The organism is Dactylosporangium sp. NPDC006015 (assembly GCF_040614215.1).
Lineage (GTDB): Bacteria > Actinomycetota > Actinomycetes > Mycobacteriales > Micromonosporaceae > Dactylosporangium > Dactylosporangium maewongense.
On sequence record NZ_JBEXUD010000003.1, the window covers coordinates 1 to 113,920 of the forward strand.

Here is a 113,920-nt window from a genome sequence, read left to right on the forward strand (position 1 = left end):
ACTTTTTTCTACTCTTTTTCCCAAATTTTTTCCCTAACCGTCCGTTTTTGCTTCCGGGCCTCCACCTTTTGCGGGGGGTGCGGGGCGACGCCGAGGCCCCCCCCGCCCCGCCCCGCCGAGACCGTGCTGCCGTCCGGCCCTCGATCATCCCCACCCCCGTCAACCCTCACCCCGGCAGCCCGCCCCGCCACCGCGCTGACTCCTCCAGCGCCGCAGCGCCCGGAGGATGCCGGCAGGTCTGTGCCCGTGCCGCTGCCGGCTTTCTTGTGAGGCATCGCTGACCAGCGAATCCGGGCGCCGGGCTCGAACCCGTGGTCCTCGTGGTCCGGCTTGTCCGAAGTGGTCGCTCCGGGCGCTGCCGTGACCGCATCTCACCCGGACGCGATGCCGCACGACGGCGCCTTCGCTGCTCGATCGGCCGCCCCCGTCGGCCAGCCGATCTCGCCCCACCAGCAACCGCAACCTGCTGCCGCCCGCACGCTCCCTTCTGAATCAACCGTCCCGACTGCCACGCCCTGCCCCACGACACCAGCGCGCCGGGTAGTCCAGAACCCCCGCGGCCGGCCGTGGCACGGAAGCCCGCAGTCCGACCTCCGACGCCCGACCTCCGAGTCAGGTGGCCAGACCCCCGTGATCCGCCCCCACGATTCGACCCCACAGCCCGAACCCGCGCGACCCGAACCCGCGAGGCCTGCCGCCCCACAGGCCCGCCCCCACAGGCCCGCCCCCACAGGCCCGATCCCGCAGCCCGAACCCACGCGACCCGAACCCGTGAGGCCTGCCGCCCCCACAGGCCGATCCCGCAGCCCGAGCCTTTGAGGCCTTGCGCCCCCACGGCTCTCGCCCACCCGCCCCGGCCTTGCCTGCTCGCCCCGGCTTTGCCTGGCGACCGTCGCGCCCGTGCAGCAATCGCCGGCGCCGCGCTCGCCCAGCCGCGCACCGAGCCCCACCCGGGGACCGACCTGACAACCAACACGGCGGCCAGACTGGCGACCGGCCCGCCCGGACAGCGGCAGGCGGGCGTGACGGCGTGCCTACTGCGTCGAGGCCACCAGCAGCCCGCGCAGCTCGGCCAAGGCGGTGTCGTCGCCCTCGGACACGACCTCCGAGACGCCCGGGGACTCGCGGGACCAGAGCCAGCGCAGCACGCCCGGCGCCGTCCCGCTCACCGTGGCGTCCAAGAGCATCGTGGCGGACGCCGACGGGTCGGCGTCGGTGACGGTGGCGCCGGTCGAATCGGTGCGGAGCAGCCAGCCCGGCCCGCCGTTGACGCCGACGATCACCGTGCGGCCCTTGGCGTCGGCGAGCACCGACTCGAACTCCTCCCGCCACGCGTGCGACCCGTAGTCGACGAAGAGCTTCAGCACCTCGTCGATCCCGTCGATCGCCAGGTCGTCGGGGATCTCGGCGACCGGCACCCCGAGCGCCAGCTCGGCGTCGAGGCGGTGGATGACGGTCTCCTGCGCCATCCGCCGGACCCAGAAGCCGACGGTCTGGTCGGGCTCGTGCCAGGTGCGCGACGGCTCGTCGGAGGCACGGGCCGCGAACTCGGCGACGAGGTCGGCATAGCCCCGGTCGAGCAGCGCGATCGGCCCCTCGGCGTCGAGGCCGGCCGGTGGCCAGGGGTCGGGGAAGGCGTTGAGCCGCATGGACTCGGCCTTGTGCAGGTAGACCTCGGCCACGTGCCTGACCAGGTCGGCGACGGTCCAGCCGGGACAGCTCGGCACCGCCGCGGTCAGGTCCGACGCCGCCACCTCCCGAAGCCGCCCGTAGTCAGCGGCAAGACACTCCAGCAATCGCGATCGCTCCATGCCCGCGACCTAACCACATGGGTACGACAAAAAATCAGCGAACGGCCGGGACCCGCAGCTCAAAGGCGGGGGTGTCCTTGCGGGCCGGTTCGAAGACGTGCAGGTGCGGGCTCGGCCGCAGGTGCACCCGCACCTTCCCGCCGACCCTGCGCAACTGCATGGCGCCCATCACCAGCGTGGCGAGGACGGACACCAGCCCGCCGACCCAGATGCCGGAGCGCGGCCCGTACCGCTCGGAGCACCAGCCGATGACCAGCGCGCCCAACGGCGTGGTGCCGAGGAAGACCAGGACGTACAGCGCCATCACCCGCCCTCGGAACTCCGGGTCCGTCCCGAGCTGGACGCGCTGGTTGGCGGCCTGTGCGAAGTAGATCATGAAGAAGCCGGTCGGCAGGAGGAGCAGCACGGCCGTGACGAACGTGGGCGCGAACCCGACCAGCGTCTCGAACCCCCCGAAGAGCACCGCGGCGGCGAGCACCACGTAGGCCGAGGGGCGGGCGCGGCGGCGGGAGCTGGCCAGGGCACCGCCGAGCGCGCCGACGGCGAGCGCGGTGGTGAGCAAGCCGAAGTACGCCGCGTCGACCTTGAACTCGACCTTGGCGAGGACCGCGAGGGTGAGCTGGAAGTTGAAGCCGAACAGGCCCACGGCGAGCACCAGGAGGATGGCGAGGCTGAGGTCGGGGCGGCGCTTCACGTAGCGGAGTCCGTCGGCGGTACGGGCATCGCTGGCCGACACCGGCGGCCGGTCCACCCGGAACAGCTCGGCGGCGCGCATGCGGGAGAGCCCCACCAGCGGCGCGAGGCACAGCCCGGCCGTCAACAGGAAGATCGGGCCGGTGCGCTCGTGCAGCAGCCCGATGACCAGCCCCGCGACCGCCGGCCCGACGACCCGTGCGGCATTGAACGTGGCGGCGGACAGCGACAGCGCGTTGGGCAGCAGCTCTGGGCCGACGAGCTCGGAGACGAACGCCTGCCGCACCGGCGTCTCGATCGCGCTGATCACGCCGAAGAGGCCGGCCGTCACGAAGACCCACCAGAGGGTCACGACGCCGGTCACGACCAGGACGCCCAGCAGGGTCGCGACCAGGGCCGATCCGGCATTGGCGAAGAGGAGCAGCCGGCGCTTGTCGAACCGGTCGGCGAGCTGCCCTCCGTACAGTGTGAGCAGCAGAACGGGAGTGAACTGCAGCGCGGTGACGACACCCAGCGCAGTCGGGGAGTTGTGCGAGAGCTGCAGGACGAGCCAGTCCTGCGCGACGAACATCATCCATGTGCCGAGGAGCTTGACCAACTGTCCGGTGCTGAACAACCGGTAGTTGCGGACCCTCAGCGAACTGAAGACGCTCATTCGCTTCGACCTAATCGGCCGAGGATCTCGGCCGCCTTCGCGAGCGTCTCGCGCTCGTCCGGGGAGAGCGAGGCGAGCCGCCTGGCCAGCCACTCGTCGCGGGCGCGGCGGTGTTCGACGACGACCGCCCGGCCGGACTCGGTCGCGGCGAGGATGACCTGCCTGCCGTCGGTCGGGTGCGGGGTCCGCTGGACGAGGCCGCGTTCCTCCAGCTTCGCGACGATCTTGGTGAGCGTCGGCGGCTGCACGCGCTCCGCGTCGGCCAGCTCGCGGGGTGTCAGCGCGCCGTTGAGTTCGAGGCTGGTCAATGCGGACAGCTGGGTGATCGTCAGGTCGCCGATCGGCCGGGCCTGCCGCAGCCTGCGGTTGAGCCGGGTGATGCTGTCCCGCAACGCCGCCGCCAGCTGCGCGCCAGTGATCTTCGGAGTTCGCACCATCACAATCGTTAGCTTACCTAATAAGCTTGGCTAACGACCTGTGTTCGCGATCACGGGAGTACCGTGTCGGGCGTGACCAGCCAGCCGAAGCCGCTCGACCCGCCGATGGTGCCGTTCGCCCTCGCCGGGATCGGCTTGTGGATCCTCGCGGTGCTCGTGATGCTGCCGTTCCGCGACGAGCTGGCCGACGCCGGGCACGGCGACTGGTTCGGCATCGCGGTGGCCGGAGTGCTGTGGGGCATTCCGGGCGGGCTGACCATGGTCGTCCACGACCGGAACCGCAAGCGCCGGCGGGCGGCGTCCGATTCGTTCAAGACCGGGGAGACCGGCGGCGCCTAGCCTCTGGGGTATGGCACCCACACTGAACTACATCGGCATCGTCGTGACGGACATGGCCAGGTCACTGGCCTTCTACCGGCAGCTCGGGCTGGACATCCCGGCCGATCAGGACGCCGCCCCGCACGCCGAGTGCAGCCTGGGCGGCGGCATGAGGATCGCGTGGGACACGGAGGAGACGATCCGCTCGTTCGACCCCGAATGGACGCCGCCGGTCGGCACCGGCCGGTCCGCCATCGGCTTCGAGTGCGACACGCCCGCCGAGGTCGACAAGGTCTACGACTCGTTGATCTCCGCAGGGTACGGCGGGCACAAGGCACCCTGGGACGCCTTCTGGGGCCAGCGGTACGCGATCCTGCACGACCCCGACGGCAACCCCGTCGACCTCTACAGCGCTATCCGATGACCTCCCGCAGCGGCGCGCCGGCCAGCGCTTTCACCTCCCGCGAGAGGTGCGCCTGGTCGGCGTAGCCGCTGGCGGCGGCCACCAGGCCGAACGGCATGCCGCCGCGGGCCAGGTCCAGCGCCGCGTTGACGCGGAGGATCCGGGCGAGGGTCTTCAGCCCGTACCCGAAAAGGCCCAGGCCACAGCGGTGCAGCTGGCGCTCGCTGAGGCCCACGTCCGCGGCGATCGCCGCGACCGGCCGCCGCGCCCTGAGCCGCTCGACCACCGCTGGCACCCACAGCTCGTCCGGTTTGTCGTTCCTTTCGGATGCCGCCCCTTGGAACGCGTCCTCGAGCGCGCGAGCCGGGTCGGCGGCCTCGTCGAGCAGCTCGGTGAGGCGCCTGACGCGCGCGGAGGGCCACAGCGCCGCCAAGGGCACCCGCTGGTCGCGCAGCTCGTCCGCGGGGACTCCGAGCAGGCCCGGAGCGGTCCCCGGATCGAAGCGGATCCCCGTGTACGAGAGGCCGGCCGGGCTCCTCCCGAGCTTGGCGACCGTGTCGGGGCCCGCCACCAGCAGCTCGCCGCCCCGCTGATGGATGACGTCCATGCAGCCGTCGGGCAGGATGCGGAACTCGCCGTCCTCGTTGCCCGGGTCCGGGCTCAGCCGCCAGACCGTCGCGGCCAGCACCCGCGACGGTCGCTCCTGATAGCCGGACTCAGCCGTGCCCATAGGGCTCGGCGGGCTCGGACTCGTCGACCGAGCCGTGCGCCCGGCTGACCGACACCGACTCGACCTCGCTGTCGTCGAACACCGTTGGCAGCTCGTCGACCGCCTGGACCTGCTCGATCAGCACCTCGGAGTGCGCGCCGCAGCCGTGGTCGACGGAGACGACCTGGGCGTCGTCGGGCGCGTACTCGTTGCCGCACACGCCGAACGCCTGCCGCATCGAGCCGGCGAGCTGCATGTAGAAGCCGCACGACCCGCACCGGGCGGAGCTCGGCGCGGCCACGGAGATGGGCGCGTTGGGGCCCCGGTCGCCGTCATACCACCGCTGCGCGGCGTCCAGCCGCCCCTCGCGCGACAGCACGCGGACCCGGCCGAGACCGAGCTCCCAGTTGACGTCCTCGACCGCCGGGTCGTCGGACTGCACATAGCCGGGCGCCAGTCGTACATCGTCCGGCGGCGTCGGCAGCAGGTCGCCGACACCCAGGTCGCCGGGCTGGAGCCGCTCCTGCCAGGGCACCCACTCGGGGGCGCGCAGCGCCTCGGGGCCGGGCAGCAGCGTCGACTCGCAGATCGTCACCTGCTTGCTGCGCGGGATCCTGGTGACGCTCACCGCCCAGCGCCAGCCCCGGTATCCGGGCAGGCCACAGGCGAAGAAATGTGTGACGAGCCGCTCACCTTCGGAGACGACGCCGAGATGCTCGCCGATGTGCTCGGGATCGACGACGTCCAGCCCGAGGCGGGCGATCTCCACGGCGTCCGCGCAGACCTGGTCGGGCTTCCCCGCGCGGCCGCTGGAACGGGTCTGGGAAGTCGAGGCTGTCACCCCACCATTGTTCCTCATCGCCACGCCCGGCGAGCACGGTGGCCCCGGCGTGGCCGGAAACTGTCGCACCCATGGTTCAGGATGGGGGCATGTCGGTGATTCGAGGTGTGGCGCAGACCGTGGTGACGACCGCGCGGGCAGCACGGGTCGCCACCGTCGGCGGCGCCAAGGCCAGCCGCTTCGTGGGGCGCAACCTGCTGCGCGTCCGCCAGAAGGGCGCCGGCGGCGAGACCGGCATGCTCCGCCTGCTCGATTTGCACGCGGCCTCCTGCGCCGGCGACACCCTCGTCGCGCTCGGGCTCGCCGGCACCATCTTCTTCTCCGTCCCGGCGGGCCAGGCCCGCGACCGGGTCGCGCTGTATCTGATCGTGACGATGCTGCCGTTCGCGCTGCTGGCGCCGATCGTCGGGCCGGTGCTCGACCGGTTCCGGCACGGCCGCCGCTATGCGCTCGCCGTCACGATGCTCGGGCGGGCCTTCCTCGCGGTCCTGATCTCCGAGCACCTCACCGGCTGGGCGCTCTATCCGGCCGCGTTCGGCATGCTCGTGCTGTCCCGGGCCTATGGCGTGGCCCGCAGCGCCGCGGTCCCCCGCGTGCTGCCCAAGGGGCTCGGCCTGTCCGAGGCCGGCGCCCGTGCCTCCGTCTACGGCACGTTCGCGGGCGCTCTGGTGCTGCCCGTCGGCCTGATCGCGGCCCAGTTCGGCCCGCAGTGGCCGCTGCGACTGTCGATCATCGTGTTCTTCTACGGGATGGTCACGTCCCTGCGGCTGCCGCCGCGCGCCGACTCCGACCCGCCCGAGCAGGTCCCGCGTGTCCTGCAGCGGCCGAGCCACCGCGGCGCGAAGGTGCTCGCCGGCCGGGTCGTCATCGGCGCCCTGATCGGCAGCGCGACCCTGCGCGCGCTCTACGGGTTCCTGACGCTGTTCCTGGCGTTCGCGATCAAGGAGCGTTCGCTGCCGGTCGGGCTCGGCCCGTGGCAGCTGTCCGAGAAGGTGGCGGTCGTGGTCGTGGCCGGCGCACTCGGCGTGGGCTCCTTCCTGGCCACCGCCGTGGGCACCCGGCTGCGCATCCATCGGCCCGCCCTGCTGCAGGCGGTCGGCATCGGCCTGACGGCGTTCGTGGCGCTGATCGCCGCCGACCGCGGCTCGCTCGGCGCGGTCGCGCTGTTGTGCCTGGTCACAGCCATCGCCAGCGGCCTGGCCAAGCTCGCCGTCGACGCCTCGATCCAGGAGCGCGCCGACGAGCAGGTGAGGGCCAGCGCCTTCGCCCATTCCGAGACGCTGCTCATGGTCGCCTGGGTCCTCGGCGGCGCCGTCGGGCTCATCCCGTTCACCGGCGGCTGGGGCATGATCGTGGCCGCCGTGTTCATCACGCTCGGCGCGGTCAAGGCCGTCTGGTCGGCGATCGCCCTGCGCAAGGAGCGCCTCCGCGGCGCCCCGCTCGACCACGACGAGCAGCCCACTGACCCTGTCGCCGCCGGCAGCTCGGCCAGCGGGCCTGGTGCGCCCGGCGGCGGTTCCGCCGGCTCGGGTGGCTGGTCGGGTGGGCCGGGCGGTTCCGGCGGCGGTTCCGGCAGCGGGTCCGGAAGCGGCGGCGGGTCCGGCCAGCGGGGCGGGTCCGATGCCACCACCGTGCCCCGTCCTGCCGGCTCGGCGTCGGGCGGCGGGACGGGCGCTGCGACAAGCGGCACCGGCGGTTCCCGGGCAGGCGCTGGTGCTGGGGCTGGTGCTGGGGCGACCCGGCGGATGCCGTTCCAGTCCCGCACGAGCGACGAGACCCAGACCGTCGATCAGAGTGCCGGGGGCGATGGCTCCCGCCGCCGGTTCGGGTGGCGCCGCCGCTCCGCCGACCCCGCGAACACACCGGCTGGCACCGGCCCAGCCGCCGGCTCGAGCTCTGGTTCTGGCGCAGGTGCGGGCTCGGGTGGCGGCTCCGGCTCGCCGGCACGGGGTGACTCGCCTGCGGGTGGCCCGGCCGGGCCGCGCCGGCCCACCGACGCGACCCGGCGTATGCCCGCCGTCGACGTGGACGACGAGACGGCGCCGCTGGCACCTCCTGGATACTCGCTGTACCGCCCGTCTGGCATCGACTCGACCAGGTCCCTGGAGGATGACGACCGATGAGACCGTTCCTGGGACATGACCGCGCGCTGATCGTCACCGCTGTCGAGGTCGAGCGGGCCAAGGTGCTCGCCGGCCTCGGCATCACCGACCCGCAGCCCGACGACCTCGAGTCCGGCGCCCCGATCGTCGTCGTCGCCGCCGGGGTCGGCCCCGCCGCCGCGGCGGCCGTGACGGCCCAGTTCGCGACGACCGCCGTTCACGACGGCCGGCCCTTCGGCGTGATCCTCTCCACCGGCATCGCCGGCGGCTTCGCCGGGCGCGTCGAGATCGGCGGCCTCGTCGTCGCCACCGAGAGCATCGGCGCCGACCTGGGCGCCGCCGGCGCCGACGGCTTCGAGAGCGTCGACGACCTCGGCTTCGGCACCAGCCGCTACGACGCCGACCCGGCCCTGCTCCGCACCCTGCGCCAGGCCCTCCCCGAGGCGGTCGGCGGCCCCGTCCTCACCGTCTCCACGGTCACCGGCACGGCCGAAACCAAGGAGGCCATCCAGAAGCGGCACCCCGACGCCGTCGCCGAGGCGATGGAGGGCTTCGGCGTCGCCGCCGCCGCCCGCCTCTGGCCAGGCACCGCCTTCGGCGAGATCCGCACCATCTCCAACGCCGTCGGCCCTCGCGACCGAGCCGCCTGGCGCATCCCCCAAGCCCTCGAAACCCTCCGCGAAGCCTTCGCCACCCTCGCCGGCCGCTGACCCCACACCCGAGACCGCGTCGCTCCGCGCCACCGACCGGCCGAACCCAATCACGCCCCCACCACCGACCCACCCAGGCCAGATCACGCCACCTCCGCACCACCGACCCGGCCGCGGCCGATCAAGCCGCCTCGCACCACCACCGACTGGCCGGACCGGATCACGCCGCCTGCACCGGCCGCAAGTCCTCGGGCCTGAGTCGACGGCGGCCGGCCTCCGCCGCCACCGCACAGCCAGAGCCCTTGCCGCCAGGGCCTGACGCGACGACAGCCAGCCGTCGTCGCCACCAGCGCAGCCGGGCATCGCCTCCCGCACAGCCAGACCCTCCGCCACCAGCACAAGACCGACCCCGCAACTGCCGGAGAGATCGCCCATGCCTTGACGGCCCACACCCCTGCTGCCTGGATCCGCCATCTTCAGATCACTGCGCGTCACCCGTGACCGTGGCCAGCCTCGGCGGGCGCCGGGTGACGTCGCCCACTCGGCACCCCAGGTGATCGAGGACGCCGAGCCGTGTCGGCCCCAGCGCGGCGCCGCCTGGCACGCCATTGACTGGGTGGTCGGCGAGCAGCGCGGCTCTGGCGGTGATCCTCGCCCCGGGCACAGGGCGGGATTCACGGGTGTCGACTGCGTAGTAAGGGTCACACTGGGCGTTTCGCGACTCGTCGTGCGGTGGCGGCGAACGGCGTTAGATTCGGGGTTGTGACGCTCTCGCTCGCATTCTCGCCGTGCCCCAACGACACGTTCGTCTTCCATGCGCTCGCGCATGGGCTGGTGCCGGGGGCGCCCGCGTTCGACGTGACGTTCGCCGATGTCGACGTCACCAACACCGCTGCCGAGCGGGGTGCGTTCGACCTGGTCAAGGTCAGCTATGCGGCGCTGCCGTGGCTGCTCGACAAGTACACGCTGCTGCCGTGCGGCGGGGCGCTCGGCCGGGGGTGCGGTCCGCTGGTGCTGGTGAAGGACCAGGCGATCACCAGCCTGGAGGGCAGGACGGTGGCGGTGCCGGGTGACCGCACCACCGCGTATCTGCTGATGCGCCTGTGGTCGGCCGGGGCGCCGCCGAAGAGCGTGGAGATCGTGCCGTTCGCGGAGATCATGCCGGCGGTGGCCAAGGGGCAGTTCGACGCGGGGCTGGTGATCCACGAGGCGCGGTTCACGTTCCAGCGGCACGGCCTGCACGCGCTCGCCGACCTCGGCGAGTGGTGGGAGGGTGACACGGGGCTGCCGATCCCGCTCGGGGCGATCATCGCGCACCGCGACCGCGTCGACCCGGAGCAGGCGACCGCGTGGATCAAGGAGTCGGTCCGGCAGGCGTGGGCCGACCCGTCCCGCAGCCGTGACTACGTGCTGGCGCACGCCCAGGAGATGGAGCAGCCGGTCGTCGACCAGCACATCAACCTGTACGTCAACGAGTTCACCTCGTCGCTCGGCCCGGACGGCCACGCAGCGGTCGACGCCCTGCTGACCAGGGCCGCCGCCGAGGGGCTGGTCCCAGCCACACCCCTCGTCGGCGCCTGAACAAAGCACTGAGCAAGCAACAGCAACCCAGACGAGCAACAGAAACCTAGACTTCCAGCTCCCGCGCCACGAGGTGGACCGCCTCGGCGACGGTCTTCGCGATCTTGCGGTCGGGGTAGCGCCCCCGCCGCAGGTCAGGCTGGATCTTCGCCTCGAGGACCTTGATCATGTCCTCGATCAGGCCGTGCAACTCGTCCGGCTGGCGGCGGCTGGCGACAGCGCGGGCCTCGGTCACGGAGGGCGGCGCATCGACGAACTTGACGTGCATCGCCTGAGCGCCCTTGCGGCTGTCAACCACCCCGAACTCGACCCGCTGGCCGGTCTTCAACTCACCCGCACCAGTCGGCAGCGCCGCCTTGTGCACGAAGACGTCGCCGCCATCGTCGCTGGTGAGGAACCCGAAACCCTTCTCCTGGTCGTACCACTTCACTCGACCCGTCGGCACGCTGTCCTGCTCCCCAGTGATTGACCCGTCCCACCCACAACACCTCAAGGCTAGTCACCGCTTGGCGGACGGCCAACCGAGATCACGCCCTTGAGAAACGAGGGGAACGCGTGCAGGTCGGCGGCCACGGCCGTCGCGCCCGCGGCCTGCAGCTCCGCGGCCGAGCAGGGTCCGGTGGTGACACCCAGGACGGGCACGCCGGCCAGGACTCCGGCCTGCATGTCGGCGACGTGATCCCCGACGTACGCCGTCGCGCCCACCGCCTTCAGTACCGTCGACTTCTCCGCGGCGAAGACGTCGCCATGCACCTCGTCGACCGGAATGTCCAGATGCGCGAGATGCAGTGAAGCGAGCCTGCCGAGCTTCGACGTGATCACCACGATCCGGCCTCCGGCCGCGCGCACCGCCGCAAGGGCGGCCAGGGCACCGGGCAGCACCAACGCCGGAGCGATCGCGTGATGCTCGTACAAACTCCGATAAATAACGACAGCCTCCTCGACCGACTCAGGAGGGAACCACTCGGATAGTTCCGTCCTGAGCGGTGGTCCGAGACGGGACACCGCCAGATCGGCGTCGACATGGACGCCAGTACGCGCTGTGAGGGCGCGATACGCAGCCGCGATTCCTGGCCGAGTGTCGAGGAGCGTCATGTCAAGGTCAAAGCCAATGACAACCGGTTGTTGAGACACCCTTAAGGATGCCCAGGTCACGATAGGTAAGCCATCGAAATACCCACCGGTCACCAGTTGACGAGGTGAGACTTCGGCCACTAACGTCTCCAATACTTTTAGGAAAGTTTCCTAAAGGATCATCCAGGAGACGCGATGAAACGATCCGTCCGCAACGGCCTCATCGTCGCCGCCGCGCTGGCAGTGGCCGGGGCCGTCGTCCCAATCGTCACCACTACCGCCAACGCCGCCGGCAACCTCAGCGCAACGTTCACGGTCGACCAGGACTGGGGCAGCGGCTGGGGCGCCACGTACAAGATCACCAACGGCACCTCAAGCGCCATCAACGGATGGACTCTCGAGTTCGACCTGCCCACGGGCGGTCAGATCACCAGCTTCTGGGACGCCGACGTCGTGCGCACCGGCCAGCACTACGTGGCGAAGAACAAGTCGTGGGCCTCGTCGCTCGCCGCCGGCGCCAGCTTCAGCTGGGGCATGAACGGCAGCGGCGCGAAGCCGCCGACCAACTGCAAGATCAACGGTGTGACCTGTAGCGGTGGCACCCCCACCACCAACCCGCCGACCACGACGCCGCCGACCTCCAAGCCGCCGACGTCGAACCCGCCCACCTCGAACCCCCCGACCTCCAACCCGCCGACCACGAACCCCCCGAGCGGCCAGAAGGTCGTCGGCTACTTCGCGGAGTGGGGCGTCTACGGCCGCAACTACCACGTGAAGAACATCGACACGAGCGGCTCGGCGGCGAAGCTGACGCACATCCTCTACGCGTTCGGCAACACCACCGGCGGCCAGTGCTCCATCGGTGACAGCTACGCCGACTACGACAAGGCGTACACGGCGGCCGACTCGGTCGACGGCGTCGCGGACACCTGGGACCAGCCGCTGCGCGGCAGCTTCAACCAGCTCAAGAAGCTCAAGGCGAAGTACCCGCACCTGAAGGTGATCTGGTCCTTCGGTGGTTGGACCTGGTCGGCCGGCTTCACCCAGGCCGCCGCCAACCCGACCGCGTTCGCGAACTCCTGCTACAACCTGGTCAACGACCCGCGCTGGGCCGGTGTCTTCGACGGCATCGACATCGACTGGGAGTACCCGAACGCCTGTGGCCTGCAGTGCGACGCGAGCGGCCCGGCTGCGTTCAAGAACGTGATCTCGGCGCTGCGCGCCAAGTTCGGCACCAGCAAGCTGGTCACCGCGGCCATCACGGCTGACGGCAGCAACGGCGGCAAGATCGACGCGGCGGACTACGCCGGTGCGGTCGGCAACCTCGACTGGTTCATGCCGATGACCTACGACTACTTCGGTGCGTTCGCCGCGCAGGGCCCGACCGCCCCGCACTCGCCGCTGAGCTGCTACTCGGGCATCCCGCAGGCCGGCTTCTGCTCCGAGGCCGCGATCGCCAAGCTCAAGGCGAAGGGCGTCCCGTCCAACAAGCTGCTGCTCGGCATCGGCTTCTACGGCCGTGGCTGGACCGGCGTCACCCAGACCGCGCCCGGCGGCACGGCGACCGGCGGCGCACCCGGCACGTACGAGACGGGCATCGAGGACTACAAGGTCCTCAAGAACACCTGCCCGGCCACCGGCACCGTCGGCGGCACCGCGTACGCCAAGTGCGGCAGCAACTGGTGGAGCTACGACACCCCGGCCACCATCGCCGGCAAGATGAGCTACGCCAAGCAGCAGGGCCTCGGCGGCTCCTTCTTCTGGGAGCTCTCGGGCGACACCACCAACGGTGAACTGATCACCGCGGTGAGCAACGGTCTGAAGTAACAACCCCCTTCGAAAGAGGGCGGGGCCGTCGGCCCCGCCCTCTTTTGTCATACGGGGCGGTTAGCGTATGAGGTGAGATGACTACCTCGCTCGCAGACCACTTCCGCGCCCTGCCCGACGACGGGCTGATGGCGCTCATCCGGTTGCGCCCGGACCTGGTCATCCCCCCGCCGTCGGACTTCTCGGCGCTGGCGCACCGCGCCCAGTCCCGGGTGGCGGTGGCCCGGGCGCTCGACGGGCTCGACACGTTCACCCTCGAGATCCTCGACGCACTGCGGTACACACGCATCGGCCACACCACGTCCACCGAGACGGTCCTGGCGCTCACCGCGGCGTCCGGCGTCGAGGCGGCGAGGGTGCGGGGCGCGATCGACCTGCTCCTGCAGCACGGCATCGTCTTCGGGCACGACAGCGCGCTGCGCATCGTCGGCGCCGTCGACGAGGTCTGTTCGCCTTATCCGGCGGGGCTCGGCCGGCCCGCCGCCGAGCTCGACCCGCTCGCCGGCGCCCTGGTCGCCGACGCCGCGAGGCTGCGCCGCACGCTGCTCGCCGCGCCACCCGCCGCCCGCGCGGTGCTCGACCGGCTCGCCGCCGGCCCGCCCGTCGGCACCGTCACCCCAGCCAGCCTGCGCTCCGACCCCGACTCCCCCGTCCGCTGGCTGGTCGAGCAGCACCTGCTGGTCGCCGTCAGCCGCGACGCCGTCGAGCTGCCCGTCGAGGTGTCGCTCGTGCTGCGCCGCGACGGCGGCCCGCTCGGCCAGCTGCATCCCGACCCGCCACAGGTCGACACGCCGACCCGCGACGCCGCCCAGCTCGACCGCGCCGGCGCGGGCCAGGTCCTGGAGCTGGTGCGCAATCTCGAGACGCTGATCGAGGCGGTCAACGCCGACCCGCCGTCGGTGCTGCGGTCCGGCGGCATGGGCGTGCGCGAGCTGCGCCGCTTCGCCAAGCTCGTCGGCGTCGACGAGCAGGCCACCGCCCTCATGATCGAGATCGCCGCCGCCGCCGGGCTTCTCGGCGAGGAGATCATCGACAACAAGCGGGTCGAGAGCGTCTTCCTGCCGACCGTCGCCTATGACGTGTGGCGGGCGTGCGGAATCGCCGCCCGCTGGCACCGCGTCGCCGTCACCTGGCTGACGATGACCCGCGCCCCGTCGCTGATCGGCCAGCGGGACGACCGCGACCGCCCGTTCAACGCGCTGGCGCCCGAGCTGTCCCGCCCCGGTGCACCCGCCCAGCGCCGCGCCGCGCTGCAGGTCCTGGCCGAGCTGCCGCCCGGCGCCACCATCGCCCCGTCCGACGTGGTCGACCTGCTGTCGTGGCGCACCCCGCGCCGGGTCTCCCGCGGCGCCGCCGCGGTGGTGGAGGCCAATCTCGCCGAGGCCGCCCTCCTCGGCCTGATCGGCTATGACGGCCTCACCGGCTATGGCCGGCTCCTCCTCGACGAGGTCACGTCGGGCAGCGTCGACACCGACGACCCGCTCGGCCTCAACGCCCCTGACGGCACCGCCCTCACCGGCTCCGCCGCCCTGCTCGACACGCTCCTGCCCGCCCCGGTCGACCACGTCCTGCTGCAGGCCGACCTGTCCGTCATCGTCCCCGGCCCACCCGAGCCGACCCTCGCCGGCGAGCTGGAGCTCCTCGGCGTGCAGGAGTCCGCCAGCGTCTTCCGCATCACCGCCGACTCGGTCCGCCGCAGCCTCGACGCCGGTTACAGCGCCGCCGACCTGCACGCCCTCCTCGCCCGTCGGTCCCGCACCCCCGTCCCGCAGACGCTCACCTACCTCATCGACGACATGGCCCGCCGCCATGGCGGCATGCGCATCGGCTCCGCCAACTCCTATGTCCGCAGCGACGACGAGTCCCTGATCGCCGAGGTTCTCGCCGACCGCCGCCTCCAGCCGCTGACGCTGCGCCGCCTCGCACCGACCGTCCTCGCCAGCCGCCACACCCCCGCGAGACTGCTGGAGGCCCTCCGCGACGCCGGCTACCCGCCCGTCCAGGAAGACTCGACCGGCGCCGCCGTCCTCACCCGCCCGAAGGCCCGCCGCGGCCCACCCCGCCCCAGCTGGGCACACCGCGGCATCGAGGACCCGGCCGCCGCGGCCCGCCTCTCCAGCCCCCGCCTCGCCGGCGTCATCGAGCAGATCCGCAAGGGCGACGCCGCCGCCAGGGTCGCCCGCCGCGCCCCCGTGACCGTCCGCGCCAACGGCTCCAGCACGTCGTCCCACACCGAGGCGCTGGAGATCCTCCAGCAGGCGCTGCGCGACAAGACCCGCGTCTGGGTCGGCTATGTCGACTCCCACGGCGCCACCGCGTCCCGCCTGGTCAGGCCCGTCTCCATGGGCGGCGGCTACCTGCGCGCCGAGGACGAGCGGACCGAGATGCTGCACACGTTCGCCCTCCACCGAATCACCGCCGCCGCACCCGAAGAGGGCCCCGCATAGCTGGTCTTTCATGGCCGCCGGCCGGGCGCCTCCGCGACCCACCCGGCCAAGGCCACGACGCGACCTTGCGGTCGCGACAAACACCCGGTCGGCCGCTGCCATGACCCGCCCACCAGCCCCGCGACGCCAACATTCCCGGTCGGTGAGGTCGTCGCCCGGCGCGGCGTGGTGCGCGTGTGAGTACGGCACCTACCGGCGGTGCGGCCTGTCATGGCGGATAGCGATCAGCTCGCCGGTGGGTGTGGGGTGTCAGCCGCGGCCGGTGGGGTCCGATGCGCGGGCGGCGCCGATGATGGAGACGATCAGCAGGATCGCGGCCAGGCTGCCGACCGTCTCGCCGATCGCGTCGGTGAGCGGGCTGCCGAGCACGAGCCACGAGACGAGGAACCACGTCAGGCCCAGCGCGCTGACCGCGCCGACGCCGAGCAACGCCGACAAGGAGAAGCCGGACCGGGCGGCATCGTCGACGGACGATGCTTGCGTGCCCTCCAGGTCGGTCACCTTCCACAGCGTACCGACTCATCGCCCACTGTCACGGTCCGACATCAGCCGCGACGGATGGAGCCGATCACCGAGACGACGAGCAGGAGGACGAGGATCGCGCCGAGTGACTCGCTGACAGCGGTCGCCACGTCGGTGTGCGCCACCTGGGAGGACAGCAGGAACCAGCCGACGGCCACCGCCGCTGCGGCGAACCCGCCGAACGTCAGGGCAGCCTTGTCACCCAACCGCCGGCCCACACCGACCAGTCTAGGAGGTGGAGCGGACGCCGCGCCCACCCCCGATCAATGATCGGAAGGCAGCGGTCGCCAGCCCCCGCGACCACACCGCCATCTTCCGATCCGAACGCGGACGTCCGGCTCCACCACCGACTTGCGGGCACTGCAGTGACAAGACAAGCGATGGAGGCGAATCTGATCGCATCCATCGCGTGGCCGTCACAAGCACAGACGCGATTCGACCCCCGGATGGTTGCAGCATTTCCAATCCTCCCACATATCGGGAACTGTCAGAGGTGCATGCGACACTGGTGCCGTGCCCGAAGGTCCACTGATCGTCCAGTCCGACAAGACCCTGCTGCTTGAGGTCGACCACCCCGACGCGCTCGCGTGCCGGATGGCGATCGCGCCGTTCGCCGAGCTGGAGCGCTCGCCGGAGCACGTGCACACCTATCGCCTGACGCCGCTCGGCCTGTGGAATGCGCGTGCCGCCGGGCACGACGCCGAGGGGGTCGTCGACGCGCTGCTGCGGTTCTCCCGCTATCCGGTGCCGCACGCGCTGCTCGTCGACATCGCCGAGACGATGGACCGCTATGGCCGGCTCCAGCTGCTCAACGACCCCGTGCACGGCCTCGTCCTGCACGGGCTGGACCGGGCGGTGCTGATCGAGGTCGCGAAGAGCAAGAAGCTCGCCGGCATGCTCGGCGCCAACATCGACGCCGACACGCTCATCGTGCACGCGTCCGAGCGTGGGCGGCTCAAGCAGGCGCTGCTGAAGCTGGGCTGGCCGGCGGAAGACCTCGCGGGCTATGTCGACGGCGAGGCCCACCAGATCGACCTCGCCGAGGACGGCTGGGTCCTGCGTTCCTACCAGCGCGAGGCGGTCGACTCGTTCTGGGCCGGCGGCTCCGGCGTCGTCGTCCTTCCCTGCGGCGCCGGCAAGACGCTCGTCGGTGCGGCCGCGATGGCAGAGGCCAAGGCCACCACCCTGATCCTGGTCACCAACACGGTCGCCGGCCGGCAGTGGAAGCGCGAGCTGATCGCCCGCACCAGCCTGACGGAGGAGGAGATCGGCGAATACTCCGGCGAGCGCAAGGAGATCCGCCCGGTCACGATCGCCACGTATCAGGTGCTGACCACCCGCCGGGGCGGCGTGTTCCCGCACCTGGACCTTTTCGGCGCCCGCGACTGGGGCCTCATCGTCTATGACGAGGTCCACCTGCTGCCCGCCCCGATCTTCCGGTTCACCGCCGACCTGCAGGCCAGGCGCCGCCTCGGCCTGACCGCGACCCTGGTCCGCGAGGACGGCCGGGAGGGCGACGTGTTCTCGCTGATCGGCCCGAAGCGTTATGACGCACCGTGGAAGGACATCGAGGCGCAGGGCTGGATCGCCCCGGCCGAGTGTGTCGAGGTCCGCGTCACGCTGACCGACGCCGAGCGGATGGCCTATGCGGTCGCCGAGCCCGAGGAGCGCTACCGGGTCGCCGCCACCGCCCGCACCAAGCTGCCTGTGGTCCGCGCCCTCGTCGACCGCCACAAGGACGAGCAGATCCTGGTCATCGGCGGCTACATCGACCAGCTGCACCAGCTGGGCGAGTTCCTGGACGCACCGATCGTGCAGGGTTCGACCACCAACAAGGAGCGCGAGCGCCTCTTCGACGCGTTCCGCACCGGCGAGCTCAAGACCCTGGTCATCTCCCGCGTCGGCAACTTCTCGATCGACCTGCCCGAAGCCGCCGTGGCGATCCAGGTCTCGGGCAGCTTCGGCTCCCGCCAGGAAGAAGCCCAACGCCTCGGCCGGGTCCTGCGCCCCAAGGCCGACAAGCGTCAGGCCCACTTCTACACGGTCGTCGCCCGCGACACGATCGACACCGAGTATGCCGCCCACCGGCAGCGTTTCCTGGCCGAGCAGGGCTACGCGTACACCATCACCGACGCCGACGACGTCTTAGCCCCGTAGACCGCAGCCGCTACCGCCCGGAGTCCGACCACTCGCAACTCCGGGCGGTAGACCACACGACCCAAGCTCCGCACCGAATCCGACTCCACCCCACCGCCCTCGCGGCGGCCTGGCCCATGGGGTTGATCTGGGGGGCTGGTCTGCGGGGGCTGGTCTGCGGCGGCCCGGCTCGAACTGGCCTGGCTGGTCGGACCGGGTCGGGCGGCGGTTGCAGGCTGCACCGCTGAACCAGGTCCGCGCCGGCCTGCGTCGGGCACTCGAACTGAAGGCGATGCGCTCGAGCTGGCACGCCCAACCGGCTCGGCGCCGACGGCTAGGGCCTTGACAGCCGACTCGATCCCGGACCAGGCCGGTCTGGCCCGACCAGGTCGAACCGGCCGAACCAGGTCGGACCAGCCATCAGAGCCACACGGAGTCATGAGGAGCACCCACCCAGCCACTGCGGAGGGCGACCACCTGATGCGGCGCGCATGCGCCGCTTGGCCTGCCTCGCGCCTCAGCGCGGGCAGTGCGTCGCGAAGCGGCGCATGGGGGTGCGGGTGAGAATCCCCGCCGGGCCCCGCCGCGGCAGCGGTGGGGGAATTACAGCATTACAGCTTTACAGCATTACAGCGCCTGGAGCTCTTTGGAGAGGAGCTCGGCGATCTGGGCAGTGTTGAGGGCGGCGCCCTTGCGGAGGTTGTCGCCGGTGACGAAGAGGTCCAGGGCGCGCGGGTCGTCGATCGAGCGGCGGATGCGGCCGACCCAGGACGGGTCGGTGCCCACGGCGTCGATCGGCATGGGGAACTCGCCGGCGGCGGGGTCGTCCACGAGGATCACGCCGGGGGCGTGGCGGAGGACCTCGCGGGCGCCTTCGGCGTCCACCTCGACGCCGAAGACGGCGTGGATGGCGACGGAGTGGCCGGTGACGACGGGGACGCGGACGCAGGTGGCGGAGACTTTCAGGTCGGGCAGGCCGAGGATCTTGCGGGACTCGTTGCGCATCTTGAGCTCTTCGGACGACCAGCCGGCGTCGCGGAGGGAGCCGGTCCACGGGACGACGTTGAGCGCGAGCGGGGCCGGGAAGGGGCCCAGGTCGTCGCCGACGGCCTGGCGGACGTTGCCGGAGCGGGAGCCTAGGCTGCGGTCGCCGCTGACGCGTTCGAGCTGGCTGAGCAGGGTGTCGACGCCGTCCTTGCCGGCGCCGGAGACCGCCTGGTAGGACGCCAGGACCAGCTCCTTGAGCCCGTATTCGCGGTGCAGGGGGGCGAGCGCCACGATCATCGCGAGGGTGGTGCAGTTGGCGTTGGCGATGATGCCCTTGGGGCGGTTGCGGGACTGTTCGGGGTTGATCTCCGGTACGACCAGCGGGACGTCCGGATCCATGCGGAACGCACCGGAGTTGTCGACCGCGATCGCGCCGTAGGAGACCGCGACCGGGGCCCACTCGGCGGAGACCTCGTCGGGGACGTCGAACATCGCCACGTCGACGCCGGCGAAGACGTCGCCGGACAGCTCCTGGACGACGACCTCCTCGCCCCGCACGACCAGGGTGCGGCCGGCGGAGCGTTTGGAGGCGACGAGGCGGATCTCCCCCCACATGTTCTTGCGGGAGGAGAGCAGCTCACACATGACGGTGCCGACGGCGCCGGTCGCACCGACGACGGCCAGCGTTGGTAGCGCGCCCATAAAGAGCGAACCTACCGTCCGGTCCCCGCATAAACCACGGCTTCCTCGGACCCGCCCAGCTCGAAGGCGTCGTGAATGGCACGGACGGCCACGTCGAGGTCGGTGTCGCGGCAGACGACGGACACCCGGATCTCCGAGGTGGAGATCATCTCGATGTTGACGCCGGCCTCGGCGAGGGCGGCGAAGAGCTTGGCGGCGACGCCCGGGTTGGAGCGCATGCCGGCGCCGATGAGGGAGACCTTGCCGACGTGGTCGTCGAACAGGATCTCGCGGAAGTCGACGGTCGCCTTGACGCGCTCGAGCGCGGCCTTGGCGGTGGCGCCGTCGGTCTTCGGCAGCGTGAAGGAGATGTCGGTGCGGCCGGTGCCCTCGGTCGACACGTTCTGCACGATCATGTCGATGTTGGTCTCCGCGGCGGCGACCGTCTGGAAGATCCGCGCGGCGACACCGGGCTGGTCGGGCACGCCGACGATGGTGATCTTCGCTTCGCTGCGGTCGTGCGCGACGCCGGTGATGAGTGCTTGCTCCACAGAAAGGTCCTCTATCGATCCGGTGACCATGGTGCCGTTGGCGGTCGAGTATGACGAGCGGACGTGGATCGGCAGGTTGAACCGCCGCGCGTATTCGACGCTGCGCAGGTGCAGCACCTTCGCGCCGCAGGCGGCCAGCTCGAGCATCTCCTCGTACGTGATCTGCTTGATGTGTCTTGCGTTCTTCGCCACCCGCGGGTCGGCGGTGAAGATCCCGTCGACGTCGGTGTAGATCTCGCACACGTCCGAGCGCAGCGCCGCGGCGAGCGCGACGGCGGTGGTGTCCGAGCCGCCCCGACCGAGCGTGGTGATGTCCTTGGTGTCCTGCGACACACCCTGGAACCCGGCGACGATGGCGATCGCACCCTCGTCGAGCGCGCCGCGGAGGCGACCCGGCGTCACGTCGATGATGCGGGCCCGGCCGTGCGTCGACGTGGTGATCACGCCCGCCTGGCTGCCGGTGTACGACCTTGCCTCGTATCCGAGGTTGTTGATGGCCATCGCGAGCAGCGCCATGGAGATCCGCTCACCGGCGGTGAGCAGCATGTCCAGCTCCCGCCCGGCGGGGACCGGGCTGACCTGCGACGCGAGGTCGAGCAGCTCGTCGGTCGTGTCGCCCATGGCCGAGACGACCACGACGACCTCGTTGCCGGCTTTCCGCGTGTCGACGATCCGCTCGGCGACGCGCTTGATGCGCTCGGCGTTGGCGACGGACGACCCGCCATACTTCTGCACGATCAGCGCCACGCCGTCGAGCTCCTTTCCACCCGTACGGGCGATGTTGACGCAGCCGAGCGTACCGGCGCCGGGTATCCCCCGGGAGTGGCGTTCCCACGATCCGGCCGCACGACAGGCGAGAATACGCACGTGCGCGCACGTAGAGGCCGGGTATCCGCGATCACTGTGACCACCGGCACGGCGCTCGCCGCGGTCACCGGGCTGCTGCTGACCGCCTGCGGCGGCGGCGCGCCGGTCGATGCGCCGTCGGATCCGGCGACCGGGGTGCCCGCGCAGCCGGACCCCCGCGGCATGCTCGCCGCCCGGGTCGCGGTCGCCAAGGACCAGCGGTACGTCGCCGCGTACACCCTCGTCGTGCAGGGCAAGGCGCCCCGGTCGGTGCTGGTCACGGTCGCCAAGGACCGCACCTGGCGGGTCGACATCCAGGGTGGCGCGCTCGGCGGGACGGCGGACGTCGCGATCGCCAACCGGCCCGAGGGCGTCTACCAGTGCGCGATCAACCCCCCGACCGGCTGCGTGAGGGTCGGCGCCACCAACAAGAAGCTGCCCGTCTCGATCGACCCGAGGCTGCAGTACGTCTTCATCGCCTGGCTGGACGTGCTCCTGGACCGGCAGGTCCCGCTCGCGGTGTCGCCGGCCGAGCCGCTGGCCGGCACGTCGGCGCCGTGCTTCGCCGTCGAGCCGGGCGTCACCGCCGTACAGCCGCCGATCGACGCCGGGGTGTTCTGTTACAACGACAAGGGCATCCTCGCGGCCGCCAGGATCCCGCTCGGCCAGCTCATGCTGACCGGGGAGCCCGCGCCGGCCCCCGACACGATCACCCTGCCCGGACCGGTCGTCACGGTCCCTCCGCTGGGCACGTCGGCGCCGCCCCCGCCGAAGCCGTCGTCTTCGTCACCATCGGCCGCACCGTCGATCTCGCGCTCCCGTTGAGTGATACGCTGGCGCTCGACATGTGGCAGACGGTTCTCCTTCTTCGTCGCCGCGACGAGGCCCGACAGGCCGGCACCTCGTCGCGGGGTTGAGTCGCGTCTGCGCTCCTGCCGGTCGACCCTTCTTGGTCCCGACCACCTTTCCAGGAGCATTGAGCCATGTCCGAGATCGCCAATCAGACCAGCAGCCGGATGCCCGTCGAGCGCTACCGGCCGTTCAGTGAACAGTTCCCGGTCCCGCTGACCGATCGTCAGTGGCCCTCCCGTGAGGTCACCGTGGCGCCCCGCTGGTGCGCGGTCGACCTGCGCGACGGCAACCAGGCGCTGATCGACCCGATGTCCGTGGAGCGCAAGCGCCGCATGTTCGCGCTGCTGGTCCGCATGGGCTACAAGGAGATCGAGGTAGGTTTCCCGGCGGCGTCGCAGACCGACTTCGACTTCGTGCGGACGCTGATCGAGCAGGACCTGATCCCCGAGGACGTCACGATCCAGGTCCTGACCCAGTGCCGCGACACGCTGATCGAGCGGACGTTCGAGTCGCTGCGCGGCGCGAAGCGGGCGATCGTGCACTTCTACAACTCGACCTCGACGCTGCAGCGGCGGGTCGTGTTCGGCCTGGACAAGGCCGGGATCACCGACATCGCGACGAGCGCGGCGCGGCTGTGCCAGAAGTACGCCGAGGCGATCACGCCCGACACTGAGATCTACTACGAGTACTCGCCGGAGTCGTACACCGGGACCGAGCTGGACTACGCGTTGGAGGTCTGCAGCGCCGTCATCGACGTGCTGCAGCCGACCCCCGACCGGCCGCTGATCGTCAACCTGCCGGCGACGGTGGAGATGGCGACCCCCAACGTCTACGCGGACTCCATCGAGTGGATGTCGCGCAACCTGCCGCGGCGCGAGTCGGTCGTGCTGTCGCTGCACCCGCACAACGACCGCGGCACCGCCGTCGCCGCCGCCGAGCTGGGCCTGCTGGCCGGCGCCGACCGGGTCGAGGGCTGCCTCTTCGGCAACGGTGAGCGCACCGGCAACGTCGACCTGGTCACCCTGGGGCTGAACCTGTTCTCCCAGGGCATCGACCCGCAGATCGACTTCTCGAACATCGACGAGATCAAGCGGACCGTCGAGTACTGCAACCAGCTGCCCGTGCACGAGCGCCACCCGTACGCCGGCGACCTGGTCTACACGGCCTTCTCCGGCTCCCACCAGGACGCGATCAAGAAGGGCTTCGACGCGCTGCACCGCGACGCCGCGGCCGCGGGCGTCGAGGTCGACCGCTTCACGTGGGGCGTGCCCTACCTGCCCATCGACCCCAAGGACGTCGGCCGCTCCTACGAGGCGGTCATCCGAGTCAACTCGCAGTCCGGCAAGGGCGGCGTCGCCTACGTCATGAAGACCGAGCACCACCTGGACCTGCCGCGCCGGCTGCAGATCGAGTTCTCCGGCGTCGTGCAGCGGCACACCGACGACGAGGGCGGCGAGGTCAGCCCGCAGGCGATGTGGGACTTCTTCTCCGGTGAGTACTTCTCCGACAAGAGGTTCGCGCTGCAGGGATACGAGGCGGCGACGGTCGACGGCAAGGTCACCCTCACCGCCGACGTCTCGGTCGACGGCGCCGTCCGGTCGGTCACGGCCACGGGTAACGGCCCGATCGACGCGTTCGTGCACGCGCTGGGCGACTTCGGCGTCGACGTGCGGGTCCTGGACTACGCCGAGCACGCCCTCACCGCGGGTGAGAGCGCACAGGCCGCGGCGTACGTCGAGTGCTCCGTCGACGGGCAGACCTTCTGGGGTGTCGGGATCGACGCCAACATCGTGACCGCATCGTTGCGAGCCGTGCTGAGCGCCGCGAACCGCGGCTGATCCACCGCCGCATCCCGGAGTTCCTCCGGGGATCGTTCGGGTTGCTCTGGGCTGCTCAGGCTGCTCGGGTTGCTCAGAGTTGCTCAGGGTGAAAGGCCGGCCCCCGCAATGGGCCGGCCTTTCCGTCTATGTGGGTCCTGCCCAGGTCCTCGTCGTCATGCCACTGATCCTGCGGGACCCGGTGTCCCGGGCGACAGGGACACCGGTCCCGTTCTGTGGTCCCGCCCGTTTCATGGGGATATGCGACTGTTCGTGTCGGGAATCGCACCGTGGCGCTGCGAGCGCGGCGTGCGCCGATGCCGCACAGTGGTGGGCGTGCGCCCCTCCAACGGCAAAGCCGTCCTCCTCGCCCTCGCGCTAGCAACGGTGCTCACCGGCGCCGCCAGCTGCGAGGTCTCCTCCACGCCGGGCGCGGCAGCGCCCAGCTCGACGTCAACGACCGGCAGCGGTGGCACCGCTGGTGCGACGAAGCCACCGGCCGGCAACCCGGCCAACGCCACGGCCGCGCTCGATCAGCTCACCGTCGCGGCCGCGGGGTCGATGGCCGGGTACAGCCGCGAGAAGTTCACCCACTGGATCGGCCAGGGTGACGGCTGCGACACCCGCGACGTCGTGCTCAAGCGCGACGGCAAGGGCGTCAAGGCCGACGCCGAGTGCAAGATCACGGCGGGGACCTGGTACAGCCCGTACGACGACAAGACTCTCACCGACGCGAAGGCCCTCGACATCGACCACATGGTGCCGCTGGCCGCCGGCTGGCGCTCGGGTGCCAGCAAGTGGACCGATGAGCAGCGCAAGCAGTTCGCCAACGACCTGACGCGCCCGCAGCTGTTCGCCGTCAGTCTCCAGTCGAACCGCTCCAAGGGTGACCAGGACCCGTCGACGTGGAAGCCGCCGAACAAGGGCTACTGGTGCACATATGCGCAAGACTGGGTAACGGTGAAGAGCTTCTACAAGCTGACCGTCACCGCCGCCGAGAAGTCGGCGCTGACGGAGATGCTCGCGACCTGCAAGTAGGGTTCTTTTTCCGGGTTTTCGCGCGACTGAAGGGCGGCCGAGATGGCAGACGCAGCACCGGTGCCGGGAGCGGCACCGGGCACTCCGCAGGCACCGGCCGCCCCCGCCGCGACCCCGGCGGCGCCGGCCGGCACTCCGACGCCGGCCGCGGCTCCCGCGACGGCGGCTTCGGCACCCGCTTCGACTCCGGCCCCAACCCCGACGGCGGCTCCGGCTCCGGCAGGCGCCGCTCCGGCCGCGGCCCCTCCCGCCGACGCCACTGCGGCCGGGGCCACCCCGGCCGCTCCGGCTGACGCCGCTGCTGGAGCCGCTCCCGCTGGGGCCGCTCCGGCTGGCGCTGACCCGGCCGCCGCACCCGCTGCGGCTCAGGCGGGTGGCGGGGCAGCGCCGCTGACGACCGACATCATGGCGGGCCCCGGCGGGGTCATGACCGACGAGGTCGGCGTGGTCACCGGCGAGCTGACCCTGCGCTCCGAGGTCGACGCCACCGGCGCCGCGCTCGTCCGTGTCCAGTACAAGGACGCCGAGGAGTGGTACGTGGTGACCGGCACCAAGACCCACCTCGCCGACCCCGCCGACCTCGCCGCCGTGCACGCCGTGGCCGTCGGCATCCTGAACCGCCCGGAAGGCTAGCCCGGGCTAGACCGCCCGCCGTCCCTCGAACGCGCGGCCGAGCGTGATCTCGTCCGCGTACTCGAGGTCGCCGCCGACCGGCAGGCCGCTGGCGAGCCGGGTCACGGTGAGACCCATCGGCTTCACCAGCAGCGCCAGGTAGGTCGCGGTGGCCTCACCCTCGGTGTTCGGGTCGGTCGCCAGGATCAGCTCCTTGCAGGTGCCGTCCGCGAGCCGCATCATCAGCTCGCGGACCTTCAGGTTGTCCGGCCCCACGCCCTCGAGCGGGTTGATCGCCCCGCCGAGCACGTGATACCTGCCCCTGAACTCGCCGGTGCGCTCGATCGCCACGACGTCCTTCGGCTCTTCCACGACGCAGAACACCTCGTCGCTGCGGCGCGGGTCGCGGCAGATCCGGCACAGGTCCGACTCCGCGACGTTGAAGCAGCGCGTGCAGAAGCGCACGAGCTCCTTCACCCGCGTCAGCGCCTGGGCGAGCCGCTTCACGTCCGACGGGTCGGACGACAGCACGTGAAACGCGATCCGCTGCGCGCTCTTCGGACCGACGCCGGGCAGCCTGCCCAGCTCGTCGATCAGGTCCTGGATGGCACCTTCGTACATCTGCGGCGGTTAGAATCCGGGCAGCCCGAGGCCGCCACCCAACCCGCCGAGGCCCGCGGTCAGCGGTCCCATCTTCTGCTCCGTCAGATCCTTCGCGGCCTGCGCGGCGTTGTGCAGCGCCGCGACCACGAGGTCCTCGAGCGTCTCCACGTCCTCCGGGTCGACCGCCTTCGGGTCGATCTTGATGCTGACGACCTCCCCGGACCCACGCACGACCGCCGTGACGAGACCGCCGCCGGCCGTGCCGGTCAGCTCGGCCTCGGCCAGCTCGGCCTGCGCGGCGACCATCTGCTGCTGCATCTTCTGCGCCTGCTTCATCATCTGCTGCAGGTTGGGCTGTCCACCGGGGCGCACGATCTGCTCCTCTTCGATATTCGGTCAATGCTCAGCTGGTCTTACCCTGGCACGCCCGGCCGGTACACCTCGGCCGCCGCACCGTCCTGCCGTGCCGCTGGGCCGGTGTTTCTCGGCCGCCGCACCGTCCTGCCATCCGGCGGGTGACCCTCGGCCGCCGCACCGTGCCGCTGTGCCGCCCTGCCGGGCCGCCGCCGCCGTGCCTGTCCTGCCACCCGGCCGGTGACCCTCGGTCGCGTCGTCCTGCGGGCCGGCCGGTCTCACTCGAAGCCCCGCCCTCCGGCTCAGCTCGTGGTCTCGCCGATCTTCTCCGCCCCGAGCGCCTCGCTGAGCAGCCGTAACGCGGCTTCTTCGCTCGACTCGCGGACGGAGCTCGCATCGTCGAGCAGCTCATCCCCCGGGTCCAGCCCGGGAAACCGCGGATCGGCGACCGGCCTGTCGTACTCCGGGTCGTACGGCGGCTCGTCCGCCCCCGCACCCTCCCACGCCGACTCGGCCACCGGCGCCGCGGCCGCCCGCCGTGGTGCGTTCGCCGCCCTGCTCGCCGCCTCGCGCGCCTGCTCGATGGCGCTCCGCGGTCGTGCGCCGTTCTGCTGGCGGGCGCCCCCTTGGGTGCGCGCGCCGTTGGCTCCCTGACCGCTACCTGCCCCGGACGGGCCACCACCGTTCGGCGACGCACCCGCCGCCTGCCCGGCGCCGGGCTGCCTGGTCGCCACCTGCGCCGATCCAGCCGCCGCGGATCCCCCGGGCGTGGCCGTCGCGGGCCACTCGCTCGCCTGCCCCTGACCCCCCTGGGCCGCACCACCTGGCGTGGCGATCGCGGGCCAACCGCCGCCCTGGCCGCCGCCGCTGACGTGCATCTGGTCGCCGCCCGCCGATCCTCCGGACAGGCCGCGCGGATCTGCCAGCGCCCCACCCGACGGTGTGCGAACCACCCCACCGGGCACGGCCGTCGCCGGCCAGCCGTCCGGCTGCGCCGCCCCACCAGGCACCGCGGGCGTCGGCCAACCCGCCTGCCCACCGCCCTGAGGACCAGACGCACCACCGTGCGCCGCCCCGCCGGCCTGACCCGCGTAACCACCCTGGGCCGGGTTGCCGCCCCCATGACCTGCGTGGGAAGCCTGGACAGTCGACGTGGCGTGGGTCCCGTGAGAGCCGCCGGCGCCGGGCACGGCCGCCGGAGTGGGCCAGCCGTCGCCCGCTTGGGACGGACCACCCGGAGAGCCAAGCGCCCCTGACGGACCGCTCGCAGGAGTGAAGCCGCCTGACGGGCCACCCGGAGCGGAGTGCCCGGAGGGGCCACCCGCGTGCGCGTCGACGGGGACCGGGTCGCCCGCGGGGCGGGCGGGCGTCGGCCAGGCCTCCGCGGCCTGCTGCGGGACTGCCGCACCGCCGGGACCGCCGCCCGACGGACCGCCGTGTCCCGGTGCGCCGCTGGGCGCCTGGCCACCCGGAGGGGCGCCGCCGGGGCCGGACGGCGTCGGGCGGGGCGGGGTGGGACGGGTGCCGCCGCCACCGCCGCCGGGCTGGCCGCCGACCTCGCACCTGACCTGCCACCTGCCGCCGAGCAGCTCGCTCAGCGCGGCGATGAGGACGTCGGGTGAGGCGTTGAGCATGTTGGCGTGCGCGGTGTGCTTGAACCCGAGCACGAGCGTGGTGCCTTCGACGTCCTGCACCGTGGCCTCGCGGACGATCGCGGCGGCCTTCTTCGACTTCCCGCTCACCAGGGACAGCACGTCGGTCCACACCCGCCGGACCGCGCCCGCGTCGAGCGCCCCGACACCCTGCGGGGCCGGCTGCGGCGGCACAGGAGGCGCGGCGGGAGGTGCCGGGGGTGCGGTCGGATGGGCCGCAGGCTCATACGCGACCGGAGCCCCACCACTCGCCGACTGCTGTGCGGCCCCGGCAGCGACCTGCTCGGAAGCGTGGGCAACCGGCGCCGACGCGTGACCGGCCGCCGGCGCGGAGCCGTGATCGGCCGCGGAGGCGTGACCCTCCGCGGCAGCGGGAGCGTGACCGGCCGCGGAAGCAGGACCGGACCCAGCGGGAGCACCCGCCGCAGGTGCGTAACCGGCCGCGGAGGCAGGGCCAGGCCCTGGGGCGGGCACGGGCGCGGGCGCGTATGCGGGCGCCGCCGTTGGACCGGGCACCGGGGCGCCGCCGGCGAGCAGGCGGCGCTCCATGCGCTCCAGCCGCTGCAGCAGCGCGCCGCTGGAGTCGTCGGCGCCGGGAAGCAGCATGCGGGCGGTGATCAGCTCCAGCAGCAGCCGCGGGGCGGTGGTGCCGCGCATCTCGGTCAGCCCGTCGTGGACGATGTCGGCGAACCGCGACAGCGTCGCCTGCCCCAGCTGGGTCGCCTGGGCGCCCATCCGCTCCAGCTGGTCGTGCGGCGCGTCGAGCAGACCCTTGGCCACGGCGTCGGGCACCTGCTGCAGGACGATGAGGTCGCGGAGCCGCTCGAGGAGGTCGGAGGCGAAGCGCCGCGGGTCGTGGCCGGCCTCGACGACCCGGTCGATCACGCCATAGGCGCCACGGCCGTCGTCGGCGGCCAGCGAGTCGCACATCTCGTCGATGAGGGCGACATCGGTGACGCCGAGCAGCGAGACGGCCCGCTGGTAGGTGACGCCGTCGGCGCCGGCGCCGGAGATCAGCTGGTCGAGGACCGACAGCGAGTCACGGGCGCTGCCCGCGCCGGCGCGGACCACCAGCGGGAAGACGGCGGGCTCCACCTTGACGCCCTCGGACGTGGTCAGCTGCTCCAGATAGGGCCGGAGCACCCCCGGCGGAATCAGCCGGAAGGGGTAGTGGTGGGTGCGGGACTTGATCGTCCCCAGCACCTTCTCGGGCTCGGTGGTCGCGAAGACGAACTTCACATACTCCGGCGGCTCCTCGACGAGCTTGAGCAGCGCGTTGAAGCCGGCGGACGAGACCATGTGGGCCTCGTCGATGACATAGACCTTGAACCTGCTGGAGACCGGCGCGAAGAAGGCCCGCTCCCGCAGGTCGCGCGCGTCGTCGACACCACCGTGGCTGGCGGCGTCGATCTCGATGACGTCGATCGAGCCGGCGCCGTCGGGCGCGAGCGCGCGGCACGAGTCGCACTCGCCGCACGGGTCGGGCGTCGGGCCCTTCTCACAGTTGAGCGAGCGGGCGAGGATGCGGGCGCTGCTGGTCTTGCCGCAGCCACGAGGGCCGGAGAACAGGTAGGCATGGTTGAGCCGCCCCGAACGCAGCGCCTGCGACAGCGGCTCGGTGACGTGCTCCTGCCCGATCACCTCGGCGAACGTGCGAGGCCGGTACTTGCGGTAGAGCGCGAGCGCCACCAGCGGTCCCTCCGTTCGCCTCGCTCAATCGGGCCGGCACCACGGTACCCCCAGGCACCGACAAAAAGCTGCGCCGCGACCGACCGGGGCCCGGACATGAAGGCGCCACCCGTGCACCCGTCAGAGCTCACTTATCCTTGCTGCCTTCCGGCCCTGGGGAGGTTCGTAAGATGACGCCGCACGAGTGGCTTGAGGAACACAATACCCCGTAGCGCGGAGCCCGTGAGGCATGGGTATCCTGGCGCACGGAGGATTCGCCTAGAGGCCTAGGGCGCACGCTTGGAAAGCGTGTTGGGATAAAACCCTCACGAGTTCGAATCTCGTATCCTCCGCCGGTCTGACCAGGCAAAACGCCGGGACGCCCCACCAGGGCGGCCCGGCGTTCGTCGTTCAGGACCCACACCGGAGGCGTTCAGGACCCACCCTGGAGGCGTTCAGGACTCACCCCGGAGTCACCCCGGGAGCCCACCGAGAGGCGCCCAGGCTCATCCGAGGACGGTCGAGGGCGGAACAAGACCCACCCGAACGGCGGACCACCCGAAGAGCCGACACCGCGCCGCCCCCCGCGCGACAGGCAGTCTTCACGCTCAATCTGCCATATAGCTGGTTGGGACCTGGCGCCCTGTGACACCACATGCGACCATGAGTGCATGGCCAGCCGGCTAGGGGGCGAGAAAACACAACAGCACCCGGCGGCCACCGGGTGCTGTTTGTGATCGCTTCCACCTCTACGACTACGCGGAGGGTCAGCGGTGATACCCACAGCAATCCTTGCGCATCCTGCACCCCTCCGCAAGACCGAGAGGGAAAGGGAGATGCGCACCTTCTACCGGAGTCCGGACATCCTGGTCACAAGCGACCATTTTTCGGTGCTCCGCCCACGCCCTGTCCGCTTCCGGATCAGGGACCTCAGAGCTGCCTACATCGTCCGGCACGGATCGCCCTCACTACGCCCGCAGCTGGAGATTCGCGCGGGTTACGGGGCAAACGACGTCCGGCTCTTCATCACCACCGACTCGCGGACCTTTGGACAGGTCCGTCGCGCACTCATCCGCGCCCTGGAGCAGAGCAAAGCAGCACGTAGTTAGGCCCCAAATGACCGCGCGCGAGCCAACGGACTCGCGCGCGGCATCTTGGGTTCATCAAGATGATGCAGAAGTGCAACTTGCAATATCGCTACCTGGTGGATGGCCTGTCGTTACCATCCCCGGGGCGGCGGACGGTGCGAGCCACCCGCAGGCGACCTCCCCAGAGGTCGGTGCGCGGTATAGCCTGTATTTTGGCATTCACCACATCCGCCCAACCGTCTGCGCGTAGCGTCACGAAGTGGCTCCCTACCTGCAATGTCGCTGGTAGGCATACGTCCCTTGGAGGGGCTGGACATGGCACCGGGTGACACTCCCGCCGTGGCCCGCCGCGCCGTCCGCTTGGCTATCAAGGACGCGCGGACGGCGAAGGGGCTCACCCAGTCGCAGGTAGCCGAGGCCATGGAATGGTCGCTGTCCAAGGTGATGCGCATCGAAAGCGGCGAGGTCACCATTTCGCAGAATGACCTGCGCCCTCTGCTGAGCCACCTCGGAATTCGCGACAGAGCACGCGTCGACGAGCTCGTGCAGGCCGCCAAGGCATCAAAGCAGCGGCAGCAGTGGTGGGACCACAAGCGCTACGCTGGAATGCTGACGCCGGCGATGAAGCAGTGGTTCAGCTACGAGGCCGAAGCCAGCTCCATGCGGCTCTTCTACTCCGCGTATTTTCCAGGGTTCCTGCAGACCCCGGAATTCGCGCGTGTTCTACTTGAGTTCTTCGTCGACGACCTCACACAAGACGAGATCGCGGCGCGCATCGAGACGCGGACCCAGCGTCGACAGGTCCTTGAGCAGCGAAGAGGCCGACCCAACGTCCATCTGCTGCTCGACGAGTCAGTGCTTCGCCGGACCCTCGGCCTTCCGGAAGTGCTGGGCCGCCAGTTGTCCGCCGTGCTCGACGTCATCAACGAGGGCTGGCTGACAATTCGCGTCGCACCATTCACCGTCTTCAACATTGCCATCGGGAACTGGGATCTTTTCTATCTCGGGTCCGAAGATCTCGACCATGCGGTTCTCTATCGCGAAAACGCCACCCGGGACGAAATCATCGACGACGCCGTCAGTCTGCAGCGGCATCTTGTCCAATGGGACAAGATCTGGCACGCGTCGTATGACGAGACCCACAGCAAGGAAATGATCGAGAGTCGCGCCCACGAACTCCTCGCCATTCATAACTCCCCAGGACGCGAACCTGCGGGATAGGGCACCTCAAGCCTGAGGTGTCGACTCCTTTTCCGAGAGGAAAGAAGTATAGTGCAACCTACTGTGGCGCCACTTGTGTGGCGCAGAAGCCAGGCGTGTGCCAGCTCGGCATGCGTCGAGGTCGCAGAACACTCGAGCTCATTCTTCGTCCGCGATTCGAAGAATGCCGCAGGCTCGGTGCTGACCTTTGACCGGGCGGAGTGGGGCGCTTTCATCACCGGCATCAAGACCGGCGCGCTCACGACGTCCGTTTGACATAACGAATGGTGAGGTTGAGTGCGACGAACGTTCAAGACGCCGCAGCGCCCAACCTCACCGGCTCATTCGATTCGCCCCTCACGCACCGCCCCGATGAACGATGCCCAATCGTCGGCGCCGAATCCCAGGCGAGGGCCTTCAGGATTCTTCGAATCGCGGACCAGAAAGCGGTCCTCGGCCCGCGCCACCTCGACGCAGGCGGCACTTGCGCAGGACCGGCTCTTCCGCCAGGTCAGCCCGTTCACACCGTCGGCCACAGGGTCCTCCTCCCTTTGGACCTGCCCTCCAGGATACGGACGGTCACGAGCGGCGCCACCGAGATTTCATCGATTTGCATGAGTTTGGCATGTGTGAATGCCTCATTCATGTGCAAACCGGGGCCAAAAGGCAACGATCATGCCGCCTGCGTTTTGCAAATCGCAGGCGGCACGATCGCCCAGGCCACTAGAGGGTCTGGTTGAGTCTCCGGAAGGCCTCGTCATAGCCGGCCAGATCGCGCCGGTCCATGCTGCGGGAACGGGCCTCGAACGCGCGCATCAAGGCTCGCTTGACCTGACCGAACACGAGCATGTCGGAGGAGCTGAACAACGTGACCGGCACGCCCAGGTGGTGACCCACCAGGTGCAGCGTCCGGGGGGTGAGCGCCCGCGACGTCGAGCCGACCATCGGCGGCGCGACGATCGCGGCGAACGCGAACAGAAACTCGCCGGCCGAATCGATCAGCGGCCAGGCGACGAGCACCGCGAGGACGGCAAGACCTCCGAGCACCATGAGAACGATCCGGGCCGGGTGAATCGAACCGCGGACGACGTGCACCCCCTGCACCTCGTCCAGCACGTACACCTGCGGCTCCGGCGACCAGAGGGCGAAGATCTCCTCAGTGATCATCAGGTCGGTACTTCGGTAATACACCGTCGTTGACATTGCTCCCCCTCCCTGTCGGGCAAGTCAATCGCGGTCGTCCGTGCCGCGAGGTATTCGGCGGGTCCCCATCCGCATGTGAATCACCCCGCGTAGTCAGAGTCGGCTGTCGATCACAATTCCGGCCCCCACCGGAGACTCTGGCCGTCCATCCGCCCTACCAGTATGGATGAGGTGCCTCACAGATCGCCAGACTTCAACCAGCCATATCGCAGATTGACGTACTACGGGTGGCTGTCACGCAACCAGCTGTGTACGGACGGTTACAGCTAGGCGTACCAGAGAACGACGGCGAATGAGAGCACAATCACATAGCTGGACGGACGGCACGCACCGTCTTGCCGTCGTCGGCGACGGCGGAGACCCAGCCGCCGACCCGTCCCAGCCGCAGCAGGACGTCGGCCCGGGCCGGGAGGTCGGCGGTCTCGCCCGGCGTGGGCGGCCACGCCTGCCGGGCCGCGTGGCCGGGCGTCAGCCACGGCACCAGGGTCGTGATCGGGTCCGCGCCGTCGAGGGCGGCCCGCGCGGCGGCCAGGTCGGCGAGCACCGCGTCGAGGGCGTCCAGAACCGCCTCCGCGTTGCCGCCGCACATGGCCGCGGTCAGCTCGGGGCGGGCGGCGGCGACCCGGGTGCCGTCGCGGAACGAACCGGCGCCGAGCGTGCCCGCCAGCGGGTCGGCGGCGATCCGGGCGGCGACGGCGGCGGCGACCAGGTGCGGTACGTGGGAGATCGTCGCGACCGCGCGGTCGTGCTCCTCGGCGGTGGCCGGGACGACCCGGGCACCGAGCCCGGTGATGAGCGCGGCGAGCTCGATCCAGTCCCGCAGGCCGGCGCCGTCCTCCTCAAGGCACAGCACCCAGGCGCAGCCGTCGAAGAGGCGCGGGTCCGCGGCGGTGAAGCCGGAGGTCTCGCGGCCGGCCATGGGGTGCCCGCCGATGAACGTGGCGAGGGCCTGCCCGCCGGTGCGGAGCCGGTCGAGGGCGAGGTCGCGGACGGGGCCTTTGACGGAGGTGACGTCGGTGACGACGCCGACGTACGCCAGCGACGCCAGCTCGTCGAAGACACTCCCGACGGCCGGGAGCGGCACGGCGACGACCGCGAGATCGGCGTCGCGGACGGCGTCGGCGACCGTGGCGGTGACGTGCCAGCGGGCGTCGGCGGGCGCCTGAGCCGCGGCGGTGCGGGCGGTCGCCCTGGTGGCGGGATCGGCGTCGTAGCCGGTGGCATGGTGCCCACGCGCCGCGAGGGCACGCAGGACCGATCCGCCGATCAGTCCGAGCCCGATCACCGCCACGTTCAACGTCGCATCACGCACTGCGGAACTCTCGCACACCTGCCGATCACCCGTTCGGCTCGGGACGACCACCGAACAGCCTTAAGGAACCGATTCATTCCTATTTGGGCGGTTACAACCCGTTAGCGTGCTCACATGCGACTTTTCCGGCAATTCGTGAGGACCGCCCTCGTGGCGGCCGCCGCCACGGCGGTCTACGGGCTCTCCGGCGGCGGCCAGGCGCACGCCGCGGTGGTCGAGAAGACACCGCTGCTGTCGCCGTCGTTCGACGGCACCGTCTGGGCCGTGGCCTACTCCTCCGACGGCGGGACCGTCTACGTCGGTGGATCGTTCAGCAAGGCGATCGTCAATGGCAAGAGCATCGCGCGGAGCCGGCTCGCGGCGATCAACACCCGCACCGGCGCGCTGCTGGACTGGGCCCCCGTCGCCGACAACACGGTCCGGGCACTCGCGGTCGACGGTAACTCTGTGTATGCGGCCGGTGACTTTTCGAAGGTCGCGGGGGTCAAGCGGGACTCGCTCGCCGGGCTCGACGCGACCACCGGCGCGGTGACCACATTCAGCCACGAGGTGTCCGGCTCTCCGGTCACCCTCGGGGTGGGCAGCGGCCGCCTGTATGTCGGCGGCAAGTTCAGCACGATCGACACGGCGAAGCGGACCAACCTCGCCGCGTTCAGCCTCGCGACGGGCGCGCTCGACGCGGACTGGGCGCCGACCACCGACGACAAGGTGGAGGCGCTCGCCGTGACGAGCAGCCGGGTGTACCTCGGCGGCTCCTTCCACAAGACCAACGGGGTCAGCAACGCCTTGCGGCTCACCGCGGTCGACTCGGTGGACGGCAAGCTGGACAAGACCTTCATGCCGCGGCCGTCGGCCATCGTGCTGGCGGTGGCGGTCGGCCCGGACGGCGTCTACGCGGGCATCGGTGGGCAGGGCGGACGTGCGGTCGCCTACACCACCGCCGGCAAGGCCCGGTGGACCCGGGTCTTCGACGGCGACGTCCAGGCGGTCACGGTGCTCGACGGCGTCGCGTACGTCGGCGGGCACTACGACAAGGCATGCACCACGAACAGCAACGGCTCGCAGGGCGCGTGCACCGACGGGTCAGTGTCGCGGGTGAAACTCGCCGCGATCGACGACCGCGGAAAGCTGCTCGACTGGGCGCCGCAGGGCAACGGCGTCGCCGGGGTGCGGGCCATGGCCGCCAACCAGGCGCTCGGCCAGGTCGTCGCCGGCGGCGAGTTCACCACCATCGGCGGCGTGACGCAGAAGCGGATCGCCCTGTTCGGCTAGGAATTCGGACCAGACATCGGTAGGTCGCTGCGCAGCCCGGTCGTCCCTCTGGGACGGCCGGGCTAAGCTCTTTTTCGTGGCAGTGAACGAGTCGCCGTGGAGTTCGCCGGACGCGTCGCGCCCCGCGAGCCCGGCACCGGCGTTGCCCAACAACCCCCAGCCGGTCGCGCCGGGGCTGCCCGGCAGCCCTCAACCGGTCGCGCCGGGGTTGCCCGGCGGGCCCAAGCCGGTCATGCCGGGGTTGCCCAGCAGCTCCCATCCCGTCCCGCCGCCGCCGCACGGGGCGCCGAGCCTCACGGCAGGCCGGCCGTGGCCGGGCGCCAGCGGGCCACCCGTCATCGGGCCCCCACCACGCCTGAGCGCCACCCGCCCGCTCACCCCCGCCGCGTCCTATGGCGCCTGGCAGGGCGTGCTGCGGCCGCCGCCGTTCGTGGTCTCCCAGGGGCCGCTTCGGCCCACGTACCGTGAGCCGCTGCCGGTCCGCAGCCCGATGGTCACCGCCGGCGCCGCCGCCGGGGCCGCCTGGATGCTGCTGTTCGGTCTGCTCGCCACGGGCGCCCGCGGGTACATCTGGCTGACGATCATCGCCGGGGTGCTCGCCTGGGTGGCGTCGTTCATCCTTGCGAGGTTCGGCGACCGGGGCGTCGCCGTGGGCGTGGCGGTCTCCAGCGGCATCGCCGTGGCGATCGCCGGCATCGTCGTGGCATACCGGCTCGCCGGCGGCGACTGGGTCCTGTGGTGAGGCGCGAGCACCGCTGAAAAGCGTCGGCCGAACACGTTCGGTAGCTGGCACAAGGACTTTCCCGCGCGGGCTTGACGTGGATTGCGGCGAGGATCACTCTCAGCAACATGGCTTTGAGGCTGCAGCGGCTCGATCCTGAGCGGCGTCGTCGGCGGCTCGCGCTGCTGGTCGAGCTCGCGGACGCGAAAGCGCTTCGCGAGCGGCTCCATCCACGCCGTCTCCGCGCCGACCGGATCCGCGAGCTCATCGCGACTCGCCGACGACTCGCCGACTAGCCCTGCGCCAACCGCCGATCTGCTCGAATAGTGTTCTCGGGTAACGACGAACACCGACCGGGGGGACCGTGTCGCACTTCGCTGCCGCTGTCACACGCGGCTCCAAGAGCTGGGCCGCGGCCGAGCTCGACCTCAGTGGCGTCGCCGACGTCGAGGAGGTCACCGAACGCCTACGCGACACCGACCCGGACGCGACGGTGTCACTGCTGTTCGTCGAGTCCGACGACGCGTATCTGGTGATCCTGCGCCTCGACGACGGCGAGGATCTGCGGATCTTCGGCTCCGACTCCATCTTCGCCGCCGAGTCGCGCCTCGGCGCCATCCTCCTCGGCGACATCGAGGAGCAGCTGCCGGAGATCGTCGACGAGGAGGCCGACACCGACGAGGAGGATGACGAGGAGCGGCCGTCGGCCGAGCCCGACATCGAGCCGGTCGGCGATCCGGAGCTCCTCGCCGACCTCGGGCTGCCCGGCGGGCGGCTGCTGGAGCTGTGCGCTCAGGAGGGCATGCTCCCGGCCGACCTGACCGCGGAGATCTGCCAGGCGATCGGTGCCGGCGACGAGATCGAAGAGCTGCGCGAGGCCTGAGGCGTTGCACCAGCGCTGGGAGCCGGCGATGCGGCGGGCCCTGGCGGTCGCCGCGTCGGCCGGCGCCGACGTGCCGATCGGGGCGGTCGTCCTCGGCCCCGACGGCACGGAGCTCGGCGCCGCCCACAACGAGCGGGAGGCCACCGGCGACCCGACCGCGCACGCCGAGCTCCTGGCGCTGCGCCGCGCCGCCGTGCGCCTCGGCGCCTGGCGGCTGGAGGACTGCACCCTGGTGGTCACCGTCGAGCCGTGCACGATGTGCGCCGGCGCCCTCGTGCTCGCCAGGGTCGGCACCGTGGTCTTCGGCGCGTGGGAGCCCAAGACCGGCGCCGTGGGCTCCCTGTGGGACGTCCTGCGCGACCGCCGGCAGACCCACCGTCCTGAGGTGTTGGCAGGTGTACTGGCGGCAGAGTCCGCGACCCTGCTCCAGACGTTCTTCCACCAGCAGCGCTGACGCCAAGGCAACGCCGACGCACCCGCGGCCGTGACACCCGGGCCCCACGATGCACCGGCGGCCCTGACGCACAGGCGGCGTCGATGCACGGGCAACGCACCGGCGGCACCGGCGCCCCTGCGGCAGCGCTGCGCGCCGCCGCGTCAGGTTCGGAAGCGGCCGGCCAGTTGCTGGAGCTCGTCGCTGAGGCGGGTCAGGTCGGCGACGGCCGCGTCGGCCTCGGCGAGGTTGGTCGTGGTCTGCTGGGTCGCGTCGGCCACGCCGGTGATGTTGGTGGCGATGTCGGTCGAGGAGTCGGCGGTGTCGGCGACGCTGCGGCTCATCTCCTTCGTGGTGGCGCTCTGCTGCTCGACGGCCGCGGCGATCGTCAGCTGATACTCGTTGATCCGCGCGATGATCTCGCTGATGCGGCTGATCGCCTCGACGGCCTCGGCGGTGTCGACCTGGATGGCGCTGACCTGCTCGGAGATCTGGCCGGTCGCGCGGGCGGTCTCCTGCGCCAGGTCCTTCACCTCGCTGGCCACCACGGCGAAGCCCTTGCCTGCCGCGCCGGCGCGGGCCGCCTCGATCGTCGCGTTGAGGGCGAGCAGGTTGGTCTGCGTCGCGATGGCGGTGATCGTCGCGACGATGTTGCCGATCTCCGCCGACGACGCGCCGAGCTGCGACACGGTGTTGGTGGTGGTGGCCGCGACGCTGACCGCCTCGGCGGCGACGGTGACGGCCTCGTTGGCGTTGCGGGCGATCTCGCGGATCGAGGCGTCCATCTCGTCGGCGCCGGCCGCGGCGGCCTGGGTGTTGGTGGAGACGCTGCCCGCGGACGACGCGACCAGGCCCGCCTGCCGGGCCGCCGCCGACGCGCTGCCGGCGAGGAGCTTGGTGACGGACGTCAGCCGGGAGGTGTTCTGGCCGAGCGTCCGGGAGCCGGCGGTCAGCGAGGAGACGGTGTCGCGCAGCCCGGTGCGGGCCGCGTTGACCGCGGTGGCCATCTGGCCCAGCTCGTCCCGCCCGCGCACCTCCGCGGACGTCGTCAGGTCACCCGCGGCGACGGCACCGAGGGCCGCCGACACGCTCGACAGCTGGCGTCTCGTCAGCCGTGCGGCCCAGACGGCCAGGATCAGCGCGAGCAGGATGCCCACGGTGTAGGCCACGATCATCGTGGTGCGGGCATCGGAGAACCGGGCCTCGACCTGCGCCGACCGCGCCTCCGCCTCGGACAGCTCGAGGTCCTGCACCTTCTGTACCGCCGCAAGCAACGCCGACTCGATCCGCTCCGCCTGCTGTTGCTGCTGGGCGGCCGGCACGGGCGAGCCGGCGGCGGCCGCGCCCTCGCCCAGGAACGCGGCGTTGCGCAGCTGCCGGTAGGCGAGGATGGTCTTCTCGAGCTCGTCGGCGGCGGCGAGGCGGGCCGGTGAGGCCTCGGCGGCCCTCCGGTACTCGGCCAGGTTCTGGTCCGTGTGGGCGTCGGCCTTGGTGATCTCCTCCCGCGCCGCCGCGAGCCGCTGCGCGTCCGGCGCCGGTGCGGACTTGGTCAGGATGTAGACCAGCACGGTGCGGTAGAGCAGGCCGATGTCGCCGCGCAGCTCGGAGAAGGTGCTGAGGCTGTCCACGTGGTGCGCCTTGATCGTGCGTACGTCGCTGCGCATGCCGAGCATCGTGGTCAGCGACGCGGTGCCGATGACCAGCGCCGCCAGGGCGACGACGCCGACGACGAGGGCGTTGCGCGCGTTGAGGCCGAGGTCCGCCAGCAGGCCGGTGAGCCGCCCCCGCGGCACGGTCACGTGGATGTCGGACCGACGCTGCATGGTGAAGGCACCTTCCGTCCCGGCGATCGATACCGGACGCGGCGGCGACGACCTTCAGGAACTGAGCAAAGTGCTCGCGTGGGTGCGGGCGTCCTCGCTCCACGGCGCGGGGCGCAGCGTGCGCGGGTCGAGCTTCACGTTGACGCGCCGGCCCTCCGCGTGGACGGTCAGGCCGTCGGCGGACAGGATGCGGAAGCGGTAGACGGCGCTCGTCTCGCCGAGCGTCTCGATCCAGAAGTGGACGCCGATCTCGCCGGTGCCGCGGACGGGCGCCTTGTAGGAGATCGAGTACTCCGCGACGGCGTGCATCACGTCCGGCGTGGTCGGCCGGCCGCCGGCGTAGGAGTGGCCGCGCTCGGCCCACCACTGCGACAGGGCCCGTTCCAGGAACACCGCGTAGCGGGCGTTGTGCACGATGCCCATCGCGTCGAGGTCGTCGAAGTGCACGACGAACGGGGCGACGTGGCCGGGCAGGACGGTGGTGGTCATGTCAGCGCCTCCAGATACGGGACCAGGGCCAGGGCGCGCAGCCGCTCCAGGGCGGCCGTCCGCGCATACGTGTAGATCTCCTCCGCCCGCAGCAGCCGCGACTCGTAGACCGCCGCGGTGCCCAGCGCGTTGAGCTCGAACGCGAGCCGCGGAGGGTGGACGTCGGCGGGCAGCTCGCCGAGCTCGATCGCCTCGGTGATCAGCCGCTCCAGCAGGGTGTGCCAGTCGGCGAGGGCGGCGCTCAGCGCGTCGCGGACGCTGCCGGGCCGGACCGTGAACTCGAACTGCGCGTTGGTGAAGAAGCAGCCGCCGGGCAGGGCGCCGCTGGCCATGTCGGCGAGCCGGCTCTCCTGCAGCGCCCACAGCCGGCGGATGCCGCGCGGCGCCCGCAGCGCGGGCCGCACGACCACCTCGGTGAAGCGCTGCGAGGCGTGGGCGACGGCGGCGAGCTGCAGCTCCTCCTTCGTCGACCAGTGCGCGAACAGGCCCGACTTGCTGACCCCGGCCCGCTCCGCGAGCTGGCTGAACGACAGCCCGTCGAGGCCGGACTCGGTCGCGAGCGCGACCGCGACGTCGAGGGTCGCGGTGCGGGCTCGTTCGCCGCGCGCCAGGCGGCCGTCGACGGTGGGCACGCCCCCGACGGTACCAACTAAACGACCGACCGATCGGTTAGTTTGTGTGTGGGCAGGGTCACCGTGACGATGAGCCCGCCGCCGTCGCGGGGCCGCGCGTCGACCCGCCCGCCGTGCGCGACCGCGACCGAGCGCACGATCGACAGGCCCAGCCCCGTGCCCTGCGCCGACCCGGTGCGCCCGCGCAGCCGGCGGAACGGCTCGAACAGCCGCGGCACCTCGTAGGCCGGGATCACCGGGCCGGTGTTCTCCACGACGAGCTCCGCCGAGGCGCCGGCCGTGCGGGTGCGCACCCACACGTCGCCGCCCTCCACGTTGTACGCGAGCGCGTTGTCGACGAGGTTCTGCACCACCCGCTCGAGCAGCACGGGGTCGCCGACGGTCGGCGCCGCGCCCGGCGACACGTCGGTGGCGACACCGGCCGTGACGTGCCGCGCGATCTCCGCGAGGTCCACCGTCTCGTGCACGGTCAGCGCCTGCTCCGAGGCCACCAGGGTGAGCAGCCCGTCGATCAGCCGCTCGTGCCGCGCGTTGACCGCGAGCAGCGTCTCCCCGAGGTGCACGAGCTCCGGCGGCGGCGACGGCCGGCCCAGCGCGACCTCGATCAGCGTGCGGTTGATGGTCAGCGGCGTGCGCAGCTCGTGCGAGGCGCTGGCCACGAACCGGCGCTGCCCGTCGAACGCGCCGTCGAGACGCTCCAGCATCGAGTCGAACGTGTCCGCCAGCTCCTTGATCTCGTCGGCCGGACCCTGCAGCGCGATCCGCTCGTGCAGGCTGCCGCCGGCGACCCGGCGCGCCGTCTCGGTGATCCGCCCGACCGGCCGCAGCGCCCGCTCCGCCATCAGCCAGCCGAACCCGACGCCGATCACCGTCACCGCGCCCAGCGCGATCGAGCCCTGGGTGATCAGCGCGTCGAGGGTGTCCTGCTCGATCCGCGCCTGGCGCGCCGCCAGCTGCTGGACGAACTCGTTGACCGCCACGTTGCCGATCTTGATCTCGGCCGGCAGGTCCGCGGCCGTGCCGGCGCCGCGCTGGTGGATGTTCTCCCGCACCAGGAAGTAGGTGACGCCGAGCAGGATCGTCCCGCCGAGGAGGAAGAGCACGCCGTACAGGACGGTCAACCGCGTCCGGATCCCCAGTCTGTTCATCGGATCTGGTACCCGACGCCGGCCACGGTCTCGATCACCGGCGGGTCGCCGAGCTTGCGGCGCAGCGTCATCACCGTCACCCGCAGCACGTTGGTGAACGGGTCGATGTGCTCGTCCCAGGCGCGTTCGAGGAGCTGCTCGGCGCTGAGCACGGCGCCGCCGGCCCGCAGCAGCTCCTCCAGGACCGCGAACTCCTTGCGGGTCAGCGCCACGTAACGCCCGGCGCGGAACACCTCCCGCCGGTTGGGGTCCAGGCGCAGGTCGCCGCGCTCCAGCACCGGCGGGGTCGCCGCCCTGGCCCGCCGGCCGAGCGCCCGGACCCGCGCGACCAGCTCGGCGAACGCGAACGGCTTGCCGAGGTAGTCGTCGGCGCCGAGGGACAGCCCCTCGACCCGGTCGAGGACCGCGGAGGCGGCCGTCAGCATCAGGATCCGGGTCTCCGGCAGCTCGGCGCTCACCCACCGGCAGACGTCGTCGCCGCCGACCGACGGCAGGTCCCGGTCCAGGACCAGCACGTCGTACTCGTTTACCCCGAGCCGCTCCAGCGCGCCGTCACCGTCGTAGGCGACGTCGACCGCGAACGACTCCCGGCGCAGCCCTTCGGCGACCGCGTCGGCCAGCAGCTGCTCGTCCTCGACCACCAGTACCCGCACGCGATCCATGGTGCCCGCCCGCCGCGTAAGCCCGGGATAAGCCCGCATGCTCACGGCCCGTTTATCGCCGGAGGCGTCTGCTGCCCGCATGAGACGCATCCTGCTGACGACGGCGCTGCTGCTGGCCGCCTGCTCGTCCACCACCGGCCCGTCCGTGGCCACGGCGGGCGGCGGCGCCGCCGCGTCCGCGTCGCCGTCCATCAGCCAGGCCGAGGCCAACCGGCAGTTCGCGCAGTGCATGCGGGAGCACGGCGTCGAGGTGCCCGACCCGGGCCCCGACGGCAGGCTGGAGTTCGGCCCCGGCGTCAACCGCGACAAGGTCGCCGAGGCGATGCCGGCCTGCCAGCGGCTGCTGCCCAACGGCGGCACCCTGAGCAACCTCACCCCCGAGCAGCTCGAGCAGGCCCGCCAGTTCGCCAGGTGCATGCGCGAGCACGGCATCGACATGCCCGACCCTGACCCCGCGACGGGCGTCGGCGACATGGTCAAGCTCGTCGGCAAGCCCGGCTTCCAGGAGGCGGCGAACGCGTGCAAGGGGGTCGTGGGCCGGTGAGGCGCACCCTGCTGATCGCCCTGCCCGTCCTCGCGCTCGCCGGTGCCGGCGGGTGGGTGCTCCTCGACCGCGACCCGGCGCCGGCCGCGGACCGTCCCCCGGCGGCCACGACGAAGATCACCCGCGGGACGCTCACCGAGACCGAGGACGTCGACGGGACCCTCGACTTCGGCCCCGCGACCACCGTGACCGGCCGGCTGCCCGGCATGGTCACCGGCCTGCCCGCCGAGGGGGCCACCGTCGAGCGCGGCCAGCCGCTGCTGCACGTCGACGGCCTGCCGGTGCTGCTCATGTACGACGCGGCGCCGCTGCACCGGTCGCTCCGCGCGGGCGACTCGGGCGCGGACGTCGCGGCGTTCGAGCGCAACCTCTCGGCGCTCGGCTTCAAGGGGTTCACGGCCGACGACTCCTTCACGTCCTCGACGGCGTCGGCGGTGCGGGACTGGCAGGAGCGGCTCGGCCTGCCGGAGACCGGCGTCGTCGAGCTGGGCCGGGTCGTCATGGCGCCCGGGCCGGTCCGGATCGGCGCCGTCAAGGCCCACCTCGGCGACAACGCCACCGGCCCCCTGCTGGAGTGGACCGGGCGGACCCGGCAGGTCACGGTCAGGCTCGACGTCACCAAGCAGCGTCTCGCCTCGGTCGGCGACCAGGCCACCGTGAAGCTGCCCGACGGCGCCACCGTGCCCGGGACCATCACCGCGATCGGCGCCGTCGCCACCGTGCAGCCCGGGCCGCCGTCGATCGTGACCGTCGACGTCACCGTGACGCTGCCGTCCCAGGACGCCCTCGGCGCCTACTCGTCGGCGCCCGTCGACGTCACGCTGGTCTCGCAGCGGCGCGACGGCGTGCTCATCGTGCCGGTCGGGGCGCTGGTCGCGCTCGCCGAGGGCGGCTACGGGCTGCAGCTCGTCGACGGCCCCGCGATGCGCACGGTCGCCGTCACCACCGGGCTGTTCGCCGCGGGCCGGGTCGAGGTCTCGGGCCCCGACGTCCGCGAGGGGCTCACCGTCGGGACCGCCGGATGATCCGCCTGGAGGACGTGCGGAAGTCGTACACCGGCGGCATCACGGCACTGGACGGCGTGTCGCTGTCGGTCGAGGCCGGCGAGATGCTCGCGATCGTGGGTCCCTCCGGCTCCGGGAAGTCGACGATGCTCAACCTCATCGGCACCCTGGACCGGCCCACCAGCGGCTCGGTCTCGATCGACGGCCTCGACGTCGGGACGCTCCCCGACGACCGGCTGTCCCGGCTGCGGGCGACGACGATCGGCTTCGTCTTCCAGCAGTTCCACCTGGCGGCCGGCGTGCGCGCGGTCGACGACGTCGCCGACGGGCTGCTCTACGCGGGGGTGCGGCTCGCCGATCGGCGGCGGCTCGCCCTGGCGGCGCTGGACCGGGTCGGGCTCGGGCACCGGGCCACGCATCGGCCGCACGAGCTGTCCGGGGGCGAGCGGCAACGGGTGGCGGTCGCCCGGGCCGTCGTGGGCTCGCCGGCGCTGCTGCTGGCCGACGAGCCGACCGGCAACCTCGACACCGCGGCGGGTGCCGGCGTGCTGTCGCTGTTGCGCGAGCTGCACGCCGCCGGGACGACCGTCGTGGTGATCACGCACGACCTGGACATCGCGGCCGCCCTGCCCCGCCGGGTGCGGATGCGCGACGGGAGGATCCTGTGAGGCTCTCGTTTCTGGATGTCGTCCGTGTGGGCACCGCGGGGCTGCGGACGCGGCCGCTGCGGGTGGTGCTGTCGGCGCTGGGTGTCGCGATCGGGATCGCGGCGATGGTGGCCGTCGTGGGGATCTCCACGTCGAGCCGGGCGTCGCTGGACCGGTCGCTGGACGCCCTGGGCACCAACCTCCTGACCGTCGGCCCCGGGAAGTCGTTCTTCGGCGAGGAGTCGCACCTGCCGTCGTCGGCGCCGGCGATGGTGTCCCGGATCGGGCCGGTGACCTCGGTGTCCTCGACCGGGCGGGTCGCGTCCGCGCGGGTGTACCGCACGGACCGCATCCCCGCCTCGTCAACGGGCGGCATCGCCGTCCTGGCGGCGTCACCTTCGCTGCTGCCCACCGTGGGCGGCGCGGTGGCGTCGGGCTCGTGGCTCGGCTCCGGCGCCGCGCCCGTGGTGGTGCTGGGCTCGCGGACGGCGTCCCTGCTCGGCGTCTCGTCCCCTGGGCTGCGCGTATGGCTGGGAGAGCGGTGGTTCACCGTCGTGGGGGTTCTTTCGCCGGTACCGCTGGCGCCCGCGCTGGACACGGCTGCGCTCATCAGCTGGTCGGCGGCCGCCCAGCTCGACTTCGACGGCTACCCGACGACGATCTACGCCCGCACCCGCCCGGACGCCGTGACCGCGGTGGCGTCGGTCCTCGCCGCCACCGCGAACCCTTCGGCTCCTAACGAGGTGCAGGTCTCCCGCCCGTCGGACGCCCTGGCCGCCCGTTCCGCCGTGGACCGGGCGTTCACCGGCCTGCTGCTCGGCCTCGGCGCGGTGGCGCTGCTGGTCGGCGGGGTCGGCGTCGCCAACACGATGGTCATCTCCGTGCTGGAGCGCCGCGCCGAGATCGGCCTGCGCCGGGCCCTGGGCGCCCGGCGGTCCCAGATCCGGCTGCAGTTCCTCACCGAGTCGCTGCTGCTGTCGCTGCTCGGCGGCCTCGGCGGCGCGCTGCTCGGCGCCGCCGTGACCGTCCTCTACGCGCTGCTGCGGTCCTGGCCTGTGGTGGTGCCTCTGTGGGCGGTGGGCGCTTCGCTGGTCGCCACGCTGATCGTCGGCGTGCTGGCCGGGCTGGCGCCCGCGGTGCGGGCCGCCCGGCTCTCGCCCACGCTCGCCCTGGTGTCGGCTACTTGACGATCGCCTCGAGGGCGATCTCGACCATCTGGCTGAACGTCTGCTCCCGCTCCTGCGCGGAGGTCCGCTCGCCCGTCTTGATGTGGTCGCTGACCGTCAGCAGCGTCAGCGCCTTCGCCTGGAACCGCGCGGCGATCGTGTACAGCGCCGCCGACTCCATCTCGACGGCGAGCACACCGTAGTCGGCGAGCTTGTCGTACAGGTCGGGCCGGTCCGTGTAGAACGCGTCCGCGGCCAGGATCGGCCCGACCCGCATGGTGATGCCCTTGGCCTCGGCCACGTCGACCGCCGCGCGCAGCAGCCCGAAGTCCGCGACCGGCGCGTAGTCGATCAGCCCGTCGAACCTGGCCCGGTTCATGTTCGAGTCGGTGCTCGACCCGATCGCCGCCACCACGTCCCGCAGCTGCAGCGACTCGACCAGCGCCCCACAGCTCCCGACCCTGACCAGCGACTTCACCCCGTAGTCGTTGATCAGCTCATGCGCGTAGATGCTGGCCGACGGCATCCCCATCCCGGACCCCTGAACGCTGACCCGCGTCCCCCGGAACGTCCCCGTGTACCCGAACATGTTCCGCACCGTCGAGTAACACGACGCCCCCTCCAGGAACGTCTCGGCGATCCACTTGGCCCGCAGGGGGTCCCCCGGCATCAGGACAAGTTCGGCGATCTCGCCCGGCTCAGCGCCAATGTGCGTGCTCATGCCCCTGATCCTGCCAAACGGCCATCCCCCGCGCAGACGCGGATGGGCATCCGGTAGCCTTCTCGGCGGTGGCGTGTCCGAGTGGCCTAAGGAGCACGCCTCGAAAGCGTGTGAAGGTGCAAGCCTTCCCGGGGTTCGAATCCCCGCGCCACCGCACTCGGCCAGCTCAGACGCCCGGCGGTCCCCACAGACCGACCGGGCGTCTGGCGTCTCAAGATCGCTAGTCCCAGTTGAGCTTCGAACCGAGATGTGGGATCACTGCCTCACGCGGCTCAGGCTTTGACCGCGCAGGCCGTCCAGGCCCGAGCCCGGCTGCTCGCGGCACTCCCTTGACAGACATTGGTCAAGGCCCCACTTTGCGGCTTTTGCTTCATAGACGTTGCGCGATCCACCCCCAGTTCGATCTCTGAAATAGGGGTGGATCGCGCAACGTCGATCCGGGAAAAGGAGTATTCCGAGGCATTGACCAACGTCTGCATCGCGGGAGCTCCGGGTACTCCAGCTGCGATGCCTCCGCAGGGCGCCGGACCCGCGGACGTGGATTTGAAGAGCACGACGGCCGGGATCAGCGTGCGCTCGGCCTTGTCGAGCAATGGCTGGCGTTGGAGTCCGCGCCTTGAGTCCTTCCCGGTTCGAGCGCCGGCGTGGGCTGGTCAGTGGCATCACGGTCGAAGATTGTCACCGGGGCGACGCCTTGACCTGCTGAACAAGGGCGTCTGATGCATCCTGCCGCTGCCGCGGCGATCGCATCGTCGGGTTCACAGGAAGGCCGAGGCGGCCAGGCGCTGCGCCTTGGCGATGCAGGGTCGACAGTGGGACACCGAGACGGGCTGCGAGGTCGGTCGCCGGATACTCGTCGTGCGGGTGCAGGTAAAGCCAGGTCAGCGGCTCGGCCTGATGCCGCGAGCAGAACAGCGGCGGCAGGCTCGGCGCTTCACTACGCATAAACGCAATGTGTCTCCCAGTTGAGTGGAGCAACTCACGACACGGCGATGTCCCTGTGCGACGACGCGAGTGTGCGACTTGTGGTCATTGCTCGAGTGCCGGGTGGGTTGCGGGGTGGGGCAGGCGCGAGGGGGCGGTGCGTGGGGCGTCGGCGGCGTGGTGGGCAGGGCGGGGTGGGGTGGGGTACCAGATGCGGGTGTCGGTGACGATGGCGGTGACCAGGGAGGCGGGGGTCACGTCGAAGGCGGGGTTCACCGCGGGGGTGGCTGGAGGGGCGGTGGTGCCGACGACTTCGGCCGGGCCGCGGTCCTCGATCTCCACGTCGGCTCCGGTGGGGGTGGAGGGGTCGACGGTGGATTCGGGGGCGACGCAGATGAAGGGGATGCCGGCGGCGCGGGCGCCCAGGGCGTGGGCGTAGCTGCCGACCTTGTTGACCACGTCGCCGTTGGCGCAGATGCGGTCGGCGCCGAGGATGACGGCGTCGATCTCGCCGCGGGCCATGAGGAAGGGGCCGGCGGAGTCGACGGACAGGCGGTGGGGGATGCCGGCCCGGGCGAGTTCCCAGGTGGTCAGGCGGGCGCCCTGCAGGAGGGGGCGGGTCTCGCTGGCGGTGACGCTCGCGAGGGTGCCGCGGCGGTGCAGCTCGAAGGCGACGGCGAGGGCGGTGCCGCCGACGACGGTGGCCAGGGCGCCGGTGTTGCAGTGGGTCAGGAGGCGGGCGGACGAGCCGCAGAGGGAGGTGACCAGGTCGGCGCCGCGGCGGGCCATCTCGGTGGAGGAATGGATCTCCTCGTCGCGCACGCGCAGCGCCTCGGCCAGCACGGCGGGGAAGGACGGCAGGTGGGCGGCGGCGCGGTCGACGCCGCGGGCGAGATTGACGGCGGTCGGGCGGGCGGTGGCCAGGCGGTGCACCAGGTCGCGGACGACCGCGGGGTCGGAGGACGAGGCGGCCGCCAGGGCGACGCCCATCGCGCCGGCCACGCCGAGGGCCGGTGCGCCGCGCACGGCCAGGCGTTTGATGGCGTCGACCAGTTCATCCACAGTGGACAGGCGGAGGTGGACCAGCTCGGACGGCAGCAGGGTCTGGTCGATAAGGACGACGGCGTCGTCGATCCAGTCGATCGTTCGCATGTCAACTCCCAACGGTCATGATTTTCGGAAACGGCCAACACGAAACGTTGACGGGCGTACATTCGCGGTTATGAGCACCGGATTGGCGCTCGCGACGGTCTTGGGTCTGATGACGGTTGGGCCGGTCGCGTTGATGAGAATTCCGACAAACCTGCAGCTGACGGTCACCGACACGGCCCTGGTCATCGAGCCGCAGGGGCTGGACAGCTGGTGGACGGGGACAGGAAGGGTCGAGGTGCCGGTCGAGGAGATCGCCTCGATCAGGATCGTGCCGCGGTCCGAGGCGCCGGCGGTGGCCAAGCGGCTGCGGCCGGGGGCGCTGCACATCGACGGGGTGATCACGGCGGGCGTGCACGACGGCACGTTCTGGGACGTGCGCGGCGGCGACCAGCTGCTGATGATCACCTGCCGGCCGGAGTCCCGGCACAAGGCGTTGGTGCTGCAGTTCGCCAACCCGTTCGCGACACTGACGAGGACACGGACGGTGGTCGCGCACCGGCCGTCGAGGAGCACTACCTTCTAGAGCATGAGGGATCCGCTCGCCGATCTGCGGCGCATCGCGTTCCTGCTGGAGCGAGCCGGCGAGAAGACCTACCGGGTGCGCGCGTTCCGCGGCGCGGCGGCGACCCTGGCGAAGCTGCCGGAGGGCGAGCTGGCCGCGCGGGCGGGCAACGGCACGCTGAAGGACCTGCAGGGCGTCGGCGAGGTGACCGCCCGGTGCGTGGTCGAGTCGCTCGCCGGCGAGGAGCCGGTCTACCTGCGCCGCCTGGAGTCGACCGCCGGGCAGGACCTCGACGAGGCGACCGCCGCGATGCTGGCGGCGCTGCGCGGTGACTGTCACGCGCACTCGGACTGGTCCGACGGCGGGTCGCCGATCGACGAGATGGCCCTGGCGGCGGCCGCGATCGGGCACGAATACCTGGTGCTCACCGACCACTCGCCGCGGCTGACGGTGGCCCGGGGGCTGTCGGCGGAGCGGCTCGCCGAGCAGCTCGACGTGGTCGCCGACCTCAACGCGGGCTTCGCGGAGCTGGGCATGCAGTTCCGGATCCTGACGGGCATCGAGGTCGACATCCTCGCCGACGGCTCGCTCGACCAGACCGACGAGCTGCTGGAGCGGCTCGACGTGGTGGTCGGGTCGGTGCACAGCAACCTGAAGGACGAGCCGGACGTGATGACCCGCCGCATGGTCACCGCTCTGGCCAACCCGCACCTGGACATTCTGGGCCACTGCACCGGGCGCCTTATCACGGGCGGTCGTGGCACCAGGCCAGAAAGCCGGTTCCATCCGGAGCAGGTCTTCGAGAAGGCCGTCGAGCACGACAAGGCGATCGAGATCAACTCGCGGCCGGAGCGGCTCGACCCGCCGAAGCGCCTGCTTCGGGTCGCGCTCGAGACGGGGTGCAAATTCTCGATCGACACCGACGCGCACGCGCCCGGGCAGCTCGACTGGCTGTCAAACGGCTGCGCGCGTGCCGTCGCCTGCGGGGTGCCGCTCGACCGGATCGTCAACACGCTTCCGGCCGCCGACCTTAAAAGCTGGACCCAATCGCACAAATAGCCCCTGCGAGATGCCGACGCCGCACAGGACGATGATGCCGCCGACCGGCTGGTTCCAGGTCAGGTGCTCGTGCAGGACGACGACGCCGGCCACGGCGCCGACGAAGGGCGGCAGGTAGGTCACCATCGAGCCGGTGGTGATCCCGGCGGTCCGCACGACGTGGTTGTTCAGGGCGAAGGCGATCCCGGTGCCGAACACGCCGAGCGCGACGACCGCCAGGTAGACCCGCGGCGAGTGCGACAGCGGCGACGGCGGCGCCCCGGCGATCAGCGGCGCCGCGACCAGCAGCTGCAGCGTCGACATGGTGAGCTGACCGACCGACAGCTGCAGGGCCGACAGCTCGAAGTTCTTCATGAGCCAGCGGGTGTAGTTGAACGCGATGCCGTAGCAGGTGACCGCGCCGAGGAGCATCAGCTGGCCGGCCAGCGACGAGCCGCCCACCCCGTTCCAGACGCCGAGGACCACCAGTACACCGGCGAAACCGGCGAGAAGTCCGAGGATCTGCCGCCGGGAGGGGCGCTCGGACCGCATCGCGACCAGGGTCACGACGAGCGTGGTGAGCGGGGCGGTGCCGTTCCAGATGCCGGCGAGGACCGACGGGACCCGCTGCTCCGCGTAGCCGAAGAGCGTGAAGGGCACCGTGGTGGCGACGGTCGCGTAGACGAACAGGTGGACCCAGAGGCGGAGCCCTCGCGGCGGGCGCAGGCCGCGGGCGAACAGGAAGATCAGCAGGGTGAGCGCACCGAGAAGGATCCGGTAGCCGGCGACGTACACCGGCTCGAGCTCGACCAGCGCGTCCTTGATGAACATGAAGCTGGTGCCCCAGATCAGGGCGACGGCCAGGAAGGCCGGAAGCCAGCGGGACGCGTCAGGAGCAGGAGACGTCATGGGCCTTACTTTGCTCCCGTCGAAAACAAAAAGTCGCGCGGATTTCGGACGTCTGGGCGCAGGTCAGTCCACCAGTTGCGAATTGGCCTCGACAAAGGCGACAGCGCCGGACGCAGTCCCGTAGGGTCGGCGCGTGGGATCTATCGATGACATCGCCAACAGCTATGTCGAGCAGTGGGCGCCCCTCGACCCGACCGGGGCGACCTTCGTCGGAGTGGCCGGGTATGACGACAGGTTGACCGACCTGTCGCCCGACGGTTTCGCAGCCCTCGCCGACCTGGATCGGCGCACCCTGGCCGCCCTCGCGGCGCAGACGCCCACCAGCGAGAGCGAGCGGGTGGCCAGGGAGGCCATGCAGGAGCGCCTGGGGCTCGCCCTGGAGCGGTTCGAGGCCGGCGACATGACCAGCGACATCAACGTCATCTCCAGCCCGCTGCACGGGGTGCGGAGCTCGTTCGACCTCATGGCGACCGAGGGCGAGGAGGCCGCGACCAACGTCCGCGACCGCCTGGCCGAGGTGCCGGTCGCGCTGGACCAGTGGCAGCGCTCCCTGCTGCACGCCGCGCAGCAGGGGCACGTCGCGCCGGCCCGGCAGATCATCGAGGTCGCCAAGCAGTGCGAGGTCTGGGCCGATCCCGAGGGTGACAACTTCTACCCGGACCTGGCCGCGAAGGTCGGCGCCGGCAACAAGACCACGCTCGCCGAGGAGCTGGCGCGCAACGCGGTGGCGGCCCGCGCCGCGACCGTCGCGCACGCGGAGTTCCTGCGCCGCGAGCTGGCGCCGCTGGGCCGGGAGAAGGAGGCCGCCGGGCGCGAGCGCTACCAGCTCGCCTCCCGCTACTTCCTCGGCGCCACCGTCGACCTCGACGAGGCGTACGCGTGGGGCTTCGAGGAGCTCGCCCGCCTCGAGAGCGAGATGCGCACCGTCGCCGACAAGATCGTGCCCGGCGGCTCGGTCGACGACGCGGTCGCCGCGCTCGACGCCGACCCGGCCCGCACGATCCGCGGCAAGGAGGCGTTCCGCGACTGGATGCAGTCGCTCGCCGACGCGACCGTGAGCGAGCTGCACGGACGGCACTTCGACATCCCCGAGCAGGTCCGGCAGATCGAGTGCATGCTGGCGCCGACGTCCGACGGCGGCATCTACTACACCGGGCCGAGCGAGGACTTCTCCCGCCCGGGCCGCATGTGGTGGGCGGTGCCGCAGGGCATCGAGGAGTTCTCCACCTGGCGCGAGGTCACCACGGTCTACCACGAGGGCGTCCCCGGCCATCACCTGCAGATCGGGCAGACGTACGTGCGGGCCGAGCTGCTCAACCGGTGGCGCCGGATCCTGGCGTGGTCGTCCGGCCACGGCGAGGGCTGGGCGCTCTACGCGGAGCGGCTCATGGACGAGCTGGGTTACCTCGCCGACCCGGGCGACAAGCTCGGCATGCTCGACGGCCAGGCGTTCCGCGCCGTCCGGGTGATCATCGACATCGGCATGCACCTGGAGCTGGAGATCCCCCGCGACAACCCGTTCGGCTTCGCGCCGGGCGAGCGGTGGACCCCGGAGCTGGGCTGGGAGTTCCTGCGCGCGCACTGCCGGGTCGAGGAGAAGAGCCTGCGCTTCGAGCTCAACCGCTACCTGGGCTGGCCCGGCCAGGCGCCGGCGTACAAGCTCGGCGAGCGCGCCTGGCTCGCCGCCCGCGACGACGCCCGGGCCCGCAAGGGCGCCGCCTTCGACCTGAAGGCCTTCCACCGCGACGCGCTCAACCTCGGCTCGCTGGGCCTGGACCCGCTGCGGGCCGCACTGCAGAGAATCTAGAGCGTGGGCCCCCTCGACGGCATCCTCGTCGCGGACTTCTCCAGAGTCCTCGCCGGGCCGATCGCCACCATGACGCTCGGCGACCTCGGCGCCGACGTCGTCAAGGTGGAGCGGCCCGGCGCGGGCGACGACACCAGGTCGTGGGGGCCGCCGTTCGCCGCCGACGGGCGCTCGACCTACTTCCTGTCCGTCAACCGCAACAAACGCGGGCTGGCGCTGGATCTGGGCACCGACGACGGCCGGCGACAGGCGCTCGAGTTGGCGTCGGCGGCCGATGTACTGGTGGAGAACTTCGCTCCCGGCACGATGGAGCGCTTCGGTCTGGGCTACGAGCAGATCGGCAATCCGAGGCTCGTCTACGCCAGCGTCACCGGCTTCGGCCGGCAGCACCACTCTCCCGGGTACGACTTCCTCGTGCAGGCGGTCGGCGGCCTGATGTCGATCACGGGCGACCCGGCGGGCGCGCCGACGAAGGTGGGCGTCGCGCTGGTGGACGTGCTCGCCGGCCAGCAGCTGACCGCGGGCGTCCTGGCGGCGCTCTACGCCCGGGAGCGGACCGGCCGGGGGCAGCGGGTCGAGGTGGACCTGCTGTCCAGCCTGCTCGCCGGGCTGGTCAACCAGGCCTCCGCCCACCTGAACGCCGGCGTCGTGCCGCAGCGAATGGGCAACCGGCACCCGAGCATCGCGCCCTACGAGACGCTGCGGGCGAGCGACGGCGAGTTCGCGGTGGCGGTGGGCAACGACCGGCAGTTCGAGCGGCTCTCAGCGGCGCTTGAGCTGGCGCCGGACCCCCGGTTCGCCACGAACGCCGGCCGGGTCGCCCACCGGCAGGACCTCGTCGACAGGATCGAGGCGGTGACGGTACAGCGGCCGAAAACGCACTGGATCGAGCTGCTGCACACGGTGGGGGTGCCGTGCGGGCCGGTGAACACGGTGGCGGAGGGGATCGCGCTGGCGGAGCAGCTGGGGCTCGCGCCGGTGGTGGAAGTCGACGGTGCCAGGTCGGTGGCGTCCCCGATCAGGTTGTCGGAGACCCCGGTGACCTATCGACTCCCACCACCTGATCAGGACGCGTAGGCGATGCTCAGCCCGGGCGCCCGAAGGACGTTGGACTGCACGTAGACCAGCTCGATGTTGCAGTTGGTGTAGTACCCCGGCAGCGGGATCGGCGGCGGCGGGAACGACGGGGTGAAGGTCAGCGGCAGGATGCCCAGCACGTTCGCGGAGAACTTCGACGTGTAGAACTTCACGTCGCCCTCGACGGTCAGCTTGCTGCTCTTCGTCAGCAGCAGCTTCGGCGCTCCGGGGGTCCGCAGCTCGAACGGGGTCGACACCGAATTCTTCATGCTGAACGCCAGCACCTTGACCTTGCTGCCGTCCTTCTTCGTCAGCTCCGCCACGCCGTCGTAGACGAGGCTGTCCATCGTCATCTGGTCGGCGATGAGGATGGACGGCGCCGACGCCACGAAGGGCTGACCGGCCGCGACCTGGGCCTTCTTGTCGTTCGGGGTGGCCGACGCGCTCGCGCACGGTGCCTTCGAGGGCGACTTCGTCGCCGTCGAGGTCGTGGCCGGCGCGGCCGGGGACGCGGTCGTCTCCGCCTGCGCCGCGGGCGGGGCCGCGGTCGCCGACGCGGTGGTCTCGGCCTTCTTGTCGTCGCCGCCGCCGAAGAGGCCGCCGAGCCAGTCGAGCAGGCCCGGCTTCTCCTCCGCGGTCTTGGTCGGCGACGGGCTCGGGCTCGGCGATGCCGGAGCGGGTGCCGACGTGGCGCCGCCGCTGGGCGCCGGCTGGGTGCCGGTGCTCGGCTTCACCGACGGGGAGGCGCAGGCGGCCGGCGCCGCGAACGCCGGCGTGCCGCCGTGGGCCGCGCCGAACAGGGCCGATCCCGCGACGGTGCCGGTGAGCAGCAGCGCGAACAGCGGGATGCCGAGCCCGCGCCGCCTCGGCAGGTCGTCGTTGCCCGACGGCGGCCGCTCGTCGTCGGCGCTGCCGGCACCACCGTAGGAAGGCGCCTCGTAGGAAGGCGCCTCGTAGGACGGCGCGTCGTGCAGCGGGCTGCGCTGGGAGATCGGCAGCGAGTCGGTCAACACGCCCGACGAATGCCGAGGGAGGGGCTGCTCCCGGGTCGGTTCGTCATAAGCGATGTCATGACCGGCGTCGATCTCCTTGCGCAGCGACGGGCGCTCGTAGCCGGCCGGCTCGTCCGGCTCGTTGCTGAGCAGGTCGTCGAGCTCCGCCGGCTCGTAGGTCGCCGTGTCGTCATCTTCGGCGGTGGTGGGCTCCGCGGGGGTCCCGGGCGACCAGGAGGCGGCCAGGCCGCCGCCGATGACGCCGAAGATCATGCCGAGGAAGAAGCCGCCCAGGTTGAGACCGATGATCGAGTACAGCGCGGTGAGGGTGCCCAGGATGCCGTAGAACAGCCGCTGCGCCGGCGACAGCCAGGTCAGCAGACCGCACAGCAGCAGCATCGCGGGAATGACGTAGGACAGGAAGCCCGTCGGACCGAAATGGACCTCAAGGGCGAGCTGCAGGTTTGCGCTGAGGAACAGTTCCAGCCCCGACAAGAGCAGGAACAACCCACCCCAGAAAGGACGCGAGTCGCGCCACTTGCTGAAGCCACCGGCACGGCGCTTGACGTGCGAAGGGTGGGGAGTGGTCACGGAGCCCTCCAGCTGAAAAGACTGACTGCAAACAACTGGGCCCGCGGGTGTGACGCCGCGGGCCCAGGCGGTGAGGCTAGAAGCACTCGAAGGGGGTGCCACCGGTGGAGAGGCTCAGGTCGAGACCGGTCAGCTTGAACGTGCCGGCCGTGGTCGACCAGGCGACCTGCTTCAGGTTGGTGATGACCACGCTGTCCGCCTGCTGGGCGAAGCTGCCCTGCAGGCCCTTGGCGTTCGGGCCGCCCTTGCTCAGGTCCGACGCGTCGATGCCGATCTGGATGTTCTCGAACGTGGCGTCACCCTTGAGCGACGTCAGGTCGATCAGCAGGTCGGTCGCCTCGGCCGGGGCGCCCGCGGCCTGACCGGCGTGGATCACCATGCTGACGGGCAGGCCGGGGACCTTCACCGACTGGCACAGGTTGTAGAGCTTGGCGGACTTGATGCCCGAGACCGCGACGAAGTGGTTCTTCGGGTCGGCCGGGTTGGCGGGGTTGCCGCCCTTCTCCGTGGCGAGGCCGCCGTACTGGACGAAGCCGGTGCCCTCGAGCTTGTCGGCGGAGACCTTGAACTGCTGGCCGGAGACGCTGAACGACGCGGCGATCGCGCCGGTCGCCTGGCCGAAGACGATGGCGCCGGCGATGAAGGCGGAAGGCACGACGACGGTTGCGAAACGCTTCCATCGCGTGCGGCCCTTCACCGCGCTGCCCTGAGCTACGGACACGAGAAGCTCCTCTTGGGTCGCGGGGGTGCGTGCGGTGCTGCGCTCCTGTCACTGCGGGCGCTCGCACCGGCCTGGGTGTCTCGACGCCCCGGCCGGCCCTGCGTGCGCAGGGGGTGGAACCGGGGATTGGGGCGTGCGGACGATGTTGCCGCCTGCGTCGAGCGCGGACAAGGCCCGTAGTTACTCGCCGGTAACGGCTCAAGTCCAGAATTCTTACGTTCCGTGATCGGTTACCGGAGCGTTTCCAGCGCGTGACCGCGCTCCAAAGCGCGTAAAGACGGACAAAAATCGCGTGTGACGGTTACCACATGTGAGCAATCTTGCAAGAGGTCACGGTTTTATAACGACAAACCTCAGGGGTTCTCAATGTGCACATCGACTGCCATGAGTTTTCCGTAGAACGGCAGAAATGCCGCATCTCGAAAAACTCGGCATTGCCGTTTGTGACCCGCGATGGTTAGTTAGCTCTGATAACTAACACGGTGGCCGCCATCCACCGCGCAGTTAGTTCCCGCCCGCGCGCGCGAAGGGTCGGCGCCCCGGTCGCGAGCGGTCCTCAGGTAGCGCGATCGGCGCGCGTCTTGCCTGGCTGGCACCCCCATCAGCCCAGGAAGGACACCCCGCATGGCACCATCCCAGCGCCGGTGGAGAAGGCTGCTCACCGCGGCCACGCTCGCCGCCGGCAGCTCCGCAGCGGCCGCGTTCGTCCACGCGCCCGCCGCCTCGGCCATCCCCCTCCCCGCCTCCGACTATCAGCACGTCCAGCTGGCCCTCGGCAGCGCCGAGCTCGGCGAGCCGATGTCCCTGGCGGTGATGCCCGACCGCACGGTGATCCACACGGCCCGTGACGGCACAGTCCGCGTCACCGACGCCGCCGGCAACACCAAGCAGGCCGCCAAGCTGTCGGTCTACACCCACGACGAGGAAGGCCTGCAGGGCGTCGCCGTCGACCCCGGCTTCGCCACCAACCGCTGGGTCTGGCTGTACTACTCGCCGACGCTGTCCACCCCGGCCGGCGACGCGCCGAAGACGGGCACCGCGGCGGACTTCGCGCCGTGGCAGGGGCACCTCAACCTGTCCCGCTTCACCATGAAGGCCGACAACACGCTGGACCTCGCCAGCGAGAAGATCGTCATGACCGTGAACAACGACCGTGGCCAGTGCTGCCACGTCGGCGGCGACATCGACTTCGACGCGGCCGGCAACCTGTACCTGACCACGGGTGACGACACCAACCCGTTCGAGTCCGGCTCCTACGCGCCGATCGACGAGGTGACCAACCGCAACCCGCAGTTCGACGCGCAGCGGTCCTCGGCCAACACCAACGACCTGCGGGGCAAGGTCCTGCGGATCAAGCCGAACACGGACGGCACGTACGCCATCCCGTCGGGCAACCTGTTCGCCCCGGGCACCGCGAAGACCCGTCCCGAGATCTACGCGATGGGTCTGCGCAACCCGTTCCGGATGAGCGTGGACAAGCCGACCGGCATCGTCTACCTGGGCGACTACGGCCCTGACGCGGGCGCCGCCGACCCCAACCGCGGTCCCGGCGGGCAGGTCGAGTTCAACCGGATCACCGGCCCCGGCAACTACGGCTGGCCGTACTGCACCGGCACGAACACCACGGCCGAGACCTACAACGAGTGGAACTTCGCCACCAACACCACCGGTCCCAAGTACAACTGCACCGGCGGCCCGACGAACAACTCGTTCCGCAACACCGGTCTGACCACGCTGCCCGCGGCCAAGCCGAGCTGGATCCGTTACGGGTTCGACTCGACCCCGCCGGAGTTCGGCGGCGGCTCCGAGTCGCCGATGGGCGGCCCGGTGTACCGCTACAACGCCGGCCTCAACTCGGCCGTGAAGTTCCCGCAGACCCTCGACGGCCAGTTCTTCGCCGGCGAGTACGGCCGCCGCTGGATCAAGCCGATCAAGGTCAACGCCGACGGCTCCCCCGGTGAGATCTCCACGTTCCCGTGGGCCGGCACCCAGGTCATGGACATGGCGTTCGGCCCGGACGGCGCGCTGTACGTGCTCGACTACGGCACCGGCAGCAACAACCAGGCGCTGTACCGGGTGGAGTACATCGGCGGCGGCAACCGTGCCCCGACGGCGAAGATCACGGCGTCGGTGACGTCCGGCCCCGCCCCGCTGACGGTGAGCTTCTCCTCGTCCGGCAGCTCGGACCCGGAGGGCGGCGCGCTCACCTACGCCTGGGACTTCGACGGCAACGGCACCACCGACTCGACGGCCGCGAACCCCACGTACACCTACACCACCAACGGCACGAAGACCCCGACGCTGACCGTCAAGGATCCGCAGGGGCTCACCGGCTCGGCGAGCACCGTCGTGACCGTCGGCAACACCGCGCCCAAGGTGACGCTGACGCTCCCTGCGGACGGCCAGCTGTTCAACTTCGGCGACACGGTGCCCTTCACGATCAGCGTCACCGATCCCGAGGACGGCACGATCAACTGCGCCAAGGTCAGCATGACCTACTCGCTGGGGCACGACAGCCACGCCCACCAGATCACCTCGAAGACCGGCTGCACCGGCTCGATCACGGTGCCGGTGGACGGCGAGCACGACGCGTCGGCGAACATCTACGGCGTCTTCGACGCGGCGTACACCGACAACGGCGGCCTGACCACGCACGTCATCCGCACCCTGCAGCCGAAGCACCGGCAGGGCGAGCACTACAGCAGCCAGTCGGGCGTGCAGATCGCCCCGCACGCCGCGGCCGAGGGTGGCAACACCGCCGGCTTCATCGAGAACGGCGACTGGATCGCCTACACGCCGTACCTGCTGAACAACGTCACCCAGTTCACCGCGCGGGTGTCCTCGGCCGGCGCCGGCGGCACGATCGAGGTCCGGGCCGGCTCGCCGACCGGGACGCTGCTCGGCACCGCCACGGTCGCCCCGACCGGGGGCTGGGAGACGTTCGCGAACGTGACGGCGAACCTGGCCGCCGGCCCGGCCACGGCCACCACGCTGTACCTGGTGTTCAAGGGCGGCACGGGCTACCTGTTCGACGTCGACGCGTTCACGTTCACGACCGGCACCGTCAGCACCGGGCCGACGGTCAGCCTCCGGTCGCTGGCGAACAACCAGTACGTGACGGCGGCGAACGCGACCACCGCGCTGATCGCCAACTCGGCGACGATCGGCACCGCCCAGCAGTTCGAGCTGGTCGACCTCGGCGGCGGCAAGGTCGCCCTGAAGTCGAAGGCGAACGGCCAGTTCGTCTGCGCGGAGAACGGCGGCGCGAACCCGCTCCTGGCCAACCGCCCCACCGCCGGGTCGTGGGAGACGTTCAACCTGATCCGCAACGCCGACGGCAGCGAGAGCCTGCAGGCGACGGTGAACAGCAAGTACGTCGTGGCGGAGAACAACGGCGCCGGCTCGCTCATCGCGAACCGCGACGCGATCGGCCCCTGGGAGAAGTTCGAACTCATCGGCGCCTGATGTTGGAAAATGTGCGGTCCTTTCCCGCGCTTGTGCGGGATATTGATGAGTGACTCTTGACACTCTTCGTTGGATCGTGAGGTTATGTGTTGGTCCGTGGGGACGTATGTCCCCACGGACCAGCCTCGGCCGCCACCGGGGCTGACGCATACCTCGAGGAGCCACTCGTATGAAGCTCTCCAGATGGTTCGCGCTCGCGCTGGCACCGTTGCTGGCCACGGCGGGCACCGTGATCGCCACGGCCGCCCCCGCGAGCGCATGGACTCCGAAGACGCCGCCGATGACCACCCCGTGGACCAACTCGGTGCCCACGGCGAACCCGCTGCCGGAGTACCCACGCCCGCAACTGACCCGCACCGACTGGCAGAACCTCAACGGCATCTGGGACTTCGCGGTCACCGGTAGCGGCCAGACCAGCCCGCCCGGCACGTTCGGCGAGCAGATCCGCGTCCCGTTCCCGGTCGAGTCCGCGCTGTCCGGCATCCAGCGCAAGGTCACGGAGAACGACCGGCTCTGGTACAAGCGCACCTTCACGGTCCCATCCGGCTGGGCCGGGCGCCGGGTCCAGCTCAACTTCGGCGCGGTCGACTTCCAGACCACCGTATGGGTCAACGGCACGCAGGCCAGCGCCGTGCACAGCGGCGGCTACGACGCCTTCACCTACGACATCACGAGCCTGCTCAACGGCGGCACCAACACGATCATCGTGGGCGTCTACGACCCGACCGACGCGGGCACCCAGGCGGTCGGCAAGCAGCGCCGCAACGACGTGCTCCCACACGCGGGCGGCGGCATCTTCTACACCGGCGTCTCCGGCATCTGGCAGACGGTCTGGCTGGAGCCGACCCCGACGGCCCGGATCACCCGTGTGGACCTGGTGCCGAACCTGTCGAACAACACGCTGTCGGTCAACGTGCAGGGCGCCGGCCTGTCCGGGCACACCGTGACCGCCACCGTCCTGGACGGCACCACCCAGGTCGGCACCGCCAACGGCGGGACGGGCACCGCGTTCAGCGTCCCGGTGCCGAACGCGCACCGCTGGTCGCCCAGCGACCCATTCCTGTACAACGTCCGCGTCGACCTCAAGAGCGGCTCCACGGTCGTGGACTCGGTCGGCAGCTACGCCGGCATGCGGTCGATCTCGCGCGAGCTCGTCAACGGCAAGCTGCGCATCCTGCTCAACGGCCAGTTCGTCTTCCAGTCCGGCACGCTGGACCAGGGCTACTGGCCCGACGGCATCTACACCGCGCCCACCGACGCCGCGCTGCGCTCCGACCTGCAGGCGCACAAGGACCTCGGCTTCAACATGGTGCGCAAGCACATCAAGGTCGAGCCGCAGCGCTGGTTCTACCACGCCGACCAGCTCGGCCTCCTGGTGTGGCAGGACATGCCCGCCATGCCGACCGGCAAGAACCCGACGACGGCCGCGCGGACCCAGTGGGAGGCCGAGTACCACCGCATCATCGACCAGCACCGCAGCTCGCCGTCGCTGGTCATGTGGGTCGACCAGAACGAGGGCTGGGGGCAGTACGACCAGGCCCGCATCGCCAACGACGTCAAGGCCTACGACCCGTCGCGCCTGGTCAACAACATGAGCGGGGTCAACTGCTGCGGCTCCGTCGACGGCGGCAACGGCGACGTGATCGACAACCACATCTACGTCGGTCCCGGCTCCACGCTGCCGACCGCGACCCGCGCCGCGGTGCTCGGCGAGTTCGGCGGCCTGGGCCTTCGCGTCTCCGGTCACGAGTGGTCGCCCGGCAACGGGTTCAGCTACGAGGACCAGGGCAACGCCACGAACCTCAACAACCGCATCGTCGGCCTGTACGACCAGCTCCGCACCGGCGGCATGCCGGCGGGCCTGTCCGCGTCGGTCTACACCGAGATCACCGACGTGGAGAACGAGAGCAACGGCTTCCTCACCTACGACCGCCAGGTGATGAAGGTCGACGTGGCCCGGTTCCGGGCGGCGAACCAGGCGCTCATCAACGCCTCGACCAACCCGCCGCCGCCGGCCACGCTGCCGACGAACGTGTACCGGTCATTCCGGGTCGTGACGCCGTGCTGCACCACCCGGTACATCAGGCACCAGAACAGCCTGGGCTACACCGAGGTCGTCGACGCCAACAGCAGTACGCTGCTCAAGCAGGACGCGACCTGGAGGATCGTGCCCGGCCTGGCCGACGCCTCGTGCTACTCCTTCGAGTCGCGCAACTTCCCCGGCCAGTACCTGCGGCACCAGGCCTACCGGGTGCGCAAGGACCCGAACGACAACTCGGCGCTCTTCAAGGCCGACGCCACCTGGTGCGCCCAGCAGGGCACCGGCGGGGTGCGGCTGACCGCCTGGAACTTCCCCGGCCAGTTCCTGCGCCACCGGGCGTCGGAGCTGTGGCTGGCGACGCCGGGCGGGCCGAACGCGTGGGACAACCCCACCAGCTTCACCGAGGACACCACGTGGTCCGTGGAGAACCCCTGGGCTCCGTAGTGGTCCTGCTGTAGGGAGGGGGCGCTCTTCGAAGGGCGCCCCCTTCTTTCATGCCCGCATGACCGTGGCGATCGGGATCCGCGCGGCGCGGATGGCCGGGATCAGGCCGCCGAGCAGGCCCGCCACCAGGCCCGCGATGACGCCGGCGACCCCCGCCTGCCACGGGAACGTCATCTCCTGCAGCTGCGGCACCCGCGAGCCCAGCAGCCCGGCGCCCACGTCGAGCGCCACCACCGCCAGGCCGATCGCGGCGGCCGCGGTCAGCAGGCCGGTCAGCAGCGTCTCCGCCAGGACGATGCCGGCCAGCAGCGAACGGGGCGTGCCGACGGCCCGGCGCAGCGCGAACTCCTCGACCCGCTCCCCCACCGTCGCCAGGCCGACGTTGAGGATGCCGGCGACGCCGATGAGCAGTACCAGGGCGGCCATGCCGAGGAAGATCCAGCGGATGATCGCCAGCTCGCCCGCGATGTCCTTCCGGGCGTTGACGGTCTCCACGTGCAGCATCTCCTGCGGTACGCCGAGGCCGGTGAGCTTGCGGATCACCAGCGCCTCGGTCTCCCCGGCACCGGGGGCGAACAGCAGCTGCAGGCCCGGGCCGTACATCTGGTTGGCCGACGGCTTCGGCATCCAGTTGCGCATCTCGTCGGCCCGCACGTAGGCGGTCGGCTGGGGGTTGCCGTCGTCGACGACGCCGATGATGCGGGGCGTCGGGTTGGCGGTCGCGCCCTCGACCCGCATCTCCGCCGGGATCTGGTAGCGGGTGAAGCCCTTCGCCGCCTCCTTGTTGATCACCAGGCGGGGCGAGTAGGAGGGGTCGCCGCCGAAGTCGAGCCAGTCGCCGCTGACCGGGCGGAACGGGCGGAACTGCCGGACGTCGCCGGTCAGGCCCTGCAGGACGACCTCGATCGCCTGCCCGCGGGGCGGCTGCGCGACCGGCTCCATCGGGCGGCACATGCCGGTCATCGGGTCGCAGTTCATCGGCATGCCCGGGCCGTAGTAGCCGCCCTCGTTGTTGTCGAACGGCGCGGCGCCCTGGTTGATCGGCAGCACGTCCGGCTCGCCGATGATCGCCTGGTAGCCCAGCATGCCGACGGCGCCGGGCTTGCCCGTGACGGTGGTGAGGGCGGCGTCCATCGCGTCGGGCATCGGCGGGATGTACATCTGCCGGGTGCCGTCCTTGCCGACGTGCAGCTCCAGGTCGGCGAGGCGCAGGGTCTTCGCCGTCTCCGCGCCGGCCTGGACGGTGACGACGGCGAGGACGCCCAGGAACAGGCTGATCATGGACAGGAAGGTGCGCAGCTTGCGCGACCTGATGCCCTGCCCGCCGATAATGAGCGCCGACCGGAGCCGGCCCGACAGCCGGATCATGCCGGCACCTCCGTCGCGCCCCAGCCCGGTGCCGTCAGCACTTCCGTCGGACCCTGGTCCGGTGCCGTCAGCACTTCCGTCGGGCTCTGGTCCGGTGCCGTCAGCACGCCGTTGGTGAGGGTCAGCACGCGCTGCATCTTGGCCGCGTGGGCGTGGTCGTGCGTGACGAGGATCAGCCCGCAGCCGCGGTCGGTGGCGGCGCGCATGACCTCGATGACGAGGTTGCCGGTCTCGGTGTCCAGCGCGCCGGTCGGCTCGTCCGCCAGCAGCAGCTTCGGCTGCCGCACCAGGGCCCGGGCGACCGCGACCCGCTGCTGCTCACCGCCGGAGAGCTTCGCCGGTCGCTGCTTCGCCAGGTGCGCGATGCCGACCAGGTCGAGCGCCTCCAGCACACGGGCGCGGCGGTGCCGGCGCGGCAGCCAGCCCTGCCCGTTGACCAGCGCCATCGCCACGTTCTGGGCGGCGGTCAGGTGCTTGAGCAGGAAGAAGCGCTGGAAGACGAAGCCGAACTGGGCGCTGCGCAGGGCGGCGGCCTTCCGCTCGGGGATGCGGGCCAGGTCGCGGCCGTCCATGAAGTAGTGCCCGTCGTCCGGCCGGTCGAAGAGCCCGATGAGGCTCAGCAGGGTGCTCTTGCCCGACCCGGACCGGCCGAGGATCGCGACGCTCTCGCCGGGGTCGACGGTCAGGTCGACGCCGTCGAGGATCACCCGGGGCTCCTGCTGGCCCTTCAGCGTCTTGGTGATGCCCACCATCTCGATGAGCGGGCTCATTTGCTGAACCCGGGCATCGGCTCCCCGCCGTTGTTCTTGGCGGCCGGCAGGTTCGGCCCGGGCACGGCGACCGTCTCGTCGCCGGTGAGGCCGCTCTTGATCTCGATGACCTTGCCGTCGCTGAGCCCGAGCGTCACCTCGCGGGTCTCCCGCGTCTGGTCGGCCTTGACGACGTCGACCTTTCCCTTGCCCTGCGAGCCGGCGACCGCCTCGACCGGCAGGACCAGCGCGTTCGCGGCGCGGGCGGTGATCACCTCGACCGTGGCGGCGGCGCCGTTGATCGCCTTGACCTCGGCCGGCGGCACGCAGACCAGCCGCATGCCCGTGGGCTCGGAAGGCTGCTGCTGCTGGCCGGTGACCCTCGGCTGCGGCACCGGCGCGGCCGACGGGTTGGGCGTCGGCGTGACGGGCTCCGGGATCGTGCCCGCGGGCAGGGCGGCGAGCGTGCCGAGGACCGTGCAGGGGAACGGCCCGGGGCCGTTCTTGATCTGCGCCTGCACCGACTCGAGCTGGTCGGAGATCTGGTACGCCTGGGCGCCCTCGATGTCCGCGACCACGCCGTAGCCGGCCTGTTTCGCCGAGACCACCGGCATGCCTGCGGTCACCTTGGACCGGTCGTCGACGAGGCGGCCGCTGAAGACGGCGCCGGCCGGCACCTCGATGGGGGTGGCCTTGCCGCCGGCCCAGATGTTGGCGACCTTGGTGGGCTTCGTCGGCGTGCTCGTCGACGCCTTCACGTCGAGGTAGCGGATCTCGCCGTCGATCGGGGCGACCAGGCCGAACGTCGGGCTCAGCTGCACCTTGCCGGTCAGGCTCACCTTGTTGGTCAGGTCCTGCCGGGTCGGCTTCACTGTGGTCATCGTGAGGCCCCGGTCGGCGAGTCCGGGAGTGCGCACCTCCTCCGGGCCAGATGCCGTGCAGGCGCCCAGTGCACTGATCGCACCGGCGGCGGCCACCGCGAAAAGGATTCGTCGCACCCGGGTTCACCCCCAGCAAGGATCGAAGTCCGGCAAAGGGTAGCGGTCGATCGGGTGAGGCGATGCCCCATCAAACGATTCATCCGGGTGAGGAAATGTACTCATCTCGACAGCACCGGGATGCAACCTTCGGGACGGGCAAGGCCGTCCCGCCCCCGGTTGCCCGGGTGCGGGACGGCCTTCTTCCTGCGGGTACGTCAGACCTTGTAGGTGAAGGTCGACGTCGTGGCAGCAGCGCTGGTGCCACCCTTCGTGATGACCTGGAGCTGGACCGGGCCCGCGGGGCGCGGCGGCAGGTACACCTTGAGCCTGGTGTCGGAGAGCCTGACGAACGAGACCGCGACGCCGTTGGAGGTGACCTTGTCGACGGCCACGAAGTTGCTGCCGGAGACCTCGACGGTCGTCCATGTCCTGGTGCCGCCGGTCGCCGGGGCCACCGCGGACACGACCGGCGCGGGCGGCGCGACGTAGGTGAACGGCGCCGAGACGCCCTCGACGGTGCCGCCGACGGTGGTCACCCGCACGGTCGCCTGGCCCGCCGCGTGGACCGGCATCGTGACCTTCAGCTGCGTGTCGGAGACCCGCTGGTACAGGGCGGCCACCCCGCCGACGCTGACCCCGGTGACGCCGCCGAGGTTGGTGCCGGTGACGACCACCGGGGTGGGCAGGTAGGTCGGGCCGCTGGTCACGCTCAGCGAGACGATGGTCGGCGCGGGCGGGTTGACGATCGCGAGCTTGTCGGCGGCGACCGTGGCGCTGATGCCGGACGGGGTCACGACCGTCACGTCGTAGATGCCGGGGACGAGCTTCGCGGGCACGGTGAAGGTGATCGTCGTCGGCGACAGCACCTTCACCTTGGCGGCGGGGTTGGCGCCGATGCGCACCGCGGTCGCGCCGTCGAAGCTGGCGCCGGTGACCGTGAGGACGTCACCGCCGACGACGGACGCGCTCGCGGCGCTGAGGCTCGTCACGACGGGCAGCGGCGGCTGGTACAGGAAGCGCGCCTGCGAGTTCAGCGTGCTGGCCCCGGCGACGTTGACGACGGTCACGTCGACGGCACCCTTGGCGTGCGCGGGCGACGTGGCGACCAGGCTGATGACGCCGTTCGTCTCGACCTTGCGGAACTGGGCCGCGGTCTCGCCGAACTTCACCGTCGTGGCGGTGGCCAGGTTGCCGCCGGTGATGGTGACCTCGGTGCCGCCGGTGATCGGCCCGCGGACCTGCGACAGCGTCGACACCGACGGCCGGGGCACGGTGACCTTCGACGGGGTGGTCACGCCGGAGATGGTGTACGCGGCCTGCACGTTGGTGTTGACGAACGCCCAGGCGAGGTGCGCGTCGCCGGAGGCGCCCCACGCGGTGCCCCACTGGTTGCGGATCCACACGCCCTCGGCGTCGTACGCGTACGCGGTGACCATGTGCCCGCCGAGATTCGTGCCGCTGGTCGTCTGGTAGAGCGCGCCGCCGGTCAGGTACATGAAGTCCTTGAAGACCGGCATGCCGATCGCGACCGGCGAGCCGGCGGCGATCGCGGTCTCCACCGCGACCTGCCCGGCGGTGCCCTGGCCCGAGCCGGTCCACAGGGTCTTCCAGCTGGAGACCTTGTAGTTCTTGGCGTTCGCGATCTCCGCGGCGGTCGGCGGGATCGTGTAGTTGGTGGTGCCCTGCAGGTAGTCGTCCTGGGTGTCGACGCCGTTGACGGCGGCCTCGGTCAGCGCCTTCTCCGGCGACAGGCCCGCGTTCGGCGCGCCGCCCTTCTGCACCGACCGCATGTAGAGGTACAGCGGCGCGTACGGGGCGCCGGTCCCGCCGTCGCGCTTCGCGTAGTAGCCCATGATCGAGTGGGCGATGGTCCAGGCGACGCACGAGCCGATCTGGCCCTGGTCGCCGACGGCCGGCAGGTCGGCCTTCACGCTCGCGCTGTCCGGCAGCGTCCCGTACACGCCGGGCTGCGACTTCGCGTTGACCCGGGTGGTCGGCTCGGTGAACCCGCCGACCTTGTGCGGCAGCGCGGCCGGGGTGACCGCCGCGGCCGCCGCCGGGTTCACCGCCACAAGGGTGCCGCCCGCCGCCATCAGCAGGCCGAAGATGGTGCGTGCTCCAGGGTGCATCCGTGCTCCTCGAGGGTCGGTGACCGCGACGTGCGTGCCATCGACCCCACCCCCGGCGGCATGAGGCGTCACCGGAAAGCCCACCCGGCCGGTGTCCACCGGCCGGATGACACACGCGCTAGGCTCCGGGGTCGTGCCGGTGATCGCGCTGCTCGCGGCGATGGGGGCCTTCCACGGCCTCAACCCCGGCATGGGCTGGCTGCTGGCGGTCGCCAACGGGGTGCAGGAGCGCAGCCGGGCCGCGGTGCTCCGGGCCCTCGCGCCGATCGCGGCCGGGCACGCCGCCTCGATCTTCGTGGTCGCCGGCCTGGTCAGCGCCCTGCAGTCGGTGGTCGCGACCCGGGTCGTGGCGATCGGCGGCGGCCTCGTGCTCGTCGGCTTCGGGCTGTGGCGGGCGGTGTCGCGCCGGCATGTCGGCCCGCCGGGCCTGCACCTGTCCGCCGCGCAGCTGGCCGGGTGGTCGTTTCTGATGTCGAGCGTGCACGGCGCCGGCCTGATGCTCGTGCCCGTGCTGGTCGCCGACCCGCCGCCGGGTCTCGGGCACACCCACGCCGCCTCGGCTCTCGGTGATCCGCTGTGGGCGGGCTTCCTGGCCACCGGCGTGCACACCGCCGCCATGGTCACCGTCGCCGGCGCGATCGCACTCGTGGTCTACCAGACGGTGGGGCTGCGGCTCTCCCGGCTGGCCCGCGTCAACCTGGACACCGTCTGGGCGGTGGCGCTGGTCGGCGCGGGCCTCGCGACGCTCGCCGCCTCCTACTAGACGTCCGTGATCCGGAGCTCCTCGCTCAGCGGGTGCGCGCCGGTCGCGGGTAGGCGCAGCCACACCACCCGGACGGTGCCGCCGGCCCAGCCCACGCCGAGCACGCCGGACCTCTCGCCCCGCGTGACCGGCGTCGTGCCGACCCTCCCGGTCGCGACGTCGATCCTGAACAGGGTCACGACCCCCGCGGGGTCGCTCAGCGCCACCGCGAGGGTGCGGCCGTCGGGCGAGAGCCGCATGACCCGCGTCGCCGCGCAGGGCAGGTATGCGACGAACAGCTGCTTTCCGGTGTCCAGCGCGACGGCCCTCAGCCCGCATGACGCATGCGGGGCCGCGAGGAGCAGGCCACCCTGGACCGTCAGGCTGTGCGTCTCCCAGGAGGGCACCGGTTCGAGGCCCGTGAGCCTGTGCTCGGCACCCGTCGCGAGGTCGTGGGCCATGATCCGGCCGGGGGTGCGGTACAGGTAGGCGGTCGTCGCGGTGGCGCCGAGGAGCTCGACGTCCTGGCCCTGGACGCGCACCTCCCGCTGCAGGCCGACCTGCCCGCCGGCGTCCAGCACCAGCAGGCGGATCGCGAAGTCGCTGACGTCGGGGCCGTCCTCGCGACTGACGCCGGGCTTGAGGTTCTTGCCGCCGAGGACCACGGAGCGGCCGTCGTCGAGCGGGACCCAGGCCCGGACGTCGTCGACGATCTCGGGGACGGGGGTGCCGTCCAGCCGCCTGTCGGCGCCGAGCTCGTACAGCGCGCGCACCTGCGGGACCGTGACCTTGCCGCCGTTCTTGTCCGGCCCCAGCGCCCAGCCGGCGTTGAGCGGCAGGCGCTGCCTCGGCCCTTGGTCTTGGTCTTGGATTGTTCGGCTTGGGGCTGCCGGCCCGACGGCCGGTCCGCCCGGATTTAACGCGATGATTGCGGTGACAGCCGCTACGGCCGTCACGGCGACCGCCCCGAGCGCGGCGGACGTCGCCTTGCGCCGGCGGTTGCGGTGGTGCCTTCGCAGTACAGCATCCAGATCCGAACCCGCGGCGGGCACCGCATCGGCGGCGCGGCGGATCACCTCGGTGATGTCTCCGGTCGTCATCCCTGCTCCTCACCCAGCGACTGGCGCAGCTCGGCGAGGCCGCGCGCCATCCGGCTCTTGACCGTGCCCTCGGCGACGCCGAGCACGGTGGCGGTCTCCACGGTGGACAGGTCCAGCAGGACCCGGCAGACGATCACGGCCCGCTGCGGCAGCGGCAGCCGCCGCAGCGCGGCGAGGGCGCCGGCATGCGTGTCGGGCCCCTCCTTCACGCCGCCGACGGCGCCCGCGTCGGGGTCCGGATACGGCAACGGGCGCTCCCGCCGGACCTTGCGCCACCAGGAGGTGGCCCAGTTGAGTCCGACGCGGAACGCCCATCCACCCGGGTTGTCGTGGTCACGGACCCGGCCCCAGTGGGCGTAGGCGCGTGCCATCGCCTCATCCGCGGCCTCGCGGGCCAGCTGCGGATCGCCGAGGGTGACGGCGAGCGCGCGGTAGAGCCGATCGGCTTCGAACCGGTAGAACGACTCGAAGTCGTTGCTTGTCGCGGTCATTACTGGCGTCCCCACAGCACACACACGCCTGGGGGCGCCGACGCGTTCCCTAGTTCTTCAGACTTTTCAGCGCCGCCGCCACCGCGTCGGCGAGGGTCGTGGTGGGGCGGCCGATGAGCGTCGACAGGTCGGCGCCGGGCACGTCGAGGCTACCGGCGGCGATCGACGCGTCGGCCGCGGCCAGCAGCCGCGCGAACTGCTCCGGCAGCCCGAACCCGATCAGCGCCTGCGCGTAGTCGTCGGCCGGCAGGTCCCGGTACTCCACCTTGGTGCCGGACTGCGCGGTGACCTCGGCGGCGAGGTCGTTGAGCGACATGGTGGCGTCGCCGCCGGTCTCGTAGATCTTCCCCTCATGCCCCTCTCCGGTGAGCACCGCGACAGCACCCTCGGCGAAGTCCTCGCGGGTCGCGGCGGCGACGCGGCCCTCGCCCGCGGCGCCGAGGATCACGCCGTGCTGCAGCGCGGTGGCCAGGCCGGCCGTGTAGTTCTCGAAGTACCAGTTGTTGCGCAGGAAGGTGTACGGCAGCCCCGACGCGACGATGAGCTCCTCGGTCGCCTTGTGCTCGGGCGCGAGCGGGTTCGCCGACGTGTCGGCCCTGGTGATGCTCGTGTAGACGATGTGGCCCACACCCGCCTTCACGGCGGCGTCGACGACGGCCCGGTGCTGGTCGAGCCGCCGGCCGGCGTCGCTGCCGGAGATGAACAGCAGCCGGTCGGTACCCTCGAACGCCGGCACGAGCGTCTCCGGCTTGTCGTAGTCGGCGTGCCTGCCGCTGGCCTTCGTGGTGTCGCGAACCGCGGCGACCACGTCGACGCCCCGCTGCCTGAGCTGGTCGACGACCAGGCGGCCGAGCTGCCCGGTGGCGCCGGTGACGGTGATGGTCATGAGAACTCCCTCGTCCTGTTTGCTATCTCCAAGAAAGCACTAACTTCTGGAAAGTGCAAACCTTGAGTTACCGTTGTCTCATGTCGTACGAGGAGCTGGTCTTCGACGTCTTCGCCAGGAACTGCACGTCGCGACCCGTCATGGACACGGTCGCCGGCCGCTGGGGCATCCTGTCGATGGCGGCGCTGCTGGGCGGCACGCACCGGTTCAACGAGCTGCGCCGCCGCGTCGACGGCGTGAGCGAGAAGATGCTGTCGCAGACCCTCCACGCCCTCGAGCGCGACGGCCTGGTCCTGCGCACGGTGCAGAGCACGATCCCGCCCCGCGTCGAGTACAGCCTCACCGACACCGGCCGCCGGATCGCGACGAAGCTCATGGAGCTGATCGACCTCGTGGAGTCCGAGATGCCGGGGATCTCCGCCGCGCAGGCCCGCTACGACGCCCTCTAGCTCGTGGCGTGGGTCTCGATCAGGTCCGCGACCCTCAGCAGCGGCGCGACCTGCCCGGGGATGTTGTCCGGCACGCCGAGCCGCCCCTGGAAGAACGTCAGCAGCTCGTTGCCCTCGACGCTCCAGTCCGGCAGCCATCCGGCGACGTGCTCCGCCACGAGCTGGCCGCCGATCACCGCTCTGACCAGGCTCGGGTCGCTCGCGTTCACCCGGTACGCGCTGTCGAACGCCTCATACCCGATCGCCGTCGCCTTGTCCCCGAACAGCGACCGCCACAGCTTCGACCCGCCGCCCCGCTTGTGCACGGCCACCGTCGGCCGCGGCATCCGCAGCCGCACCACCACCGCGACATGATGGTGCGTGGTCGTCGTGGTGTGCGTCGTCCCGTTGGCATCCGTCGAGGTCGACGAGGTCGTGTACGAATAGTCGGCGATGCTCACCGGGCGCCCGCCCACCGTCCCGAACAGCGCGAGCGACACGCCCCGCCGGTTCCGCCCCGGCATCCGCCGTCCCCAGTCGACCTGCGGCCTCACCACGACCTGCCAACCGTGCCGCTTCGCCCACACCCGCAGCGCCTCGACCCGCTCCCGCTCCCGCCGCGCCGACACCACCGCCGTGACGACGATCAGCACGATCGCCACCCCGAAACAGGCGACACCACCGATGACGATGGCCGAGGAGTCCATACATCCACGCTAAAGTCCCGGTGCCAGTTCCGCTTCCCGGCGCTGCGCCACCTGCCGCGCCGCTTGTCCGCTCCGCACCTCCCCGCCCGCGAGGTTCACCGCATGCACCTGTTCGAGTCCCTGATCGAGCCGGCGGCTGCCCTCACGGTGATCCCAGAAGCCGCCGCGACCCGATCCCACCGCTACGGGGGCCTGCCCGGCCTGCCCCACGGGACCGACTGGCCCACCCACCACGGCACCCCCATGGTCCTGCTCGCCCGCCTCGACTGCGCCGACCTCGCCGCCGTGCTCCCGGACACCTGGACCCTCCCCCGCACCGGCGAGCTGCTCTTCTTCCACGCCGAGCCCCCAGCTGCCGCCCGATTCGGGAGCTCCTCCACCGCCGACCGGTTCAGGGACTCCTCCATGGCCGGCCGGTTCGGGGACGGGCAGCCGTTCCCCCGCAACGATTCGGCCGGCCCGCAGCGGTTCTCCCGCGAGGAGCCATCCACCACCGGCCCGCAGCAGTTCTTCCGAGACGAGTCCTCCGCCGCGGGCCGGTTCGGGGACGCGCGGCCGCTCCCCGGCGAGGAGCGCTCCACCGCTGACCGGTTCGAGGACCTTCGGCCGCTCCTCCGCGACGGGTCGTCCACCGCCGCGGAGGGCCAGTTCGGCGACGCCCTCGACGACGGCTGCCGGGTCCTGCACGTCCCGGCCGGGCTGCCCCCACGCCCCGCACCGCCGGGCACCTGGGTCGTCCCGCCGCTGTGCCTGGCGGCGGACCGGGTGGGGTCCGTCCCGCCGTACGACGCGCCCGCCCTCGCCCACGTCTTCGCCCTCGACCCGGTCGCCGCGATGACCGCCCGCGAACACGCCGAGGACACCGCCGGCCGGCCGCCCCGCCACCAGGTGCTCGGCTGGCAGCGGGACGCGTTCCTGCACCTGCCGGGCCTGCGCCCGCTCCTCCAGCTGGAGGCCGAGCCGGGCACCGCCTGGGGCGAGGTCGTCAACGTCTCCTTCTGGCTCCCCGAAGCCGACCTCGCCACCGGCCGCCTCACCGCCGCCCGCCGCTACCTCGAGATCGCGTAGCCCGACCGCACGGCCTCGCCACCGAGCCGCCTCACCGCCGCGACCTTGAGATCGCGTAGCCCCGACCGACTCGGCTCGCGGTCACCCCACCGCCAAGAGCGCCTCCAAGGCTTCCCCCGTCACTGGGTGGTCGGCGAGCAGCGCCCGCACGGCGGACGGTCCCGGACCCGCCAAGCCCGCGGCGGACGCCTGCCCCGGGGCGGCGGACGCCGCGAGCAGTTCGAGGTCCGACCAGCCGGGGCTCTCGCCGCCGTCGCCCGGGACACCGAGCAGGCCGGCGATCCCGTCAGCCGAGGAAGGGTGCCCGGCGAGCAGCCGCATGACCGGCACGGCCGCGTCCCACCGCTCCGACCCGGGCCCGAACCCGTCGCCGCCTCCGGCGAGGTCACCGAGGCCGCCGATGGCGCCGCCGCCGTGGGCCGCGGCACCCGGGGCGGGCGCGGTGACGGTCCAGGGCGGGGCCCAGGCGTCGACGGCGGGCAGGGTGCCGGGGAACGTCCGGCCGGCCTCGCGGATCAGGACGGGCACGAGCTCGCCCGCCTGGTCGCGCAGCGTGGTGATGAGCGTCGGGAGCCACGGCAGCAGGACCGGGTCGGGCAGGTGGGCGAACGCGTCCGACATCACCTCGACCACGAACGCGGCCAGCTTCGGCACCGGCTCCAGCGCCTGGACGAACCCGCTCAGGTACTGCGGGAACGTCGGCACCACGAGCGGGTTGCCCAGCAGGTCGGCGCAGCGGGCCCGCAGGTCCGCCAGGGGCAGCAGGCCGAGCTGGTGCTGCGCGGCCCAGAGCAGCGCGACCTTCGCCGGTGACTCGGGGTGCGACTGCCGGACGGCGAGCTCCAGCTGGGCCCGGTCGCAGCCGAGCGACAGCGCCAGGCCCTCCATGGTGAAGAGGAAGCCGAGCATCGCGCCGACCTGCCGGACCCCGGTCTCGTCGTCGACGAACGCGGTCGGCAGGAGCGTGCAGTAGTGCGCGTAGCCGGTGGTGACGAACGACGCGCACCACGACGGCAGCTCCGGCTCGGTCGACCGGTAGTGCGCCAGCAGCCGGCGGATGCGCCGCAGGACGTCGGGGGCGTCGTCGACGGTGCGCTCGGCGGAGAGCAGCTCGACGGCCCGCGCGCCGAGCTCGTCGGTGAACCTGCGGCTGCCGAGGAACAGGATCGAGTCCTCGACGGCGCGCAGGGCGACGGCGGCGGTCGCGTCGGGCGCGTACACGGACCGGCGGAGCCTGCGCTCCACGACCTGCTCGACGGTGACGCCCTCATAGCCGAGCTCGATGATGTACCGCTGATGCTTGCCGATCGAGAGGTCCCAGCTCTCCTGGACCGACCGCTCGCCGAGCCGCCGCGAGCCCATGATCGGCCGGACGGCGCCGTCGGGCAGCAGGTACCGCAGCATCCACAGCAGATGGGAGCAGGGAACCAGCTCGGGCTGCCCGTTGAGGTCGAGCAGCGCCCGCTGCACCGTGCTCTTGCGCAGGTCGAGGCCGATCGGGGCGAGCCGGTCGTAGACGTCGCGAGCCAATGGCGGCAGAGCCTCGTAGCCGACCTGGCCGACGCGGTCGCCGCCGAGCAGGATCTCGCAGAGCCGCCGCACGTCCCGCCGGCCCGGGACCACGTCCTTCTCGATGCAGGTGACGGCCGCGTCCTGGAAGTCGTACGGCGTGGGCCGCGCCCGGTTGCGCATGCCGGCGAGCAGGATCGACGTCTCGAAGACGGCGATCGCGTCGGCGGTGCTGGCGAGGTACCCGTTGCGCCGGGCCAGCCGGACGATGTCGACGGACCAGCCGAGCAGCTCCTCCTCGTCGAACCCGTGCAGGTCGGGCGGGCTGGCCAGGAACTGGGTCAGCTGGTCGGCGACGGGAGCCGTCTCGACCGGCGCGGCGGCCGGGCGGCCGGGCTTCTTCTTGCCGCCGCGCTGCCCCTCGAGCTGAAACGTGGCGAGCTTCGACCGGCTGACCGCCTTGGCCCAGGTCGCCGCCGCGATCGACACCGAGCCGGAGGCGAGCCCGAACTGGCCTTCGATCGCCGAGTGGCTGGACGGGATCAGCCCGTACAGCCACTTCGTCGCGGTGCGTGGGCTGATCTCGAACGGCGCCGCGTCCGGTCCGGTGCCGAACTGCTCGACCCGGCTGGCGGCGTGGAAGGCGCCGCACACGTACAGGCAGTCGGCCCCGTCGACGCCGGAGGTGGCGAGGTGCTCGCGCATGCGGGTCCACATGTAGCGCTCGCGGTCCTCGTCGACCGTGACCCGCTCGGTGTCGCTGGGCGCCAGCCGCCGGAAGAGGCTGCCGATCAGCACCATGACCTGCCGGTACGTCGCGTAGTCGGCGTCGACGAGCGGCTGCTCGACGTACTGGTCCCACCACTCCGACCAGTGCCGCACCTTGCCGTGGTGCAGCAAGTGCGTCTCCAGCTCGGCGAAGCGCGGCCGCAGGTCGCCGATCTCGATGCCGACCGCGTCGCCGTGCAGCGCGCCGGCGTCCTCGGCGTCCGACGCGTCGGCCTCGGACGGCGCGACACCCGACCCGGCGCCGGACGGCTCGGCGTCGGCCGGGGTTTCTTCGCCGGAAGCGCCGGAGGTACGCGGCTGCCACTGGAAGACGTGGTCGGTGGAGCGGTCGACCAGCACCAGCTCGACGCCGGGGGTCTCCAGCGCGTACGCGATCGCCTGGTATTCGGCGGACGCTTCCGTGATCGGCGCGATGACGCTGAGCGGCCCCCAGTCCTTCGGGAACGTGTCCAGCTCCGACGCGAACGCCTGCAACGCCACCGGCAACCGGCAGTTGCGCAGCTCCGTCAGCAGCGGTGCCAGGTCCTCGCACAGCTCCAGGTAGATCACCTTCGGCTGCTTCTCGCGCAGCCTGCGGACCATGGCGAGGGCGGACGCCGGCGAGTGGTGGCAGACCGGGAAGATCTCCAGCTCCTCGCGCAGCGCCCGGTCGACGTCGTCCACGATCCCGGAGAGGATCCCGGGCACGGCGCCGGGCGAGCCGGCGAACGCCGTCGCCGCCTCGACCAGCTGCTGCCGCAAGGCCCCGAACGGCTCGCTCATGACAAGGTGGCGATCGCCTCGCGGCCGCCTTCGAGGAAGGCCGGCCAGTCCCCGCCGTCCTGCTTGCTGCGCGGCTCGACGACGCCGTGCCAGTACTTGTTGAGGATCGCGAGGTCCTCGGGGGTGCGGCGGGCGAGCGACCCGACGAGCGAACCGGCGAGGGTCTGCGCCCGCAGGGTCCGGTCGCCGAAGAACGTGCTGTGCAGGATCGCGTCCTCCAGCACGCCGATCTGCTCGGCGGTCGACAGCGCCGACTCGAGCTTCTCGTCGTCACTGGTCGCCGATGCCGCCGCGGTCCGGAGGTCGGCGAAGCTCTGCAGCAGGATGTCGAGCAGGTTGGGCGGCACGTCGAGCTCGATCTGGTGCCGGCGCAGCAGCTCCGTGGTGCGGAACCGGACGATCTCCGCCTCGCTGCGCTTGTTGGTCACGACGGGGATGCGCACGAAGTTGAACCGGCGCTTGAGGGCCGACGACAGGTCGTTGACCCCGCGGTCCCGGCTGTTCGCGGTCGCGATGATCGAGAAGCCGGGCTGCGCGAACACGATGTTGTCGTCGTCGAGCTCGGGGATCGACACGTACTTCTCGGACAGGATCGAGATCAGCGCGTCCTGCACGTCACTGGTGGAGCGGGTCAGCTCCTCGAACCGGCCGATGACGCCCCGCTCCATCGCCGTCATGATCGGCGACGGGATCATCGAGGCGCGGGACTGGCCCTTGGCGATGACCATCGAGACGTTCCACGAGTACTTGATGTGGTCCTCGGTCGTGCCGGCGGTGCCCTGCACGACGAGCGTCGAGTTGCGGGAGATGGCCGCCGCGAGGAGCTCGGCGAGCCAGCTCTTGCCGGTGCCGGGGTCGCCGATGAGCAGCAGGCCGCGGTCGGACGCGAGCGTCACGATGCTGCGCTCGACGAAGCTGCGGTCGCCGAACCACTTCTGCGACACCTCACGGTCGAGGCCGTCCGCGCGCTCCGAACCGAGCACGAACAGGCGGACCATCTTGGGGCTCAACCGCCACGAGAACGGCTTCGGCCCGTCGTCGATCGACTCGAGCCAGTCGAGCTCATCGGCATACTTGACCTCGGCGGGGGCGCGGAGCATGTCGGTCATGTCGGGTCTCCTATGCGAGGAAGTTCTTGAGTTCGGTGATGAGCTTGCGGATGTGGCCGGAGATCACGGGCGTGCCCATGTCCTTGAAGCGCTGCCGGAACCACGGGTTGACGCTCTGCTGGCCGCCGCTGCTGACGGAGCCGATCGGGATGAACCTGACGCCGGAGCGGTGCACCGCCTGGATGCCTTCCAGCAGCGGCTGCGACCGGTCGAACTCGTAGAAGTCCGAGATCCAGACCATCACCGTGTTGCTCGGGTCGGCGATCTTCGGACGGGCCATCGCCATCGCGACCGGCCCGTCGTTGCCGCCGCCGAGCCGCGTGCGCAGCAGCACCTCGAACGGGTCGTGCACCCACGGCGTCAGGTCCAGCGCCCGCGTGTCATAGGCGATCAGGTGCACGTCGACCTTCGGCAGCCCCGCGAAGATCGACGCGAGGATGGTGCAGTTGACCATCGAGTCGACCATCGAACCGGACTGGTCGACCACGACGATGAGCCTCGCCGGGGTGGTGCGCTTCGCGGTCTGCCGGTAGAAGAGGCGGTCGACGTAGAGCCGCTCGTCGTCGGGGCTCCAGTTGGTCAGGTTCTTCCAGATGGTGCGCTCGAGGTCGAGGTTGCGATAGACCCGCTTCGGCGGCACGGACCGGTCGATCACGCCGGCGCTGCTCTGCTGCACCTGGGTGCGCAGCACCTCGGCGACCTCGTCCACGAACCGGCGGATCAGCGCCTTCGCGTTGGCGAGGGCGACGCCGGACAGGTTGCTCTTGTCGCGCAGCAGCTGCTCGATGAGCGACATGCTCGGCGTCAGCTGCTTGGCGAGCGCCGGGTTGGCCAGGACCTCCCGCAGGTGCATCCGCTTGACCAGGTCGCCTTCGAGCCCGCCGAGCACCCCGGCGAGCCCGCCGGCGTTGGGCTTGCCGCGCAGCTCCCCGGGATTCATGCCGAGCGCCCGCTCGAACCACCCCGCGTCGGCCTGCCAGTTGGCCAGCTGCCCGGCGCTCACACTGCCGCTGCCAGTCGCGAACACGTTGATCAGCAGCTTGGACACCAGCGCCGCCCGCCGCACCTCGTCACCCGCCGCGCCCACCACGCTCAGCGAGGTGCCCGAAGCCGTGCCTGCCGGGGTGCCTGGCGACGCCGCTGCTCCAGCGCCCCCCGAAGCGTCCTCCCCGGCGCCCGCCGAGGCTTCCGGCCCGGTGCCGGCCGAACCGCCCGATGACGCGCCGGGTGCAGTGCCCGCCGAACCGCCCGCGGGCGACCCCGGTCCAGACCCCACTGCGGAGCCCGGCCCGGTAGCCCCTGCGGAGCCCAGACCAGTAGCCGCAGCAGAGCCCGCCGGAGTCCCTGAGGGCGAGACCGGCGCAGTGCCCGCGGAAGTGCCCGAGGTCGGGTCGGCCGGGGTCATCAGGCCGTCGAAGGCGCCGGCCAGCTCGGGGTGGCGCTGGACCAGGTTGTCGACGGAGACGGCCGGGTCGAGCAGCGCCGGGGGCAGGCCGATGTCCTCGACGATGGCGACGCTCGCCGCCTCCAACGCCTGTTGCTCGTCGGTCTGGAAGACCCGGGACAGCATCCGCCAGTAGAGGACCTGGCGACGATTCTCGTCGCTCATCGGCGCAGCAACCTTCCGGCCCGCTCGCGGAGGACCGCGACCGCGTCGCCGGCCGCGGCGGCCGCCTTGACGACCTTCGGGTCGGTGGGGCCGAGGGCCCAGTCGGTGGTGTGGGTCGCCACGGGCTGGCGCTTGACCATGGTGAGGACCGCGACCGGCTGCAGCGACCAGCCGCCGTCCCACCGCAGCAGGCCGATGCAGGCCTGCGAGGCGGCGACGAGCTGCGGGGTCAGCGGCCCGCACGACGGCAGCCGCGTCGTGTCGACGGCGATCGCCTGGTCGCCGAGCGTGAACGTGCCGCCGTCGGCCGCATAGCCCTCGACGAGGACAGGCTCGCCGATGCGGGCCGGGTGGCGCTCCAGCGGCGGCACCGCCGGTGCGACCGCGCCGGGCAGCAGCACCCGGGCGGTGGCGAACGGGTCGGCGGGCGGCCCGGCCTTGGCCTGCGCGTCGCTCCAGACCAGGTCGCCGCTGTCGAGCAGCGGCAGGTCGGTGACGTCGAGGGTCAGCCGCTCCGCGAGGGCGCCGAGCAGCACCGGGTGCCCCGCGAACAGCCGCCACACGGCCGGCCCGACGATCGTGTCGACCTTCGGGGCGGCGACGCTGGTGCGCACGAGGCGCGGCGCGGCACCGGGGGTCTCGAGGATGCCGTGCACCTGGATCTGCACGGCGGTCGCGTGCTCGTGGACGTCGGCGCCCAGCAGCAGGAGCCGGCCGCTGACCGGCTCGGCCGCGGTGGCCCGGCCGCCGTCCTGGGCCAGGAGCATCGCGCGGCTCCACAGGTCGCCCCACCGCCGCAGCGGCAGCCGGTCCATGGTGGCGATCGGGCTGCACGCGCGCAGCTCCGCGGCGAGCCCGTCGAGCAGCGTCGCGAGGCGGCGCAGCCGCGGCTCGGCGAGGGTCGCCGCGATGATCTGGCCGGCGGTGGTGACCAGGTCGTGGTCGACGCCGCGCCAGCCGGTGATCGCGAGCTCCCGCAGCCAGGAGCGGCTGCCCGCGAGCAGGTTGCCTGCGGCCGCGACGTCGTCGCCGGCGCGGGCGGGCCACTCCAGCCGGGTGCGGCCGAGCGCCGCGTCGGCCTGGGCGAGCAGCGCGTCGTGGACGGCGCCGAACAGCGCCGACCGGGCGCCGGCCAGGGCGAGCAGGTGCTCGTCGGAGATCGACCCGGCGGCGATCTTGTCGGCGGCCTCGGCTACCCGGTCGCGCAGCGGGCTGCCGGCGAACGCGTCGGCGAGGCCCGTGAACACGGACGGGGAGACCCTGGCGAGCCCGTCGGCGAGGGCCTGGTCGACGGAGCCGGCCAGGTCGAGGGCCTCGGGCACGCCCGGGGCGGGGTCGGCGAGCAACTCGCCGAGCTGGGTCTCAAGCATCAGCGGACCACCCGACCGGTCGCGAGACGAAATGAACAGCGCATCAGCGGGCCGCCCCGACCGACGGGAACCAGTGCAGCTCGGGCACGGGCTGCGTGGTGTCGGGCAGCTCCAGATAGGCCAGGTGGCGCAGGAAGCTGCTGAACACGGTCGCCGCGGGGGACGGCTCGTGGTGCGCGCGCAGCGCGCCGACGAGGCTCGCGCCCGGCTCGGCGTCGATGCGCAGATAGCGGGCGACCCGGTCGGCGCCATACTGCAGCACCGCCTCGTCGAGCAGCGCCTGCAGGTGCTTGCACGGATAGGACCCGCGCAGCCCGCCGCAGGGGCGGTTGTTGTTGGTGCTGCAGCTCAGGCCGTGGCTGCCGGCCCCGATCGAGGAGACATAGACCCGCTCCACGTCGGAGCCGCTCGACACGACCCCCTGCAACCGCCCGTCGGCCAGCTCGACGAACGGCACCTTGGCCAGCTTGCGCGGCTTCACCGGCGGGATGATGGGCGCTACCGAGCGCCGCTCAACGTCCACAGCCATCGACCTCCAGCGTCGGACGATCCTTGACGCCGGTAGTTCTACAGCATCGGTACGACAAAATTTCCGACGGCGGCCTTCAAGCAGCTCGGGACGTCCTCGGCATGGTACGGCCATTCATCTGGCTCAATGTTAGCGAGGAAGTTGGCGTAGACGGCGGCGCCGAGCAGCGGGGCCACGGGCCGCAGCAGCGTCACCGCCCGTGACGGGTCGCAGCCGGGCACGGCGGCGCGCCACAACGAGGACCACCGCGCCAGCAGCGCCTCGGACGACTCGAGACCGCCGCACAGCCGGAGGATGTCGAACCCGGGGTGCCCGAGGTAGGCGTCGCCCCAGTCCAGCACCGCCGGCGGTACATGAGCCGCAGAACGCACATTGCCGGGGTGGAAGTCACCGTGGACGAGCGTCTCCGGCACCCCGCACGCGGCAACGGCCGCCAGCCGCGTGGGCAGCGCGTCGAGGACCGCCTCGAGCCCGTCGATCCGGCCGAGCCAGGGGGTGGCGGCCGCGGTGATCTGCTCCAGGAGGAGGCCGCCGCGGCGGTCGAGGATGCCGGGCAGCACCGGCTGGTCCCGCAGGAACCGCAGCTGGAGGTCGTGCAGCAGGTCGACCATCGGCAGCCGGTCGGCCTCGGGCGCGCCGAAGCGGTCCTCGCCGTCCAGGTGCGACAGGAGCTGGCGGCCCTCGTCGTCGGCGGCGAGCAGGGTCGGCGCGGCGCCGGGTGCCACCGCGTTGAGCCAGCTCAGCACGGCGGTCTCGGCACGCAGGAAGGCGGGCAGCTCCTTGAGCCACACCGTGTCGCCGCCGGTCTCCAGCCGCCACAGCGACGACAGGTTCCAGGTCTTCACCTGCACCATGTCCGAGATTTCGGAAATATGTGACGAAGCCCATTCGAGTGACCGTGTGGGCCCGCCCACCGCCGCGTAAGCAGCACGCAACGGATGCGACGACAGCATGCCGGAGAACGGCAGCACGCCCGCAGGCGCGGAAGGCGCGGAAGCGAGATACGTGACCGACCCGCCCGGCTGCTCCGGCAGCGACGTGGACAGCAGCCGCAGCACGGTGACCGTCACCCCGAACCGCGCACGGGCGGCGGAGACCACCGACGCGATCTCCGACCACCACGGTATCTCGACCTCGATCGGCGGCAACGCGCCGAGCACGTCGCCGCCGGACGAGACGAGCACAAGCGAGACGGTCCTCATGTCACAGCATGCTGGCGTGCGCGGCGACCAGCCGCCATCCGGTTTCCTCAGCGAAGGCCCAGGTCCGCGTGTACCGCATCCGCGCCGCGAACGAGGTGCCCTTGAACGTGCCGGCGAGCTGACCCAGGAAGCAGGTCACCCCGGTCCGGTCGTGGACGAGGACGATCAGGTCCTCCTCCTCGACCTTCGTGACCTTCTGCTCGCCGGAGCGGTGCAGGTGGAGGTCGTCGCCCTTGCCGTACAGCAGCCCGTCGGGGCCGGTGAAGACCAGGCGCTCGTCGAGCACCTCGTCCAGCACCGCCACGTCGCCGGCCAGCTGCGCGGCCTGCAGGCGGCGCTCGGCGGCCCGCAGGCCGTCCTCCGACGGGGCCGTCACAGCGAACGCGCCAGGCGGTCCGCGACCAGGCGGGTGAAGCGCGCGGGATCCGCGAGCTCCCCGCCCTCGGCGAGCAGCGCCACCCCGTGCAGCAGCTCCGCCGTCTCCACGAGCCCCTCGTCGTCAGGCGAGGCCGAGAACGCCGAGCGCAGCCCCGTGACCAGCGGATGCGTCGGGTTCAGCTCCAGGATCCGCTTGGTGCGCGGCAGCTCCTGCCCCATCGCGCGGTACATCTTCTCCAGTGTCGGCGTGATGTCGTGCTCGTCGCCGACGATGCAGGCCGCCGAGGTGGTGAGCCGCGAGGACAGCCGCACGTCCTTCACGTCGTCCTGGAGCTTCTCGCCGAGCCACTTGAGCAGCGGCGCGAACTCCTCCTGCTGCTCGGCCGGCGTCTCCGTGGCGCCGAGGTCGACCTGCCCCTTGGCGATCGACTGCAGCTGCTTGCCGTCGAATTCGGTGATCCGCTCGACCCACACCTCGTCGACGGGGTCTGTGAGGATCAGCACCTCGTAGCCCTTGGCGAGGAACGCCTCCATGTGCGGCGAGTGCTCGACCATGGCCCGCGACTCGCCGGTCATGTAGTAGATGTCCTTCTGGTCCTCCTTCATCCGCGACACGTAGTCACGCAGCGAGGTCAGCTCGCCGGACGCGGTCGACGGCAGGAGGAGCAGGTCGAGCAGGGCGTCGCGGTTGTCGGCGTCGTCGATCAGGCCTTCCTTGAGCGCCCGGCCGAACTCGCTCCAGAACCCGAGGTACTTCTCCTTGGACTCGCGCATCTCGGTCAGCGTCGAGAGCACCTTCTTCACCAGGCGCCGCCGCACGACCTGGATCTGCCGGTCCTGCTGCAGGATCTCGCGGGAGATGTTGAGCGACAGGTCGTGCGCGTCGACGACGCCCTTCACGAAGCGCAGGTACTGCGGGGTCAGCGCCTCGCAGTCGTCCATGATGAAGACGCGCTTCACGTAGAGCTGCACGCCGCGCTTGCCCTCGCGCATGAACAGGTCGAACGGCGCCCGCGACGGGATGAAGAGCAGGGCCTCGTATTCGAACGTGCCCTCCGCCTTCATGTGGATCGTCTCGAGCGGATCGGTCCAGTCGTGCGAGACGTGCTTGTAGAACTCGTGGTACTCCTCGTCGCTGACCTCGCTGCGCGGCCGCGCCCAGAGGGCCTTCATCGAGTTCAGCGGCGTGTCGGAGTCGCCGAGGCGGATGGGCCAGGCGATGAAGTCCGAGTAGCGCTTGACGATCTCGCGGATCTTCCGGTCCGCGGCGTAGTCGTGCAGCTGGTCGTCGGTGTCCTCGGGCTTGAGGTGCAGCGTCACCGAGGTGCCCTGCGGCGCGTCGTCGACGGGCTCGATCTCGTACGTGCCCTCGCCGGCGGACTCCCAGCGGGTGCCGCCCTTCTCGCCGGCCCGCCGGGTCACCAGCGTGACCTTGTCGGCGACCATGAACGTCGAGTAGAACCCGACCCCGAACTGCCCGATCAGCTCCTGCTTCGCGGCGGCGTCCTTCGACTCGCGCATCTTGCGCAGCATCTCGGCCGTGCCCGACTTCGCGATCGTGCCGATGAGCTGGACGACGTCGTCGCGGGACATCCCGATCCCGTTGTCCCGGACCGTCAGCGTCCGGTCCTCGGCCGAGACCTCGAGGGAGATGTGCAGGTCGGAGGTGTCGGCCTCCAGATCCTTGTCGATCAGCGACTCGAGGCGCAACTTGTCCAGGGCATCGGACGCATTGGAGATCAGTTCCCGCAGGAAGATGTCCTTGTTCGAGTAGATCGAGTGGACCATCAATTGCAGGAGCTGCCGCGTCTCAGCCTGAAACTCCAGCGTTTCGCTGCTCACCTGAAATCCCCTTCCGTGAAGATGCCGCAGAAAAGAATACGTGGACGCTGGGGTAGAAAGGTGACCATGCGGCAGTACCTGCTCAGCGTGATCGAGCCCAGCGAGGGCGAGCCCCCGTCGCCGGCGGAGATGGCGGCGATCGACGCGGACGTGACCGCGTTCGACCGGGAGGTGCGCGAGGCCGGCGTGTGGGTGTTCTCCGGTGGCCTCCTGCCGCCGTCGACGGCGACCGTGCTGCGGCCGGGCTTCGTCAGCGACGGCCCGTTCGCCGAGGGCAAGGAGCATCTCGGCGGGTTCTGCGTCATCGCCGTCGAGGACCGCGCGGCCGCCCTGGCGTGGGCGGACATGTTGATGCGCGCCTCGCGGCTGCCGATCGAGGTCCGGCCCTTCCGTTGACCTCGGTGGAGCGGGTCTTCCGGGAGCAGTACGGGCGCGCCGTCGCCGTCCTGGTCGGGCTGCTCGGCGACATCGACCTCGCCGAGGAGGCGGTGCAGGAGGCGTTCGCCGCGGCCGTCGCCCACTGGGCCACGGAAGGCCCGCCGCCGAGCCCCGCCGGCTGGATCATCACCACCGCCCGCAACCGGGCGATCGACCGGCTGCGCCGGGAGGCCAAGCGCTCCGGGAAGCACCAGGAGGCGGCGCTGCTGCACGGCCCTCCCGAGGAGGGTCCCGACCTGCTCCGGCTGATCTTCACCTGCTGCCATCCGGCGCTGTCGATGGGAGCGCAGGTGCCACTGGCGCTCCGGCTGCTCGGCGGGTTGTCCACCGTGGAGATCGCGCAGGCACTGCTCGTGCCCGAGACGACCGTCGCACAACGCGTCGTGCGGGCGAAACAGAAGATCCGCGACGCCCGCATCCCCTACCGGGTGCCATCGGACGAGGATCTCCCCGCGCGGCTGCCGCCCGTCCTCGCCGTCATCTATCTGATCTTCAATGAGGGGTACACCGCCGGCTCCGGCGAACGGCTCGTCCGCGACGACCTGTGCGCGGAGGCGATCCGGCTCGGCCGACTGCTGCACCGGCTGCTGCCGGACGAGCCCGAGGTCACCGGGCTGCTCGCGTTGATGCTGCTCATCGAGGCGCGGCGACCCGCGCGCACCGGGCCGGACGGGGCGCTCGTCCTGCTGCGCGACCAGGACCGCGGCCAGTGGGACGCCGGCCTCATCGCGGAGGGCCACAGACTCGTCAGACAATGCCTGGAGCTCGACCGGCCCGGCGTCTACCAGCTGCAGGCCGCGATCAACGCCGTCCACACCGACGGGCCGAGCACCGACTGGCCGCAGGTGTTGCGCCTGTACGACCAGCTGCTGCACCTGTCACCCACACCGGTCGTGGCGCTCAACCGTGCGGTCGCCGTCGCCGAGGTGACCGGACCGGAGACGGCGCTGGCCCTGGTCGAGGCCCTCGATCTGCCCGACTACCACGTGTTTCACGCCGTGCGGGGTGATCTGCTGGGCCGGCTCGGCCGCGTCGCCGAGGCACGGGAGGCGTTCGGCCGGGCCGCCGCATCGGCCGGCAACGATGTGCAGCGGGCGTACCTTATGACGCGTCGCACTTGAAGAACCGTGACAACCGGTGGCACGCTCGAATGGTGAACCACGCAGCCTTGGCCGAGATCCTCGCGATCACCTTCATGGTCGCCGTCCTCGCCCTTGCGATCGTCGCGGTCCCGGCACCGAAGCGTCGCGACGGCGGCGACGCGCGCGGGATGAGCGCCGACCCGCGCGCGTGGCGCGGCGTCTTCTACGTCAACCCGGACGACCCCGCGCTGTTCGTGCCGAAGCGGCAGGGCGTCGGGTGGACGCTCAACTTCGGCCACAAGTGGACGTGGCGGCTGGTCTGGTTGATGATCGGCTCGCTGGTGGCGTCCGTGGTGCTCAGCACGGCCCTGTCCCGGGACTGACGCTCACCCTTCGACGCTTCAGCCACGGGGCCGCCCGGCGCTCTCGCCGAGGCGGGCGGCCAGCGCGCGCACCTCGTCGCGCAGCGCCTCCGGGCGCCTGATCGTGAAGTCCCAGCCGAGGCCGGCCAGCATCCGCGCCATCCCGTCGAGGCGCTCGGCGCGGCAGGTCAGCAGCACGCCGTCCGGGTGCACGGCGAGCGTCCCGACCGCCGGCGGGATCCGGCTCGCGGCGTCCGAGAGCTCGGCGCGTAACACCACCTCCACCTCGTGCCGGAACGGCACCGCCGCCAGTTTCCGCAGCACGTGCGCCACGGCGTCGAAGTCGGGCGGCGGCTCGAAGTACACCTGCAGGCTCGTGATCGACCGGATCCGGTCCAGCCGGAACGTGCGGATCTCGCCGCTGCGGTGGTCGTGCCCGGCGGTGTACCACCGTCCGTTGTGGACGACGACGCCATACGGGTCGAAGTCGCGCTCGGTGTCCTCGTCGCGCCACGACCGGTATGCCAGCCGGACCCGCCGGTGCGCGCGGGTCGCCTCGCCGAGCGCGAGCAGCTGCTCGACCGGAGCCTTCTTCTCCGCGTGTACAGCGGTGAACCCCAGCGTCTCGCGGACCGCCTGGACCCGCTCGCGCAGCCTGGCCGGCAGGACCCGCTCGACCTTCGCCAGCGCCGCCGGCGCCCCCACCCCCTGCCGTTCCGCGGCCAGCAGGCCGAACACCACCGACACCGCCTCGTCGTCGGTCAGCATCAGCGGCGGCAGCTTGTACCCGGGCAGCAGCCGGTAGCCGCCGTACCGCCCGCGCTCCGCCTGCACCGGGACGCCCAGGTCGGCGAGGGTGGTGGCGTACCGGCGGACCGTGCGGCCGTCGACCTCCAGGCGGCGCGCCAGCTCGGGCCCGGTCAGGCCGGGCTGCGCCTGGAGCAGCTCCAGCATCGCGAGCACTTTGCCGGTCGACATGTTCTTCTTCTTATCAGGACTTTTATCAGGGCGTGATCCGCCCGGATATCGTCCTACGGTCGTGGCATGACGCACTTCATCCTTGTTCCCGGTATGTGGCTCGGCGGTTGGGCCTGGGACGCGGTCGCCGCGCCGCTGCGCTCCGCCGGCCACGACGTGACCGCGCTGAGCCTCGACCTGCGCGCGGGCGCCACCCTCGACGACCACATCTCGCAGGTCACCGCCGCCGTCGCGGATGCCGCGGAGGTGGTGCTGGTCGGGCACAGCTACGGCGGTCTGCCGGTCCGGGGCGCGGCGGACCTTTTGAAGGTTTCACGAGTGATCTATGTGGACAGCGGCCCTCTGCCGGACGGCGTCTCGCAGGCCGACGTGTCCCCGCCGGCTTCCCCTGACGGCGTGTTCATCCCGCCGCCGTCGTTCGACCCCGCTGACGACCCGGTGCAGTTCGCCGGCCTGCATCCGTCACAGTTCTCCCGCGCCGTCCCACACCCGCTGGCCAGCGCGTTGTCGCCGCTGCGGCTCTCGTCCGCGGCGCAGCCGCCGACCGACCTGATCTGCTCGACGTTCGCCGTTGCCGACGTCCACCAGATGATCGACGGCGACCATCCCTTCTTCGCCGGCCTGGACCGCGGCGACTACCGCGTCCACGAACTGCCGACCGGCCACTGGCCGATGCTCAGCCGCCCGGCGGACCTGGCCGCTGTGATTTTGTTTTGCGCAGGTCGGCACGGGGATTGACGGTGTGTGCGGCGATTTTTTGTCGGGGGGTAGGTGCAGACTGCTGGCATGGGTCCGGGGAGTCGTGGTCGTAGCCACAAACGCAGGCACCGTCAGCAGTCTGTCCACCGCCGCACGCCGCACCGGCGCGCTCCTTCGACCGCGGCCGGTCCGCCGGGCCTCTTCGCCGCGGTCGTGGGCGACGTCGACCCCCTCCTGCGGCGCATCCTCGGCGGGCCCGCCGCCCTGGTCCCTGACGACGACCCGACCGACGCCGAGTTCGCGGGCGCCGCGTTCGTGTCGATGGCCGCCCTCACCATCGGCGACCCGATGGCCCACGTCACTGCCGGCAGCACCCTCGAGGCCGTCCTGCTCTCCGACGTGATCCCCAGCTTCGAGCGCGCCACCACCCCCATGGCCCCAGCCGTCGTCCTCGGCCTCGGCAGCGTCGCCGGCGGCCGGGTCGCGTCCGCGGCCGCGGCCGCGGTCGAGCGCATGGTCGCCGCCGGCGCCCGCCGCCCCGTCTGGTCCCCGGAGCTCGCCGGCCCCCAGCGCGCGGGCGGCTGCCACCGCCTCGTCGCCGCCGACGGCACCGTCGCCGGCCTCGGGTTCTCGGTCGCCCGCGCGGGCTGGACCCGCTCCGTCGAGTGCTATCTCGACCGCGAGGACGGCCGCCTCACCCGCACCTACCTCACCTTCCTCGTCGGCGTCGGCTCCCCCGCCCACGAGCAGCAGCTCGGCGTCCGCCGCCACCTCCACGAGGCCATCCGCGCCGTCCGCGAAGACGTCCCGGCCGCCGCCTTCCGCACCTTGGTGGAGGACGCCCTGCAGCGCAGCGACCTCCACGACAGGCACCGCCCCACCCCGCTGATCGACCCCTTCATCTTCGCCGCCGACACCCTCACCTCCCCGATCGACGACGCCCCCGCCAGCCCGCTGGTCCGCACCGTCACCCCGCTGCTGCGCGCCTGGATGCGCGGCCTCCCCCGCGAGATCCGCCGCCTCCAGTGACCCACTTCCCCGACCTCTCACCCCCACGCGCCCACACCCGGCCGCGGACAGGAGGCCCTCACCAGACCGCAGACCCATGACCTGAGCCAACGCCTCGCCCCGCCTCGGCTCGCCCCGCCTCGCCCCGCGCCGCCTCGCCCCGCGCCGCCTCGCGCCGCCTCGCCCCGCGCCGCCTCGCCCCGCGCCGCCTCGCGCCGCCTCGCGCCGCCTCGCGCCGCCTCGCCTCGCCTCGCCTCGCCTCGCCTCGCCTCGCCTCGGGGAGTCTGTCCCGCCCCGCGTGTCGGAAGCCTGCGCCAAGGATGGATGGCGGCGCCGGCAGGTGCAGGCAGGACGGACAGCGGCACCCAGCCGGTATGCCTCCGTGGTCGCTGAGCCAGCACCCGTGGTCGCCGCTGGAGTGGGTGGCGGTCACCGGACCGTGCGCTTCCCAGGTGTGGGCCGGCACCCGCATCCAGTCGCGGGGCAAGGCGTTCGCTGCCTGCCACGCGTCCGCAGGTTCGAGCCGGCGCCTTCGCGTCGGCCGCGGGAAGCAAGGCTGGCAGTCGCAGGCCAGTCACCGGGACGGAGCGATCGCCGCGTCCATGTGCCCACAAGATATTGCCCCGGACTCCATGCTCAGCCGATCACGGCCGGCACCGCGTCCGGTCGCAGGCTGCCACGGTCCGGAGGTTCTTGATCGAAGGATGGATCCGGTCGTTGGGGTGGCCAGAAGCGTCCTTCGATCGAGAACCGCGGGCTCGGGGGGACCGGCGGGTTGCGGGGGCGCGCGACACTGGCAGGGCGCGGGGGTGGGCGGGCGCGACGTGAGGAATCGGCGGCAGTGGACGAGTTGCTCGAGGACGCGGCGAAGGTCGGCACCATGGGGCAGCTTGCTCGGGTGCTGCGGGAGCTACGGGTGCGGGAGTCGGGGCGGGCGGGGCAGCCGCGGTTGACGTACCGGCGGATCGCGGCGCTGACGGGATGGTCGCACGGGATCGTCGGGGAGTATCTGGCCGGGCGGGTGCTGCCGCCGACGGATCGGTTCGACGAGCTGGTCAGGCTGCTCGGGGCCACGCCGGACGAGCAGCGGGCGCTGGCGTCGGCGCGGGACAGGGTGGAGGAGCTGCGGGCGGCCGGGGTGCCCAAGGGGGATGAGGCGCCGCGGCAGTTGCCGGCGGACCTGGTGATGTTCGCCGGGAGGACGGGGCAGCTCGCGCACCTCGACGGGCTGCTCGACCGGCGGCGGCGGGCGATCGTGGTGTCGGGGACGGCGGGGGTCGGGAAGACGGCGCTGGCCGTACATTGGGCGCATCGGATGACGAGCACGTTTCCGGACGGTCAGCTGTTTCTGGACCTGCGTGGGTTCGGGCCGAGCAGCCGCGACCCGGTCAGCCCGTTCGACGCGCTCGGTGTCGCGTTGGGGTTACTGGGGGTGCCGCCGGCGCAGGTGCCCGCGGACGCCGGGGCGCGGGCTCGGCGGTACCGGCAACTCCTGCGCGACAAGCGGATGTTGATCGTGTTGGACAACGCGTCGACGGCTGAGCAGGTGCGGCCGTTGCTGCCGGGCACGGGGGCGGCGCTCGCGCTGGTCACGAGCAGGTCGGACCTGACGGAGCTGGTGGCGGCCGACGGCGCGTATCCGGTGACGCTCGACCTGCTCGACGTCGGCGAGGCCAGGGCGCTGCTCGCGGGGCGGATCGGCGCGGCGCGGGCGGAGCGGGAGCCGGCGGCGGTCGACGCGATCGTCGCGGCGTGTGCGCGGCTGCCGCTGGCGCTGTCGGTCGTGGCGGCGCGGGCGGCGTTGCATCCGGACTTCAGTCTCGCCGCGATCGCCGCGGATCTGACGGGGGCGCGCAGCCGGCTGGACGCGCTGCGGTCCGACGACCCGAAGGCCGACGTCGAGACGGTGTTCTCGTGGTCGTACCAGCGACTCAGCCCCAACGCGCAGCGGCTCTTCCGGCTGGGCGGCCTGCACCCCGGCCCGCAGCTCGGGATCGCGGCCGCCGCGGCGATCGCCGGGCTGCCGCGCGAGACGGTCCTGCCGCTGCTGGCGGAGCTTGTACGGGCGCAGCTGGTGATCGAGGGACGGCCGGGGCGGTTCGGCATGCACGACCTGCTGTGTGCGTACGCCGCCGATCTCACCCGCGTCGCCGACCCCGCCTCGGAGCGCGCCGCCGCGCGTAAGCGGCTGATCTCGCACTACGTCGAGGCGGCCACGGCCGCGGCGATGGCGCTCAATCCTTCGCGGGACCCGGCGGGGCTGCCCGCACCCGCCGCGCGGAAGGTCCCGGACGGGGAGGCGGCGGCGTGGTTCGAGGAGGAGCGGACGGCGCTCATCGGCACCGTGCAGCTGGCGGTGGCGTGCGGGGCGGACCGGGAGGCGTGGCGCCTGGCCTGGGCGATGGCCGACCACCTCGACAGGAGTGGGCGCTGGGGCGACTGGATCGCCACGCAGCGGGCCGCGGTCGGCGCCGCCGAGCGGCTCGGTGACCGGGCGGCGCTCGCACTGGCGCACCGCAGCCTGTCCGGCGGGTTGATCCGCAGCGGGCGGCACGAGGAGGCGCGGCGGCACCTGCGGGTTGCGTTCGACCTGTTCGTCGAGCTGGCCGACCACGCGGGGGCGGCCCGGTGCCAGCACGCGCTGGCCTGGCTGCTGGAGACGCAGGACCGGTTCGCGGAGGCAGTCGCGCACGACGAGCGGGCGCTGAAGCTGTTCGGGCTCGCGGACGACCCGGTCGGGCAGGCCCGGGCGTTGAACTCGGCGGGCTGGCACCGCGCCCGGCTCGGGCACCACGACGTGGCCCTCGAGTGCTGCGAGGAGGCGTTGGAGCTGCAACGGGCGCTCGGCGACGCGGCCGGTGTCGCGGCGACGCTGGACAGCCTCGGGTACATCCACCACCGCCTCGGCGACCATGACCGGGCGATCGAGCGCTATCAGGACGCGTTGCTGCGCTACGCGGAGCAGGGCGACCGGTTCAACGAGGCCGACACGTCGATCCGGCTCGGTGACACCTGGGCCGCGGCGGGCCGGTGGGATCAGGCGAGGGCGGCGTGGACCCGGTCGCTGAGCACCCTGGACGTGCTCGCCCACCCGAAGGCCGGTGAGGTGCGCAGCCGGCTGCAGCACCGCGGAGCGGGCCCGACGACGCTGTCGGGCCCGCTCCTCCCCATACCCGCGAACTAAGTCGAAACCGTCACGCCCACAGCGCCGGTACGTTCGGTGGCTCCCAGCCGACCTGCGAGGTGTGGCCCTGCAGGCAGCGGTAGGACCGGCCGCCGTAGGTGACGGTCGCGCCGGTCGCGTACACGGTGTTCGGCGCCCACGTCCCGCCCTGCGGCGGGCTCGTCGTCGTGGCCGTCGCGGTCGGACCCGGGCCGCCACCCGAGGTCACAAGGGTCAGCCCGTACGCCTGAAGGATCTCGTTGACGGGCTGGTAGTACATGGTGCCGCCGGAGGTGCAGTTGCCCGAGCCGCCGGAGGTCACGCCCTGCGCCTGGGTGCCCGACAGCCACGAGCCGCCGGAGTCGCCCGGCTCGGCGCAGGCGTTCGTGCGCACGAGCCCGGTCACGGTGCCTTGTGAGTACGTGACGGACGCGTTCTTCTGCTGGATCGTGCCGCAGTGCCAGCCGGTGGTGGAGCCGGAGCGGCAGACGGAGGCGCCGACGGCCGCCTCGGTCGACCCGGCGACGGCGACGGTGCCGCCGCTGTAGTTGTTCACCAGGCCACGCGGGGTGTTGCCGGCGTCGACCTGGACCCACGAGTAGTCGTTCCCGGGGAAGCTCGACCCGCGGAACGTGCCGCTCGGCTGGGTGGTGCGGGCGCCGGTGGTGCCGCAGTGGCCGGCGGAGACGAAGCCGCCGTTCACGGAGAAGCCGATCGAGCACCTGGTGCCGCTGCCGATGTAGTACGCGTTGCCGCCCACCACGTCGATGTACGGCTTCGGGTCCTCGCTGGTCGCCTCGACGCGGACCGCGGCCTGGTCGACGCCGGCCGCCGCCAGGAAGCCCTGCGCGCCGGATCCGAGGACGACGACGGAGTTGGTGGGCAGGTCCGCGTACCAACCCTTGACGGTGCGCGGAGCGGCGGACGACTGCCGGTCGAGCTTGGCGACGATCGCGTCGAGCTGCGCCTCGCTGCGGCTGACCAGGGTCGGGGTCGCGCCGAGGTTGCGGACGCTCTGCTGCTGGCCGGCGTCGGTGATGCCGACGGTGACGGTCCTGCCGTCGGCGGCGACCCAGGTGCCGCCGTAGCGGGCGCCGAGGGTCGTGCGGAGGACCTGCTGGGTGGTCGCGGCGCGGCCGTCGAGGGTGAGACGGTCGCGGGCCTGCGCCGGGGTGAGGTGCAGGTCGCGTTGCATCGCGCTGAAGACAGCGGGTGCGACCCCGGCCGGTGGCGCCGCCGCGGTGTCGGCGACGCCGGTGCCGGCCAGGGCGTTGTGGGTGAGTACGCCGGTCGTGACCAGGGCGGCGGTCACGGTGACGGACAGCACCAGGGCAGTTCTGCGCATCGCAGTTCCTTCCCGGAAGTGCAGCGTTGGGGGTGCTGGCGGTGGTGTCCGGCATCGGGACGGGGGAGGCACCCGGCATCCCGACGCCGGAGATCGTGGGAGGTGCGCAACTGGCTTGTTAACTCCAGTTACCGTCGTTGTTGCGTGAACGCTAGGACGCGCACAGTCGGCTGTCAATACACAGGTGATGTGGGAAGGTGACGCGGTGACGGAGGACGAGTCGCTCGGCGCTCGGATCAGGCGGTTGCGCCTCGACCGCGGGCTCACCCAGCGGGAGGTGGCGGAGCCGCGGTACACCCGCGCGTTCCTGGCCGCGATCGAGGGCGGCGTGCGCGTGCCGAATGCCGAGACGCTCGCCCACATCGCGGGCGCGCTCGGGGTCGACGCCGACGACCTGCGCCACGGCCGCCCGGCGGACCTGGCCGACACCCTCTCCGGCGAGCTCGCCGAGGCCCGCCGGGAGCTGTCCCGCGGCCGCACGGCCGAGGCGGCGGCGAAGGCCGACGAGATCGCCGAGCTGGCGCGCCGGTACGCGCTGCCGGAGCTCCAGTGCCGCGCGGTCCACCTCGCCGGGGACGTCGCGCTGCACCGCGGCGACGTGGGTGCGGCGATCCAGCGGTACGCCGGCGCGAAAACCCTGCTGGAGCAGCAGGACGTCACGCTGCGCGCCGCGGTGGTCGCACGGGAGGCCTACTGCCTGCAGATCACCGGCGCCACGGGCGAGGCGATCACGCTGCTCGAGGCCGAGCTGCGCGCCGTCCGCGCCGCGGCCGACCCCGATCCCGACGCGCAGGTCCGGTTGACGAGCGCGCTGGTGTACACGTTCCTGGAGCTGGACTGGCGCGAGCGGGCCCGCCGGCTGGAGCGGGAGGCGCTGCCGCTGCTGCCGCGGGTGCGCAACCGCGAGTGGCTCGCGCAGTTCAGCGTCACCGTCGCCCAGCAGCGGCGCGACCACGACCTCGCCGACACCGAGCGACTGCTCGGCGAGGCCCTGGCCATCTACACCTCGCTCGGGCTCACCCGCGAGATCGGCATCTGCCAATGGGCGCACGGTTACGTGCTGCGCCGCGTCGGACGGGTCCGCGAGGCCGCGGAGCGCTTCGAGCAGGCCAGGGCGATCCTGCGCGAGGTCGGCGCCGTGCAGGACCTGGCCGGCGCGACCCTTGAGCTCGCGGAGGCGCGCCGGCTCGACGGCGACCTGGACGAGGCCGAGCGGCTCGCGGGCGAGGCCGTCGACATCTGCCGCCGCACCCCCCACCAGGAGTGCATGGCCGAGGCCGACCGAATCCTCGGGCGGATCGCGGGTGCCCGCTCCCCCGGGTCTCCTGTTGCGGACCAGCTGCTCAGTGCCGCCGCGGATCGTTACGAAGAGTCAGGTCTCGTTGCCGAACTCGTGACGACGAGCAGGTTGTTGGGCGAGCAACGGCGGGCCGGGGGTAACGTCGAGGGTGCGGCGGAAAGCTTCCGGCGGGGGCTGCTCGCCGCGGCCCGGCTGCCTGAGGGCGGATCGCTGTGAGCGGGGTCGGTGAACGGATCCAGGCACTGCGCACCGGCAAGGGGTTGACGCAGCGCGACCTCGCCGAGCCCAACTACACCGCCGCCTATGTCTCGTCCGTCGAAAACGGTCACCGCGTTCCGTCCAGCGACGCGCTCGCACACTTCGCGGCCCGCCTCCGCGTCGACGTCACGCAGCTCACCACGGGCCGCCACCCCGGCGACGCGCTGTCCATCGAGATCGATCTGCTTGAGGAGGTGCAGCCCCAGCCCTGGTACGAGCAGCTCGCCACCGACCCGACCGCGCTCGACACCCGCCGGGCGGCGGCGGAGGTCGTGCTCGGCCGGCGGCGCCTGACGGCCGGCGCGGCCGACGACGCCGTCGCGCACTTCGAGCGGGCCCGGCGGCTGGTCCCGCCGACGCTGGCCCATCTGCGGACTCCCGCGGTGGCCGGGCTCGCGCTGTGCGCACGGCTGCAGGGTGATCCGGGCTATGCCGCGTATCTGCTGACGGGTTTCCGCGACGAGCTGCACCGTGCCGGGCTGCCGGATCCGGCGTCGGTGCTGGCGGTGCACGCGCTGCTCGCGCTGTGCCAGCACGACCTGGGCGAGGACGCGGCACCGGCGGCGTCGACCGCGCTCGCGCTGGCCGGGCCTGGCGCCGAGGCGGTGTCCGCGTTCGTGGCGACGGCCCGGACCCTGGCGGCGTCGAGCCATCTGCCGGAGGCGCGGGCGGCGCTGACCGCGGCCGGGGCGGCGGTGCTGGAGTCGTGGCTGGCGGACGAGATCGCGGGCGCGTTCCGCATCCGCGCGCGGGCGCGGCTGTCGGCGGGCGACCTGGCGGGCGCGCTGGCCGATCTGACGGCGGCGCGGCAGCGGTCGACGGGGCCTGAGGCGCTGGACGCGCTGGTGGATCTGGCGGAGGTGCACCGGGCGCTGGGCGATCCGGCGACGGCGCGTGCCCTGCTGTCGGCAGCGGATCCTGCGATCGCGCCGGAAGCAGATCTTGTGATCGAGCCGGACGCGGATGCTCTGATCACCCCCGGCACCGGCGCTCACGGCGGCACTCACAGCGGCACCGGCGATGCCGACCTCGAAGGCCATCGCCGCGACCGTACCGGTGGCGGCGGGTCGGCGGGCGAGGTGCGCCGGGCTCGTGCACATCGGGTCCATGCCCTGCTCAGCCAGGACGCCGGCGATCTCGAGGCGGCCGAGCGGCACCTCCGGGCCGCGATCGCCATCCATCGCGGGACCGGGCCGCGGCGGGAGCTCGCCCAGCTCTCCCTCGATCTCGCCGACCTGCTGACCGCGATGCGCCGGCCCGACGACGCCCTGGCCGTGCTCGCCGACGGCCTCACCGCCGTCGACACCCACGCCGGATAGCCGGGCAGGCCGCGACGGTCAGGCAGGCCGCGGCAAGCCGCAGGCCGTGGCGGGTCGGGCAGCCGTGGCGGGTCGGGCAGCCGTGGCGGGTCGGGCAGCCGTGGCGGGTCAGGCAGCCGTGGCGGGTCAGGCCAGTCGCGCGGGGAACCCACCCGTCGCGATCGGCCCCCACGACTCGATCGTGATGCGCAGCAGCGACTTGCCCTGCTGGCGCATCGCTTCCCGGTACTCGTCCCAGTCGGGATGCTCGCCGGAGATGCACCGGAAGTACTCGACCAGCGGCTCCAACGCCTCCGGCAGGTCCAGCACCTCGGCGACCCCGTCGACCTGGACCCAGGGGCCGTTCCACTCGTCGGACAGCACGACGACCGAGACGCGCTCGTCACGGCGGGCGTTGCGGACCTTGGCGCGCTCCGGATACGTCGAGATGACGATCCGGCCCTCCGCGTCGACGCCGCAGGTGACCGGCGAGGCCTGCGGCCGCCCGCCCGCGCGAGTGGTGATGATCAATGCCCGGTGCCGGGTGCGGAGGAACTCGGTCAGTCCGGAGCGGTCCACGTCGGTGTTCGTCGCGATGGTACGAGCCATGCCTCAACCCTAGTCGCACCAAGGGTTGAAGGATTTCCGAACTGTGGTTAGGTCGGCTGGTGACCTCCGACGCACCTGGCTGGGACGCCATCGACGCCGCGCTCGACCGCCTCTACCCCGGCATCGAGCCCAAGCACTACGCCACGCTGCTGAAATGGTCGCTCGGCGGCCCGGATCCGCTGGACGGAATCAGCTTCTACGCCCGCGACACACCGGTCCCGCACTGGCACATCGTCAGCTACGGCATGAGCGAGCTGTATTCGGCGCCGAATCCAGACGCGGAATGGTCCGGCTGGGGCTACGAGTTCACATTCCGGGTGCGTCGCGCGCCGGGCGAGACCGAGCCGCCCATCTGGGCCGCCAACTTCCTGCAGAACCTCGCCCGGTACAACTTCAGCAGCGGCAACGGTTTCGCGCCCAATCATCAGATGGACCTCAACGGTCCGATCGCGCTGGAGTACCAGACCCGGATCCGCGCCATTTCCTTCCTCGAGGATCCGGAGCTCGGCGTCATCGACACCCCGTTCGGCAGAGTGCGATTCCTGCAGGTGTTCGGGCTGACCCTGGGCGAATACGCGGCGACCCAGACCTGGAGCACCGAGGCCGTGCTCAAGCTCGCCGCCGGATACGCGCCGCTGTTCATCACCGATCTGGGCCGCACCTCGTTCACCGACATTCCCGCGTTCGCCGAGAAGGTCGCCGCCGGCCGACGCCGCGACGGTTCCTCCACGAGCAGCCTGGCCGTCGCCGAGTTCGCCTGGCTGCCCGACGGCGACGGGTACCGCCTCATCGTCGGCGCCCACGCGGTCGAACGCATCGCCGCCATCCTCCGCGGCCGGCTGCGATTCGGCCGGACCCTGGTCATCGACGGCCCCGACAGCAGCGTCGAGTTCTCTTCCGGCAGTTTCGGCCTCGGCACCAACAGCGACGGCACCCTCTTGAGGATCGTCCTGACGGAAGAAGCCCTCGACAACCTGACCGGCGTCCTCGTCCCCTTGGCCGGCGCGTCCCCCGTCCCCGAAGCCCCCGGCCTCATCGTCGACGTCCGCCCCACCCTCATCCGCGACAGCGACGGCAACGTCGTGGAGCGCATCGGCTGAGCCATTGGCCGGTCCCACGGAAAGTGTCGGTCGGGTTCTTAGAATGGAGGCATGCTCGACCATCTTGGGATCCAGGTCGCCGACTTCGATGCCAGCAAGGCGTTCTACGACGCTGTGCTGGCCCCGCTCGGCGCGAAACGCATGATGGAGTTCCCCGGCGTCGCCGGCTACGGAGTCACCAAGCCCGACTTCTGGCTCGGCCCGGTCACCGTCGACGTCGTCCAGCGCGAGGTCCACGTCGCGTTCTCCGCCGCTGACCGCGACACGGTCATCGCCTTCCACGAGGCGGGCGTCGCCTTGGGCGCCGAGGTCCTCCACGCCCCACGCCTGTTCCCCGAATACCACCCCAACTATTTCGGCACCTTCCTCCGCGACCCCGACGGCAACAACATCGAGGCCGTCTGCCACCTCCCCGCCCCCTGACCAACAACGCCACAGAATCGGTGAGCGGGGCGCCCACCCCACACCGCAGCCTCGCCTGCCCACAACACCGCACCACGCTCGGCCTCAACGCCCGTCATCACGGCGGAGCGTCTCAACTCCCCTGACCCACGACGCTGCCCTGCAACCCACAACATCGCACCACGCCCGGCCACCCCCGAACCGCGACGCGCGGGACCATCACGGCGGTGCCACCCAGCCGCGGAATCGGTGAGCAGGACGCCCACCCCACACCGCAGCCTCGCCCGCCCGCAACCCACAACGCCGCACCACGCCTGGCCACCGACGCGCGCGGGACGATCACGGCGGTGTCACCCAGCCGCGCCCTCACCACGCCGCCCACGCTCCACCACACCCCAACCTCGGCACGGGTCATCACGGCGGAACGGCGCAAACCGTAACCCACGACGCCGTTCTGCAACCCACAACACCGCACCACGCCCGGCCACCCCCGAACCGCGACCCGCGCGGGATCATCACGGCGGTATCACCAAGCCGCGCCCCACCACGCTGCCCACGCGCATCCACGTCCCAGCCCCAACGCATGTCGACACCGGCGGGATCGGCCAAACCTGACCCGCGACGCGGCACAGGCGCTGCCGCGTCCAACCGTGACACGCGTCGGCGTGGCGGGACGGTCAGCCGGTGACCCACAACACCAAGCCAGCGAGTTAGGCGGGTGGGTGGGGGGTGTCTGACATCGCGGCGGCTACCTGGCGTTCGGGGGCCGTGCCGGTGGCGAGGGAGGCGCGGACGCCGGCGATGTCGGCGGGGGAGCGGTTCTGGCTGAGCTTCCACTTGGCTTCGATGCGGGTGATGGCGATCTCGACGCCGACGATGGCGCGGAGTTGGCCTTCGATGAAGGGGCGGGGGGCGTCGTCGACCGACCAGGGGGACGGGCGGGCGGACTCGTGGAGGGTGGTGAGGCGGCGTACCAGGGTCTCGGTCCAGGCGGGGTCGTCGTGGGCGACGAGCGTGCCGTAGACGTGGGCGGTGATGTAGTTCCAGGTCGGCACGACGCGGCCGTGTTCGTGCTTCGTCGCGTAGGCGGAGGGGGTGACGTACGCGTCCGGGCCGCGGACGATGACCAGCGCCTCGGTGGCCGTGTGCTGCCACTGGGTGTTGTTGCGGGCCACGTGTCCGAGCAGGGCACCGGCGTCGGGGTCGAAGAGCAGCGGCAGGGTGGTCGCCACCATCTGCCGGCCGTCCCACGTGACCAGGTCGCTCGCGGCCGGGCGGGACAGCAGCTCGTGGACCGCGGCCTCGGACGGGGCGGCGAAGTGCGCAGGCACGTACATGAGCTCAAGCCTAGAGACCCTCAGCAGCCCTGCCAGAGCACCGGCGCGGGGAGGCCCGAGGCGGTGGCGCTCCAGCCGGCCACCGTGTGGCCGTCGCCGACGATGGTCGCGGCGGCGCCGCGGGTGCCGCCGGTGAGCATCGGCAGCGGGACGACGGTGCCGTCCCGCCAGATGCCGGGCTCGTCCCTGCCGACGCGGCCGGCCAGGGCGCCGGCGGCGGACACCGAGGTGGGCACGATGCGCATGCCGTGGTCGAGGGCGCCGGTGCGCAGGTTCCAGCGCACGACGACGGACTCGGCGGTGAGCTCATCCTTGCCGTCCTCGCCGCCGCGGCTGGTGGAGGCGGTGCCGACCGCCCAGTCGCCGGTGACCGCCTGGCCCTCGCCGCCGCGGTAGCCGGACGGCAGCGGGAGGGCAGTGCCGGTGCCGGCCGCGGACCAGCGGTACGGGTGCTCGCGGGTGCCGATGGTGCCGACGACCGTGCCGTCGTCGGCGACGCCGGCGGCGAAGGTGTCCTTGCCGCCCGACTGCAGCAGCTTGGGGGCGCCCTGGCCGGGGGGCCAGACGACGGCGCGGGCGGAGAAGTCCGGGGTGCCCGGGAGGTACGCGGTGCCGGCGATCTCGCCACGGGCGTTGACGGCGACGGCCTCGGACATGGTCGCGCCGGTGGGGGCGGGCAGGTCCACCACGGCGCCGTCGCGGAAGACGGCGGCCCGGCGGTCCTCCAGCCGGCCGCTGATGCCGGCGACGAGGCCGGAGGCGTTCACGGCGGTCCCGGCGAAGCCGGTCGGCAGCAGCCGGGGGGTGCCGTCGGTCCACAGGATCGTCACGGCGGGGGCCATGTCGTCGCTCGGGAAGGGGACGCCGAGGACGTACCGGCCGGTCGGGTCCGCGGCGATGACGGAGCCGCCGGTGATGCCGGCGGGCAGGGGCAGGGACCGCACCGAGCAGCCGTCCGGCGCGGCACCCGTGATCGCCGGCACGGGTGGCCGGGCCCCGGACGGCCGTAGGGCCACGGCGACGACTGCGACCAGTACAAGAGCGGAAAACGCCGACAGAGCGACCTGCCGGCGCCGGTGGGAGCGGCGGGCACGGACCAGGACGTCCTCGGCGCGCAGGCGCGAGGCGCTGGAGGTACGCCGGGCGTAGTCACGAAGCTGGTCGTCGATCATGACGCGCTCCAGGTGGTCGAGGGGATCGCGCGGCGCAGGGCGGCCAGCGCATAGGCGGTGCGGCTCTTGACCGTGCCTTCGGAGCGGCCGATCAGCTGGGCGACCTCGGCGACCGGCAGGTCGCACAGGAAGCGCAGGACGACGACGACCCGCTGGCGCTCCGGGAGACGGTCGAGGGCCTGCCGGATCAGCAGCCGCTCGTCGACCCGCCCCTCGCCGCCGGCCACCGGGCCGTCCGGGGCGGCGTCCCGCAGCAGGACCCGTGACCAGGGCCGCCGCCGGTCGGCGAGGCACGCCCGGACGACCATGGTGTGCACGTACGCGTCGAGGTTCGACACGTCCGCGATGCGGTGCCAGCGGCGGTACAGCACGGTGAGCGCGTTCTGCACGGCGTCGTCTGCCCGGTCGCCGTCACCGAGGATCAGGTAGGCGACGTGGTGCAGCCGCGGGATCCGCGCCCGGACGTACTCGACGTACTCGTGCTCCTGTTCGGCGCGCAAGGGTGACCTCCACGAAAACCAACCGGCGTCACACATGAAGATGCTCGCCGCCCGGCACGGGGTTCAAAAGTCGTGTCGGCGCCGTGTCGGTCCCGTGTCAGCGGGGCCGCGCACGGTGGTGGCATGACGGATCTGATGGTCGAGGCCAAGGGCCTCGTCAAGCGGTTCGGGGAGACGAGGGCGCTGCAGGGCGTCGACCTCGCCGTCCCCCGGGGCACCGTGCACGGCGTGCTCGGCCCCAACGGCGCGGGCAAGACCACCGCCGTGCGCATCCTGTCGACGCTGCTGCGCCCGGACGCCGGCAGCGCCCGGATCGGCGGCGCCGACGTCGTCCGCGACGCCCAGCGGGTGCGGTCCAGGATCGGGCTGACCGGCCAGTACGCGAGCGTCGACGAGGACCTGACCGGCCGGCAGAACCTGGTGCTGTTCGGCACGCTGCTCGACCTGCGCAAGCCGGCGGCGAAGGCGCGGGCCGCGGAGCTGCTGGAGTGGTTCGACCTGACCGAGGCCGCGGACCGGCCCGCGAAGACCTACTCGGGCGGCATGCGGAGAAGGCTCGACCTGGCCGCGAGCCTCGTCGGCCGGCCGGACGTGATCTTCCTGGACGAGCCGACGACCGGCCTGGACCCGTCGAAGCGCGAGGACATGTGGGGCGTCGTGCGCACCCTGGTCCGCGACGGTTCGACGGTGCTGCTGACCACGCAGTACCTGGAGGAGGCCGAGGCCCTGGCGGACGAGATCACCGTCATCGACCACGGGCGGGTCATCGCCAACGACACGCCGGACCGGCTCAAGCGGATCGTCGGCGGGCAGACCCTCGAGGTGCGCCCCACGGACCCGGCCGACCTGGAGAAGACCGGGCTGATCCTGGCCGCGGTCGCCACCGGCGGGCAGACCGCCGAGCAGACCCGCAAGGGCGTCCTGTCGGTGCCGGTCGCCGGCGACGAGGCGCTCACCGAGGCCGTCGCCCGGCTCGCCACGGCGGGGATCGCCGTCACCGAGCTCTCGATGCACCTGCCCAGCCTCGACGAGGTCTTCTTCACCCTGACCGGCAAGCCCAAGGAAGAGGTCGCCGCATGACCGCCGTAGCCGTCCTGCCCGAGAACAAGGCCCACAAGGGCCCGTTCCGAGGCGTACGCCACTCGCTGGAGCTCACGAAACGCAGCCTGATCAAGACCTGGCGGACCCCGGAGGCGCTGATCGACGTCACGGTCCAGCCGGCCCTGTTCATGGTCATCTTCGTCTACATCTTCGGTGGCGCGGTCGCCGGCGGCACGCACCAGTACCTGCAGTTCCTCATGCCGGGCATCCTGGCCCAGACCGTCGCGATGGGCGCCATCTCGATCGGCGTCAACCTCAACAGCGACCTGGAGAAGGGCATCTTCGACCGGTTCCGGTCGCTGCCGATCGCCCGTTCCGCGCCGCTCATCGGCGCCGTGCTGGGCGACGTCGTCCGGTACGTCGTCGTGAGCATCTCGACGTTCGCGTTCGCCTACCTGATGGGGTTCCGGCTGCACGCCAGCCCGGTGCACGCGGTCGCCGGCTGCCTGCTCGCGGTGCTGTTCGGCCTGTGCCTGAGCTGGGCGCTGGTGTTCGTGGGGATGCTGGTGCGCACGTCCGGCGCGGTGCAGGGCGTCGGTTTCCTGGTGATCATGCCGCTGACGTTCGCGTCGAACGTGTTCGTCGGCGTGGCGACGCTGCCGGGCTGGATGCAGGGGTTCGTGAAGGTCAACCCGCTGACGCACCTGGTCGAGTCGATGCGGGCGCTGTTCCTCGGCACCCCGGTCGGCGACCACGTGTGGTGGACGCTCGGCTGGTGCGCCGCCCTCGTCGCGGTGTTCATGCCCCTCGCGCTAGCCGCCTACCGCAAGAAGGTCTGACATCAGCGCGCGGATGCGGTCGGTGGCCTCGGTCACCGGCCGCTCGCGCCATCCCCAGCCGTCCCCGCCGGAGCCGCCAGAGCCGCCGGAGCCACCAGAGCCGCCGGAGCCACCAGAGCCGCCGGAGCCACCAGAGCCGCCAGAGCCGCCAGAGCCGACGGAGCCGACGGGGAAGTCGCCGCCGGGGAAGAGGTGCTCGGGGTTGCCGCCGACCCGCAGCCCGAGCGTCCACAGCTCGTCGGCGGCACCGAGCCCGCCATGAGCCGCCAGCGCCGCCCCCGCGAGGGCCCACGCCCCCATGATCGGCACGTCCTGCGTGGACAGCGCCTCGTCCCACGCCAGCAGCAGCAACGCGGCGGCCCGGTCGGCGTCGTCCAGCCCCAGGCACAGCACGGCCACGGCGCTGCGGTACAGCACCCGGAGCTGCGGGACGACCGGCTCCATCGTGTCGACGAGGGCCACGACCCGCGTCATGTGTGCCAGCGCCGCGGGGTGGTCGTCGTGCGCCATCGCCAGCTGGGCGAGCACCAGCGACGCCAGCCCGGCGTCGTGCTCCTGGCTGTCGGGCGAGCCCGCCACCGCCCTGAGCCGCTCCACCGCGGCCGCGTCGCCGCCGAACGCCGCCCGCGCGTCGAGCATCACCCGGATCGAGCCGACGTCCTCGGTGGCGCCGAGCAGGTCCATGTGCCGTTCGCTGCGCCGCAGCCACTCGTGCGCGCCCGGGCCGCCGCGGGCGCCGATGCTCTGCGCGGCGGTGCCCATCCCCCAGTGGTCGCCGACCTCCTCGAAGCACCGGTACGCGTCGGTCGCGTCGGCGACGGACTCGGCGAGCGCGCCCAGGTTCTCGTTGACGGTGGCCCGGAAGTAGTAGCCGAAGCCGCGCACGTAGGGGTCGGGGTCCGCGATGAGCGCGGTCGCGCCGGCCGCGTGGTCGAGGTAGGGCGTGGCGAGCCGCCGGACCATCGAGGCGAGCGTCCACGCCCGGTCCGAGATCTCCGCGCGCCGCGTGCCGAGGGCCCGCAGCATCCGCAGGACCAGCGCGAAGAGGCGGGTCGTGTCCCGGACGAACGCGTTGAGCCCGGTGAACAGGCACAGCCAGGTGGCCCGATCGGCGTCGACCAAGGCGAGCGCGAAGCGGCGCCGCGCCAGCGGGTCGCCGACCCGGAACACCCGCAGCGTCCAGGCGACGACCTCGGCGTGCAGGCCGCGGACCGTCCACAGGTGGGCCAGGGGCAGCATCACGTCGACGGTCGCGGCGTCGTCCTCGTGCTCCAGCGCCCAGCGCAGCGCCGTGACGAGGTTGTCCTGCTCGGCCGAGCAGCGCCGGAACGCCGGCAGCTGCGCCGGGGACCGGAACCGCGCGGCGAGGTCGGCGGACTCGGCCGCCGCCCACCGGACCAGGCCCGCCATCGCCGCGTCGCGGGTGCCGGCGCCGTCGAGGCGCACCTCGCCGTATTCGCGGACCGTCTCCAGCATGCGGTACCGCAGCGCGCCGTCCTCGCCCGCGTCCAGGACCAGCAGCGACTGCTCGACCAGCGTCGCCAGCCCCCGGCGGACGTCCCGGCCGCCGACCACGGCGCCCGCCAGGGCGGCGGTGAACGGCGCCGGGATCACCGCCAGCCGCTCCAGCAGCTCCCGGTCGGCGGCGCCGAGCAGCTCGCGGCTCCAGTCGACCAGCGCCCACAGGCTCGCGTGCCGGTCGGGCAGGCCGCGCAGCGCGGCGTCGAGCAGCCCGAACCGGTCGGCGAGCCCGGCCAGGACGTCGTCGATCGGCATGTGCCGCAGCCGGGCCGCGGCGAGCTCCAGCGCGAGCGGCAGGTTGTCGAGCCGGTGGCACAGCTCCAGGGCCCGGTCCGGGTCGGCCGGCACGCCGCCGCCGGCCCGGACCCGCGCGTCGAGGAGGTCGAGCGCGGCGTCGTCCGCCAGGGTCCCGAGACGGTGCACGACCTCGCCGGGCAGGCTCAGCGGCGCCCGGCTGGTCGCGAGCACGGCGAGCTCCGGCGCCTCGGCCAGCGCCGTGAGCTCCGCGGCGGCCCCGGCGGCGCCGTCCAGGACGTGTTCGCAGTTGTCGAGCACCACAAGACCGCGCAGCTCCTGTACGGCCAGCCGGAGCCGCTCCCGCGAACCCAGCGCCCGCCACTCCGCCGTGCCGGCCGCGAGGTCCGCCGCACCGACCGCGGCGAGGACGGCGGGCAGGACGTCCGCGTCGGTGCGCAGGGCGGCCAGCTCCACCACGTGGACGGGCCGCCCTTCGGTCACGGCCAGCCGGGCGACCTCGGCGGCGAGCCGGGTCTTGCCGGCCCCGCCGGCGGCGACCACGGTCACCAGCGGCGCGGACGCCAGGGCCGCGCGCACCGCGGTCACGTCGCCGTCGCGCCCGACCAGGGTCGTCACCGCCCGCCGCCAGCCCGCCGGCAGCGCCGTTCGGGGCTCCGCCCGCGGGGCGAGCTCGCCCCGGAGCAGCGCCACGTGCACCGCCGCGACCGCCGCGGACGGGTCGGCGCCGTAGCCGTCGGCGAGGGCGGCGCGCAGGCGCTCCACGACGTCGAGGGCCTCGGCGTCCCGGCCCTGCGCGGCGAGCACCCGCACCAGCAGCACCGCCGACGGCTCGTGCGGCGGCTGGTCCGCGACGAGGCGGCGCAGATCGGTCTCGTCCGCGGGCACGCCGGCGGCGAGGGCGGCCTCCGCGGCGAGCCCGGCGACGTCGGCGAGGAGCGGGGTCGGGCGGTCCGGCACCTCGGGGAACAGCGCCCGCGCCGCGCGGGCCGCCTCCCGTGCCCGCTCGTGGTCGCCGGCGTCGAGCGCCTTCCGGCCGCCGTCGAGCAGCGACCTCGCGACGACGGCGTCGACCTCCACGGCGCTCGCGGGCAGCAGGTAGCCGCCGGGGGCCGCGGCGATCGGCAGCCCCAGCCGCCGGGCCCGGGAGATCAGCGCCTGCACCGCGCCGGGCGCGTCGTCGGGCGGGCCGTCGTCCCAGACGGCGTCGACGAGCGCGCCGACGGACACCGCCCGGCCGCGCGCCTCGACCAGCGCCCGCACCACGGCCGCCAGCCGTGCGCCCTTCACCGGCCGGCCGTCGACGGCCAGCTCCCCCAGTGTCGTGACGCGCATGGCTCGATCATGCCGGGGGTCCGGGCAGACGGACGCCCCGGGGGAGGGCCCCGGGGCGTCCGCCGCTACGTGTTGCCAGGCCGCGTCCTAGACGTGGGTCCACCAGTTCCAGGTGCCGGAGTTCGGCGCGGACTGGACGCGGTGCCAGACCTTGCCGTCACCACCGACGACGAAGACCTCCATGATCCCGTCGGCCCGCGTGAAGGCGGTCGGGTTGCTGAAGATCAGGCCGCTGAGGTTGGTCCAGCCGCTCCACTGGCTCGGGTCGGCGGCGTCGATCTGCGTGTTCGAGTACAGGTTGCCGTCCGTGCCCCGGATGAACACCGCGACGGTGCCGTCGGCGTTCTGCGCGGTCTCGATGTCGTTCGCGTACATCCAGTTGCCGAGGCGGGTCCACCAGGCGAACGAGCCGTCCGCGTTCTGCAGCCGGGACCAGATCGCGTGGTCGCCGCCGATGGCGAAGACCGTGATCCGGCCGTTGGCGTTCTTGATCGCGACCGGGTCGCTGAAGATCAGGCCGCTGAGGTTGGTCCACGCGCCCCAGGTGCCGTCGGCGGCCTGGACGCTGGTGTAGAGGTTGTTGTCGCCGCCACGGGCGAAGATCTGCTGCAGACCGTCGCTGTTGGCGATGATCGGGCCGCTCATGGCACCGGTGGTGCCGGGCGCGGCGGCCTTGGTGGTGATCGTGGTGGTGGCCGCGGTGCTGTACGCCGTCGGGCTGGCGTAGGCGACGACGGTGACGTCGTACGCGGTGCCGGCCGCCAGGCCGTTGATCGTGCAGGTGACAGCCGGGGCGACCGCGGTGCAGCTCAGGGCGCCGGAGCTGGCCTGGGCGGGCTCGGACGGGGTGGCGGTCGCGACGTAGTACACGACGGCGGCACCACCGACGGGAGCGGCCGCGGTCCAGGCGAGCGTCGCCGAGGTGGCGGAGACGTCGTCGTCGGCCGGCGGGGTGACGACCGGCGGGGCCGGCTTCGGCACCACGGCGGGGGTGACCGTCGTGGGCGTGGAGGCGGCGCCGGCCGATGCCGTGCCGTTGGCGTTCATGGACATGACGCCCGTGGTGTACACGGTCGCGTTCGTCAGACCGGTGACCTTGCAGGTCAGCTGGTCGGTGATGCAGAACTTGACGACGCCGCCACTGCTGATCGCGGCGGCCCGGTACTTGGCGACGGTGCCGGACGTGGGCGCGACCCAGGTCAGCGTCGCCTCGCCGTCGCCACCGGTCACGGTGACGTCAGTGGGGTCGTTCACCGTGCCCAGGATGTAGATGGCACCGGATTTCGCGGGGTCCGAGCTGAGCCCGTCCTTGGTGGCGGTCACCTCGAACTCGTACGAGAAGCCCGGCGCGACCGGGGTGCCACCACAGGTCACCGCCATCGATCCGGCGACGACCGGGCACGTGATGCCGGGAATGGCGACGCCCTCTTTGAACGCGGCGACCGCGTAGGTGACGCCCTCGGTCGGCGAGGCACCCCACGACACGGTGGGCACACCGGCGGAGGTGGTGGCGGCGACCACGTCGACCGGCGCCTCGGGGCCGACACCCGGCGTGGCGCCGACGCTGGCGCTGCTGGCCGCGGAGTTCGGGACCGAGTTGGCGCCGTTCGTCACGACCTTGAACGTGTACTCAGTACCGTCGGTCAGGCCGCTGATCTTGCAGCTGTTGCTCAGCGCGTTGGTCGCGCTCGTGCACGTCTTGCCCGTCGAGACCCCGCCGAGGTAGGCCGTCGCGGTGTAGTTGGCGACGGTGGACAGGGCGTTCGCCGCGCCGGTCCACACCACGTTGACCTCGCCGGTCTTGCCCGTGGCGACCGGGGTGCCGATGGTGGGCGGGGCCAGCACGGGCGTCATCACACCGGTCGCGGTGGCGTCGGCGACGAGCGTGGCACCCTGCGGGTCGACGGTGATCGTGTACGTCGTGCCGGCGATCAGACCCGTCAGCGTGCAGGGCCCGCCGGCCTTCGCGTTGACCTGGCAGGACTGGTCGGGCGACGAGCCGGCGTCCGGGCCGTCCGCGTTGACGATGTAGGCAGGGCTCGTGTTGACGTCCGTGGCGTTCGTCTCGTCCGGGGTCACCGTGACGATCAGCGTCTCGTTGGGACCCAGCGCCGACACAGCGGTGACGCTGGCCAGGACCGCCGCCGAGGCGGGCTGCTGGGCCACCAACAGGGAGCCCGCCGTCAGTGTCAGAACAGCCGCCGAGCCGAGCAGGCCGCGTCTGGGCCCTGCCCGGCGGTCGCGCGGTTTGCTCACTTGAATCATTGCGTCCAACCCCCCGTTGCGAGGCGCCAGCTACGGTGCCGACGCGCCATCTCCTAGCAATGTAGGGCGGTGTTGTACTTTTCGGAGCAAATTAGGTAATAAGGCTCTTTGACAGGTGGCCAGCACTCTTCGTGTGCTAGTGAACACGTTCAGCTCACCGGCCGCGATCGGCGCGAAGCTCCGAAAAAACTTCCGTGGAGGATGTAGACATCGAAGGCGGCGCTCCGACGTACCAGGCGAGCGACGGAACGGCCGTCGTACACGCGAGGAGAGCCCGATGAAGTACGTCATCCTGATCCACTCGAACCCGCAGCCCTGGGGCCACCCGACGAGCGACTACCTCGCGGCCCACCAGGCGCTGCCCGGCGAGGTCCGCAAGCGGCTGAACGCCGAGTTCGAGCAGGTGATGACCGAGCTGCAGGCCAACGGCGAGCTGCTCGGCGGCGAGGCGCTCGGCGACCCGGCGAACGCCCGGCTGTACCGGTGGCGCGACGGCGAGCCCCTCGCCAGCGACGGGCCGTACTCGGAGGCGAAGGAGCACCTCGCCGGCTTCTTCCTGATCGACGTCGACAGCCAGGCGCGGGCCGAGGCGGTCGCCGCCCGGTTCTCCGGCCCGGACGAGACGGTGGAGCTGCGCCCGATGATGTGGCCCGGCGGCGACGACCAATGACCGGTTCGGTGCTCGGTGACGTGTGGCGCCGGGAGGCGCCGCACGTCCTCGGGGCGTTGCTGCGCAAGTACGGCGACCTCGGCGACTGCGAGGAGGCGCTGCAGGACGCCGCCGAGGTGGCCGCCGCCCGGTGGCCCGTCGACGGGGTGCCCGACTCGCCGCGGGCCTGGCTGATCACCGTGGCCTCCCGGCGGCTGATCGACCGGGCCCGGGCGGACTCGGCCCGGACCCGGCGCGAGACGCTGGACGCGGCCCAGCGCCCGGCCACGACGGAGGAGGCGACGACCGAGGACAGCGACGACACGCTGCGGCTGTTCTTCCTCTGCTGCCATCCGGCGCTGACCCGGCCGTCGCAGGTCGCGCTCTGCCTGCGCTCGGTGGCCGGCCTGGGCGTGGAGCAGATCGCGGCCGCGTACCTCGTGCCGGCCCGCACGATGACGCAGCGCCTCAGCCGTGCGCGGATCGCGCTGCGCCAGGCCGGTGCGCGGTTCGTCATGCCGTCGCCGGAGGAGCTGCCCGACCGGGTCGCCGCGGTCATCGACGTGTGCCACCTGGTCTTCACCGAGGGGTATGCGCGGACGTCGGGCGAGGCGCTGCTCGACGTGCAGCTCGCCGAGGAGGCGATCCGGCTCGTCCGGCAGCTGCACGCCGCGCTGCCCGACCACGCCGAGGTCGCCGGCGCGCTGGCCCTCATGCTGCTCACGCACGCCCGGTCCGCCGCCCGCGTCGACGCCGCCGGCGACCTCGTGCCGCTCGCCGAGCAGGACCGGCTCCGCTGGCGGCACGACCTGATCACCGAGGGCGTCGAGCTGCTGGAGCGCACCCTGCCCCGCGGGCACGTGGGCCGCTTCCAGCTGCAGGCCGCGATCGCCGCCGTCCACGCCGAGGCCGCGACCTACGAGGAGACCGACTGGCTGCAGGTCAGCGTGCTCTACGACATGCTCAGCAAGGTCGCGCCCGGCCCGGCCGTCACCCTGAACCACGCCGTCGCCGTCGCCATGGCGCACGGACCCGCGGCCGGCCTGGCCATGCTCGAACCGCTGCTGGACGACCCCGCCATGCAGCGTCATCACCGGCTGTACGCGGTCCGCGGCCACCTGCTCGACCTCAGCGGCGACCCGGACGGCGCGGTCGAGCAGTACCGGATCGCCGCCCGCCTCACGGCGAGCCTGCCGGAGCAGCGCTACCTCAACCGCAAGCTGGCCCGTTGAGCGTCACGGTGACGGCCGGCGGACAGGCCATCGGGTGACACATCCGGCCGTCGGCCCGATTTGCCGGTAGTGTCGGAACGATCGCCACTGCATGGAGGGCATTCCTGTGGATTCGAGGCATTCCGGTCCGCAGGCTGGTGCAGGGCGAGAGTTCCTACGGGTGCAGGTCGACGCGGCGGCCGGCGACCACGCGCAGCACGCACTGATCCTCACCGGCGTCCTGGAAGGCCCGACGGCGCGGGAGCTGCTCACCGTCATGGCGGACACGCTGCCGGACCCGGTCCCGGAGCTCGTCGTCGTCGACATCGCCGGCGTGCGGTTCCTCGGCTCCCAGGGGCTGCGCTGCCTCATGGCCTGCCGCCGCCACGTGGAGAGCCGGGGCGGGCGGATGGTGCTGCGCAACCCGGCGCCGATGGCCGAGCGCATCCTGTACATCGCGGGCATGCTCGACTCGTTCGGGCTCTCGATGACCGCGCAGGGCACCTCGGTGCCGACGGCGTACCGGATCGAGACGGCCGCAACAGCGGAGATGGTCGGGGCCGCGGATACGGCGGAGGTGACCTGAGCGCCGCCCGTGGCCGGGGTAACGGATGTGCGCGGTCGCACCACCGGACAGTAGGCTTGCGCAGGGTCGATGAAGAGGCCCCCCGCCGCTGGTGGGGGGCCTCTTCCATGCAGCTGCCGACGGAAGAGTGACGATCGTGGCGAGTGAGACAGACAACGACTGGGTCGACCGGTTCGCGGACGAGGTGATCGCGGCGTCGCAGCGACGCGCCCCGGGCAAGCCGGTGGTCTGCGCGTCCGGGCTCAGCCCGTCCGGCCCCGTCCACCTCGGCAACCTCCGCGAGGTGATGACCCCGCACCTGGTCGCGGACGAGATCCGCCGGCGCGGGCACGACGTGGTCCACATCATCTCGTGGGACGACTACGACCGCTTCCGGAAGGTGCCCGCGGGGGTCACGGGCATCGACCCCTCGTGGGCGCAGCACATCGGCAAGCCGCTGAGTGCCGTGCCGGCGCCGGCGGGCAGCGAGCACCCGAACTGGGCGGAGCACTTCAAGGCCGCCATGATCGCGTCGCTGGCCGAGCTCGGGGTGGAGTACCGGGGGATCAGCCAGACGGAGATGTACACGTCCGGCGCCTACCGCGAGCAGATCCTGCTCGCCATGCGCGAGCGCGCCCGGATCGACGCGGTCCTGGCGCGGTACCGGACGAAGAAGCCCGCCGCGGCGGCCGCGGCCGGCACGAGCGAGGCCGAGGCCGAGGCGGCGGAGGGCTCCGGCGCCGCGAGCGAGGACGACGGGACCGCCGCGACCGGCTACTACCCGTACAAGCCGTTCTGCGGCAACTGCGGCACCGACCTCACCACCGTCGTGTCCTACGACGACGACACCACCGAGCTGACCTACACGTGCGTTTGCGGGTTCACCGAGACCGTGCTGCTGTCGGAGTTCAACCGCGGCAAGCTGGTGTGGAAGGTCGATTGGCCGATGCGCTGGGCCTACGAGGGAGTGATCTTCGAGCCGTCGGGGGTCGACCACTCGTCGCCGGGCTCGTCGTTCCAGGTCGGCGGGCAGATCGTCACCGAGGTGTTCGGCGGCGAGCAGCCCATCGGGCCGATGTACGCGTTCGTCGGCATCAGCGGCATGGCGAAGATGAGCAGCTCCCGCGGCGCGGTGCCGACGCCCGCCGACGCGCTGGAGATCATGGAGGCGCCGCTGCTGCGGTGGCTGTACGCGCGGCGCCGCCCCAACCAGTCGTTCCAGGTCGCGTTCGACCAGGAGATCCAGCGCATCTACGACGAGTGGGACGCGCTGGAGAAGCGCTGCACGGCCGGCACCGCGGTCCCCGCCGACCGCTCCGCCTACCTGCGGGCCTCCCGGACGGCGGCGCTGGAGCTGCCCCGGACGCCGCGCACGGTGCCGTACCGGACGCTCGCCTCCATCGTCGACATCACCACCGGGCAGGCCGAGCAGACCCTGCGGATCCTGCGCGACCTCGACGCGGAGCAGCCGATCACGTCGCTGGACGAGGTCCGGCCGAGGCTCGACCGGGCGCAGCACTGGGTGAACACGCAGGTGCCGGCCGAGTCGCGGACCAAGGTGCTCGACGAGCCCGACAAGGCGCTGCTCGACTCGCTGACCGCCGAGCAGCGCGAGTCGCTGCGCCTGCTGCTGGCCGGGCTCGACGACCACTGGTCGCTCGACGGCCTGACCACCCTGCTCTACGGCGTGCCGAAGGTGATGGCCGGCCTCCCGCTGGACACCAAGCCGACCGCTGAGCTGAAGGTGGCGCAGCGCAGCTTCTTCGCGCTCCTGTACCACCTGCTGGTCGGCCGCGACACCGGGCCGCGCCTGCCCACCCTGCTGCTCGCCGTCGGCGCCGACCGCGTCCGGGCGCTGCTGTCCTGAGACGGCGGTGGCCCGCCGGAACCCCGGCGGGCCACCATGACACCGGCGTGGCCGGATCCTGAGCCGGCCGACCCGCGCACCGGGCGCTCCCTGCCGCGACGGGAGGCGGTCGCGCCGGTGGACGGGTTCACCGTGCCGGTGCCGGCGGCACCTGCCAGCGCTGCTGCCTCGTGCCGGCGCAGCGGGTGATGTACGGCCTGCCGCCCCACTCCGTCAGGCACTGCTTCGAGGAGCGGGTGACCAGCGCGCCCCGGACGGCGTCCCACTGCTGCGCGACGGCACCGGAGCAGGCGCCCAGCCGCAGCGAGGCGTCCAGGCAGCGGCCCGCCGTGCGCAGCGTGCCGTCGGCGACGAGCGTCCAGGTCTGCGCCGCGGCGCCGGAGCAGCGGCGCAGCCGCACGGACGCGTCCAGGCAGAGCCCGGCGGACCCGACCAGCGGCCCCGACGCGGCGCCGGAGACGGCCGCGGGCGCGACACCGGACCCAGTACCGGACTCAGCGCCGGGCTCAAGGGCCGGCGCGAACCCGAGGCCCGCCTCGACCGGCGGCGGGAGGACGGCCATCTGCAGCCGGCCGGACGACGGCGCGGAGTCCGCGGAGGGCGCGGACGTCGCGGGCCGGTCGCCGGCCGACAGCGCCAGGGCGGTCGTCGCGGTCGTCACGACCAGCACCGTCCACGCGAACGCGGGGTGGTGCCGCCCCGCCCGGCGGTGCGCCGGCCGAGAGCCCGGCGATGCCGACGGTGCCGGATTCACGAGGGTCATCCAGGAATGCCGTGGGTGGTATTCCGGCGGTTCGGGGCGCGCCACCGCCGGTGCGTTGTTGGGGTGTGCCGCGGGTGGAATCTGATGGTGCGCGATGACTCTCACGTATGGGCGGACCAGCACCGGAGACATAGCACGACCGTAGCGGCCATCAGCGATGACCGATCCCGGCCGGACCGGGTGAAACAGCAGAATCACCCTCCGTCTCACCCGGTCGTTGGAGCGCTTTCACAAATCGCCGCAGCCCGGATGGATCGCACGGAACGTCCGCATTTCCCGTGACCGCCGAGCGGTTTCGTGGAAATCGAGGGCGCGCGGACGTAGCGCACGGCG

The 113,920-nt window shown here is 71.9% G+C and carries 99 protein-coding genes, 2 tRNA genes, 1 other RNA gene and 2 pseudogenes; 50 read left to right on the plus strand and 54 right to left on the minus strand.

Annotation, left to right across the window (positions count from 1 at the left end):
• Positions 1–1,034 precede the first annotated feature (1,034 nt).
• The 3 genes from ABZ321_RS06220 to ABZ321_RS06230 are packed head-to-tail and all read right to left on the minus strand — an operon-like array spanning position 1,035 to position 3,593.
• Positions 1,035–1,811, minus strand: a complete 777-nt coding sequence (locus ABZ321_RS06220) for a maleylpyruvate isomerase family mycothiol-dependent enzyme (RefSeq protein ID WP_354889728.1) — start codon at positions 1,809–1,811, stop codon at positions 1,035–1,037.
• A 34-nt stretch (positions 1,812–1,845) separates the two neighbouring features.
• Complete coding sequence (locus ABZ321_RS06225; RefSeq protein ID WP_354890202.1) at positions 1,846–3,174, minus strand: MFS transporter; 1,329 nt, start codon at positions 3,172–3,174, stop codon at positions 1,846–1,848.
• Entirely contained in the window at positions 3,156–3,593 is a 438-nt protein-coding gene (locus ABZ321_RS06230) for a MarR family transcriptional regulator (protein WP_354889730.1), read from the minus strand. Before ABZ321_RS06230 ends, ABZ321_RS06225 begins: the two co-directional genes overlap by 19 nt.
• 108 nt (positions 3,594–3,701) lie before the next feature.
• Between ABZ321_RS06230 and ABZ321_RS06235 the strand changes: the two genes are divergently transcribed.
• Positions 3,702–3,935, plus strand: coding sequence for a DUF2530 domain-containing protein (locus tag ABZ321_RS06235; protein ID WP_344501459.1), 234 nt, complete (start codon positions 3,702–3,704; stop codon positions 3,933–3,935).
• A gap of 10 nt (positions 3,936–3,945) precedes the next feature.
• On the plus strand, positions 3,946–4,338 hold the full coding sequence (locus ABZ321_RS06240; RefSeq protein WP_344501327.1) for a VOC family protein: 393 nt from the start codon (positions 3,946–3,948) through the stop codon (positions 4,336–4,338).
• On the opposite strand, the gene ABZ321_RS06245 is transcribed toward ABZ321_RS06240, so the two are convergent.
• Positions 4,328–5,047, minus strand: a complete 720-nt coding sequence (locus ABZ321_RS06245; protein WP_354889733.1) for a helix-turn-helix domain-containing protein — start codon at positions 5,045–5,047, stop codon at positions 4,328–4,330. The genes ABZ321_RS06240 and ABZ321_RS06245 overlap by 11 nt on opposite strands.
• Complete coding sequence (locus ABZ321_RS06250) at positions 5,034–5,885, minus strand: DUF3027 domain-containing protein (protein ID WP_344501325.1); 852 nt, start codon at positions 5,883–5,885, stop codon at positions 5,034–5,036. Before ABZ321_RS06250 ends, ABZ321_RS06245 begins: the two co-directional genes overlap by 14 nt.
• Before the next feature lie 71 nt (positions 5,886–5,956).
• Here ABZ321_RS06250 and ABZ321_RS06255 point away from each other — a divergent pair.
• The 3 genes and pseudogenes from ABZ321_RS06255 to ABZ321_RS06265 all read left to right on the plus strand — a co-directional run.
• Positions 5,957–7,228, plus strand: a pseudogene (locus ABZ321_RS06255) (MFS transporter); the annotation flags it as partial.
• Positions 7,229–7,986: 758 nt separating this feature from the next.
• Complete coding sequence (locus tag ABZ321_RS06260; protein ID WP_344501324.1) at positions 7,987–8,679, plus strand: futalosine hydrolase; 693 nt, start codon at positions 7,987–7,989, stop codon at positions 8,677–8,679.
• A 702-nt stretch (positions 8,680–9,381) separates the two neighbouring features.
• Positions 9,382–10,200 (plus strand): 1,4-dihydroxy-6-naphthoate synthase, encoded by an 819-nt coding sequence (locus ABZ321_RS06265; RefSeq protein WP_344501323.1) that lies wholly within the window; start codon positions 9,382–9,384, stop codon positions 10,198–10,200.
• Positions 10,201–10,246: 46 nt separating this feature from the next.
• On the opposite strand, the gene ABZ321_RS06270 is transcribed toward ABZ321_RS06265, so the two are convergent.
• Both ABZ321_RS06270 and ABZ321_RS06275 read right to left on the minus strand, forming a co-directional pair.
• Entirely contained in the window at positions 10,247–10,645 is a 399-nt protein-coding gene (locus tag ABZ321_RS06270; RefSeq protein ID WP_344501322.1) for a cold-shock protein, read from the minus strand.
• Between the two features lie 50 nt (positions 10,646–10,695).
• Positions 10,696–11,295, minus strand: a complete 600-nt coding sequence (locus ABZ321_RS06275) for a haloacid dehalogenase-like hydrolase (RefSeq protein WP_344501321.1) — start codon at positions 11,293–11,295, stop codon at positions 10,696–10,698.
• Positions 11,296–11,469: 174 nt separating this feature from the next.
• Between ABZ321_RS06275 and ABZ321_RS06280 the strand changes: the two genes are divergently transcribed.
• A complete protein-coding gene (locus ABZ321_RS06280) occupies positions 11,470–13,101 on the plus strand; it encodes a glycosyl hydrolase family 18 protein (protein WP_344501320.1) in 1,632 nt (543 codons plus the stop codon).
• Between the two features lie 77 nt (positions 13,102–13,178).
• The gene (locus ABZ321_RS06285) at positions 13,179–15,548 is read left to right on the plus strand and encodes a helicase-associated domain-containing protein (protein ID WP_344501319.1); all 2,370 of its coding nucleotides are present in this window, start codon (positions 13,179–13,181) and stop codon (positions 15,546–15,548) included.
• Positions 15,549–15,797: 249 nt separating this feature from the next.
• On the opposite strand, the gene ABZ321_RS06290 is transcribed toward ABZ321_RS06285, so the two are convergent.
• Together ABZ321_RS06290 and ABZ321_RS06295 are read right to left on the minus strand one after the other, a co-directional pair.
• Positions 15,798–16,049, minus strand: coding sequence for a hypothetical protein (locus ABZ321_RS06290; RefSeq protein WP_344501318.1), 252 nt, complete (start codon positions 16,047–16,049; stop codon positions 15,798–15,800).
• 44 nt (positions 16,050–16,093) lie between these two features.
• Positions 16,094–16,288, minus strand: a complete 195-nt coding sequence (locus ABZ321_RS06295; RefSeq protein ID WP_344501317.1) for a hypothetical protein — start codon at positions 16,286–16,288, stop codon at positions 16,094–16,096.
• Between the two features lie 295 nt (positions 16,289–16,583).
• Between ABZ321_RS06295 and ABZ321_RS06300 the strand changes: the two genes are divergently transcribed.
• A complete protein-coding gene (locus ABZ321_RS06300; RefSeq protein WP_344501316.1) occupies positions 16,584–18,227 on the plus strand; it encodes a DNA repair helicase XPB in 1,644 nt (547 codons plus the stop codon).
• A gap of 606 nt (positions 18,228–18,833) precedes the next feature.
• Here ABZ321_RS06300 and ABZ321_RS06305 read toward each other — a convergent pair.
• Together ABZ321_RS06305 and ABZ321_RS06310 are read right to left on the minus strand one after the other, a co-directional pair.
• Entirely contained in the window at positions 18,834–19,895 is a 1,062-nt protein-coding gene (locus ABZ321_RS06305) for an aspartate-semialdehyde dehydrogenase (protein ID WP_354889738.1), read from the minus strand.
• Positions 19,896–19,906: 11 nt separating this feature from the next.
• A complete protein-coding gene (locus ABZ321_RS06310; RefSeq protein WP_344501314.1) occupies positions 19,907–21,172 on the minus strand; it encodes an aspartate kinase in 1,266 nt (421 codons plus the stop codon).
• Between the two features lie 120 nt (positions 21,173–21,292).
• Between ABZ321_RS06310 and ABZ321_RS06315 the strand changes: the two genes are divergently transcribed.
• The 4 genes and pseudogenes from ABZ321_RS06315 to ABZ321_RS06330 all read left to right on the plus strand — a co-directional run.
• Positions 21,293–22,096: a hypothetical protein gene (locus ABZ321_RS06315; RefSeq protein ID WP_344501313.1), complete on the plus strand. Its 804-nt coding sequence runs from the start codon at positions 21,293–21,295 to the stop codon at positions 22,094–22,096.
• A 158-nt stretch (positions 22,097–22,254) separates the two neighbouring features.
• Positions 22,255–23,961, plus strand: a complete 1,707-nt coding sequence (gene leuA / locus ABZ321_RS06320) for a 2-isopropylmalate synthase (RefSeq protein ID WP_354889741.1) — start codon at positions 22,255–22,257, stop codon at positions 23,959–23,961.
• A 315-nt stretch (positions 23,962–24,276) separates the two neighbouring features.
• Entirely contained in the window at positions 24,277–24,978 is a 702-nt protein-coding gene (locus ABZ321_RS06325) for an HNH endonuclease family protein (RefSeq protein ID WP_354889743.1), read from the plus strand.
• 393 nt (positions 24,979–25,371) lie between these two features.
• A pseudogene (locus ABZ321_RS06330) lies at positions 25,372–25,611 on the plus strand (hypothetical protein); the annotation flags it as partial.
• Positions 25,612–25,617: 6 nt separating this feature from the next.
• On the opposite strand, the gene recR reads toward ABZ321_RS06330, so the two are convergent.
• From recR to ffs, 4 genes are all read right to left on the minus strand, one after another.
• Positions 25,618–26,211, minus strand: coding sequence for a recombination mediator RecR (recR, locus tag ABZ321_RS06335; RefSeq protein ID WP_344501310.1), 594 nt, complete (start codon positions 26,209–26,211; stop codon positions 25,618–25,620).
• 9 nt (positions 26,212–26,220) lie between these two features.
• A complete protein-coding gene (locus ABZ321_RS06340) occupies positions 26,221–26,541 on the minus strand; it encodes a YbaB/EbfC family nucleoid-associated protein (RefSeq protein WP_344501458.1) in 321 nt (106 codons plus the stop codon).
• Positions 26,542–26,849: 308 nt separating this feature from the next.
• Positions 26,850–29,888, minus strand: a complete 3,039-nt coding sequence (locus ABZ321_RS06345) for a DNA polymerase III subunit gamma and tau (protein ID WP_354889745.1) — start codon at positions 29,886–29,888, stop codon at positions 26,850–26,852.
• 98 nt (positions 29,889–29,986) lie between these two features.
• Positions 29,987–30,080: signal recognition particle sRNA small type (gene ffs / locus ABZ321_RS06350), an RNA gene on the minus strand.
• 55 nt (positions 30,081–30,135) lie between these two features.
• Between ffs and ABZ321_RS06355 the strand changes: the two genes are divergently transcribed.
• The 3 genes from ABZ321_RS06355 (at position 30,136) to ABZ321_RS06365 (ending at position 32,431) form a co-directional block, all read left to right on the plus strand.
• Positions 30,136–30,220 (plus strand) — tRNA-Ser (locus tag ABZ321_RS06355).
• Between the two features lie 1,050 nt (positions 30,221–31,270).
• On the plus strand, positions 31,271–32,176 hold the full coding sequence (locus ABZ321_RS06360; protein WP_354889747.1) for a helix-turn-helix transcriptional regulator: 906 nt from the start codon (positions 31,271–31,273) through the stop codon (positions 32,174–32,176).
• Positions 32,177–32,251: 75 nt separating this feature from the next.
• Complete coding sequence (locus ABZ321_RS06365) at positions 32,252–32,431, plus strand: DUF397 domain-containing protein (protein ID WP_354890204.1); 180 nt, start codon at positions 32,252–32,254, stop codon at positions 32,429–32,431.
• Between the two features lie 65 nt (positions 32,432–32,496).
• On the opposite strand, the gene ABZ321_RS06370 is transcribed toward ABZ321_RS06365, so the two are convergent.
• From ABZ321_RS06370 to ABZ321_RS06380, 3 genes are all read right to left on the minus strand, one after another.
• Positions 32,497–32,691: a DUF397 domain-containing protein gene (locus ABZ321_RS06370; RefSeq protein ID WP_344501306.1), complete on the minus strand. Its 195-nt coding sequence runs from the start codon at positions 32,689–32,691 to the stop codon at positions 32,497–32,499.
• A gap of 187 nt (positions 32,692–32,878) precedes the next feature.
• Entirely contained in the window at positions 32,879–33,358 is a 480-nt protein-coding gene (locus ABZ321_RS06375) for a DUF6232 family protein (RefSeq protein ID WP_354889750.1), read from the minus strand.
• 304 nt (positions 33,359–33,662) lie between these two features.
• Entirely contained in the window at positions 33,663–34,670 is a 1,008-nt protein-coding gene (locus ABZ321_RS06380) for a prephenate dehydrogenase/arogenate dehydrogenase family protein (protein ID WP_344501304.1), read from the minus strand.
• A 114-nt stretch (positions 34,671–34,784) separates the two neighbouring features.
• Between ABZ321_RS06380 and ABZ321_RS06385 the strand changes: the two genes are divergently transcribed.
• From ABZ321_RS06385 to ABZ321_RS06405, 5 genes are all read left to right on the plus strand, one after another.
• The gene (locus tag ABZ321_RS06385) at positions 34,785–35,942 is read left to right on the plus strand and encodes a hypothetical protein (RefSeq protein ID WP_344501303.1); all 1,158 of its coding nucleotides are present in this window, start codon (positions 34,785–34,787) and stop codon (positions 35,940–35,942) included.
• Positions 35,943–36,018: 76 nt separating this feature from the next.
• Positions 36,019–36,684 carry a hypothetical protein gene (locus tag ABZ321_RS06390; protein ID WP_354889753.1) on the plus strand — a complete coding sequence of 222 codons (666 nt, stop codon included), beginning with the start codon at positions 36,019–36,021 and terminating at the stop codon, positions 36,682–36,684.
• A 107-nt stretch (positions 36,685–36,791) separates the two neighbouring features.
• Entirely contained in the window at positions 36,792–36,959 is a 168-nt protein-coding gene (locus tag ABZ321_RS06395; protein WP_344501301.1) for a hypothetical protein, read from the plus strand.
• 68 nt (positions 36,960–37,027) lie between these two features.
• Positions 37,028–37,546: a tRNA adenosine deaminase-associated protein gene (locus ABZ321_RS06400; RefSeq protein ID WP_344501300.1), complete on the plus strand. Its 519-nt coding sequence runs from the start codon at positions 37,028–37,030 to the stop codon at positions 37,544–37,546.
• A 28-nt stretch (positions 37,547–37,574) separates the two neighbouring features.
• Positions 37,575–38,000 carry a nucleoside deaminase gene (locus ABZ321_RS06405; protein WP_354889755.1) on the plus strand — a complete coding sequence of 142 codons (426 nt, stop codon included), beginning with the start codon at positions 37,575–37,577 and terminating at the stop codon, positions 37,998–38,000.
• A gap of 143 nt (positions 38,001–38,143) precedes the next feature.
• On the opposite strand, the gene ABZ321_RS06410 is transcribed toward ABZ321_RS06405, so the two are convergent.
• The 5 genes from ABZ321_RS06410 to ABZ321_RS06430 are packed head-to-tail and all read right to left on the minus strand — an operon-like array spanning position 38,144 to position 42,724.
• Complete coding sequence (locus tag ABZ321_RS06410) at positions 38,144–39,802, minus strand: methyl-accepting chemotaxis protein (protein ID WP_354889757.1); 1,659 nt, start codon at positions 39,800–39,802, stop codon at positions 38,144–38,146.
• Between the two features lie 54 nt (positions 39,803–39,856).
• Positions 39,857–40,291 carry a thioesterase family protein gene (locus ABZ321_RS06415; protein WP_344501297.1) on the minus strand — a complete coding sequence of 145 codons (435 nt, stop codon included), beginning with the start codon at positions 40,289–40,291 and terminating at the stop codon, positions 39,857–39,859.
• On the minus strand, positions 40,288–40,923 hold the full coding sequence (locus ABZ321_RS06420) for a TetR family transcriptional regulator (RefSeq protein ID WP_354889760.1): 636 nt from the start codon (positions 40,921–40,923) through the stop codon (positions 40,288–40,290). Before ABZ321_RS06420 ends, ABZ321_RS06415 begins: the two co-directional genes overlap by 4 nt.
• Positions 40,924–40,940: 17 nt before the next feature.
• Complete coding sequence (locus ABZ321_RS06425; protein WP_344501295.1) at positions 40,941–42,071, minus strand: ATP-binding protein; 1,131 nt, start codon at positions 42,069–42,071, stop codon at positions 40,941–40,943.
• Positions 42,068–42,724, minus strand: coding sequence for a response regulator transcription factor (locus ABZ321_RS06430; RefSeq protein WP_344501294.1), 657 nt, complete (start codon positions 42,722–42,724; stop codon positions 42,068–42,070). Before ABZ321_RS06430 ends, ABZ321_RS06425 begins: the two co-directional genes overlap by 4 nt.
• An 88-nt stretch (positions 42,725–42,812) precedes the next feature.
• On the opposite strand from ABZ321_RS06430, the gene ABZ321_RS06435 reads away from it, so the two are divergent.
• From ABZ321_RS06435 to ABZ321_RS06450, 4 genes are read left to right on the plus strand one after another with little or no spacing between them, the layout of a single operon-like run.
• Entirely contained in the window at positions 42,813–43,277 is a 465-nt protein-coding gene (locus tag ABZ321_RS06435; RefSeq protein ID WP_344501293.1) for a hypothetical protein, read from the plus strand.
• On the plus strand, positions 43,274–44,302 hold the full coding sequence (locus ABZ321_RS06440) for a peptidoglycan-binding domain-containing protein (protein WP_344501292.1): 1,029 nt from the start codon (positions 43,274–43,276) through the stop codon (positions 44,300–44,302). Before ABZ321_RS06435 ends, ABZ321_RS06440 begins: the two co-directional genes overlap by 4 nt.
• A complete protein-coding gene (locus ABZ321_RS06445; RefSeq protein WP_354889763.1) occupies positions 44,299–44,949 on the plus strand; it encodes an ABC transporter ATP-binding protein in 651 nt (216 codons plus the stop codon). The genes ABZ321_RS06440 and ABZ321_RS06445 overlap by 4 nt, the downstream gene beginning before the upstream one ends.
• Positions 44,946–46,115 (plus strand): FtsX-like permease family protein, encoded by a 1,170-nt coding sequence (locus tag ABZ321_RS06450; protein ID WP_354889765.1) that lies wholly within the window; start codon positions 44,946–44,948, stop codon positions 46,113–46,115. Before ABZ321_RS06445 ends, ABZ321_RS06450 begins: the two co-directional genes overlap by 4 nt.
• On the opposite strand, the gene deoD is transcribed toward ABZ321_RS06450, so the two are convergent.
• Entirely contained in the window at positions 46,108–46,815 is a 708-nt protein-coding gene (gene deoD, locus ABZ321_RS06455; RefSeq protein WP_344501289.1) for a purine-nucleoside phosphorylase, read from the minus strand. The two genes, ABZ321_RS06450 and deoD, sit on opposite strands and share 8 nt — an antisense overlap.
• Before the next feature lie 67 nt (positions 46,816–46,882).
• On the opposite strand from deoD, the gene ABZ321_RS06460 reads away from it, so the two are divergent.
• A tRNA-Ser gene (locus ABZ321_RS06460) sits at positions 46,883–46,969 on the plus strand.
• Positions 46,970–47,493: 524 nt separating this feature from the next.
• Here the strand turns inward: ABZ321_RS06460 and ABZ321_RS06465 are convergent.
• Together ABZ321_RS06465 and mtnA are read right to left on the minus strand one after the other, a co-directional pair.
• Positions 47,494–47,760 (minus strand): hypothetical protein, encoded by a 267-nt coding sequence (locus ABZ321_RS06465; RefSeq protein WP_354889767.1) that lies wholly within the window; start codon positions 47,758–47,760, stop codon positions 47,494–47,496.
• 84 nt (positions 47,761–47,844) lie between these two features.
• Positions 47,845–48,891 (minus strand): S-methyl-5-thioribose-1-phosphate isomerase, encoded by a 1,047-nt coding sequence (gene mtnA / locus ABZ321_RS06470; protein WP_354889769.1) that lies wholly within the window; start codon positions 48,889–48,891, stop codon positions 47,845–47,847.
• A 133-nt stretch (positions 48,892–49,024) separates the two neighbouring features.
• On the opposite strand from mtnA, the gene ABZ321_RS06475 reads away from it, so the two are divergent.
• Together ABZ321_RS06475 and ABZ321_RS06480 are read left to right on the plus strand one after the other, a co-directional pair.
• The gene (locus tag ABZ321_RS06475; RefSeq protein WP_344501285.1) at positions 49,025–49,414 is read left to right on the plus strand and encodes a hypothetical protein; all 390 of its coding nucleotides are present in this window, start codon (positions 49,025–49,027) and stop codon (positions 49,412–49,414) included.
• Positions 49,415–49,417: 3 nt separating this feature from the next.
• Positions 49,418–50,452 (plus strand): PHP domain-containing protein, encoded by a 1,035-nt coding sequence (locus ABZ321_RS06480; RefSeq protein WP_344501284.1) that lies wholly within the window; start codon positions 49,418–49,420, stop codon positions 50,450–50,452.
• On the opposite strand, the gene ABZ321_RS06485 is transcribed toward ABZ321_RS06480, so the two are convergent.
• The gene (locus tag ABZ321_RS06485; RefSeq protein WP_344501283.1) at positions 50,348–51,340 is read right to left on the minus strand and encodes a DMT family transporter; all 993 of its coding nucleotides are present in this window, start codon (positions 51,338–51,340) and stop codon (positions 50,348–50,350) included. The two genes, ABZ321_RS06480 and ABZ321_RS06485, sit on opposite strands and share 105 nt — an antisense overlap.
• Positions 51,341–51,473: 133 nt before the next feature.
• Between ABZ321_RS06485 and ABZ321_RS06490 the strand changes: the two genes are divergently transcribed.
• Positions 51,474–53,147, plus strand: coding sequence for a DUF885 domain-containing protein (locus ABZ321_RS06490; RefSeq protein ID WP_344501282.1), 1,674 nt, complete (start codon positions 51,474–51,476; stop codon positions 53,145–53,147).
• Between the two features lie 3 nt (positions 53,148–53,150).
• Positions 53,151–54,224 carry a CoA transferase gene (locus ABZ321_RS06495; RefSeq protein WP_354889772.1) on the plus strand — a complete coding sequence of 358 codons (1,074 nt, stop codon included), beginning with the start codon at positions 53,151–53,153 and terminating at the stop codon, positions 54,222–54,224.
• Here the strand turns inward: ABZ321_RS06495 and ABZ321_RS06500 are convergent.
• Together ABZ321_RS06500 and ABZ321_RS06505 are read right to left on the minus strand one after the other, a co-directional pair.
• A complete protein-coding gene (locus ABZ321_RS06500; RefSeq protein ID WP_354889774.1) occupies positions 54,212–55,807 on the minus strand; it encodes a DUF6114 domain-containing protein in 1,596 nt (531 codons plus the stop codon). The two genes, ABZ321_RS06495 and ABZ321_RS06500, sit on opposite strands and share 13 nt — an antisense overlap.
• Before the next feature lie 76 nt (positions 55,808–55,883).
• Positions 55,884–56,528 (minus strand): DUF6230 family protein, encoded by a 645-nt coding sequence (locus ABZ321_RS06505; protein WP_344501279.1) that lies wholly within the window; start codon positions 56,526–56,528, stop codon positions 55,884–55,886.
• 624 nt (positions 56,529–57,152) lie between these two features.
• Here ABZ321_RS06505 and ABZ321_RS06510 point away from each other — a divergent pair.
• Complete coding sequence (locus ABZ321_RS06510) at positions 57,153–59,993, plus strand: PQQ-dependent sugar dehydrogenase (RefSeq protein WP_344501278.1); 2,841 nt, start codon at positions 57,153–57,155, stop codon at positions 59,991–59,993.
• Positions 59,994–60,162: 169 nt separating this feature from the next.
• The gene (locus ABZ321_RS06515; RefSeq protein WP_354889777.1) at positions 60,163–62,478 is read left to right on the plus strand and encodes an AbfB domain-containing protein; all 2,316 of its coding nucleotides are present in this window, start codon (positions 60,163–60,165) and stop codon (positions 62,476–62,478) included.
• A 48-nt stretch (positions 62,479–62,526) separates the two neighbouring features.
• On the opposite strand, the gene ABZ321_RS06520 is transcribed toward ABZ321_RS06515, so the two are convergent.
• From ABZ321_RS06520 to ABZ321_RS06535, 4 genes are all read right to left on the minus strand, one after another.
• The gene (locus ABZ321_RS06520) at positions 62,527–63,846 is read right to left on the minus strand and encodes an FtsX-like permease family protein (protein WP_344501276.1); all 1,320 of its coding nucleotides are present in this window, start codon (positions 63,844–63,846) and stop codon (positions 62,527–62,529) included.
• On the minus strand, positions 63,843–64,616 hold the full coding sequence (locus tag ABZ321_RS06525; protein WP_344501275.1) for an ABC transporter ATP-binding protein: 774 nt from the start codon (positions 64,614–64,616) through the stop codon (positions 63,843–63,845). Before ABZ321_RS06525 ends, ABZ321_RS06520 begins: the two co-directional genes overlap by 4 nt.
• Positions 64,613–65,593 carry an efflux RND transporter periplasmic adaptor subunit gene (locus ABZ321_RS06530; RefSeq protein WP_354889780.1) on the minus strand — a complete coding sequence of 327 codons (981 nt, stop codon included), beginning with the start codon at positions 65,591–65,593 and terminating at the stop codon, positions 64,613–64,615. Before ABZ321_RS06530 ends, ABZ321_RS06525 begins: the two co-directional genes overlap by 4 nt.
• Before the next feature lie 197 nt (positions 65,594–65,790).
• Positions 65,791–67,704, minus strand: a complete 1,914-nt coding sequence (locus ABZ321_RS06535) for an IPT/TIG domain-containing protein (RefSeq protein ID WP_344501273.1) — start codon at positions 67,702–67,704, stop codon at positions 65,791–65,793.
• Between the two features lie 106 nt (positions 67,705–67,810).
• Here ABZ321_RS06535 and ABZ321_RS06540 point away from each other — a divergent pair, with 106 nt between their 5' ends.
• Positions 67,811–68,467 carry a hypothetical protein gene (locus ABZ321_RS06540; RefSeq protein ID WP_354889782.1) on the plus strand — a complete coding sequence of 219 codons (657 nt, stop codon included), beginning with the start codon at positions 67,811–67,813 and terminating at the stop codon, positions 68,465–68,467.
• Here ABZ321_RS06540 and ABZ321_RS06545 read toward each other — a convergent pair.
• From ABZ321_RS06545 to ABZ321_RS06555, 3 genes are read right to left on the minus strand one after another with little or no spacing between them, the layout of a single operon-like run.
• A complete protein-coding gene (locus ABZ321_RS06545; RefSeq protein WP_354889784.1) occupies positions 68,464–69,546 on the minus strand; it encodes a hypothetical protein in 1,083 nt (360 codons plus the stop codon). The genes ABZ321_RS06540 and ABZ321_RS06545 overlap by 4 nt on opposite strands.
• Complete coding sequence (locus ABZ321_RS06550; RefSeq protein ID WP_354889786.1) at positions 69,543–70,037, minus strand: SigE family RNA polymerase sigma factor; 495 nt, start codon at positions 70,035–70,037, stop codon at positions 69,543–69,545. Before ABZ321_RS06550 ends, ABZ321_RS06545 begins: the two co-directional genes overlap by 4 nt.
• Positions 70,038–70,086: 49 nt before the next feature.
• Positions 70,087–70,923 carry an SDR family oxidoreductase gene (locus ABZ321_RS06555; protein WP_354889788.1) on the minus strand — a complete coding sequence of 279 codons (837 nt, stop codon included), beginning with the start codon at positions 70,921–70,923 and terminating at the stop codon, positions 70,087–70,089.
• 80 nt (positions 70,924–71,003) lie between these two features.
• Between ABZ321_RS06555 and ABZ321_RS06560 the strand changes: the two genes are divergently transcribed.
• Positions 71,004–71,372 (plus strand): helix-turn-helix domain-containing protein, encoded by a 369-nt coding sequence (locus ABZ321_RS06560; protein WP_344501268.1) that lies wholly within the window; start codon positions 71,004–71,006, stop codon positions 71,370–71,372.
• Here ABZ321_RS06560 and ABZ321_RS06565 read toward each other — a convergent pair.
• Entirely contained in the window at positions 71,369–72,058 is a 690-nt protein-coding gene (locus ABZ321_RS06565) for a hypothetical protein (protein ID WP_354889790.1), read from the minus strand. The two genes, ABZ321_RS06560 and ABZ321_RS06565, sit on opposite strands and share 4 nt — an antisense overlap.
• A gap of 102 nt (positions 72,059–72,160) precedes the next feature.
• Between ABZ321_RS06565 and ABZ321_RS06570 the strand changes: the two genes are divergently transcribed.
• Positions 72,161–73,126: a DUF1963 domain-containing protein gene (locus ABZ321_RS06570; RefSeq protein ID WP_354889792.1), complete on the plus strand. Its 966-nt coding sequence runs from the start codon at positions 72,161–72,163 to the stop codon at positions 73,124–73,126.
• 81 nt (positions 73,127–73,207) lie between these two features.
• Here ABZ321_RS06570 and ABZ321_RS06575 read toward each other — a convergent pair whose 3' ends face one another.
• Genes ABZ321_RS06575 through htpG form a run of 8 tightly spaced genes read right to left on the minus strand, consistent with a single transcriptional unit; the run spans position 73,208 to position 84,225 of the window.
• A complete protein-coding gene (locus ABZ321_RS06575; RefSeq protein ID WP_354889794.1) occupies positions 73,208–76,186 on the minus strand; it encodes a DUF5682 family protein in 2,979 nt (992 codons plus the stop codon).
• The gene (locus tag ABZ321_RS06580; protein ID WP_344501264.1) at positions 76,183–77,295 is read right to left on the minus strand and encodes an AAA family ATPase; all 1,113 of its coding nucleotides are present in this window, start codon (positions 77,293–77,295) and stop codon (positions 76,183–76,185) included. The genes ABZ321_RS06575 and ABZ321_RS06580 overlap by 4 nt, the downstream gene beginning before the upstream one ends.
• Positions 77,296–77,305: 10 nt before the next feature.
• A complete protein-coding gene (locus ABZ321_RS06585; protein WP_354889796.1) occupies positions 77,306–78,904 on the minus strand; it encodes a VWA domain-containing protein in 1,599 nt (532 codons plus the stop codon).
• Positions 78,901–80,274 (minus strand): hypothetical protein, encoded by a 1,374-nt coding sequence (locus tag ABZ321_RS06590; RefSeq protein ID WP_344501262.1) that lies wholly within the window; start codon positions 80,272–80,274, stop codon positions 78,901–78,903. The genes ABZ321_RS06585 and ABZ321_RS06590 overlap by 4 nt, the downstream gene beginning before the upstream one ends.
• 43 nt (positions 80,275–80,317) lie before the next feature.
• Positions 80,318–80,803 (minus strand): hypothetical protein, encoded by a 486-nt coding sequence (locus tag ABZ321_RS06595; RefSeq protein WP_354889798.1) that lies wholly within the window; start codon positions 80,801–80,803, stop codon positions 80,318–80,320.
• Positions 80,804–80,841: 38 nt separating this feature from the next.
• Positions 80,842–82,005 carry an aminoglycoside phosphotransferase family protein gene (locus tag ABZ321_RS06600; protein ID WP_344501260.1) on the minus strand — a complete coding sequence of 388 codons (1,164 nt, stop codon included), beginning with the start codon at positions 82,003–82,005 and terminating at the stop codon, positions 80,842–80,844.
• A gap of 1 nt (position 82,006) precedes the next feature.
• Positions 82,007–82,381, minus strand: a complete 375-nt coding sequence (locus ABZ321_RS06605; RefSeq protein WP_344501259.1) for a nuclear transport factor 2 family protein — start codon at positions 82,379–82,381, stop codon at positions 82,007–82,009.
• Positions 82,378–84,225: a molecular chaperone HtpG gene (gene htpG / locus ABZ321_RS06610; RefSeq protein ID WP_354889801.1), complete on the minus strand. Its 1,848-nt coding sequence runs from the start codon at positions 84,223–84,225 to the stop codon at positions 82,378–82,380. The genes ABZ321_RS06605 and htpG overlap by 4 nt, the downstream gene beginning before the upstream one ends.
• Positions 84,226–84,291: 66 nt before the next feature.
• Here htpG and ABZ321_RS06615 point away from each other — a divergent pair, with 66 nt between their 5' ends.
• The 3 genes from ABZ321_RS06615 to ABZ321_RS06625 are packed head-to-tail and all read left to right on the plus strand — an operon-like array spanning position 84,292 to position 86,128.
• Positions 84,292–84,621 carry a YciI family protein gene (locus tag ABZ321_RS06615; RefSeq protein ID WP_344501257.1) on the plus strand — a complete coding sequence of 110 codons (330 nt, stop codon included), beginning with the start codon at positions 84,292–84,294 and terminating at the stop codon, positions 84,619–84,621.
• Entirely contained in the window at positions 84,618–85,784 is a 1,167-nt protein-coding gene (locus tag ABZ321_RS06620) for an RNA polymerase sigma factor (RefSeq protein ID WP_354889803.1), read from the plus strand. The genes ABZ321_RS06615 and ABZ321_RS06620 overlap by 4 nt, the downstream gene beginning before the upstream one ends.
• A 32-nt stretch (positions 85,785–85,816) precedes the next feature.
• Positions 85,817–86,128, plus strand: coding sequence for a DUF5808 domain-containing protein (locus tag ABZ321_RS06625; protein WP_344501255.1), 312 nt, complete (start codon positions 85,817–85,819; stop codon positions 86,126–86,128).
• An 18-nt stretch (positions 86,129–86,146) separates the two neighbouring features.
• Here the strand turns inward: ABZ321_RS06625 and ABZ321_RS06630 are convergent, their stop codons facing one another.
• A complete protein-coding gene (locus ABZ321_RS06630; protein WP_344501254.1) occupies positions 86,147–87,085 on the minus strand; it encodes a YafY family protein in 939 nt (312 codons plus the stop codon).
• A gap of 66 nt (positions 87,086–87,151) precedes the next feature.
• On the opposite strand from ABZ321_RS06630, the gene ABZ321_RS06635 reads away from it, so the two are divergent.
• The 3 genes from ABZ321_RS06635 (at position 87,152) to ABZ321_RS06645 (ending at position 91,976) form a co-directional block, all read left to right on the plus strand.
• Positions 87,152–87,823 (plus strand): alpha/beta hydrolase, encoded by a 672-nt coding sequence (locus ABZ321_RS06635; protein WP_354889806.1) that lies wholly within the window; start codon positions 87,152–87,154, stop codon positions 87,821–87,823.
• A gap of 174 nt (positions 87,824–87,997) precedes the next feature.
• A complete protein-coding gene (locus ABZ321_RS06640) occupies positions 87,998–88,813 on the plus strand; it encodes a hypothetical protein (RefSeq protein WP_344501252.1) in 816 nt (271 codons plus the stop codon).
• Between the two features lie 820 nt (positions 88,814–89,633).
• Entirely contained in the window at positions 89,634–91,976 is a 2,343-nt protein-coding gene (locus ABZ321_RS06645; RefSeq protein ID WP_354889808.1) for a tetratricopeptide repeat protein, read from the plus strand.
• A 10-nt stretch (positions 91,977–91,986) separates the two neighbouring features.
• Here ABZ321_RS06645 and ABZ321_RS06650 read toward each other — a convergent pair whose 3' ends face one another.
• Positions 91,987–93,300, minus strand: coding sequence for a carbohydrate-binding protein (locus tag ABZ321_RS06650; protein ID WP_344501250.1), 1,314 nt, complete (start codon positions 93,298–93,300; stop codon positions 91,987–91,989).
• A 205-nt stretch (positions 93,301–93,505) separates the two neighbouring features.
• Here ABZ321_RS06650 and ABZ321_RS06655 point away from each other — a divergent pair, with 205 nt between their 5' ends.
• Both ABZ321_RS06655 and ABZ321_RS06660 read left to right on the plus strand, forming a co-directional pair.
• Positions 93,506–94,816, plus strand: coding sequence for a helix-turn-helix domain-containing protein (locus ABZ321_RS06655; protein ID WP_344501249.1), 1,311 nt, complete (start codon positions 93,506–93,508; stop codon positions 94,814–94,816).
• Positions 94,813–96,177 (plus strand): helix-turn-helix transcriptional regulator, encoded by a 1,365-nt coding sequence (locus ABZ321_RS06660; RefSeq protein WP_354889810.1) that lies wholly within the window; start codon positions 94,813–94,815, stop codon positions 96,175–96,177. The genes ABZ321_RS06655 and ABZ321_RS06660 overlap by 4 nt, the downstream gene beginning before the upstream one ends.
• A 126-nt stretch (positions 96,178–96,303) precedes the next feature.
• Here the strand turns inward: ABZ321_RS06660 and ABZ321_RS06665 are convergent, their stop codons facing one another.
• Positions 96,304–96,765, minus strand: a complete 462-nt coding sequence (locus ABZ321_RS06665; protein ID WP_354889812.1) for a PPOX class F420-dependent oxidoreductase — start codon at positions 96,763–96,765, stop codon at positions 96,304–96,306.
• Between the two features lie 59 nt (positions 96,766–96,824).
• Here ABZ321_RS06665 and ABZ321_RS06670 point away from each other — a divergent pair, with 59 nt between their 5' ends.
• Together ABZ321_RS06670 and ABZ321_RS06675 are read left to right on the plus strand one after the other, a co-directional pair.
• Complete coding sequence (locus ABZ321_RS06670; RefSeq protein WP_344501246.1) at positions 96,825–97,865, plus strand: suppressor of fused domain protein; 1,041 nt, start codon at positions 96,825–96,827, stop codon at positions 97,863–97,865.
• Between the two features lie 51 nt (positions 97,866–97,916).
• Positions 97,917–98,288 carry a VOC family protein gene (locus ABZ321_RS06675; RefSeq protein WP_354889814.1) on the plus strand — a complete coding sequence of 124 codons (372 nt, stop codon included), beginning with the start codon at positions 97,917–97,919 and terminating at the stop codon, positions 98,286–98,288.
• Positions 98,289–98,977: 689 nt separating this feature from the next.
• Here the strand turns inward: ABZ321_RS06675 and ABZ321_RS06680 are convergent.
• Genes ABZ321_RS06680 through ABZ321_RS06690 form a run of 3 tightly spaced genes read right to left on the minus strand, consistent with a single transcriptional unit; the run spans position 98,978 to position 101,276 of the window.
• Entirely contained in the window at positions 98,978–99,604 is a 627-nt protein-coding gene (locus ABZ321_RS06680) for an FMN-binding negative transcriptional regulator (RefSeq protein WP_344501244.1), read from the minus strand.
• Between the two features lie 20 nt (positions 99,605–99,624).
• Positions 99,625–100,776: a hypothetical protein gene (locus ABZ321_RS06685; RefSeq protein ID WP_354889816.1), complete on the minus strand. Its 1,152-nt coding sequence runs from the start codon at positions 100,774–100,776 to the stop codon at positions 99,625–99,627.
• Positions 100,773–101,276: a SigE family RNA polymerase sigma factor gene (locus ABZ321_RS06690; RefSeq protein WP_354889818.1), complete on the minus strand. Its 504-nt coding sequence runs from the start codon at positions 101,274–101,276 to the stop codon at positions 100,773–100,775. Before ABZ321_RS06690 ends, ABZ321_RS06685 begins: the two co-directional genes overlap by 4 nt.
• Before the next feature lie 123 nt (positions 101,277–101,399).
• Between ABZ321_RS06690 and ABZ321_RS06695 the strand changes: the two genes are divergently transcribed.
• Positions 101,400–102,356 carry an ATP-binding cassette domain-containing protein gene (locus tag ABZ321_RS06695; RefSeq protein WP_354889820.1) on the plus strand — a complete coding sequence of 319 codons (957 nt, stop codon included), beginning with the start codon at positions 101,400–101,402 and terminating at the stop codon, positions 102,354–102,356.
• A complete protein-coding gene (locus tag ABZ321_RS06700) occupies positions 102,353–103,156 on the plus strand; it encodes an ABC transporter permease (RefSeq protein WP_354889822.1) in 804 nt (267 codons plus the stop codon). The genes ABZ321_RS06695 and ABZ321_RS06700 overlap by 4 nt, the downstream gene beginning before the upstream one ends.
• Here ABZ321_RS06700 and ABZ321_RS06705 read toward each other — a convergent pair.
• Positions 103,130–106,267 (minus strand): BTAD domain-containing putative transcriptional regulator, encoded by a 3,138-nt coding sequence (locus ABZ321_RS06705; RefSeq protein ID WP_354889824.1) that lies wholly within the window; start codon positions 106,265–106,267, stop codon positions 103,130–103,132. The genes ABZ321_RS06700 and ABZ321_RS06705 overlap by 27 nt on opposite strands.
• A gap of 87 nt (positions 106,268–106,354) precedes the next feature.
• Positions 106,355–108,523, minus strand: a complete 2,169-nt coding sequence (locus ABZ321_RS06710) for a fibronectin type III domain-containing protein (protein ID WP_344501238.1) — start codon at positions 108,521–108,523, stop codon at positions 106,355–106,357.
• A 286-nt stretch (positions 108,524–108,809) separates the two neighbouring features.
• On the opposite strand from ABZ321_RS06710, the gene ABZ321_RS06715 reads away from it, so the two are divergent.
• From ABZ321_RS06715 to lysS, 4 genes are all read left to right on the plus strand, one after another.
• Positions 108,810–109,202 (plus strand): YciI family protein, encoded by a 393-nt coding sequence (locus ABZ321_RS06715; protein WP_344501237.1) that lies wholly within the window; start codon positions 108,810–108,812, stop codon positions 109,200–109,202.
• A complete protein-coding gene (locus tag ABZ321_RS06720; RefSeq protein ID WP_354889827.1) occupies positions 109,199–110,413 on the plus strand; it encodes a DUF6596 domain-containing protein in 1,215 nt (404 codons plus the stop codon). The genes ABZ321_RS06715 and ABZ321_RS06720 overlap by 4 nt, the downstream gene beginning before the upstream one ends.
• 160 nt (positions 110,414–110,573) lie before the next feature.
• Positions 110,574–110,978: an STAS domain-containing protein gene (locus ABZ321_RS06725; RefSeq protein WP_354889829.1), complete on the plus strand. Its 405-nt coding sequence runs from the start codon at positions 110,574–110,576 to the stop codon at positions 110,976–110,978.
• 136 nt (positions 110,979–111,114) lie between these two features.
• Positions 111,115–112,824 carry a lysine--tRNA ligase gene (lysS, locus tag ABZ321_RS06730; protein ID WP_354889831.1) on the plus strand — a complete coding sequence of 570 codons (1,710 nt, stop codon included), beginning with the start codon at positions 111,115–111,117 and terminating at the stop codon, positions 112,822–112,824.
• Between the two features lie 127 nt (positions 112,825–112,951).
• On the opposite strand, the gene ABZ321_RS06735 is transcribed toward lysS, so the two are convergent.
• A complete protein-coding gene (locus ABZ321_RS06735) occupies positions 112,952–113,485 on the minus strand; it encodes a ricin-type beta-trefoil lectin domain protein (protein ID WP_354889833.1) in 534 nt (177 codons plus the stop codon).
• Positions 113,486–113,920 lie beyond the last annotated feature (435 nt).

What these genes read in the sequence shown, in the direction of transcription:
- mtnA (WP_354889769.1), bottom strand. Translation starts at nt 48,891, where the DNA reads ATGCGAACGATCGACTGGATCGACGACGCCGTCGTCCTTATCGACCAG.
- ABZ321_RS06555 (WP_354889788.1), bottom strand. Translation starts at nt 70,923, where the DNA reads ATGACCATCACCGTCACCGGCGCCACCGGGCAGCTCGGCCGCCTGGTC.
- ABZ321_RS06520 (WP_344501276.1), bottom strand. Translation starts at nt 63,846, where the DNA reads ATGATCCGGCTGTCGGGCCGGCTCCGGTCGGCGCTCATTATCGGCGGG.
- ABZ321_RS06635 (WP_354889806.1), top strand. Translation starts at nt 87,152, where the DNA reads ATGACGCACTTCATCCTTGTTCCCGGTATGTGGCTCGGCGGTTGGGCC.
- ABZ321_RS06560 (WP_344501268.1), top strand. Translation starts at nt 71,004, where the DNA reads ATGTCGTACGAGGAGCTGGTCTTCGACGTCTTCGCCAGGAACTGCACG.
- leuA (WP_354889741.1), top strand. Translation starts at nt 22,255, where the DNA reads ATGTCCGAGATCGCCAATCAGACCAGCAGCCGGATGCCCGTCGAGCGC.
- ABZ321_RS06685 (WP_354889816.1), bottom strand. Translation starts at nt 100,776, where the DNA reads ATGATCGACGACCAGCTTCGTGACTACGCCCGGCGTACCTCCAGCGCC.
- ABZ321_RS06280 (WP_344501320.1), top strand. Translation starts at nt 11,470, where the DNA reads ATGAAACGATCCGTCCGCAACGGCCTCATCGTCGCCGCCGCGCTGGCA.
- ABZ321_RS06385 (WP_344501303.1), top strand. Translation starts at nt 34,785, where the DNA reads ATGCGACTTTTCCGGCAATTCGTGAGGACCGCCCTCGTGGCGGCCGCC.
- ABZ321_RS06720 (WP_354889827.1), top strand. Translation starts at nt 109,199, where the DNA reads ATGACCGGTTCGGTGCTCGGTGACGTGTGGCGCCGGGAGGCGCCGCAC.
- ABZ321_RS06305 (WP_354889738.1), bottom strand. Translation starts at nt 19,895, where the DNA reads ATGGGCGCGCTACCAACGCTGGCCGTCGTCGGTGCGACCGGCGCCGTC.
- ABZ321_RS06395 (WP_344501301.1), top strand. Translation starts at nt 36,792, where the DNA reads ATGGCTTTGAGGCTGCAGCGGCTCGATCCTGAGCGGCGTCGTCGGCGG.
- ABZ321_RS06715 (WP_344501237.1), top strand. Translation starts at nt 108,810, where the DNA reads ATGAAGTACGTCATCCTGATCCACTCGAACCCGCAGCCCTGGGGCCAC.
- ABZ321_RS06665 (WP_354889812.1), bottom strand. Translation starts at nt 96,765, where the DNA reads ATGGCTCGTACCATCGCGACGAACACCGACGTGGACCGCTCCGGACTG.
- ABZ321_RS06600 (WP_344501260.1), bottom strand. Translation starts at nt 82,005, where the DNA reads ATGAGGACCGTCTCGCTTGTGCTCGTCTCGTCCGGCGGCGACGTGCTC.
- recR (WP_344501310.1), bottom strand. Translation starts at nt 26,211, where the DNA reads ATGTACGAAGGTGCCATCCAGGACCTGATCGACGAGCTGGGCAGGCTG.
- ABZ321_RS06630 (WP_344501254.1), bottom strand. Translation starts at nt 87,085, where the DNA reads ATGTCGACCGGCAAAGTGCTCGCGATGCTGGAGCTGCTCCAGGCGCAG.
- ABZ321_RS06425 (WP_344501295.1), bottom strand. Translation starts at nt 42,071, where the DNA reads ATGAACAGACTGGGGATCCGGACGCGGTTGACCGTCCTGTACGGCGTG.
- ABZ321_RS06235 (WP_344501459.1), top strand. Translation starts at nt 3,702, where the DNA reads ATGGTGCCGTTCGCCCTCGCCGGGATCGGCTTGTGGATCCTCGCGGTG.
- ABZ321_RS06585 (WP_354889796.1), bottom strand. Translation starts at nt 78,904, where the DNA reads ATGAGCGACGAGAATCGTCGCCAGGTCCTCTACTGGCGGATGCTGTCC.
- ABZ321_RS06410 (WP_354889757.1), bottom strand. Translation starts at nt 39,802, where the DNA reads ATGCAGCGTCGGTCCGACATCCACGTGACCGTGCCGCGGGGGCGGCTC.
- ABZ321_RS06540 (WP_354889782.1), top strand. Translation starts at nt 67,811, where the DNA reads ATGACACACGCGCTAGGCTCCGGGGTCGTGCCGGTGATCGCGCTGCTC.
- ABZ321_RS06615 (WP_344501257.1), top strand. Translation starts at nt 84,292, where the DNA reads ATGCGGCAGTACCTGCTCAGCGTGATCGAGCCCAGCGAGGGCGAGCCC.
- ABZ321_RS06590 (WP_344501262.1), bottom strand. Translation starts at nt 80,274, where the DNA reads ATGCTTGAGACCCAGCTCGGCGAGTTGCTCGCCGACCCCGCCCCGGGC.
- ABZ321_RS06445 (WP_354889763.1), top strand. Translation starts at nt 44,299, where the DNA reads ATGATCCGCCTGGAGGACGTGCGGAAGTCGTACACCGGCGGCATCACG.
- ABZ321_RS06360 (WP_354889747.1), top strand. Translation starts at nt 31,271, where the DNA reads ATGGCACCGGGTGACACTCCCGCCGTGGCCCGCCGCGCCGTCCGCTTG.
- ABZ321_RS06480 (WP_344501284.1), top strand. Translation starts at nt 49,418, where the DNA reads ATGAGGGATCCGCTCGCCGATCTGCGGCGCATCGCGTTCCTGCTGGAG.
- ABZ321_RS06535 (WP_344501273.1), bottom strand. Translation starts at nt 67,704, where the DNA reads ATGCACCCTGGAGCACGCACCATCTTCGGCCTGCTGATGGCGGCGGGC.
- ABZ321_RS06550 (WP_354889786.1), bottom strand. Translation starts at nt 70,037, where the DNA reads ATGACCGCGACAAGCAACGACTTCGAGTCGTTCTACCGGTTCGAAGCC.
- deoD (WP_344501289.1), bottom strand. Translation starts at nt 46,815, where the DNA reads ATGAGCACGCACATTGGCGCTGAGCCGGGCGAGATCGCCGAACTTGTC.
- ABZ321_RS06700 (WP_354889822.1), top strand. Translation starts at nt 102,353, where the DNA reads ATGACCGCCGTAGCCGTCCTGCCCGAGAACAAGGCCCACAAGGGCCCG.
- ABZ321_RS06405 (WP_354889755.1), top strand. Translation starts at nt 37,575, where the DNA reads ATGCGGCGGGCCCTGGCGGTCGCCGCGTCGGCCGGCGCCGACGTGCCG.
- ABZ321_RS06260 (WP_344501324.1), top strand. Translation starts at nt 7,987, where the DNA reads ATGAGACCGTTCCTGGGACATGACCGCGCGCTGATCGTCACCGCTGTC.
- ABZ321_RS06650 (WP_344501250.1), bottom strand. Translation starts at nt 93,300, where the DNA reads ATGCGCAGAACTGCCCTGGTGCTGTCCGTCACCGTGACCGCCGCCCTG.
- ABZ321_RS06485 (WP_344501283.1), bottom strand. Translation starts at nt 51,340, where the DNA reads ATGACGTCTCCTGCTCCTGACGCGTCCCGCTGGCTTCCGGCCTTCCTG.
- ABZ321_RS06705 (WP_354889824.1), bottom strand. Translation starts at nt 106,267, where the DNA reads ATGCGCGTCACGACACTGGGGGAGCTGGCCGTCGACGGCCGGCCGGTG.
- ABZ321_RS06435 (WP_344501293.1), top strand. Translation starts at nt 42,813, where the DNA reads ATGAGACGCATCCTGCTGACGACGGCGCTGCTGCTGGCCGCCTGCTCG.
- ABZ321_RS06575 (WP_354889794.1), bottom strand. Translation starts at nt 76,186, where the DNA reads ATGAGCGAGCCGTTCGGGGCCTTGCGGCAGCAGCTGGTCGAGGCGGCG.
- ABZ321_RS06375 (WP_354889750.1), bottom strand. Translation starts at nt 33,358, where the DNA reads ATGTCAACGACGGTGTATTACCGAAGTACCGACCTGATGATCACTGAG.
- ABZ321_RS06415 (WP_344501297.1), bottom strand. Translation starts at nt 40,291, where the DNA reads ATGACCACCACCGTCCTGCCCGGCCACGTCGCCCCGTTCGTCGTGCAC.
- ABZ321_RS06525 (WP_344501275.1), bottom strand. Translation starts at nt 64,616, where the DNA reads ATGAGCCCGCTCATCGAGATGGTGGGCATCACCAAGACGCTGAAGGGC.
- ABZ321_RS06475 (WP_344501285.1), top strand. Translation starts at nt 49,025, where the DNA reads ATGAGAATTCCGACAAACCTGCAGCTGACGGTCACCGACACGGCCCTG.
- ABZ321_RS06240 (WP_344501327.1), top strand. Translation starts at nt 3,946, where the DNA reads ATGGCACCCACACTGAACTACATCGGCATCGTCGTGACGGACATGGCC.
- ABZ321_RS06595 (WP_354889798.1), bottom strand. Translation starts at nt 80,803, where the DNA reads ATGGCTGTGGACGTTGAGCGGCGCTCGGTAGCGCCCATCATCCCGCCG.
- ABZ321_RS06510 (WP_344501278.1), top strand. Translation starts at nt 57,153, where the DNA reads ATGGCACCATCCCAGCGCCGGTGGAGAAGGCTGCTCACCGCGGCCACG.
- ABZ321_RS06565 (WP_354889790.1), bottom strand. Translation starts at nt 72,058, where the DNA reads ATGGACTCCTCGGCCATCGTCATCGGTGGTGTCGCCTGTTTCGGGGTG.
- ABZ321_RS06465 (WP_354889767.1), bottom strand. Translation starts at nt 47,760, where the DNA reads ATGCGTAGTGAAGCGCCGAGCCTGCCGCCGCTGTTCTGCTCGCGGCAT.
- ABZ321_RS06250 (WP_344501325.1), bottom strand. Translation starts at nt 5,885, where the DNA reads ATGAGGAACAATGGTGGGGTGACAGCCTCGACTTCCCAGACCCGTTCC.
- ABZ321_RS06695 (WP_354889820.1), top strand. Translation starts at nt 101,400, where the DNA reads ATGACGGATCTGATGGTCGAGGCCAAGGGCCTCGTCAAGCGGTTCGGG.
- ABZ321_RS06545 (WP_354889784.1), bottom strand. Translation starts at nt 69,546, where the DNA reads ATGACGACCGGAGACATCACCGAGGTGATCCGCCGCGCCGCCGATGCG.
- ABZ321_RS06675 (WP_354889814.1), top strand. Translation starts at nt 97,917, where the DNA reads ATGCTCGACCATCTTGGGATCCAGGTCGCCGACTTCGATGCCAGCAAG.
- ABZ321_RS06220 (WP_354889728.1), bottom strand. Translation starts at nt 1,811, where the DNA reads ATGGAGCGATCGCGATTGCTGGAGTGTCTTGCCGCTGACTACGGGCGG.
- ABZ321_RS06570 (WP_354889792.1), top strand. Translation starts at nt 72,161, where the DNA reads ATGCACCTGTTCGAGTCCCTGATCGAGCCGGCGGCTGCCCTCACGGTG.
- ABZ321_RS06580 (WP_344501264.1), bottom strand. Translation starts at nt 77,295, where the DNA reads ATGACCGACATGCTCCGCGCCCCCGCCGAGGTCAAGTATGCCGATGAG.
- ABZ321_RS06515 (WP_354889777.1), top strand. Translation starts at nt 60,163, where the DNA reads ATGAAGCTCTCCAGATGGTTCGCGCTCGCGCTGGCACCGTTGCTGGCC.
- ABZ321_RS06245 (WP_354889733.1), bottom strand. Translation starts at nt 5,047, where the DNA reads ATGGGCACGGCTGAGTCCGGCTATCAGGAGCGACCGTCGCGGGTGCTG.
- ABZ321_RS06285 (WP_344501319.1), top strand. Translation starts at nt 13,179, where the DNA reads ATGACTACCTCGCTCGCAGACCACTTCCGCGCCCTGCCCGACGACGGG.
- ABZ321_RS06680 (WP_344501244.1), bottom strand. Translation starts at nt 99,604, where the DNA reads ATGTACGTGCCTGCGCACTTCGCCGCCCCGTCCGAGGCCGCGGTCCAC.
- ABZ321_RS06275 (WP_344501321.1), bottom strand. Translation starts at nt 11,295, where the DNA reads ATGACGCTCCTCGACACTCGGCCAGGAATCGCGGCTGCGTATCGCGCC.